The sequence below is a fragment of the Rhizobacter sp. genome, assembly GCF_046595475.1.
Classification (GTDB): Bacteria; Pseudomonadota; Gammaproteobacteria; order Burkholderiales; family Burkholderiaceae_C; genus Rhizobacter.
The window spans coordinates 1-87,433 of sequence record NZ_JBKJOQ010000078.1 but is presented as its reverse complement, the minus strand read 5'-3'; the positions used below and the strand labels follow the sequence as shown (position 1 = coordinate 87,433).

Genomic DNA, 87,433 nt, shown 5'->3' with positions numbered 1-87,433 from the left:
CTGAGCGGCTGAGCGGCTGAGCGGCTGAGCGGCTGAGCGGCTGAGCGGCTGAGCGGCTGAGCGGCTGAGCGGCTGAGCGGCTGCGAGATTGTCGAGTTCCGTTCGAGTTGAGCGCGCATTCCGTTCGGCCGAGCCGATATTCCGTTCGGGCTGAACCGATGATCCGTTCGGCCTGAGCCGATGTTCCGTTCGGCCTAAGCCGATATTCCGTTCGCCCTGAGCCTGTCGAAGGGGGCGCGGTGCACGGCGCCCCTTCGACAAGCCGAGAGCAAACGAAGCTGGAAATCAAAGCTCTCATCTTTGAGCGCTTCAAGCCACGACCGGCTCTCGCAGCGGCAGCGTGACGACAAACTCACTGCCCAGGTTGGGGCCGGTGCTGCGCGCCACCACCGTGCCGCCATGCGCCAGCACCAGCTCGCGCACCACGGCCAGGCCTATGCCCATGCCGCCGCGCCGCAGCTCCACGGCCCGCGTCTCCTGCACGAACAGGTCGAAAATCGTGGGCAAGGCCGTGGCCGTGATGCCGATGCCGGTGTCTGACACCGTCACCTCGATGGCTGCATCGCTCACCATGGCGTTGAGCGTGATCTCGCCGCCTTCGGGGGTGTAGCGCGAGGCGTTGTCCATCAGGTTGCTGAAGACCTGGATCAGGCGCAGCGCATCGCCCTGCAGCTCGGGCAGGTGCACCGGCAACTGCACGTGCAGCGTCTGCTGGCGCTGGTCTATGGTGGGCCGGCAGGCCTCGACGGCCATGGCGAGCACGCTGCCCATCTCGACGCTGGCGCGCTCCAGGTGAAACTTGCCGGAGCCCCCGCGCGAGGCGTCGAGCAGGTCTTCGACCAAACGGGCCATGCGGCGCACCTGGCGCACGATGATCAGCTGCAAGCGTGTGAGCAGGGGCTCGTTGGCATGGGCACGGCTCAGCAGCTCGGCGGCCGCGCGCAGCGGCGCCAGCGGGTTACGCAACTCGTGGGCCACCATCGCAAGAAAGGTGATCTGGTGGCGGTGGGCTGCGTCTGAGCTGCGCTCCAGGGCTTGCGCGGTCAGAGCCGAGATCACCAGTTGTTCGTTGACTTCGCGCAGGTCGCGCGCCTGTGTTTCACCGCTGGACAACGCCACTTTCTTCACCTGCTGCACAGGGCCGCGGTTCAATGCCGCGCTGTTGTAGAACTCAAAGCCTCCCCGCCCGTAGCGCTTGGACTGGTACATGGCCACGTCGGCCCGGCTCACCAGGGTGGCCGCGTCGTCACCGTCTTCGGGGTACACGCTGATGCCCAGGCTGGCAGACAGGTGCACCGCCTGGTCGCCCAGATCGAAAGGCTCAGCGAGCGCCGCCAGCATCTTGGTGGCGATGGCGCCTGCGTCGCTGGCCTGAGACACCTCGGCCAGCAGCACCAGGAACTCGTCTCCGCTGTGGCGGCTCACGGTGTCAGAGTCGCGCACCACTTGCTCCAGCCTATGGGTGACGATTTGCAGTACCTCGTCGCCTGCAGCATGGCCCAACGTGTCGTTGATTTTCTTGAACTCGTCGAGATCGAGAAAGACAACGGCCAGGCGCGTACCGCGCCGCCGCGCCAGGGCGATGGCCCTCACCAGCCGGTCGTGCATGAGCGCGCGGTTGGGCGTTTTCGTGAGGGGGTCGCGTTGGCTGGTCTGGGCGAGTGCACCCAGGTCGCTGATGGCCGTCAGCGCGGCACTTTCCGCGTTCAGCGCGGCCAGCACCAAGCGCTCATTGGCCTCTACGATCAAGGCAGACCTGTCAGCGTTGGTCTCTTTGCGCACGTCGGCCACACTCTGGCGCAGGCGCTTGAGTTCCTCACGCAGCGCTTCGGCTTGTGCGTTGAGCAAGGCGACGGTGCGCGCCGCTGCCACTGAGGCCCCTTTTGAGAGGCCTTCAGCAGTGGTTTCAGGCATCGCGCACGCCGCTGGGCGACCCGGTCGGTTCTGCACGCCGGGTCGGCCGGCCGCCCAGCAAGCCTTCCTGGTCGGTGAGCATCTTGCCTACCTGGATGCCGTCGTTGTTGATCGTGAACTGGCGCAGCTCGCTGGAGTGCTTGCTGGCACGCACCTTCACCACCGCCATCACCCGCTTGAGCCGGCTGTCGACCTCGATGTAGCGCTGCACCACGATCGCGTCGGTGAGAAAGGCCGTGCCATAGGGGCTGAAGCTGAGCTCGTCGTAGCGGTCTTCCAGCTCTGAGGTCATCAGCAGCGTGGCACCCGTGTGGGCGAGCGCCGTCACCATGCGCGCCAGCGACTCGCGATAGTCTTCCCTGAAGGTGGGCGCCAACGCCAGCTCGAAGCCCGAGAGCGAGTCGATCACCACGCGGGTGGCTTTCAGCCGGTGTACCTCAGCGATCACCAGCATCGCGATCTCGTCGACCGACAAGGCCGCGCTGCGGGTGTCGACCACCCCGACGCGACCGCTTTCGATCAGCTCGGCCATCACTGGCCCACGCGACCGGTTGGGGCGTTGCTCGAAAGCAGCGATCACGCCGGTCTCTCCGCAACGAGCGCCTTCAACCAGAAAGCTGGAGGCCAATATGCTTTTGCCCGAGCCCGAGGGGCCGGCCACCAGCAGTGAGTAGCCGCGGGGCAGCCCCCCGCCCATCATCTCGTCGAGCCCGGCCACACCCAATTTGGCGCGCTGCAGCGGGGCAGAGGCCGCCTCGTTGCCAGCCAATTCGCTCACCGCGAGCGGCGGCGCGTAGACATTCAGCCCAGCGCTGCTGATGCGAAACGTGTGCAGCCCCGCCAAGGTGGGCTGGCCGCGCATCTTCATGATCTCCATCTTGCGCACCATGGAGTTGCGCTGCACGCTTTGGCGCAGCCAGATCACCCCGTCGGCCACCGTGAACACGGGGTTGGGGTCGTTGTCGGTGAAGTACTCGCCGATCAAGAAGGTGGTGGCTTGCCAGCTCGTCATCAGCACGCCCAGGTTCTGGATGAAGTGCTGCAGGCTCGCGAAAGAGCTTCCGTTTTCCTGGCTGGCGAGCACGACCGAGCGGAACGAGTCGACGAACACCAGCCCCGGCCCATGCGCCGCGACCTCGGCCCCGACGCGCAGAAGCACCTTGTCGAGGTCGCCAGAGGCGCTGTCGTCGGCGAGGTTGATGAAGTGGATGGCGCGGTTGAGTTTGTCGAGGTCAAAGAAATCAAACTGCTGCTGGTAGCGCAGCATCTTGAGCGGCGGCTCGCCCAACACGGTGAAGTAGAGCGCGGGCCGCTCGGGCGTGGCCAGCGCAAACATGATCTGGTGCGCCAGCGTGGTCTTGCCGCAGCCGGGCGTGCCGGCGATGACGTTGAAAGAGAACTCGGGTAGGCCACCGCCCAGCACCTCGTCCAACCCTGGCACGCCTGTGGCCAGGCGGTTGATTGTTGCTTTGCCGAAGTTCATGGCGTGATGTCCTGCGCGGCGTCGCCGCTAGATGGGGGGTTCAACACGTGCCGAAGCAGCCGCTCGGTGAGCGGTGCGCCAATCAGCGTGGACAAAAGGTCGCAAAAGGCCAGCAACAAGGCGGCGTTGGCGGTGGCAGCGTCAGCGCCGGTTCGCTGCGCCAGCGCCGCATGCAAGGTCTGGAAGTCGCGCCCCGGTGGGGCAACCTCATGCGCCGCGGCCAGCCACGGGCACTCGTCGCGCTGCAGGTAAAGGCTGCGTTTGAAGAGTGCATCAACGCCACGCTCGCCCACGATGGGTGACAGCGCCGCATCCACGCTGCGCCACACCGCCACAGCGGCGTCTGCCACGCGGGGTGCGTCAGCCCCCGCTTCGACCAAATGCGTGAGCACGGCCTGGATTCCTTGCGCCTCGCTGTGCATGCTGGTTCCAGTGGGTGGCCCGCCAGGGTTGGGTCACCCTTGCCAGGCGAATGCCCGGCGTATCTACGGAATCTATCGCGAGGCCGGTCAGCAAACGGTGCGGTAGCGCACATAGCGAGCGCAGTGCCTCTGAAGCCCTGCCAGTCACCTTTGGCGCGGCTCAGCGCGCGGCGAGCATCAGGTCGAGGTTTTGCACCGCCGCGCCAGAGGCGCCCTTGCCGAGGTTGTCGAACACCGCGCTCAGCAACACCTGGCCTTGCGCCGGGTGAGCGTTGACGGCCAAGCGCAGGCGGTTGCTGCCGTTGAGCGCCTGCGGGTCCAGGTGATTGAGCGCAGCAGCTTGCGCAAGAGACAGCACCTCGACCTCAGGCGCCGCCGCAAAGTGCTGCGCCAGGCAGGCCTGCACGCGGGCAGCATCCACACCCGCTGGCAAGAGCCGCAGGTGCAAGGGAACCATCAGCACGATGCCCTGGCGGAACGCGCCATAGGCCGGCACAAAAATTGGCCGCGCCGACAGGCCGGCATGCTGCTGAATCTCGGGCACGTGCTTGTGGTCCAGGCCAAGGCCATAGACCTGAAAGGGTGGCGCCGCCGCAGCGCCCTGCCCTTCATGCGCCTCGACCCCGGCACGCCCACGACCCGAGTAGCCCGACACCGCGTGCACCGTCACCGGGTGATCGGGGGGCAGCAGGCCCGCCTCAACCAAGGGGCGCAGCAAGGCGACCGCGCCAGTGGGGTAGCAGCCGGGGTTGGAGACACGCCGCGCTGCAGCAATGCGCGCGGCCTGGCCGGCGGTCATCTCGGGGAAACCGTAAACCCACTGCGGGTCGGTGCGGTGGGCCGAGCTGGCGTCGATCAGGCGCACGGCGGGGTTGCTGACCATGGCCGCGGCTTCTCGCGCCGCTGCATCGGGCAGGCACAAGATGGCCATGTCGCAGCTGTTGAGCGCTTCGGCGCGCCAGCGCGCGTGCTTGCGACGCTCGTCGGGCAGGGTCAGCAGCGTGATGTCGGTGCGCCCCTGCAGCCGCGCATGGATCTGCAGGCCAGTGGTGCCTTGGTCGCCGTCGATGAACAGGGTGGTTTTCATGAGCCGATCTTGGGCCACCGGCTACGATAGTAAAAGTTGCTTTTGCAGAAGCTGCACATCAGCATTTCTGAACTACGCCTTTTTGACAAGCCATGCGTGAACTCAACCTCGATCGCCTGCGCACCCTGGTGGCCATAGCCGACCTGGGCTCGTTTGCCGCCGCCGCACGGGCGCTGCATCTGTCGCCGCCCACGGTGAGCCTGCACGTGTCTGAGCTCGAAGCGCGCCTGGGCGCCCCGCTGCTCTTGCGCCAGCGTGGCCAAGTGGCGCCCACGGGCGCGGGCGCGGCGCTGATCGAGCGCGCCCGCCGCCTGCTGGCCGACGCTGACGCGGCGCTCGACGATGTGCGCCGCCAGGTCGAGGGCCAAACCGGGCGCGTGCGGCTCGGCGCCTCCACCGGTGTGCTCGCCCACCTGCTGCCGCAGGCGCTCGAAGTGTTGAGCCAGGAACACGCCGGCATCAACGTGCAGGTGGCCGTGCTCACCTCGCAAGAAACGATGGCCCGCCTGGCCGCGGGCACGCTCGACATAGGCCTGGTGGCCCTGCCCCAGCCGGCCGCTGGCGGGCTAAAGGTGCAGCCCTGGCGGCGCGACCCGGTGATGGCCTTCGTGCCGTCGGCGTGGGCCTCTTCTAAATCACCCAAATCACCCAAGTCAGCCAAGACGGCCAAGACGGCCACACCGGCCTGGCTAGCGCAGCAACCCTTGATCTTGAACGACGCCAGCACGCGGCTCTCGCGCCTCACGGCAGAGTGGTTTGCGGCTGCCGGCGAGCACCCGCGCGCGCGCATCGAGCTCAACTACAACGACGCCATCAAGAGCCTGGTGGCCGCCGGCTACGGCGCGGCCCTGCTGCCGCACGAGGCCAGCGCGTTGCCACCTGACCCGCGCATTGCCATGCTGCCGCTGCGCCCGCGGCTGTGGCGGCCGCTGGGCATTGCCTACCGCGCCCGCGCGGTCGAGGTGGCCACGCAGCACGTGCTCGATGTGCTGTGGCGCTGGCGCCAGGCTTGAGTGCGACACGAGCACGAGCCCACAATGCGGCACACCTTCCGTCGTGTGTTGTGCTTGATTCAGACCCGAGGTTTCCCGCCATGACCCGAGCCGGCTTGTTCCGCTGCGCAGCCTTCGTGACGCTGCTGGGCATCACCACGCAGGCGCTTGCGCACGACACCTGGTTCGAGCGCCTGCCCGCCAAGCCCGGCAGCGACGTGATGCTGGCGCTGGGCACGGGCAACCGCTTTCCGACCTACGACTTCCCCTTGGCCGCCGCGTCTTTGCAGCGCAGTGGCTGCCGCAGTGGCGCCACCCCGGTGCCGCTGCGCGCCGTGCGCGAGACGCCCAAGGGCTTGCTGCTGCGTACCCAGCCCTCACCGCCCGGCGCAGCGCTCAGCTGTTGGGCGCAGCAGCAGCCCTTCGAAGTGGAGATCACACCCGAGATCGTGCAGGTCTACTTTCGAGAGATTCAGCCGCCACAAGCCGTGCGCGATGCGTGGGCCGAGATGCAGGCGCGAGGCGTGAAGTGGAAAGAGCGCTTCACCAAGCACGCGCGCATCGAGCTGCGAGGCACACGCGCGCAACCCCTCAACAGCCCGGCCACTGCCACGCCCACCGACATGGGCATGGACGCCTTGCTGGAGAGCGGGCTGGGCACCCTTCACCCCAACGACGCGCTGGTGTTCCAGGTGCTGCGCGACGGCACCCCGCTGCCCGACTTCTCGGTACAGCTGCGCAGCGACCTCGGCCCCATCGGTTTCTGGAAGAAGACCGATGCGCAAGGCCGCGTGAGCTTTACCCCGCCGCTGGCCGGCCGCTGGGTGCTGCGCGGCACCGACCTGCGCTTGTCCGACACCGTGCCCGACACCTGGGAGAGCCGCTTCGTGACGCTCGCCTTCGAGGTGGTGCCGCCCGACGCTCAACCCCGAGTTCCCTCACGCTGAGGATGCGGCTGGTGCAGTGGCCTGGCTCAGCTTCGCCGGTGCCAAACGGCACCCAGCAGACGCAACACCCGCCCCACTGCGCGCGCCGGCCACGGCACCTCGCGGCGGAAGAAGGCCAGCTTGCGCACATAGGCCGGCACCTCCCAGACCCAGTCGCTCCCCGCGGGGAAGTAGCCGATGCTGCCCGGCACCAACGCGTGCGTGCGGCCAGCCGAGTCGGTGACCTTCACCTCGCCTTCGAGAATCATCACCGTCTCTTCCCACTCGTAGTGCCAGCTGAAGCGGCCGGCGGTGCAGTCCCAGATGTAGGTGGCCGCCCAGCCGTCGACATTGGCCGAGTGGCAGCCGCTGCGGGCCTGCGGGCTGCCTTGCAGCACCGTGCCAGGCTTGATAGGGTCGGCGGCCAGGGGCACGGCCTCGGCAGGGGTGAACACACCGCGGTGTGGATCGCTGGTCATGGGGTGGCTGTGCTGGGTTGGTTGCGCTTGACGGTATCACCGCCCTGAGCCAGCCAGGCCTCGCGTACGCTACGCTGTTGCCGGATCACCCATCCTCAAACCCACAAGCAGGAGACCTCATGACCCAAGCCCGCGCCGTGATCTGCAGAGCCGTGAATGGCCCCATCACCGTCGAAGAGGTCACCGTAAAAGAACCCGGCCACAACGAAGTGATGATCAAGCTGGCGGCCTGCGGCGTGTGCCACAGCGACCTGTCGGCCGTCAACGGCACCATCCAGATGCCGCTGCCGATCGTGCTGGGCCATGAAGGCGCTGGCATCGTGACGGCCGTGGGCGAGGGCGTGCGTGAGTTTGCCGTGGGCGACCCGGTGCTCAGCTCGTTCGTCAGCATGTGCGGGCGTTGCCGCTACTGCACCACGGGCCGCCCCGCGCTGTGCGACCAACCGGCCCGCGCGGCCCTGTTTGCCCCCGGTGCCGAGCCGCGCTTTCGCGATGCGCGTGGCGAGGGGCTGGGTGTGTTCGCGGCCTGCGGCGTGATGGCCGAATACGCCACCCTGTCAGTCGACAGCGTGGTCAAGATCGACAAGCAGATGCCGCTAGACAAGGCCTGCCTGGTGAGCTGTGGCGTGATGACCGGCGTGGGCGCGGCCATCAACACCGCGGGCGTGACGCCGGGCTCGATCGCGGTCGTGTTTGGCTGCGGCGGCGTGGGGCTGAGCGCCATCCAGGGCTGCGTGATCGCCGGCGCGACCATGGTCGTCGCCGTCGACACCTCTGACTACAAGCTGCAGATGGCGAAAGACTTCGGCGCCACGCACACCGTCAACGCCAAGACCGCCGACAACCTGGTCAAGACCATCATCACCCTGACCGGTGGCGGCGCCGACTACGCCATCGAATGCGTGGGCATGGGCGAAGTGGTGGCCCAGGCCTGCGCCGTGCTGGCCAAGGGCGGCACGGCCGTGACAGCAGGTGTGGCGGCCCTGAGCGACACCGCCGCAGTACGCCCACTGCTCATGACGGCGGGCGAGCGCACGCTCAAAGGCAGCTACTTTGGCTCGGCCCGCCCGCGCGAAGACTTTCCCCGCCTCATCAGCCTGTACCGCGCCGGCCGCCTCAAGCTCGACGAGATGATCACCCGCACCTACAGCGTCGATGAAGCGCCGCAAGCCTTCGACGACCTGGCCCAGGGGCGCAACGCGCGTGGCGTGATCCTGTTCGCATGAGCACAAGCCTGAGCAAAAAGATCGCCTTGCGGGCCAGCCTGACGCTGGCGGCACTGCTCGGCGGCTGCGCACTCTGGCGGCCGGCGACGGTGCCGCTGCGCACCATCGCCCAACCGGCGAGTTGCGCCACAGCGCCCGACACCCTGATCGTGCTGCTGCCAGGCTCTTACTCACTGCCCGAAGACTTCATGCGCGAGGGCTTCGTGCAAGCGGTGAGAGAGCGCCATCTCGCGGCCGACCTGCTGCTGGTCGATGCGCACACCGGCTACTACGACAGGCGCAGCATCGTCACGCGCCTGCATGCCGACGTGATGGTGCCGGCACGCGCCAAAGGCTACCGGCACATCTGGCTTGCCGGCATCTCGATCGGGGGTGTGGGCGCCATGCTCTATGCCGACACGCACCCCGACGAGGTCGACGGCGTGGTGCTGCTCGCGCCTTTCCTCGGCTCGCGCCTGATCACCCAAGAGATCCAGATCGCAGGCGGCCTGGGTGCGTGGCAGGCCCCCGCCATTCCGGTCGAGGGCGACATCGACAACATCCTGTGGCGCTGGCTGCAGTCGCAAACCCAGCCCACCGCGCCGGGCCACAAGCTGCCGCTGTTTCTGGGCTACGGCTTGTCCGATCGGTTTGTCCACAACGCCGAGGTGCTGGGCGGCTACCTGCCCGCCTCGCACGTGTTCACCATGCCCGGCGGCCACGACTGGCCGGTGTGGCGGCCGCTGTGGCACCGCGTGGTCGAGGTGCTGCCGATTCGGCACGATGGGAGTTGTGCCTAGCCCACAAGCTCTCGTCGGCTACCCACCATGTGCGCCGATGCCAGATCCCGCCCGGGCGCAGCCCGGCCTGTCCTGAGCGTGTCGAAGCGAGCAACCCCCGCATGACCACAGGATTCCTCTTTGCCTTGGCCGCCGGCCTGATGTGGGGCCTGGTGTTCGTTGGGCCGCTGATGCTGCCGGAATACCCCGCCACGCTGCAGTCGTTCGGGCGCTATCTCGCCTTCGGCCTGATCGCGTTGCCGCTGGGCTGGCTCGACCGCCAGCGCCTGCGCGAGCTCACGCGAGCCGACTGGCTCGAAGCGCTCAAGCTCGCTGCAGTCGGCAACGTCATCTACTACCTGTGTCTCGCAAGCGCCATACAGCGCGCGGGCGGGCCGCTGCCCACCATGATCATCGGCACGCTGCCGGTGGTGATCGCCATCACCGCCAACCTGCGCAGTGGCCGCGGTGGTGCCCGCGGTCGCGGCGAAGCCAAGCTGCCGTGGGCGCGCATGCTGCCGTCGCTTGCGCTCATCGGCGCCGGCATAGCGCTCGTCAACCATGTGGAGATCACCCATCTGCGGCAAGACCAGAGCGCCGATCTAGGACGCTATGCACTGGGCGCCCTGCTCGCCGTGGGCGGGGTGGCCTGCTGGACCTGGTACCCCCTGCGCAACGCCGAGTGGCTGCGCGCCCACCCTGACCGCAACCCGCGCAGCTGGGCCACGGCGCAAGGGCTGGCCACGCTGCCGCTGGCGCTTGTGGGGTACGCGCTCACCTGGGCCTGGCACGCGCTGAGCGGCAACGCCTTTCCCATGCCCTTCGGCCCGCGCGCAGCCGACTTCCTGATGCTGATGTTTGCCATCGGCCTCTTCGCGTCGTGGCTGGGCACGGTGTGCTGGAACGAAGCGAGCCAGCGCCTTGCGCCGTCTATGGCCGGGCAACTGATCGTGTTCGAGACGCTGGCCGCGCTGAGCTATGCCTACCTGTTGCGCAAAGCGTGGCCGCAGATGGAAACGCTGATGGGCATCGGCTTGCTGATCGCCGGCGTGATGTGGGCCTTGCGCACGCAGCCCGAGCCGCTGGCGGCAGAGGGCCATGCTTCATAGCTATGATTTCCCATCTCGGCCCACAACGAAGAGGTTACTCATGGCATTGCTGATCGCAGGCGCTGTACTGGTTGCAATGGGTTTGTTTGCTGGCGGCGTGCTCGTGGCCGCGCCGCTAGGTTGGCTGGCGGAGTCGGCCGACCTCACGCTGTGGCTGCTGTTCCCGCTGCTGAGCATCGCGGGCTTTGCGCTCTTCGTGGTGGGCGCGAAGACGGCGCATATCCGCGGGCTGGCCATGGCCGTATCGGGCTCGCTGCTGGTGCTGGCGGTGCTCTCGGCGGGCGGCCTGCTGCTGCGGGCTGCCTCGCTGGTGCACAGCGAAGGCAGCACGGCGTCACTCTGGTACGTGCTGGTGGTGGCAGGCATTCTGGGCTCGATCGGCGCGGCCTCGCGCAGCAGCACCGTCACCGAACCGGCCTGAATGGCTCAGCGAACTATTGAGATTTCCCATTCGCGAAAGCTCACTTTCCGTTCGCACTGAGCCTGTCGAAGTGCCTGCGACCCACCCGTCAGCGCGCCTCGCCGGGCGCCACAGGGTCAGTGAGCGCTAGAGGAGCCCCCGCAGGTGGCGGCACCTCGACCGGAATGCGCCGCAACTGGGCGTGCGCCAGCGCGCTGTACAAGGGCACGCTGATCCAGCGAGAAATCAGGCTGGCCCCCAGCGCTGCCGCCATCAGGCTGAGCACCATCGCGTGCCCGTCCACCATTTCCATCACGATGATGAAAGCCGTGATGGGCGCTTGCGTGACAGCCGCCAGAAATGCCGCCATGCCCAGCGCGATAAGTGCCGCCGAGCTCGCATCCCAGCCCGTGAGCAAGGCCACGTCGTCGCCGATGCCTGCACCGATGGCCAGCGAAGGCGCAAAGATGCCGCCCGGCACGCCCGACCACACTGCCAACCAGGTGGCCACCAGACGCAGCGTCACGTACAGCAAGGGCATGTCGGTGTGGCCTTCAAGCAGGCGGCGCGTGTAGTCGTAGCCGCTACCGAAAGTGGCGCCATCGCTCACCCACCCCACCAAGGCGATGACCAGTCCACAGCCGACCGCAAAGGCTACCGGCCGCTTCGCACGCCAGAGGCTGAAGCGGTCTTTGCCCCCCACGATCGACGCATACAGCAAACGCGAGAACACGCCCCCCATCAGGCCGCAAAACACCACCACCACCAGCGCCGGCAAAAAGAAACCCGCCGGCAACGCGGTAACGCGGATCACGCCGAAGTAAGTGGCATTGCCGAATGCCGACACCGCGATCAGGCCCGCCAGCACGATGGCCGTGACGATCAGGCCGCTGTTGCGCTGCTCGATCTTTCGGCTGAGCTCTTCGATGGCAAACATGACACCGGCCAAGGGCGCATTGAAAGCCGCGGCAATGCCGGCAGCGCCCCCCGCGATCAACAAGCCGTGCGACGAGATGGTGGCGGCCTTGGGCAACCAGCGCTGCGCGTGCTGCATCACGCCAGCTGCAATTTGCACCGAAGGGCCTTCGCGCCCGATGGCCAGCCCGCCCAGCAGCCCGCCTGTGGTCAGGCCGATCTTGGCCAGGCTCAGGCGCAGTGAAACAAACAGCGGGCGGTGTTGCTCCGCGGTGGCGCTGTCCAGCGCCGCCATCACCTGCGGAATGCCGGACCCCCCCGCCCCCGGCGCAAAGCGCACCGTGAGCCAGACCAGCAGCCCCGTCCACAGCGGCGTCCACACAAAGGGCAGCAGAGGGTGCATGCCGCGCACCCCGTCGAAACCGCGCAATGCGTATCCGGTCAACCAGGTGAAGGCCACCACCGACAGGCCGGCCAGCACCGCATACCCCATCACGACAAAGCGGGCCCACCATTTGCGCCAGTCGGTCAGGTCGCCGCGTATTTCGGCCACCACATCGGGCTGGCGAATATGGCTGTCTTGGTGGTCGCTCATGGGTCAGGTGGCAAATGTGGCTTCGCTGCTGGTCGCACGAGCCTACACCCTGACGATCGGGCCACGCCCCTTGGCGCAAAGGCCCGACGGCCAGCACCCGCTTAGAACGAGTGGCGCAGACCGGCTTCTATGCCTTGAGACTTCTGGCCGCTGGCCAATGCCGGCGTGGTGGAGCCGACCTGAAAAGTCTGCGCGCCCTTGTTGGCAATGCGCGAGTACGTGCCGTACAGCGCGGTGCGCTTCGACAGGTTGTACACATAGCCCACGGCGATCAGGCTGGCGTCGTCGGCATCGGCCGTGCGCGTGGCGGTGGTGCCGCCAGACAAATCGGCGCGGCCGAACGAAGCGCGAATGACACCCGGGCCCACTGGTGCGGTGGCGCCCAGCACGATCAGGTTTTCTTTCAGGCCCAGAAACTTGATCTGGGTGAACGAGCCCAGCAGGCGCACCACGCCGAGGTCATAGGCCACGCCGAGCGAGCCGAGCTTGTACTTGTCAGCCGCGCCATTGGCATCGGTGGTGCCGTAAGAGCCCGACACGTTCAGCGGGCCGGCGGCATAGCCCACGCGGCCACCCACGTACTTGTTGCCGACCGTGCCTTCGCCTGGGGCGGCGGCCAGGGTGCCATACACGCCACCGATGTTCTTGGGCAAGATGTACTGCACTTCGTTGTCAGCACGGCTGTTGGTGTTGACGGTGCCGGTGAGCTTGGACTGCAGGTTGGAGAACTTGCCCACGCCGCTGTCGCCGAAGGCGTCGAAGTCGGAGATGCCGGTGTAGGTGGGCGCGTAGTCGCGGCCCAGGCGGATCTCACCGAAGCTGCCTTCGAGGCCGACGGTGCTGCGGCGGTGCCAGAACTTGCCGCTGGAGTTGAGGGTGCCGTCGTCGACATTGAGCGCGGCTTCGAGCCAGAAGCCGGCCTTGAGGCCGCCGCCCAGGTCTTCAACGCCGCGAAAACCGAGGCGGCTGCTGTTCAGGCCATCGGTGCCGAGCTGCTTGACCTTGGTGCCGTTGTTGTCGATCTGACGCACATTGGCGTCGAGCACGCCGAAGATGGTGACGGTGGATTGGGCTTGTGCCGCGCCGGCAAAGCCAGCGAGCAGCGAGAGAGCGAGCAGTGTCTTGTTCATGGAAGATAGTCCAACAGTTTGAAAGCGTGGCAAAGCGCCACCAGCGTCTTTTTTGAAGACCCGCGAATTCGATCAAACGAAGCCGGAAACTATTGCGACAAACCCTAGATGTCGTGAGGCTCGTTGGCATCCGCCGACAGGGCCAGAGACAGCGCGTGGGCTTTCACACCACTGTCATGCGTGCATGCTCGTCGGCTTAGCCGATGCCGGTGGTGAGTGCCTCGTCAATCAACTCAACCCAGTGGCGCACCGGCGTGGCCGTGCCGCTCTGCAGGTGCTGGATGCAGCCCATGTTGGCCGACACGATCACCTCGGGCTCGGTGGCCGCAAGCTGTGCGAGCTTGCGGTCGCGCAGCTGGTGCGACAGCTCGGGTTGCAGCACCGAGTAGGTGCCCGCCGAGCCGCAGCACAGGTGGCTGTCGCTCGCTGCGAGCTTCACCTCGAAGCCGAGCGTGGCAAGGTGCGTCTCGACATCACCGCGCAGCTGCTGCCCGTGCTGCAGCGTGCAAGGTGGGTGAAACGCGAGCACTCGGGCTTTCGGCTTGCGCATCTTGGTCTTGAGGCGCGGCGCGATCTCGGGCAGCAACTCGCTCAGGTCGCGCGTGAGTGCGCTGATGCGCTGCGCTTTGTCGGCATAGGCGGTGTCGTGCGCAAGCGCGTGGCCGTATTCCTTCACCGTGACGCCGCAGCCCGAGGCGTTCATCACGATGGCTTCGACCTTGCCGGCCGACACCAGCGGCCACCAGGCGTCGATGTTGCGGCGCATGTCGACGAGGCCGCCCTCGGTGTCGGCCAAATGGGTGCGAATGGCGCCGCAGCAGCCGGCGTCGTCTGCCACCAAGGTCTGTATGCCAGCCGCGTCGAGCACGCGGGCAGTGGCGCTGTTGATGTTGGGCGCCATGGCGGGCTGCACGCAGCCCATCAGCATCAGCACCTTGCGCGAGTGTTCACGCGTGGGCCACTGGTGTGCTCGCGGTGGCGCCTTGGGCGGCACCTTGTCTTTCAGCGCAGCGGGCAAGAGCGGGCGCAGCGTCTGGCCCAGCTTCATCGCGGGCGTGAAGGCGGCCGAGGTGAGGCCCTCTTTCAGCAGCCAGCGCACGGCCCGCTCTTTGGCGGGGCGTGGCACGCGCTCTTCCACAATTCGGCGGCCAATGTCGACCAGCTGGCCGTACTGCACGCCCGAGGGGCAGGTGGTTTCGCAGCTGCGGCAGGTGAGGCAGCGGTCCAGGTGCAGCTGCGTGCTCTGCGTGACAGGCTCGCCTTCGAGCACTTGCTTGATGAGGTAGATGCGCCCGCGCGGGCCGTCAAGCTCGTCACCCAGAAGTTGATACGTGGGGCAGGTGGCCGTGCAGAAACCGCAGTGCACGCACTTGCGCAGAATGGCCTCGGCCGCCTCGCCCTGGCGCGTGCCCTTGAATTCGGGGGCGAGCTTGGTTTGCATCAGGTGACCGTGTAGGTGCAGCCCCAGAAGTAGGGCCACGCCGTCCAATGAAACTCGCGTGCACGCTGGCCCAGCAGGCGCTGCATGTCGCTGGCACTGGGGAAGTTTTTCAGCACTTCGTGCGACGAGCCATCGTCAAGGCGGCGCGTTTGATACGTGTTGCCCGCCTCGTCGCACCGCGACACGGGTGTGCTGCTGCCTTCGACGTACAGGTTGTCGATGAGCACCACGCGCGCACCCGGTTTGAGGCAGGCGTGAAGGCCGGCCAGCCACTCGGCCGCACGCTGCAAGGGCACGTGCGACCACCAGAAGCCAGCGAATGCGGCGTCGAAGCGCGCAGGGAAATTAAGCGCGTACGCATCGGCACGCTGAAACTCGACACGCTCGTGCGGCAGCGGCTTGTGGCGCGCGAGCTCAAGCACCTCGTCGTTGAAATCGGTGGCCATCCACGAGGCGCATTGCGCGGCAGCGTGCGGCGTCCAGTAGCCGGTGCCGCAAGCCACTTCGAGCACGCTGCGGCCCGCGAACAGTGGTGGCAACCAGGCCTTTACCGCGGCGATGTCGGCCTGCCGCTCGGGCTTGGCATAGATGCGCTCGTACTCGCTGGCTCGCTGCGCGTAGTAGCGCTGCATGCTGTCGATGGTGGCGTGGCTCATGTGCTCACAGCCCCGGGTAGAGGCGCCCTCGGTTGAAGATGCCTGCGGGGTCGAACGCGGTTTTCAGGTCGCGGTGTATGCGGTCGAGCGGTGCCTTCAGCGGTGCAAAAGCGCCACCATGCTTGTGCAGGCCCATGAAGAGCGTGGCGTGGCCACCGGCGCGCGCGGCGGCCTCGCGCACCTTGGCGGCCGAGGCCGAGGTGCACAGCCAGCGCTGCGCGCCATGCCACTCCATCAGCTGCTCGCCAGGCAGGATGAGCGGGCGCGCCGTTTGCGGCAGCGACATGCGCCACAGCGCCACGCTGCCGCCGGCCACCGCGGCCTGCGCCTTGGTGAAGTATTCGTCGGTGTGGTTGCGCAGGCCGTCCCAAAAAGGGCTGGCGTGCGCGGGTTCGATCACGTCGCCGCCCATCGAGCTGATGGCCGCCTGCACCGCCGCGAGCGCACCGCGCAGGCGCACGAGCAAGGTGCCGTCCCACCACGCACTGGCATTCAAGGGCAAGGGTTGGCCGCCCCAGGTGTTGAGTTTGTCGAGCGCAGCCACCTGCTCCATCTGGAAGCGCAGCGTGGCCGTGGCCGGCGCCATGGGCATCACCTTGAGCGACACCTCCAAGATGACACCCAGCGTGCCCAGCGAGCCCGCGAGCAGGCGCGACACGTCGTAGCCCGCCACGTTCTTCATCACCTGGCCGCCAAAGCTGAGCACCTCACCCTTGCCGTTGAGCAGGCTGGCGCCGAGCACGTAGTCGCGCAGCGAGCCCACTGAGGCACGCGATGGGCCCGACAGGCCGGCCGCCACCATGCCGCCCACGGTGGCGCCAGTGGCCGCGTGGGTCACGAAGTGCGGGGGCTCGAAAGGCAGGCACTGGCCTTTCTCGGCCAGCACCGATTCGAGCTCGATCAGCGGTGTGCCGCAGCGGGCAGTCACCACCAGCTCGCTGGGCTCGTAGCTGGAAATGCCGGCGAGCGCGGTCGTGTCGAGCACGGCGCCTTGCGGTGCTTCACCATAGAAGCTCTTGCTGCCGCCACCGAGAATCTGCAGGGGCGAAGCGTCGGCCCGTGCGGCAAGGACGCGATCGATCAGGTGCTGTAGCGCAGGGTCGTTGTCATTCATGGCGGCCCTATTGTCCACATGCGCGGTCCACATGCGTGCCGGGTTGGCGGCAGCGTGTTGGCCGATGGGGGTCGAGGACTACCATGCAAGCTCGTTTGACTTGGCGTATTTCGCCACTGCCCCACCCGGCCCATGCAGACCAGACGCATTACCCTTCTGATCACAGCCGCCCTCGTCGCCGTGCTGGCCCTTGGCGCCGTCTATGTGCTGTGGCCACGGCCGGCGGCGCTTGAACCAAAACCTGCGCCGCCGATCGCGCAAGGCGGAGCGCCTTCACTACAGCTGCCACCCGCTTCGGCCGAGCCGGCCAGCGCCCCCGCCTCCAGCGCCGAGCCTGTCACGCCGCTGGCCGACACCGAGGGCGCCGTGCAAGAAGCACTCGCCACGCTGCTCGGGCGCGACGTGATGGTGCGCTGGCTGCAGACCGACCGATTCGCAGCGCGCGTTGCAGCCACCATCGACAACCTGGCGCGCGAGCATGCGGCGCCGCGCCTGTGGCCGGTGAACCCCACCGAAGGCCGCTTCAGTGTCGACGCGCAAAACCACATCGCGGCCGCCAATGCCGAGCGCTACCTGCCCTTCATGCAGATGGTCGAGCGCACCGACCCCGCCGCAGCGGCCACTCTGTACCGACGCATGCTGCCGCAGCTGCAGGCCGCCTACGAAGGCCTGGGCTACCCCGGTCGCAGTTTCCATGCGCGTCTGATGGAAGTGATCGAGCACCTGCTCGCCACGCCCGTGCAGGCCCAACCCGGCCAACTCATGCTGACCGACGTGAAAGGCAGCGTGCCCTCGGAGCGGCCGTGGGTGCGCTACGAATACGTCGACCCGCAACTCGAATCGCTGTCGTCGGGCCGCAAGATCATGCTGCGGCTGAGCGCGGCGCAACGCCATCAGCTGATGGTCTGGCTGCGCCGCTTCCGAGACCAGCTTCGCTGACCCCAAATGCCGTAGCACGGTAGCCCTGCAGCTCGGCTCGTCAGGCTTTGTTCACACGCTCGATCTGGCGGCGCAGGCCGTCCAGGTCGAGCACGCGCAGCCCGCCGTACTCGATGCGGATCAGCCCCAGCCCCTGCAACGCACGCAGCGCCTCGTTGACCCGCTGGCGCGACAAGCCCACCAGGTACCCCAACTCTTGCTGGGTGATGCGCAAGAGGCTGCCCACCCCCGGGTAGAGCGTGGGGTGGAACAGCGCGGCCAGGCTGCGCGCGACGCGCACGTCGGGGTCGTTCATGCGGTCTATCTCGCGCGCGCCAATGAACTGGCCGAGCCGCTCGTTGAGCTGCTGCAGCACGAAACGGTTGAAAGGGATGCTGCGGTCGATCAGCCAATGAAAGGTCTCGACCGTGATGCCCGCCACCACGCTCTTGCGCAGCGCCTGGATGTTGTAGCGGTAGTGCTCGCGCTTGAGCACCGTGCCCTCGCCGAACCACCCACCGGGCGGCACGCCGGTGAAGGTGATGGGCACGCCGCGGCTGGAGTCGTTGCTCATTTTCAAGAGCCCGTCGATCACGCCAAACCAGTAGGTGGCGGGCCGGCCCACGCGGCACAGAAGCTCACCGGTGCCCACGCTCACGACCTTGAGGTCGCCCACCACGCGCGTGAGCTCGTCGGCCTGCAAGGCTTGCAGCCAGGGAATGTCGGCCAGCTCGGTGGCCGTGGCCGGGCGCGCGCGCGCCACCAAGGGGGTGGTTGCGGGCGAGGACGAAAGCGAAGGGTTGGGCACCGTGCGCGATTTCATTGCGGGAAAGAACCGGGGGGAGTGTCCCTAGGATTGTCGTCAGAACGACAGCTCGGCGTCAAACTTGTTCTTACAGTCCGCCCCAGAAGGTTGGCATCAGAAGAGAAGGAAGCCGCAAGGTGGTGACGACGACTTTTCCGCGATTGATGCTTGAGCACGCTGCCCAGCGGCCGCATGCCCCGGCCATGCGCGAGAAAGAGTTTGGCATCTGGCAGACGCTGAGCTGGTCGCAGCTTGAAACCATGGTGCGTGAGCTGGCGGGCGGCTTCGCCGCGGCGGGCCTGCAGCGCGGGCAGCACCTGGTGGTGGTGGGTGAAAACCGGCCGCGCCTGTATGCCTCTCTGTTGGCGGCGCAAGTGCTAGGCGCCATCCCGGTGCCGCTGTACCAAGACGCCGTGGCCGGCGAATATGTCTTCCCCTTCGTCAATGCAGAGGTGGCGTTTGCAGTAGTCGAAGACCAGGAGCAGGTCGACAAAATGCTCGAAGTGCGCGAGCAGCACCCGGGCTTGAGGCGCATCTGGTACGACGACCCGCGCGGCCTGCGCCACTACGGCGAGCCGGGGCTAGACGCCATCGACACACTGCTCGCCTCGGGCCGCATCTTCAACACCGACCACCCCGGTTTCTTCGACGCCGAAGTGGCCAAGACGCAGGCCACCGACGTGGCCGCGATGTTCTTCACCTCGGGCACCACCGGCCACCCCAAGGGCGTGGTGCACACGCACTTCTCACTGATAGACCGCGCCCAGGCCGGCGCTCGCTTTGACAAGCTGACGCACCGCGAAGAAGTGCTGGCCTACATGCCGCTCGCCTGGATCGGGCAAAACGTGTTTTCGTATGCGCAGTGGCTGATCTGCGGCTACGTGGTGAACTGCCCCGAGTCGCCCGCCACGGTGCACATCGACCTGCGCGAAGTCGGGCCTACCTATTACTTCGCACCACCGCGCATCTTCGAGAGCCTGCTCACCAGCGTGATGATCCGCATGGAAGACGCGAGCGCGCCCAAGCGCTGGCTGTTCCAGCGCTGCATGGCGCTGGCGCGCCGCGTGGGCCCGTCGCTGATGGACGGCAAGCCCGTGAGCCTGTGGAGCCGCGCGCTCTATGCGCTGGGCAAGATCGCGGTCTATGGCCCGCTGCGCAACACGCTGGGCCTCTCACGCGTGCGTGTGGCCTACACCGCCGGCGAGGCCATAGGCCCTGACCTCTTCAGCTTCTACCGCTCGATCGGCATCAACCTGAAGCAGCTCTACGGTTCCACCGAGACCGCCGTGTTCGTTTGCCTGCAGCCCGACCACCAGGCACGCGCCGATACGGTGGGCGTGCCGCTCGATGGTGTAGAGATCAAGGTGGCCGACAACGGCGAGATCATGGTGCGCTCGTCAGGCCTCTTGCGCGGCTACTACAAGAACGACGCGGCCACCGCTGAGGTGCTCACCGCAGAAGGCTGGTACCACACGGGTGATGCCGGTTTTCTGGATGCCACGGGCCACCTGAAGATCATCGACCGCGCGAAAGACGTGGGCCGCATTGGAGGCGGGCCCAATGCGGGCGCCATGTTTGCGCCCAAGTATGTAGAGAACAAGCTCAAGTTCTTCCCGCACATCAAGGAGGCCGTGGCCTTTGGCGATGGGCGCGACCAGGTATGCGCCTTCATCAACATCGACATCGAAGCCGTGGGCAACTGGGCCGAGCGCCGCAACCTGCCCTATGCCGGCTACACCGACCTGGCGCAAAAGCCCGAGGTATACGAGCTGGTGCGCGACTGCATAGAGCGCGTGAACGCCGACCTGGCCGCTGATGACAAGCTCGCCGGCAGCCAGGTCAGCCGCTTTCTCATCTTGCACAAGGAGCTCGATGCCGACGACGGCGAGCTGACCCGCACGCGCAAGGTGAGGCGCGGCTTCATCGGCGAGCGCTACCAGGTGCTGGTGGACGCGCTGTACGGGGGCAAGGTCTCGCAGTACATCGAGACGGCGGTGAAGTTTGAAGATGGGCGCAGCGGCATGGTGTCGGCAGAGTTGCGCATCATGGATGCGAAGACGTTTGCTGCCGCCGCCACCACCATCGTTCGGGCTGAGCCTGCCGAAGCCAGCGCCGAGCACCAGGGCCCTTCGACGGGCTCAGGTCGAACCGAGGTTGTGCTGTGACCCGCAACATCGGCCAAGTCATCCTCGACGTGCAAAACATCAGCCTCGCTTTCGGCGGCGTGAAGGCACTCAGCGACATCAGTTTCAACGTGCGCGAGCATGAGATACGCGCCATCATCGGCCCCAACGGCGCGGGCAAGAGCAGCATGCTCAACTGCATCAACGGCGTGTACCAGCCGCAGCAAGGTGTCATCAACTTCTGCGGCCAGGCCTTCAAGCACATGAACTCGCGCCAGGTCGCCGAGATGGGCGTAGCCCGCACCTTCCAGAACCTGGCGCTGTTCAAGGGCATGAGCGTGCTCGACAACATCATGACCGGGCGCAACCTGAAGATGAAGTCGAACCTGTTGATGCAGGCCCTGCACCTCGGCCCGGCGCGGCGCGAAGAGATCGCGCAGCGCGAGGTGGTCGAGCGCATCATCGACTTCCTGGAGATCCAGGCCTACCGCAAGACGCCGGTGGGTCGCCTGCCCTACGGCCTGCAAAAGCGCGTAGACCTGGGCCGGGCCCTCGCGATGGAGCCCAAGGTGCTGCTGCTCGACGAGCCCATGGCCGGCATGAACGTAGAAGAGAAGCAGGACATGAGCCGCTTCATCCTCGACGTGAACGACGAGTACGGCACCACCATCGTGCTGATCGAGCACGACATGAGCGTGGTGATGGACCTGAGCGACCGCGTGGTGGTGCTCGACTACGGCCGCAAGATCGGCGACGGCTCGCCCGACGACGTGCGCAACAACCCAGACGTGGTGCGTGCGTATTTGGGTACAACGGGAAACGAAGCGGAAGCCCGAGCGCCGGGCCGCCCGAAGCCGGGCGCCATCCCCTCGGGGGATCGGCCGGCGTACTCGACGGACGAGGGGCGGACATAGCATGGCTTTCTTCCTGGAAACCCTGCTCGGCGGGCTGATGGCCGGCATGCTGTATTCGCTGGTGGCGCTGGGCTTCGTGCTGATCTTCAAGGCCTCGGGCGTCTTCAACTTTGCTCAAGGCGCGATGGTGCTGTTTGCCGCACTCGCCATGGCGCGCTTCAGCGAATGGTTGCCGCAGTGGACGGGCATAGACAACAAGGCGCTGAGCAACGTGGCCGCCTTCCTGATCGCCGCAGTGATCATGTTTGCCGTGGCCTGGCTGATCGAGCGCCTGGTGCTGCGCCACCTGGTCAACCAGGAGGGCGCCACGCTGCTGATGGCCACCATAGGCATCACCTACTTTCTCGAAGGCCTGGGCCAGTCGCTCTTCGGCAGCAGCATCTACAAGATCGACATCGGCATGCCCAAGGACCCGGTCTTCGTACTGGAGTCGATGTTCCAGGGCGGCGTACTGATCAACAAGGAAGACCTTTACGCGGCCCTCATCGCGGCCACGATGGTGGCGCTGTTGAGCCTGTTCTTCCAGGAGACCTCGACCGGGCGCGCCTTGCGGGCCGTGGCCGACGACCATCAGGCGGCGCAGTCGATCGGCATCGCGCTCAACCGCATCTGGGTGATCGTGTGGTGCGTGGCCGGCGTGGTGGCCCTGGTGGCCGGCATGATCTGGGGCAGCAAGCTGGGCGTGCAGTTTTCGCTCTCTACCGTGGCTTTGCGCGCGCTGCCGGTGGTGATCCTGGGTGGCCTCACCTCGGTGCCGGGCGCCATCATCGGCGGGCTCATCATCGGCGTGGGTGAGAAGCTGTCAGAGGTGTATCTCGGGCCCTTTGTGGGCGGAGGCATCGAGATCTGGTTTGCGTATGTGTTGGCGCTGGGCTTTCTGTTGATCAGGCCGCAAGGCTTGTTCGGCGAAAAGATCATCGATCGCGTATGAATCTCCAACCAGCACCCCTGCCCGCTCGGGCTGAGCCTGTCGAAGCCTTGCGCTGCACTTCGACAGGCTCAGTGCGAACGGAAATGTGCCTGAGGGTCTGACCATGCTCTACCGAGAAAACGGTCAGTTCAAGACCAGCTACCGCGCCGATCAGCAGATCTTCCCTATCCTGCAAGACCGAATCGTGGTGCTGCTGTTCATCGCCTTCGCGGTGGTGGCAGTGCCGTTGCTCGCGAGCGACTACATGCTGCGCGCCATCCTGATTCCCTTCGTGATCATCTCGCTGGCGGCGCTGGGCGTGAACATCCTCGTTGGCTACTGCGGGCAGATCTCGCTGGGCTCGGGCGCGTTCATGGCGGTCGGCGCGTATGGGGCCTACAACGTGATGGCGCGCATCCCCGGCATGCCGCTGATTCCAGCGCTGCTGCTGGGCGGCTTCTTCGCCATGCTGTTCGGCATGTTCTTTGGCTTGCCCAGCTTGCGTGTGAAGGGCTTGTACCTTGCAGTGGCCACGTTGGCCGCGCAGTTCTTTGCCGACTGGATGTTCCTGCGCATACAGTGGTTCACGCTAGACAACTCGTCGGGCTCGGCTGCGGTGTCCAACCTGCAGGTGTTCGGCTTCCCCATCGATTCAGACGCCGCCAAGTACCTCTTCTGTCTGGGCTTCCTGATCGTGCTCTCGCTGGCCGCCAAGAACCTGGTGCGTGGCGCCATAGGCCGTGAGTGGATGGCCATACGCGACATGGACGTGGCTGCCGCGGTGATCGGCATCCGCCCGATGTACGCCAAGCTCAGCGCCTTCGCCGTCAGCTCTTTCATCATCGGCGTAGCCGGTGCGCTGTGGGGCTTCTTTTACCTGGGTGCATGGGAGCCTGCGGCCTTCTCGGTCGACCAGTCGTTCCGGCTGCTGTTCATGGTGATCATTGGCGGGCTGGGCTCGGTGATGGGCAGTTTTTTCGGTGCCGCCTTCATCGTGGTGCTGCCGATTGCGCTGAACCAAATCTTGCCGGCACTCGCCGGCCTGCTGGGCATACAGATTTCGACCACGGCACAGTCGCACACCGAGCTGATGGTGTTCGGCGGCTTGATCATCTGGTTTCTCATCGTCGAGCCGCACGGGCTCGCACGGCTGTGGTCTATAGGCAAAGACAAACTGCGCTTGTGGCCCTTCCCTCACTGACCGGCTGGTTCACTGGTGTTTCTCTTCGCTTCAATTGACAGGAGACAAAAATGAAAATTCGACAACTCGTTCTTGCCGCAGCCGCACTGGCTGCCTTTGCTTCACCCTGGCTGCACACCAGCGCCATGGCGCAGCAGGCCAAGGAGCAATTCATTCCGGTGCTGTCGTACCGCACCGGGCCGTACGCGCCCAACGGCGTGCCCATTGCCAACGGCATCGTCGACTACTACAAACTCGTGAACGCACGTGGCGGCATCAACGGCGTGAAGATCGCATTCGAAGAGTGCGAAACCGGCTACGACACTGCCCGCAGCGTCGAGTGCTATGAGCGCCTGAAAGGCAAGAATGGCGGGGCAGCCGTGGTGCAACCGTGGTCCACCGGCGCCACCTTCGCCATCACCGAGAAGGCCGCGGTCGACAAGATCCCCATCGTGACCCTGGGCTACGGCCGCAGCGAAAGCGCCGACGGCCTGGTCTTCAAATGGAACTTCCCACTGGCCGGCAACTACTGGGTGGCAGCCGACGCTCTGGTGCAAGCCATCGCCCAAAAGGAAGGTGGCATTGCCAAGCTCAAGGGCAAGAAGATTGCGCTCGTCTATCACGACAGCCCCTTCGGCAAAGAGTCGCTGCCCATGCTCGACGAGCGCGCGGCCCAGTTGGGCTTTGAGCTGATGAAGCTGCCGGTCACGGCCCCGGGGGTGGAACAAAAAGCCACCTGGCTGCAAGTGCGCCAGGCACGGCCCGACTACGTGATCTTGTGGGGCTTCGGCGTGATGAACTCCACCGCCATCAAGGAAGCACAAGCCACCGGCTACCCACGCGAAAAGATGTTTGGCGTGTGGTGGTCGGGCGCCGAACCCGATGTGAAAGACGTGGGTGATGGCGCCAAGGGCTACAACTCGATCACGCTGCAAAACAGCACCGACTACAACGCCAAGGTGGTCAAGGAGATCCTGGCCAAGCTGCATGACAAGAACAAGGGCACTGGCCCGCGCGAAGAAGTCGGCCAGGTGCTGTACCTGCGCGGCGCAATGGGCGCCATGCTGACCGTAGAAGGCATACGCGCGGCGCAAGAGCGCTACGGCAAGGGCAAGGTGATGACGGGCGAGCAGGTGCGCTGGGGCCTGGAAAATCTGAACCTCACCCAGGCCAAGCTCGACGCGCTGGGCTTTGCCGGCGTGCTGCGCCCGATCAGCACCTCGTGCAGTGACCACATGGGTGCGTACTGGGCACGCGTGCACACCTGGGACGGCAAGACCTGGAAAGTCAACCCCGGCTGGATGCAAGCCGACGAGCAGATCATCAAGCCCATGGTGAAGGCGGCGGCGGCGAAGTACGCGGCCGACAAGAAGCTGACGCCGCGCACGCCCGCGGAATGCCAGAGTTGAGCGTCGTGTTCACGCATCCGAATGCACGCAAAACTCCGTTCGGGCTGAGCCTGTCGAAGCCAGCGTGCACAGCGGTGCAGGCACTTCGGCAGGCTCAGTGCGAACGGAGATTTTTGGGAACGCCTCGACCATGAGCATCGCCCGCATCCTGCTCAACGTGAACGGCATCGAGGTGATCTACAACCACGTGATCCTCGTGCTGAAGGGCGTCTCACTGCAGGTGCCCGAAGGCAAGGTCGTTGCCTTGCTAGGCGGCAACGGTGCCGGCAAGACCACCACGCTGCGCGCTGTGAGCAACTTGCTGCGCAGCGAGCGGGGCGAGGTGACCAAGGGCTCGATCGAGCTGCGGGGCGAGCGCATCGAGCGTTTGAACACGTCTGACATGGTGGAGCGCGGCGTGGTGCAGGTGATGGAAGGCCGGCATTGCTTCGCCCACCTCACCATCGAAGAAAACCTGCTCACCGGTGCCTACACGCGGCGCGACGGCAAGGCGGCGGTGGCACAGACGCTGGACAAGGTCTACACCTACTTCCCCCGCCTGAAGGAGCGCCGTGGCTCGCAGGCGGCTTACACATCGGGCGGCGAGCAGCAGATGTGCGCCATCGGCCGCGCGTTGATGGCCAGCCCGAAAATGGTGTTGCTCGACGAGCCCTCGATGGGCCTGGCCCCGCAGATCGTGCAAGAGGTGTTCGAAATCGTGAAAGACCTCAACACCCGCGAAGGCGTGACCTTTCTGTTGGCCGAGCAAAACACCGGCATGGCGCTGCGCTATGCCGACTACGGCTACATCCTGGAAAACGGGCGCGTGGTGATGGACGGCGCCGCATCGTCTCTGGCGACCAACGAAGACGTGAAGGAGTTCTACCTCGGCACCGGCGGCTCCAAAGACAACACTGGCGACCGCAAGAGCTTTCGCGATGTGAAGAGCTACAAGCGACGCAAGAGGTGGTTGGCATGAGTGATGAAGATTTTTTTGCGCTCCCCGCGTTCAAGCCCGATGAAGCGCTGCAGACGATGAAGCGCCAGTTGCGCGACCTGAGGCCGCTGGTCGAGCGCGGCACCGGCTTCGAGATCGGCGGCAAGCGCGTGGTCGATCTCGCAGCCGACGACACCATCATCACGGCGCGCCTGGCCAAGCGCCCGGCGACGTCACCCGAGTGGCAAACGCTGACGCTGAAAAGCAGTGCCGACGTGCGCAAGTGCGTCGATGAGGTGAAGAAGCGCTTGTCGCGCTGGCAACAAGACGCAGAGTGATGAACGAGCACCACTACGACGCACTGGAAACCCGTGCACCCGCAGAGCGCGAGCATGCGCTGATGGCCGCACTGCCCGCGCAGGTGGCGCACGCACAGGCACGCGCCGCCGCGTTCGCGCAACGTTTGCAAGGCACGCTCGCGAGTGAAGTGACGAGCCGCGCTGCGCTGGCGCGCTTGCCCGTCACGCGCAAGCACGACCTGATGGAGCGTCAGCACGCCGAACGTGAGCGCGACGTGTTCGGCGGCTTTTCCGCCATCGGCTGGGGCCAGGCCAAGAGCGTGTTCCAGTCACCGGGCCGCATCTATGAGCCCGAAGGCACCGCGTCCGACTACTGGCGCGTGGCGCGCGCCTTGTTTGCGGCCGGCTTTCGTGCCGGTGACCTGGCGCACAACGGCTTCAGCTACCACTTCACACCCGCCGGCTCGATGATGCAGACCGGCGCGCAAGCGCTGGGCTGCACCGTGTTCCCCGGCGGCACCGGGCAGACCGAGCTGCAGGTGCAAGCCATTGCCGACCTGAAGCCTGCGGGCTATATGGGCACGCCGAGTTTCCTGAAGCTGATCGTCGAGAAGGCGGCCGAAATGGGCACGCCCATGCCGTCTTTGCGCAAAGCTGCGGTGGGGGCCGAGGCCTTCCCACCCAGCCTGCGCGACTGGCTGGCCGAGCGCGGCATCACCGCCTACCAGTTCTACGGCACAGCCGACGTGGGCACCATCGCCTACGAGACCCGCGCACGTGAGGGGCTGGTGCTCGATGAAGGCGTGATCGTGGAGATCGTGCGCCCAGGCACTGGCGACCCGGTGCCCGCGGGCGAGGTGGGCGAGGTGGTGGTGACCACGCTCAACCCCGACTACCCCTTGGTCCGCTTCGGCACCGGCGATCTCTCGGCCGTGCTGCCGGGCGCCTGCCCCACAGGCCGCACCAACACGCGCATCAAAGGCTGGATGGGTCGCGCCGACCAGACGGCCAAGGTGAGAGGCTTGTTTGTGCACCCGGCCCAGGTGGCTGAGGTGATACGGCGCTTTCCTGAGGTGAGCAAGGCGCGCCTCGTCATCAGTGGCGAGATGGCCAATGACCGCATGACGCTGAAGGTAGAGGCCGCATCGGCAACCGAGCAGCTCAATGCGCGCCTGGCCGATGCCATACGCGACGTGACCAAGCTGCGCGGTGAAGTGGAGCTGTGCGCGCCGGGCAGCCTGCCCAACGACGGCAAGGTGATCGATGACACGCGCCGATTCGAATAGCGCCCATTCGAGTAAACCCCGGCCAGCGCTTACGTAGTTTCCGCCATGCAGCGGCGTGCTCGCGTCCGTAGCATGCCTTCATTCGCTTTCTCGATTGAAGGAACCACGGCCATGAAAAAACTCTTGCTCGCCTGGGTGGCGGCCCTGTGGGCCACCAGCGCATTTGCAGACTACCCCGAGAGAAACATCACCATCGTCGTGCCCTTCGCAGCCGGTGGCCCGACAGACAAGGTGGCGCGCGACTTTGGTGAAGCCGTGCGCAAACCACTGGGCGGCCAGACGATCGTCATCGACAACGTAGCCGGTGCCGGTGGCACGCTGGGCGCGGCCAAGGTGGCCAAGTCGGCGCCCGATGGCTACACGCTGCTGCTCACCCACATTGGCATGGCCACGGCGCCGGGGCTGTACCGCAACCTGCAATTCAAGCCGCTCGAAGACTACGAGTTTCTGGGTCTCATCAACGAAGTGCCGATGACGCTGATCGGCCGCCCGACACTCGCCGCCAACACCTACGCCGAGCTGGCCGCCTGGATTGCAAGCAACAAGGGCAAGGTCAACATCGCCAACGCCGGCGTGGGCTCTGCCTCGCACCTGTGCGGCATGCTGCTGCAAAGCACGCTCAAGGCCGACATGACGACGGTGCCGTACAAAGGCACCGCGCCGGCGATGAATGATCTGCTGGGCGGCCAGGTCGACATCCTTTGCGACCAGACCACCAACACCACGGGCCAGATCGAAGCCGGCAAGGTCAAGGCCTACGCCGTGACGACAAGCAAGCGCCTCACCATCCCGGCGCTGGCCAAGCTGCCCACGCTAGACGAGGCGGGTGTGAAGGGCTTCAACGTGACCATCTGGCACGCGCTCTACGCGCCCAAAGGCACGCCCAAGGCGGTGCTCGACAAGATCAATGGCGCACTGAAAGCGGCACTGAAAGACGCGACCTTCATCAAGAATGAAGAAGCGCTCGGTGCCGTGATCACCACCGATGCGCGCGTGAACCCGGTCGAGCACAAGAAGTTCGTTGAAGCCGAGATCAACAAGTGGTCGCCGATCATCAAGGCCAACGGTCTCTATGCTGACTGAGCGCGCCGACTGAGCCGCACCGCACGAATCTCTCCTCAGTGGAACCCTTTGGCCGCCTTCGGGCGGCCTTTTTTCATGGACGCAAGGTGAGCGCAATCACGCCAAGGTCACGCGCGCAAACTTGCGCTTGCCCACTTGCACGACGTAGGTGCCGGCGGCGAGCTTCAAGCCCTTGTCGGTGACCACGCTGCCATCGACACGCACGCCGTTGCCGTCGATCAGGCGCATGGCCTCGCTGCCCGAAGGCGCCAGCAGCGCCTGCTTGAGCAAAGCCGCGATGCTCAGCGGCGCGCCGCTGAGCGTGAGCTCCGGGATGTCATCGGGCACGCCGCCCTTGGCGCGGTTGTTGAAGTCGGCCTCTGCCGCTTCGGCCGCCGCCGCGTTGTGAAAGCGAGTGGTGATCTCCTTGGCGAGCAATACCTTTGCGTCTTTGGGGTTGCGGCCCGCGTCGACCTCGGCTTTGAGCTTGGCGATCTCCGCCGCGGGCAGGAAGCTCAGGAGCGTGAAGTAGCGCCACATCAGCACGTCGCTGATCGACAGCAGCTTGGCAAACATCGTGTTCGCCGGCTCGGTGACGGCGATGTAATTGCCCTTGCTCTTGGACATCTTCTCCACGCCATCAAGCCCTTCGAGCAGCGGCATGGTCAGGATGCACTGCGGCTCTTGGCCGTATTCGCTTTGCAAAGCCCGGCCCACCAGCAGGTTGAATTTCTGGTCGGTGCCGCCAAGCTCGAGGTCGCTCTTGAGCGCCACCGAGTCATAGCCTTGCATCAGCGGATACAGGAACTCGTGCACGCTGATCGGCGTGCCGGCCTTGAAGCGGTCGTGGAAGTCGTTGCGCTCCATCATGCGGGCCACGGTGTAGCGCGAGGCGAGCTGGATCATGCCGCGCGCACCGAGCGGGTCACTCCACTCGGAGTTGTAGCGCATCTCGGTTTTCTCAGGGTCGAGCACCAGGTCGGCCTGCGCGCGATAGGTCTTGGCGTTGGCCTCGATCTGCTCGCGTGTGAGGGGCGGGCGTGTGGTGTTGCGGCCCGAGGGGTCGCCGATCATGGAAGTGAAGTCGCCGATCAGAAAAATGACCGTGTGCCCCAAGTCTTGCAGCTGGCGCATCTTGTTCAGCACCACGGTGTGGCCGATGTGGATGTCGGGCGCCGTAGGGTCCAACCCGAGTTTGATGCGCAATGGCACGCCCGTTGCTTCTGACTTGGCCAGCTTGCTCACCCAATCGGCCTGCGGCAGCAGTTCGTCGCAGCCACGCAGAGAGACGGCCAAGGCCTCGCGAACTTTGTCGGTCAGGGGGTACTGGGGTGGCTTGGGTGGAATGGCCGGAATTTCGCGCTGTGACATGAGGGGTTCGGAACCTGAGGGGATTTCCGGGAATTGAGAAAAAGGGTGGCCGCTATACTGCCGCGCACCCGACGGAACACCCGTGAAACGAGGCCCGGCTGGCGCTCACGATTCTAGTGTGCGCCCGTGGGCAACAAGACCAACCAGAGCGCGGCCTCGCTGCCGCGCTTGCAGACAGGGCCTCACGGCCCCTCAACCAAATTGAGCTCGTTGGAATCGCTTCAAGACGCCGGTGCCACCACCTCCGCGCGCATCACACAGTTTGTCGGGCGGCACCCGCGCACCCTCACGTCCTTGCTGGTCGCCGGGCTGATGGGGTTTGGCGTTACGGCCTTCGGCATTGCCCCGCTGGCCCCCGACGCGGCTGACCTCCCGCGGCGCTTGGTGACGGAAACCGTCACTCCTGAAAACATCACGTCGCAGCTTGAAGCCCTGGCCACCCACACGGTCGAGCTTTATCGCAGCGACCTCACCCGCAGCGCCGACACCGTCGACAGCCTGCTGGCGCGGCTCAACGTGGCCGACGTGTCGGCCGCTGCCTTCCTGCGCACCGACAAAACGGCCCGCAAGCTGCTCGAAGGGCGTGCCGGCAAGATGGTGCAGGTACGCAAAGACGAGTCGGGGGCGCTGACGGAGCTGGTGGCCCGCTACCCGGCCGAAACCGCCGACCAGTACGGTACGCACTTCTCGCGGCTGCGCGTAGCGCGTGCCGACGGCGTGCTGCAAGCCAGGGTCGAAGTGGTCGCGCTGGAGAGCGAGGTGCGCCTGGGCAGCGGCACCATCCGCAGCTCGCTGTTTGCGGCGACCGACGAGTCGCGCATCCCCGACCCTGTTGCCACCCAGATCGCCGAAATCTTCTCGACCGACATTGACTTCCACCGCGAGCTGCGCCGAGGCGACACCTTCACCGTCATCTACGAAGCGCTTACCGCCGACGGCGAGCCCATCACCTGGAACCAAGCATCTGGCCGCGTGCTGGCCTCCGAGTTCGTCAACAACGGCCGCAGCTACTCGGCCGTTTGGTTCAAGGACGGCGAGGGCAAGGGCGGGTACTACGGCTTTGATGGCGAGAGCAAGCGGCGCGCGTTTCTCGCGAGCCCGATGGAGTTTTCGCGCGTGACCTCGGGCTTCTCGATGCGCATGCACCCCATCCTGAAAACCTGGCGCGCCCACCTGGGCGTGGACTACGGCGCCCCGACTGGCACGGCCATACGCAGCGTGGGCGACGGCGTGGTCGATTTCGCAGGCTGGCAAAACGGCTACGGCAACGTGGTGCAGATCCGCCACAGCAACGATCGCACGACCCTGTACGGGCACATGAGTCGCATCGACGTGCGCAAGGGCCAGCACGTAGAGCAAGGCATGCGCATCGGCGCCGTGGGCGCCACCGGCTGGGCCACCGGGCCGCACCTGCACTTCGAGTTCAAGGTGAAGGACCACCAGCAGAACCCATTGGTGATCGCCAAGACCTCGGAAGCCATCGTGCTGTCGGCCGCATCTCGCGCGCTCTTCACCGGCGTGGCGCAACAGATGCGCGGGCAGCTCCAGGCCGCACAGGCGTCAACCCGCAACCTCGCCTACGTCGAGTAGGAAGCGGCGCGCTCCTTGCGCGGCCGTTGCACAATTCAGCAATGGCTGAATTGTTTGCAGGCTTGATGTCGGGCACCTCGCTCGATGGCGTTGACGGGGTGCTGGCCGAGTTCTCGGCCGAAGGCATACCCCGGGTGGTGTCGCACGCCTACCGCGCCTTCCCCGAAACGCTGCGCGACGAGTTGCTGGCACTCAACAGCCCAGGCTCCGACGAGCTACACCGATCGGCCCTGGCGGCGAGCATGCTCGCCGGCCTCTATGTGGAGGTAGTGGCTGAGCTGCTTCTGCAGGCGAACGTGAGTGCGAGGGCCGTGCGTGCTGTTGGCAGCCACGGCCAGACCGTGCGCCATAGACCGTCGCTGGGCTATTCCTGGCAGATCAACAACCCGACCGTGCTGGCCGAGCGCAGCGGCATCGCCGTGGTGGCCGACTTCCGCAGTCGCGACGTGGCCGCCGGCGGCCAAGGGGCGCCTCTCGTGGCTGCGTTTCATCGCGCACTCTTCGGCTCCCTCGGTGAAACGCGCGCGGTGCTCAACCTCGGTGGCATCAGCAATCTCACCGCACTGCTCGCCGACGGCCGCACCACAGGCTTCGACTGCGGGCCAGCCAACGTGCTGATGGATCTCTGGTGCCTGCGCCACACGGGCCAGCGCTTCGACGCCGATGGCGCGTGGGCCGCCAGCGGCCAGGTCCACGATGATTTGCTGGCCGTGATGATGCAAGAGCCCTATTTCACCGCATTGCCCCCCAAGAGCACGGGGCGAGACCTGTTCAATGCAGACTGGCTGGGCGACAAGCTGTTGCGCCTGGCCCTGGAGTACCGGCGCGAAGACGTGCAGGCCACGCTGTGCGAGCTCACAGCCATCACCTGCACACAGGCAGTGAAGGGCCACGCTGGTGCGGCCAGCGAGCTGCTGGTCTGCGGCGGTGGCGCGCTCAACAAGCACCTGATGCAGCGTCTCTCGCATCACCTGCCCGGCATGGCAGTGCGCCTCACCAATGACCGCGGCTTGCCGGCCCAACATGTGGAGGCCGCGGCCTTCGCCTGGTTGGCCTACAAGCACCTGCATGGCGAGCCGGGCAACCTGAGCGCCGTCACCGGCGCATCGGGGCCACGTGTGCTGGGAGCGCTCTACCCCGCCTGAAAACTGCGCCTGAGAATGAAAAAGGCCGCCCGAAGGCGGCCTTTTCATCAGCGCAGGCTCAGACGGAGAAGCTGGACCCGCATCCGCAGGTGGTGGTGGCGTTCGGGTTCTTGATCACGAACTGGGCGCCTTGCAGATCGTCCTTGTAGTCGATCTCGGCGCCCGCCAAGTACTGCAGGCTCATGGCGTCGATCAACAGCGTGACGCCGTTCTTGTTCATCTGGGTGTCGTCTTCATTGACGATTTCATCGAAGGTGAAACCGTACTGGAAGCCGGAGCAACCACCGCCCTGCACAAACACCCGCAGCTTCAGTTCGGGGTTGCCTTCTTCGTCGACCAGCTCCTTGACCTTGCTCGCGGCGCTGTCCGTGAAGACCAGCGGCACCGGCGGCATCTCGGCCTCGGGGGTTTGAACACTGCTAGCTACTGCGCTCATGGCGATTCCTTCGAGTCAATGGTTGGATTATCCCACCCTGGCCAAAAGACTCAGGCCGCGTTGGAAGCAGCCAACTTAACCGGTGAGGGCTTTTCTTCGGCGGTGAGGGGGTGCAACCCACCTTCGATGGTGGCGCCTTGGTGCATTTCAAGGGCTTCATACTTCACATCGCCCACGATCACCGCCTTGGGCTGCAACTCAAGCAGCGCATCAGATTGCACCGGGCCCGTGACGTGGCCGTTGATGATCACGTGAGCGGCACGAACCTTGCCCATCACGCGGGCTTTTTCGCTGATCACGAGGATGCTGTTTTCACCGGGGACGGCGATCACATCACCTTGCACTTCGCCGTCGATCCGCAGGCCGTCACTGAACTGAAGTTCGCCGCGAATGACGGTGCCCTCACCGATCAGGGTGCGGATGGGGGGCTGCTTCTTCTTTGCGAACATGTGTGACTCCTAGCTGTCAACGTCGATCGGCCCGGTGCTTGCGCGTCGGGGTTTTCATAACTTCACGGTCTGGGTGGCGCGCACGCCCCCATGGCTGTCCGTGACTTTCACTTGCACGGTCTTCACCACGGCTTCTTGCGGGTAGTCGACCATGCCTTCCAGCCGGGCCGACTGCCTGACCTGCAGCAGCTTGGGGCCGCCCGGCTGCGAAATCGTCCAGGGCTTGTCAGCCAATGTGCCCGCGAGCACGATGTCGTAGCGCCCGACAAACTCGGGGAGATTGCGCCCTATTTGCATGATCAAAACCTGAAATCGCAACTGCCCGGGCACCTTGGCTTGAGCCTGCAGCGCCCGCACATTCAGACCCTCGGCCACGTTTGTGGGCAGCAGACGCTCAAAGAAGCCCAGATCGGCTTTCAGCGACATGTTTTCAGATTCGACCTGCTTGAGCTGCTGCGCCAGCCGATCCTGGGCCACCTTCTCCGTTTTCAGCAAGCTTTGTGCCGTGTTGGCAATCGACTGAGCACCTTCGCGCTCTTCACGCAGTTTGAAAACCTCGACCCGCAGCTGAGTCAATTCGGCTTTGGCATCGCGATCCAGGCCGGCGATGCTCTTGCCGAACTCGAAGGCCCACAAGGAAAGCGCAGCCGAAAACCCAAACATGACGGCCAACGCCACCCAGCGCAGAGGCCAGGGCAGGTGACTGCGAACAATCATGCGCGGGGCGCTGATCGACAGTCGGCGGCGTAGCAGTTTCCAGCGCATGCGAGGGGCAGATTCCGGGGCGTCAAGGAAGAAAGAGGCGCGATTGTAGGAGCGCACCCCGGGCGCGCTGTGTGTCCAAACCTTGCAGGTGTGTGCATCCACCTCGCCTCATGCAAAAGGCCGCTCGAAAGCGGCCTTTTTGCACGAAAGCCCAATACCGGGCTTTGCGAGAGAGATCAGCGCTTGCTGAACTGCTTACGGCGACGAGCACCATGAAAGCCGACCTTCTTACGCTCGACTTCACGCGCGTCGCGCGTCACGAAGCCAGCGTGCTTGAGTGCGGGTTTCAGGGTTTCGTCGTAGTCGATCAGGGCGCGGGTGATGCCGTGACGCACAGCGCCGGCCTGGCCCGATTCGCCACCGCCGTGCACGTTCACCTTGACGTCAAACGCGCCATCGTTGGAGGTCAGCACCAAAGGCTGCTTCACCACCATGATGGACGTCTGGCGGCCGAAATACTCGTCAACGGCCTTGCCGTTGACCAGGATCTGGCCAGTGCCCTTCTTGATGAAAACGCGGGCCACCGAAGATTTGCGGCGGCCGGTTCCGTAGTTCCAATTTCCGATCATCACCGCTCCTTAGATGTCCAGCACTTTGGGCTGCTGCGCGGTGTGCGGGTGGGAACCACCGGCGTACACCTTCAGCTTCTTGACCATCGCGTAGCCCAACGGGCCCTTCGGGAGCATGCCCTTGACGGCCTTCTCCAGGGCGCGGCCGGGGTGCTTGGCCTGCATGTCCTTGAAGGTCGTGGCGTGGATCCCGCCCGGGTAACCCGAGTGACGGTAGTACACCTTGTCGGTGGCCTTGTTGCCGGTCACGCGGATCTTGTCTGCGTTAACGACGACGATGAAATCACCGGTATCGACGTGAGGCGTGTAAATGGCCTTGTGCTTGCCGCGCAAACGGAGTGCCACTTCGCTGGCAACACGTCCGAGCACCTTGTCGGTGGCGTCAATCACAAACCACTCGTGCGTCACTTCCGCCGGCTTGGCGCTGAAGGTCTTCATGAGTTTCTTTCTAGATGCCTGGCCCTTGGCGGGCGAAGCGGGATATGGCTCAAACGTCGAACACACCGCTCAACTCTCGGTGCTGCTTATTTCAGGCAGCCTCTCAAACCAGCGGCGGTCGCTTCTTCCCCAGGAGCCGATCGGGAAAGCCTTCTAGTGTAGCCGAAACCTCTACCCGCCGGTCATGGGCCGGGCAGGGCTACTTCGGGAGCACCCATTTGCCGATAGACTTAGGGTTTGTACCAATCCGAGGTCAGCCATGGATTCATCAGGCACCCCTCTCTCTCACCTGCCGGAGCCCCCGCAGCCCTCACGCCTGTCGTGGGTGCCGATCCGGTCGCTAACAGAACGGCATCGCGATCGCATCTCTTTTCATCTTCTTTCTCTGGAAGAAAGTGATCGCTATCTCCGATTTGGCTTCCCGGCCACGGACGAGCAAATCCAACGTTATGTCGACTCGCTCAATTTCGAGCGCGACGAAGTGTTTGGCATCTTCAATCGCCGCCTGACACTGATCGCCATGGCTCACCTCGCCTACCTGCCGGTCTCAGCAAGCACGCCCGAAGCCTCAGCCACCGCTGAGTTCGGCGTGTCGGTGATCAAACGAGCCCGCGGCCGAGGCTATGGCGCGCGACTGTTCGAACACGCCGTGCTGCATGCGCGCAACCGCGGCTGTGAGCGCCTATTCATCCACGCCCTGAGCGAGAACACCGCGATGCTGAAGATCGCGCGCAACGCTGGCGCCACGGTCGAGCGAGATGGCCCGGAAGCCGAAGCGTGGCTGAAGTTACCGCCTGACAGCATCTCGTCGCAGTTTGGTGAAATGATGGGCCAGCAGTTTGCTGAGCTTGACTACCAATTCAAGTTGCAGGCGCACCGCATCAATGACTGGTTCGGCATCGTGCCTCAAATCAAGACTCATATGGGCGAGACTGATCGCACAGCCTCCGAGTGAGTGCTCGCCCGTTGCGATTAAACATGTGCTCGGCAGCTGAGACCCCACACCCATGTCGGGGATGTGACGCCGCGAAGGCCGCAAGTAGCATCCGACCAGTCGTCTCATTCCTGGCATCACATTGGCGCCTGGGTGGACGCTCATCAGAGTCCGCGCCGTGAACATGCCATATCTTCCTTGGGTCGCCGCACTGGCCGCCGCTGTCTTGTTGGTGGGCGTGCTGGTCATCCTTCTGCTGAGGGATCGCAAGCCGCGCGCCAAGCCGCTGCCTGTCGAATGGGCGCTGACGGGCCGCCCCGTCTTCAGCACAGACGAGCGCCGCATCTACCGCTTGTTGCGCGAAGCGCTGCCGCATCACATCATCCTGTCGAAGCTGCCGCTGGTGCGCTTCTGCCAACCCACCGACCCGAGCGAGGTGCGTTACTGGTACGACCTGCTGGGCACCAACCACGTCACCTTCGCCATCTGCAGCGCCAACGGGCGGGTGCTGGCCGCGATTGACCTCGACGCGGAGCGCGGCAACTCCAATCGCATCCAGCAGATCAAGCAAGCTGTGCTGTCAGCCTGCCGCGTGCGCTACCTGCGCTGCCCTGCCGATCATTTGCCGTCGGTGGCCGAGTTGCAATTGCTGGTGCCACACAGCGGCGCGGCTTCACGCGCCCCGCAGCCCATGCCCTCTCACACCTTGCATCAGGCGCGCGACACACTGGCCACCACCGTGGCCCACCGCCGCGCGGAGCGCACCGCTCTGTGGCAAGACTCGTCGTTGTTCCAGGACTCCTTCTTCGCGCCCGACAGCCGACTCGACGCGTTCATGTCCAGCGAGTTCGCAAGCCTGTCCGATCGCCCGTCGTCACTGATCGGCGGGCACGATGAGCGCGACGACGTGGGTGGCGTGGTCGTCGACGGCCCATCGGGTGCCTCCAACGCGCGCCACTGAGCGCCGCGTACGATGCGCGCATGCCCCATGCGCCGCACGCCACTGAAACACCCTACGCCGGCCTCACCCCCGAGGCCGTGCTCGATGCGCTGGACTCAGTTGGCCTGCGCGGCGACGGCCGCCTGATCCAGCTCAACTCCTACGAGAACCGCGTGTTCCAGGTCTTCCTGGAAGACGGCCTGGTCGTCGTGCCCAAGTTCTATCGACCCGGCCGCTGGAGCGACGCGCAAATCCTCGAAGAGCATGCCTTCGCGGCGGAGCTGGTGGCCGCCGAGATCCCGGTGGTTGCGCCACGCATGCTCGGCGACAGCACGCTGGCGTCGTTCGACATCGCCAGCAGCCCTTACCGCTTCAGCGTGTGCGATCGCCAATCGGGCCGCGCGCCTGAGCTCGAAGATCCGGACACACTCGAATGGATAGGCCGCTTCATCGGCCGCATTCATGCCGTAGGCGCCCGTGCCCCGTTTGCACACCGGCTCACGCTCGACAGCCACAGCTACGGCGAAGCCCCGCGCGACTGGCTGCTGGCCTCAGGAATGATCGCCATCGAAGCGCAAGCCGACTGGAAGCGCACCGTCGACGAAGTGATCGATGAGGTGAAGCGCTGCTTCGACGCGGCGGGCGCCTACGCGCCCATACGCCTGCATGGCGACTGCCACACCGGCAATGTGCTGTGGACGGCTGCCGGCCCGCACTTCGTCGACCTCGACGACGCCTTAATGGGCCCGCCCGTGCAAGACATGTGGATGCTGCTGTCGGGCGACCGCCAGACGATGCAAGGTCAGCTCTATTCGCTGCTCGCGGGCTACGAAGACTTCATGGAATTCGACTGGCGCCAGTTGCAGCTGGTCGAAGCCTTGCGCGCGCTGCGCATGATTCACTACAGCGCGTGGATCGCCCGCCGCTGGGCCGACCCGGCGTTCCCTGCGGCCTTCCCGTGGTTCGGTGGGCGTTCTTACTGGAGCGAGCAGATCACGCGCATGCGCGAGCAGCTTGATGCGCTGAGGCAACCCGCGCTCGGCGGGGTGCCTCAGCTCTGAGCCCTCAGGCCGTCAGCACCGCATTCACGCGCTTCACATAAGCGGCGGGGTCTTCGAGCTGCCCGCCTTCGGCCAGCAAGGCCTGGTCGAACAAGATGTGCGCCAGGTCGTCGAAGTGCGCGCTGCCATCAAGCCGCTTCACCAACGCGTGATCAGCATTCACTTCCAGAGTGGGCAATGACTTGGGCGCCGTCTGCCCCGCCTGCTTGAGCATGCGCGCGAGGTGGCCGCTGATGTCGCCCTCTTCCGTCACCAGGCAAGCGGCCGAGTCCACCAGGCGCGTGGTCACACGCACATCTTTCGCACGATCTTTCAGCGCTTCTTTCAAACGGTCGAGCATGGGCTTGAACGCCGTCGCCGCTTCTTCGGCCTGCTTCTTTTCGGCTTCATCTTGCAGCGAGCCCAGGTCGACCGCGCCCTTGGCCACGCTTTGCAGCGCCTTGCCTTCGAACTCGTACATGTGACTCAGCATCCATTCGTCCACGCGGTCGATCAGCAGCAGCACCTCGATGCCCTTCTTGCGGAAGATCTCGATCTGCGGGCTGCTCTTGGCGCCGGCCAAGGTGTCGGCGGTCACGTAATAGATGGCCTCCTGCCCTTCTTTCATGCGGCTCAGGTAGTCGGCGAGCGACACGCCTTCGTCGGCATGCGTAGAGGCAAAGCGGAACAGCTTCACCAGGCGCTCCTGGTTGGCGTGATCCTCGCCCACGCCTTCTTTCAGCACCGGGCCGAAGTCTTTCCAGAAGGCCGCGTACTTGGCGCGCTCGGTTTCGTCTTCATTGTTGGCCAATGACTCCAGCATGCCCAGCACGCGCTTGGTCGAGCCTTCGCGTATGGCTTTCACGTCGCGGCTTTCTTGCAGCAGCTCGCGGCTCACGTTGAGTGGCAAGTCAGCGCTGTCGATCACGCCCTTCACGAAGCGCAGGTACACGGGCATCAGCGCTTCGGCGTCGTCCATGATGAAGACACGCTTCACGTAGAGCTTCACGCCGCCGCGCTTGTCGCGGTTCCACAGGTCGAACGGCGCCTTGGCCGGCACATACAGCAGCTGCGTGTATTCGCTGCGGCCTTCCACGCGGTTGTGCGTGTAGGCGAGCGGCGCTTCGCTGTCGTAGCTCAGCTGCTTGTAGAACTCGGTGTACTGCTCGGGGGTGATGTCGTTCTTGCTGCGCGTCCAGAGTGCAGCGGCCTTGTTGACCGCCACCCACTCGTCGGGCTTCAGCGCCTGCTCGTTCTTCTCCGGGTTCCACTCTTCTTCCTTCTGCATCAAGATGGGCAGCGAGATGTGGTCGGAGTATTTGCTGATGATCGACTTCAGCTTCCACATGCTCAAAAACTCTTCTTCGCCTTCGCGCAAATGAAGAATGATGTCGGTGCCGCGCTGCGGCTTCGTGATCGTCTCGACCTCGAAGTCGCCGCTGCCTTCGCTGCTCCAGCGCACGCCTTCTTCCGGCGCTGCACCCGCGCGCCGGCTCTCGACCGTGATGCGGTCGGCCACGATGAAGCCGCTGTAAAAGCCCACGCCAAACTGGCCGATCAGCTGCGCGTCTTTCTTTTGCTCGCCTTCTAGCTTGCTCATGAACTCGCGCGTGCCGCTCTTGGCTATGGTGCCCAGGTTGGCCACCGCCTCGTCGGCTGACAAGCCGATGCCGTTGTCGCGAATGGTGATGGTCTTGGCTTCCTTGTCGAAGCTCACCCGCACTTCGAGGTTGGGCGCGTCTTCATACAGGCCAGCGTTGTTGAGCGCCTCGAAGCGCAGTTTGTCGCAGGCGTCTGACGCGTTGGAGACCAACTCGCGCAAGAAGATCTCCTTGTTGGAGTAAAGCGAGTGGGTGACGAGGTGCAGGATCTGCTTGACTTCGGCCTGGAAGGAAAGGGTTTGCTTTTGCATGGTCGTCTGGGCTCTGATGTGCCGGCACAAGCGCCGGGCGCGCTAAAAGATAGGGGTCGCCTGGGTGATTTCAAGCCGGGCGGGCCGTGGATCATAAGGACAAGCCCCTTGGTGGCACACGGAGACAGATGACCCTCACATGCCCTGGGACTACTATCCGCCGCTCTTTCGACCGATGCCTGCCAGCCTCGCCTTCCATGCCCTCATGACCGCGCTTGAAAACTCGCTCGCTGCGGCGCAACCCTCTTCTGGTCCGCTGTGGACACTGGAAGGCCTGCGCGGGGCTGACCCGGTGCTAGGGTTTGCATTGGTCATGCTCGTCGCGGTGGTAGTGGCCGAGTTGCTGCACCGCAAGCTGCGCCTGCCGCGCATGGTCGGCCACATGATCACCGGCGCGCTGGCCAGCCCCCTCGCGCTGCGCTTGCTGGAGCGCACCGACCTCGACCCCTGGAAGCCACTGATCGACCTGGCCGTCGGCGTGCTGGTGTTCGAGCTCGGCAGCCGCATTCGCCCACGCTGGCTGATCGACAACCCGTGGCTCGCACTCACCTGCGTACTCGAAGGCCTGCTGGCCGGTCTGTGCGTCACCGCGGCGCTGGTCTCGCTCGGTGCGCCCGTCACCTCGGCGTGGCTGGCCGGTGCGGTGGCCATGTCGACCTCGCCTGTCATCACGCTGGTGCTGGTGCATGAGCTACGCCCGCGCGGGCAGGTGACTGAGCGCCTGCTCATCATGACCGCCATCAACAGCGCACTCACCATGCTCGCGCTCAAGACGTGGCGCGTGATCGCCGCGGCCGGTTCAACCAGCCTGAGCGCCGAGTTGCTGCCGGTCGTCACCGACGCAGTGATGGTCGTCGGCGGCTCCTTTCTGCTCGGCGTCGCCGCCGGGTGGCTGTTGGCCAAGCTGACACCGCCGCTGCGCAGTGTGGCGGCGGCACCGGTGCTGCAAATTGCATTGGTGATCCTGGCGGCGATGCTGGCCGCGCAATGGAAGCTGTCGCCCCTGCTGGCCTTGCTGGTGGCCGGCATGGTGGCGCGCTCGCGCATGGGCCATGCCCTCACCGTCGAGCCGCAGCTCGGCTCGGCGGGCGCCATCCTGACGGTGCTGCTCTTCATCGCGTTGGGAATGCTCTTCACGCTCGACGACATCACCACGCTGTGGCCCTGGGTGCTGGCGATCGTGTTGGCGCGACTCATCGGCAAAGGCATCGCCGTGGCCTTGCTCGCCCGGCTGAGCGCGCTTGGCTGGCGACAGGCAGCCGCACTCACGCTGGCCCTGCAGCCCATGAGCAGCCTGGCCGTCTTGCTGGCGGCCGACACCTTGGGCTGGACGTCGCAGCTGCCCGGTGTGGCCGGCGGCGTGCTGCAGTCGCTGCTGATCGCCACCACGCTGCTGCATCTGCTCGGGCCGGTGCTCACGCAATGGTCGCTGCGGTCGCTGGCCAGCGAGTGCCCGCCCCCACACCCCAGGGGAAGCTGAGACATGTCACCAGAGATGACGCCAAAGATGGCCGCAGAGACGGCCCCAGAGAAAGGGCCAGAAATGTCGCCCGAGTTGTCGCTCGCCGAGTTCACCGCGTCCGAGCCCCTGACCCTGGGCGTGGAGCTCGAGCTGCAACTGGTCAGCATGCACGACCACGACCTCTCGCCGCAGGCGCAAGACCTGTTGCGCGAGCTCGACCGCCACACCGGCGCCTGGGACGTGAAGCCCGAGATCACGCGCAGCATGATAGAGATCGGCACCTCCATCCAGCGCCAGCACGCGCCGCTGCGCGCTGAGCTGCAAGACCTGCAGCAGCAGCTCTCGCGCGCGGCCCGCAAGCTCAACATCGGCATCGCAGGTGGTGGCACCCACGCATACCAACAGTGGAGTGAGCAGCAGATTTACCCCACCGAGCGCTTCCATTACATCAGCGAACTCTATGGCTACTTGGCCAAGCAGTTCACCGTGTTCGGCCAACACGTGCACGTCGGCTGCGAGAACGGTGACACCGCGCTGTGGCTGCTGCACGCGCTGTCGCGCTACGTGCCGCACTTCATCGCATTGAGCGCGTCGTCGCCGTATGTACAGGGCGTGGACACGGGCTTCGATTCGGCCCGGCTCAACTCAGTATTCGCCTTCCCACTCTCTGGTCGAGCTCCCTTCGTCACCACCTGGGACGGCTTCGGTCAGTACTTCGACAAGATGACGAGCACCGGGGTCGTGAAGTCAATGAAAGACTTCTACTGGGACATACGCCCCAAGCCCGAGTTCGGCACCATCGAGCTGCGCGTGTGCGACACACCGCTCACGGTGGAAAAGGCGGCGGCCCTTGCCTGCTACCTGCAGTGCATCTGCCGCTACCTGCGCGAAGAAAAGCCTTTCGAGCCCAGCGAGGACGACTACCTCGTCTACACCTTCAACCGTTTCCAGGCCTGCCGCTTTGGGCTCGACGGCGAGATCGTCGACCCCAAGACCAAGCAGCGGCAAAAGCTGCGCGACGACATTCTGCGCACGCTCGCGCGGGTGGACGAGCATGCGCTAGACCTGCAGGCACTGGAAGCCAGCAACCTGATCCGCGAGTGCTTGTTCGAAGGCAATGACGCGCAGTGGCTGCGCAGCCGCCGCAAGGCCGGGCTGCCGCTGTCGGCAGTGGTGGAAGACGCGACGAAGCGCTGGATGAGTTGACGGCGTTCGTCGCTGGCGCGTTACTCAGTGCAGCTTGATGCGCGGCCGGTAGGTGCGGTCGAGCAGCTCTGACAAGGTGATCAGCAAGGTCTTGCGCACCCCGCCCAGCGCAAACTGATGCTGCTTGTGCAGGCTCCAGTACATCAGCTGCGCAAGCCGCCCTTCGATGAACAGGCTGCCACGCGTCAGGCTGCCCATCAGGCTGCCCACCGACGAATACTCCGACAACGACACCAGCGAGCCCTGGTCCTTGTACACAAAAGGCACCACAGGATCGCCCTTGATCAGTTGCGGCAGGGCCTTCACCAGGTACATGGCCTGCTGATACGCCGCCTGCGCGCGCGGCGGCACCCAGGTGCCATCGGGCTGCTGGCAGGCCGCGCAGTCGCCGAAGGCAAAAATGTGCTCGTCGCGCGTGGTCTGCAGGTTGCCATTGACCATCAGCTGGTTGAGCTTGTTGGTCTCCAGCGGTTGCTCACCGCCAATGCCGCGCAAGAAGTCTGCTGCCTTCACGCCCGCTGCCCACACCGCGAGCGTGGAGCCGACCACCTTGCCGCTGGCCATCTTCAAGCCATCGGCCGTGACCTCGACCACCTTTTCGTTGGTGTGCACCTCGATCGCGAGCTTGCGCAGCTCGCGCACCGCTGATTCGCTCAGCCGCTCGGGCAGCTGCGAGAGCAGTCGCGGTGCGGCTTCGACCAGCACGATCTGCAAATCTTTCTCCGGGTGTATGTGGTCGAAACCAAAGTTGGCCAGCATGCGCGCAGCCGCATGCAGCTCGGCCGCGAGCTCCACGCCGGTGGCGCCTCCGCCAACAATGGCAACCGTGAGCCGCCCGCTGCCCGCCACGCGCGGCACGCTTTGGGCGCGTATGCAGGCGTTGATCAGCCGGTCGTTGAAGCGCTTGGCCGCTTGCGGGCTGTCGAGCTTGATGGTGTGCTGTGCGGCACCCGGCGTGCCGAAGTCGTTGGTTTGGCTGCCCACGGCGATCACCAGCGTGTCGTAGGCCACCTGCTGGTCGGGCGTGATTTCGGCGCCGGTGTCGTCGTAGCTGGCGGCGAGCTGCACGGTCTTGTTGACGCGGTCTATGCCGACCAGGCTGCCCAGGCGGAACTTGAAGCAGTTCCAGCGCGCCTGCGCCAGAAACTCGATCTCTTCGGCATGGGTGTCGTAGCTGCCGGCGGCGAGCTGGTGCAAGAGCGGCTTCCACACATGGGTGCGGGCGGCGTCTACAAGCGTGATTTCGGCCAGCTTCTTGCGGCCCAGGCGCTTGCCCAATTGGGTGGCCAGTGCGAGCCCCCCGGCCCCACCGCCCACGATCACGATGCGATGCATGTGGCTGTCACTCCCTGTTGTTTTTGATGCCGCATGATTCCGGCGGGCGCCCGGCGATGATAGTTGAAAAGAACGATCGTTCTATTTTGCTCGCCAATCGCTATTTGCTCAGTCCTCGATTCCCTTAATCGACCGTCTGCCGATAGCGGGTCATGGCCACCGCCCCGGCCACCAGCATGAAGATCGCGATCGGCCACAGCTGCGGCGCGATCTCCATCAGGCCGTTGCCCTTCAACATGATGCCGCGCACCACACGCAGAAAGTGCGTGAGCGGCAGCGCCTCGCCGATCGCCTGTGCCCACGCGGGCATGCCGCGAAACGGAAACATGAAGCCCGTGAGCAGCATCGACGGCAGGAAGAAAAAGAAAGTGAGCTGCATGGCCTGCAGTTGGTTGCGCGCGATGGTCGAGAAGGTGAAGCCCACTGCCAGATTCGCCGCGATGAAGAGCACCAGCACCGATGACAGCAGCCACAGGCTGCCGACCATGGGCACGTCGAACAGCAACCACGCCGCGACCAAGATCACTGTCACCTGCACGTAGCCGATCAGGATGTAGGGCACGATCTTGCCGAGCATCACCTCGACCGGCTTGGCCGGCGTGGCGAGCAGGTTTTCCATGGTGCCGCGCTCGCGCTCGCGCGTCATGGCCAGCGAGGTCATCATCACCATCGTCATCGTGAGAATCACGCCGATGAGGCCCGGGATCACGTTGTAGCTGGTCAGGCCTTCGGGGTTGTAGCGGCGCTGCACGCGCAACTCGAAAGGCGGCTCGGGTGTGCGCAGCGCGGCCAGCGGGCCGCTCAGCTCTCGGCCCATGCTGCGCTGGCCGATGCTGGCGAGTGCGGCAATCGCATTGCCGGTGGCCGCAGGGTCGGTGGCGTCGGCGGCCAGCATCATGGCTGGGCGCTCTCCGCGTTCAAGCTTGCGCGAAAAGTCGCTCGGCACCACGAGCGCGAACTGCACGCGGCCTTCGGCCAGCAACTGGTCGGCCTGCCCCACGCTGTCCGGCCGGTGGGTAACGCGAAAGTAGGCTGAGTTTTCCAGGCCCGCCACGAAGCTGCGCGAGTACACGCTGTGGTCCATCACCACCACCGCCAGCGGCAAGTGCTTGGGGTCGCTGTTGATCGCAAAGCCAAACAGGATCAGCTGCACGATGGGCACGCCCACCATCATCCCGAAGGTGAGGCGGTCACGCCGCACCTGGCGCATTTCCTTGATCAGGATGGCGAGGAAGCGCGTCCAGCTCATGCTTGGGCCTTCGCCTTTTCAGTGGCACCAAAGTTGTCTTGCGCGTCTTGCATCAGCGCGATGAACACGTCTTCGAGGCTGGGCTCGATGGTTTCGATCTTCAGGCCGCGGCCCTGCAGCGGCGCGGTCGCCTTCTGCAAGGCTTCGGTGCTGTCAGCACTCACGTGCAGGGTCGCGCCAAAGGGAGCAACGGTTCTGATGCCCGGCGCACCGCGCAGCTGGTGGCCCACCTCGACCAGCTTGTCGCCGGCAATTGACCAGGTGGTCAGGCCCGCAGCAGCAATCACCTCGGCCACTGTGCCGCGCGTGAGCAGGCGGCCATACGAGATGTAGGCCAGCTCGTGGCAGCGCTCGGCTTCGTCCATGTAGTGCGTGGACACCAAGACGGTCAGGCCGGCCGCAGTCAGGTCGTGAATCTGGTCCCAGAAATCGCGCCGGGCGGCGGGGTCTACACCCGCCGTGGGCTCGTCGAGCAGCAAGAGCTTGGGCTCATGGATCAAGCAGGCGGCCAATGCAAGCCGCTGCTTCCAACCGCCTGAGAGCGAGCCCGCCAATTGCTTGCGTCGCGTGGCCAAGCCCAGGCGCTCCAGCGTTCCGGTGACCTTGTGCTTGCGGTCGGCCACGTCGTACACACGGGCGATGAAGTCGAGGTTTTCTTCGATGCTCAGGTCTTCATACAGGCCGAAGCGTTGGGTCATGTAGCCGACCTGGCGCTTGATCAGAGAGGCCTGCGTTCGAATGTCATAGCCCAGGCAGGTGCCCTCGCCTTCGTCGGGTGTGAGCAGGCCGCACAGCATGCGGATGGTCGTCGTCTTGCCACTGCCGTTGGGGCCGAGGAAGCCATAGATGCGACCCTTGGGCACGCGCATGTCGAAGTGGTCGACGACCACGCGGTCGCCGTATCGCTTGGTCAAGCCCTTCACATCGATGACAAACTCGGCGCTCAAAGCCGTACTTCCAGTGGCTGGCCGGGATGCAGCTTGCGCGCATCCGCCGCGCTCGGCCGCGCCTCAACCATGAACACCAGGGTCGCGCGGTTCTCCTTGCTGTAGATGAGGGGCGAGGTGAACTCGGCTTCGCGGGCGATGAAGCTCACCTTGGCCGCGATGGGCGCAGGGCAGCCATCGCAGCGCAGCTGCACCGCCTGGCCCAGGGTGAGCTGACCCAGCAGCACCTCGGGCACGAAGAAGCGCGCTTTCACGTTCTCGGGTGGCAGCAGGCTCAGCACCGCACCGCCTTGCGGTACCCACTCGCCTTCGCGGTACATCAGGTCGATCACGTCACCCGCCACCGGAATGCGCTGCGTCTTCTGCTGTACGCGCCACTCGGCCTGCGTGAGTTGCGCCCGCGCCGCGTTCACCTCTTGCTGGGCAGCAGCGATCTCATTCGGGCGGCTGCCTTGCTGGGCCAGGCGAATCTGCGCGTCGATCTCGCGCACCGCAGCCTCGTCGCGCGCCACCGCCGCGCGCGACTGATCCAGGCTTGCGGGTGAGTTGAAGCCCTCGGCCACGAGCCGCATGTTGCGCGCCAGCTCCGACTGCGACAGCTTCTGCGCCGCCTGCGCCTGAGACAGCTGCGCACGCAGCGCCTGCAACTCTTCGGGCCGCCGCCCTTGCTTCAAATTGGCGAGCTGATCTTGCGCACGCTGCACCCGAGACGCAGCCTCTTCGCGCGCTGCACGCTCGCTTTCTTGCTCCAGCACGAACGCCGGGGCCGAGGCCGCAGCGGCGTCACCGCGTTGCACGTAGAGCTTGGTGAGCGTGCCGCTGATCGGTGCCGACAGACGCACGGTTTCGCCCTCGGCATAGCCTGGGTACGACACAGGCGGCTCCTTTGCGCAAGCGGCGAGCAAGCTCGCCACCAGCAAGGCGGGCAGAAGTCGTGAGACGTTCATCGGGCTCTCCTTGCAGACACAGGCGCCAAGCCACGCAATGCGAAATCGATGCGCAGGGCAATGGCGTCGTCTGACATCACATGCTGCTCGATGGCATGCACCGCAGCGGCATCGGCATGTTGTTGAATGGCGGCACCGATCAGCACGGGCGCGCCGACCGCACCGAAGAGAAAGGCGATCACGGTCTGCGCGGGCGCCTTGTCGATCAGCCCTTGCGCCTGCGCTTGCGCGATGAGCTGAAAGATCACCGCGATGTGCCGCGGCAGGTTGCCCCGCAAGAACTCAGCGGCGAGTGGCTCACCGCCCATGGCATCGGCACCGATGCGCAAGAGCAGCGCACGCTGGTCGCGCCCGAAACGCGCCAGCATGGCCAGGGCATCGCGCAGGTTGTCGAGTGGTGAATGCTGAGGGTGCACCTTCAGCGCGAGCTCGGCAAACATCTCTTCGTACACGCGCTGCAGCACCGCACGTATGAAGTTTTCCTTGTTCTTGAAGTGGTAGTGAAACATGCCCAGGTTGACCCCGGCATGCTCGGTGAGCCGGCGCACCGACAGGCCGGCACAGCCCGTCTGCGGCAAGAGATCGAGCCCCGCATCGAGCAGGAGCTGGTCAACGTTCTGAGAAGGGCGTGGCATGCCATTACTATACAAACGTATAGTAATTAGGGCAAGCGGGCTGACGTCAATTCATGCCGGCACTCGCCACTTCCCCCCACTCGCCGGCACTGCGCATGGCGACCGCGTGCAACGACGAGCCACCGGGGCTCACCAGAAACTCGCTCACCGCCTGCGCGAGCTCGGGCGAGGCGAGCACCCGGGTGTGGCCACACGACGTGGGCTTGAGCAGGTGCGCGGCGGGGCACCACGCGAGGATGCGGTCGCCTTCGGTGTGCTCGACGAAGCGGTCGCCTTGGTCGTAGACCAGCAGCAGCTCGGCACCCGCATTCGCAAATGCGTGGCCTGCTTCGAGGCGATGCCAATCGGTGCCCAGTTGGCTGGCAAGAAACTCTTGATAGCGCTGCATCAGCGCAGGGCTCGGGTTCAAGCGCTGCTGCACGGCGCGTACCGGTGGGTAGGGGTGCGACGGCGCGCACACGCACACGTAGCGCTGCGCGCGGAGGCCGTGGATGGCGCGTGCTGCCATCAGCGCCAAGCCGCCAGCCGAGTGCCCCACATAGGCATGCACGTTGAGGCCCAGCATGCGCGGCACCTCGGCCACGTCGTCGACGAAATGCCGCCACCCCGTGCGCTGCCCGGCCGAGTCGCCATGGCCGGTGATGTCGATGGCGACGCAGCGGTAGCCCAGGCGCGAAGTGCTGAGCGCCAGCGGCGCGAGCTGCGCGGCGCGGCCACCCCAGCCGTGCACCAGCACAAGCAACGGCCCCTGGCCCCAGCTCCACGCGGTGTTGCGCAAACTTGGGCCGTAGCTGAGGCGTGTGGCCTGATCCAGCGCCTGCTGCTGCGCGGGCGTGACCGCAGGTCGCGGCGGCGCGCGGCCGGCCAACGAGCGCATGACATGGAAGGCTGCAGGCGCGGGCAGCGCAGCGACGAGGGCTTTGGCGAGCGTGATGAGCAAAGGCATGTGGGCCAGCCTACCCACATCGACAACATGTTCAAGAACATGTGGTGCGCGTTGCAGCGCGAGCGTGTTTCAGTGCAGAGGTACGCCCACAGGAGCCCAGAAGAATGCCGGGGGCTGATTCACGATCACTTCGTCGCACAAGGCCCTCGCCGTCTTGCGGCAGGCCTCGCGCATGTCGGCGGCCAGGCGCACGTCGTCGACCGACTGCGCCACCGCCAGGGCGCCCACGAGCATGGCGGTGGCCGCGAGTGCAGCGTCGTGGCCGAGAGGCGAGCCGGCCATCTCACCGCACAGGCTTTCGCGCACCCGCTCGATGGTGCGCGCATAGCCCAGGCGCACTTCAGGCGTGGCGCTGGCCACGTCACGTGCCAACGACGCCCACAGCTGCAGGTCTTCAATCGGGCTGACGCGCGTATGGGCCAGCGCCACGGCCTCTTCGTGCAGCTGGGCCTTGCTGTGGAAGTGGGTGTAGAACCCACCTCGCGTCAGGCCGCATTCGTGCATCAGTTCTTCGATCGAAGTGGCCTCAAAACCCTGGGCTGCAAACAGGCGAGCGGCCGCGCTCAAGATCTTCTGCCGCGTCTCCTGCTTGCGCTGCTTGGGGTGGGGCATCGCAGGTTCCTGGCGTGTGCGTGAGGCGCTCAGTTTGAGAACGCAGCGATCCCGGTCTGCGCACGCCCCAGGATCAGCGCATGCACGTCGTGCGTGCCCTCATAGGTGTTGACCACCTCCAGATTCACCAGGTGACGGGCCACGCCGAATTCGTCGCTGATCCCGTTGCCGCCCATCATGTCGCGTGCGAGCCGCGCGATGTCGAGGCTCTTGCCGCACGAGTTGCGCTTCATGATCGACGTGATTTCCACCGAAGCCGTGCCTTCGTCCTTCATGCGACCCAGGCGCAAGCAACCTTGCAGGCCCATGGTGATTTCGGTCTGCATGTCGGCCAGCTTCTTCTGGATCAGCTGGGTGGCGGCGGGCGGGCGGCCAAACTGCTTGCGGTCCAGCACGTACTGGCGGGCGCGGAACCAGCAGTCTTCGGCCGCGCCGAGCGCACCCCAAGCGATGCCATAGCGAGCGCTGTTGAGGCAGGTGAACGGGCCCTTCAGGCCGCGCACTTCGGGGAAGGCGTTTTCTTCAGGGCAGAACACGTTGTCCATCACGATCTCGCCGGTGATGGAGGCACGCAGGCCCACCTTGCCGTGGATCGCCGGTGCGCTCAGGCCCTTGGCGCCTTTGTCCAGCACGAAGCCGCGAATGGCGCCTTCATCGTCTTTTGCCCACACCACGAACACGTCGGCGATGGGGCTGTTGCTGATCCACATCTTGGCGCCGGAGAGGCTGTAGCCACCGGCCACCTTCTTGGCGCGGGTGACCATGCTGCCGGGGTCGGAGCCGTGGTCCGGCTCGGTCAGGCCGAAGCAGCCTATCCATTCGCCGCTGGCGAGCTTGGGCAGGTACTTCTGCTTGGTCGCTTCGTTGCCGAACTCGTTGATGGGCACCATGACCAGCGAACTCTGCACGCTCATCATCGAACGATAGCCCGAGTCGACGCGCTCCACCTCGCGCGCGATCAGGCCGTAGCACACGTAGTTCAGGCCGGCGCCCCCGTATTCCTCGGGGATGGTCGGGCCCAGCAGGCCCAGCTCGCCCATCTCGCGAAAGATGGCCGGGTCGGTCTTCTCGTGGCGGAAGGCTTCGAGCACGCGCGGGGCGAGCCTGCCTTGGGCGTAGGCGGCAGCGGCGTCGCGGATAGCGCGCTCGTCGCTGGTGAGCTGCTGGTCCAGCAGCAGCGGGTCGTCCCATTGGAAGGCGGCTTTGTTGGCCATGGTGTGTCTCCGGAGGTTAGGCAGCGCGCTGAGTCAGCGCAGCGAAGCGCTGCAGGTGCGAATCAGTGTCACCGAAGCTCAGCTCGATGGCCATCAGGCGCTTGAAGAAGTGGCTCACGTTGAGCTCGTCGGTCATGCCCATGCCGCCGTGCAGCTGCACCGCCTGCTGGCTGATGAAACGGCAGGCGTTGCCGACCACCACCTTGGCGGCCGACAGCGTCTTGCGGCGTTGCGTGTCGTCAGCCGAGGTGCAGTTCATCGCGGCCAGATAGGTCATCGAGCGCGACTGCTCCAGGTGCAGCAGCATGTCGGCCGTGCGGTGCTGCAAGGCCTGGAAGCGGCCTATGGGCTGGCCGAATTGCTGGCGCGTCTTCAGGTATTCGATGGTGGCGCTAACGGTGGCTTCCATCACCCCCAGCGCTTCGGCGCAGAGCGCGGCCAGGCCGATGTCGAGCGCGCGTTCGATGGCAGGCAGCGCGGCGCCGGCCAGACCCAGGCAAGCGCTGGCAGGCAGCTTCACCTCGCGCAAGATCACCTCGGCGGCACGGCGGCCGTCAAGCGTCGGGTAGCTCTTGATTTCAAGGCCGGGTGCATTGCGCGGCACGCGGAACACGCTCACGCCCTTGGTGTCGCCAGGCGCGCCTTCGGTGCGCACCGACACCAGCAGCTCATCAGCTGCTGCGGCATGCATGACCACCGCCTTGTGGCCGTGCAGCAAGAAGCCATCGCCGCTCTTCTTGGCGCTGGCTTCCACCCAGGCCACGTCGCCCCGCGCCGCGGCTTCACCGTGCGCCAGCACCACAATGCGCTGGCCCGAGCCCATGGCGGGCAACATGTCGGCTTGCTGCTCGGTGCTGCCAAAGTCACGCACCAAAACGGTGGCGATGACGGCGCTGTCGAGCAGGGGCTCGCACAACATCGCAGCGCCCGTCGCCTGCATCGCGAGCAGGGTTTCGACGGCGCCATACCCCAGGCCGCCGTGCGCCTCGGGCACGTTCATTGCCAGCACGCCGAGGTCGGCCAGGCCTTGCCAGACCTCTTTGCTCCAGCCCTCGGGGCTGGCGATGATGCCTTTGCGGCGCTCAAAGCTGTAGTCGCCTTGGGCAAAGCGGGCGATGGCGTCTTGCAGTTGCTGCTGCTCTTCGCTGAAGCTGAAGTCCATGGTGTGTCTCGTGTTTGCTGATCAAAGGCCCAGCAGTTGCTGAGAAATGATGTTTTTCTGAATCTCGTTGGAGCCGCCGAAGATCGACAGCTTGCGCATGTTGCAGTAATGCGCCCCCAGCGAGGCCGCGTGGCGCGGGCCGATGGTGTCGCCCTCTTCGTCGGTCAGCGCTTCTTCGCGGAAGGGCAGTGCATAGGGGCCCACAGCCGCCACCAGCATCTCGGTGATCTGCTGCTGCAGCTCGGTGCCCTTGATCTTCAGAATAGACGCCGCCGGGCCGGGCGCCTTCTTGTTGGCCTCATCAGACAGCACGCGCAGGTTGGTCATCTCGAGCGCAAGCAGGTCGATCTCGATCTGCGCCACCTTGGCCGAGAACAGCGGGTCTTGCAGCAGCGGTTTGCCGTGTTTTTTCTCTGTGTTCGCTACGCGCTTCAGGCGCTCAAGCTCGCGCTTGGCGATGCCGATGCCGGCGATGTTGCTGCGCTCGTGGCCGAGCAGAAACTTGGCGTACGTCCAGCCCTTGTTTTCTTCGCCGATCAGGTTTTCAGCCGGCACGCGCACGTCTTCGAACCAGACCTCGTTGACTTCATGCGCACCGTCGAGCGTGATGATGGGGCGCACCGTGATGCCGGGTGTCTTCATGTCGATCAGCAGGAAACTGATGCCACGCTGCGCCTTGGCCTGCGGGTCGGTGCGCACCAGGCAGAAGATCCAGTCGGCGTACTGACCGAGCGTGGTCCAGGTCTTCTGGCCAGTGACGATGAAGTGGTCGCCTTGCGCATCGACCCCGCGCACCGCGCGGGTCTTGAGCGAGGCGAGGTCAGAGCCCGCACCCGGCTCCGAGTAACCCTGGCACCACCACTTACGCGCTGACGAGATGTCGGGCAAGAAGCGCTTTTGCTGCTCGGGCGAACCAAAGGCCATGATGACCGGCGCCACCATCTTGATGCCAAAGGGAATGAGCCGCGGCGCTCCGCCGGCGGCGCATTCTTCTTCGAAGATGTACTGCTGAACCGCGTTCCAGCCCGGGCCGCCGAACTCCTTGGCCCAGCCGGGGCCGCCCCAGCCACGCGCATCGAGCGTGCTCTGCCACAGCACGTGGTCATCGCGCGTCAAGCGCAAGCTGTTCACCACCTTGTGGTGTATCGCGCTGGGCAGCTTGGCTTTGACGAAGCTGCGCACTTCTTCGCGGAAGGCTTGTTCTTCTGGGGTGAAGGTCAGGTCCATGGTGGTCTCGTGGAGGTTTGCGTCGATCTTGTACTGCATTGCAGAACAATATTCCGCATACAAAAACAAGAGTCAAATTGTTCCCGGTCGTTTGCGGGCTGTCAACTTGCGGACTCTACGGAGAGTCCATGTCCTATTTTTCATGGGAGCTTGTGCATTAATTACGGCACGGCAGCCCTCAGACTCGGGGAATGCCACGATTTTCGATTTGCAGATTTATGTTCCACTTTAGACGCGTTCGCAAACACTGATAGAAGATGGACACACTCACCAAAACCGCCAAAGTGGAGCGCGGCCCCGCCACTGGTCGGGCGCCCCCCAAAGCCAAGGAAGACCGCCATTTCGTCACCGCCCTGGCCCGCGGCCTCGAAGTGCTGTCGTGCTTCCGCTCCGGCGACAAAGCCCTGGGCAACCAAGAGATCGCGCAGCGCTGCAAGCTGCCCAAATCCACCGTGTCGCGGCTCACGTCCACGCTCACCAAGCTGGGCTACCTGATCCAGGTGGAAGAGAGCGGCAAGTACCGCTTGGGCACTGCCACGTTGTCGCTCGGCAGCGCAATGCTGGCACGGCTCGATGTGCGCCAGATCGCCCGGCCGATGATGCAAGAGCTGGCCGATGCCACGCGTTCGATGGTGTCGCTGGGCACGCGCGACCGGTTGTCGATGATCTACGTCGAGAACTGCCGCAGCTCGGCTGCGCTCACCTTGAGCCTCGACGTAGGCTCGCGTATTCCGGTGGCCACCTCGGCCATCGGCCGCGCCTGGCTGGCGGCCATTCCCGAGCGCGAGCGCCAAGACTTCATGGAGCGTGTGCAAGAGCTTGACGAGGTGGCCTGGCCCGACGTTCGCGACGGCATCGATCGCGCCACCAGCGAATACAACACCCTAGGCGTCACCTGCTCGTTCGGTGACTGGCAGCGCGACGTGAACGGCATTGCCCGCGCGTTCCAACCGGGTGGCGGGCTACCGCCCATGGCCATCAATTGCGGCGGGCCCTCGTTCAACCTGTCGCAAGACTTCTTGCTGAACGAAGTGCGCCCACGCCTGATCGACATGGTCACACGGCTCGAAGCCTCGCTGCTGCGCTGAGCGCGGCCTGGGCCTCAGCGCCAGATCAACGCGAGTCTTTGTAACCCGCGTGCACCACCGCGGCGGGCAGGCGGTGCCGCGGGTCTGCGGCTGCGCCGGCCAAGCCGCGGCGCACACCCTTCTCCAGCTGGCCGGCGCTGATCGGCTTGACCCAGTATTCGTAGGCCCCCAGGCTCATGGCTTTCAGGATGTCCATCGACAGGTGGTCGGCCGTCAGCAGGGCCAGCTTCAGGCCGGCCGAAATCTCCAAGGTGAGCGCACGCACCACCTCGAGGCCGCCCAAATCGGGCAAGTGCATATCAAGCAATACCAGGTCGGGGTGCTGCGAGCGCACCAGCTCCACACCCTCGGTGCCGGTGCTGGCCTTGATCAGCTTCACCCCCGGCAAGGTGGCGGCGAGTTGCGCCTCGACGAGCAGGATGTTGATTTCCTGGTCTTCGATGTAAAGCACCGTGCCCTGGGGTTCTTCAAGTTGCAGCGTTTCATGGGTCATGACTCGCCTCATTTGTTGCACTGCACCAAGCATAGGACGCGCTCCCAGCAACACAAGAGAAATGATGCCCGTAAGAGGGTCTTAGGCACCATGTCATTCCCGGCCAAACCCTCTTGTAATTAAGAATTATCAAACTTAGAGTGGTACGAAGACGGCTCAAGCACCCCTTTAAAAGCGCGTTTTCCATGGTCAACCCCACGCCCCTGCGCCCTGCCTCGCTGCACGAGGAAGTGGCCTCGCGCCTGCGCCACATGGTGTTCGAACGCCAGCTGGTGCCGGGCGAGTGGATAGATGAGCTGGCGCTGGCGCACGACTGGCAGATCAGCCGCACGCCGCTGCGCGAGGCGCTCAAGGTGCTGGCGTCCGAGGGCCTGGTGCAGCTGGTGCCGCGCCAAGGTTGCCGCGTCACCGAGATGTCGGAAGACGACGCCGACGAGCTGTTCCCGGTGATGGCGCTGCTGGAGGGCCGCTGCGCCTTCGAGGCCGTGCGCAAGGCCACGCCGGAGGGCATTGCCACCCTGCGCCGTCTGCACGAAAAGCTGGAGACCCATGCGGCCGCGAAAGACATTGATGGCTACTACCGCGCCAACCACGAGTTCCACAGCACCGTGCAGGCGCTGGCCGACAACCGTTGGCTAGACCGCGCGACCAACGAGCTGCGCAAGTTCCTGCGCCTGCTGCGCGGTCGGCAGCTCAACTGGCCGGGCCGCATCGAAGATTCGATCAACGAGCACCGCGTGCTCATTGCTGCCATCGAGCAGCACGATGCGGCCCGCGCCGAACGCCTGATGCACGACCACCTGATGGCCCAGCTCGCCGCGCTGAAAGCCCTGCGCGCCCATGAACACCAGACGGGGCAGCAACATGCTTGACGGCTTGAAGACTGTCGCCCGCAAGGTCGGCGACGACCGCGCGTTGCGCAGCCTGATGCTCGACTGCAAGCGCCTCTTGTCCGAGCGCGGCGAAGCCAACAGCGTGGCCATCGCACGCCAGCTTGTCGAGCGCTTCAGCGCCTTGCCCGACGACCAGCAGCTCGGTTTCTTCAATCGCCTCTCGCGCGATTTCAGCCCCGACCCGCAGGCCGTGCTGTCGGTGGCGCAGGCCTATGCCGACCAGCCTTCGGCCGAAAACCTGATCCGCCTTACGCACCTGGCCGAGCCGCCGCGGCAGGAACTCTTGCGCCGCATCAACCGCACGCCAGGCGGAACCGCGCAGATTGTGGCGATGCGGCGCAAGCTGCTGGCGCGCGTGCCGGCGCAGCCCGAGTTGCGCGCGCTGGAGAGCGACTTCCTGCACCTGCTGTCGTCGTGGTTCAACCCCGGCTTCTTGCAGATGCAGCAGGTCGACTGGAACTCGCCTGCCCAATTGCTGGAGCAACTCATACGCCATGAGGCGGTGCACGAGATCGACGGCTGGGACGATCTGCGCCGCCGCCTGCAGCCCGACCGCCGCTGCTTCGCCTTCTTCCACCCGCAGTTGCCTGACGAGCCGCTGATCTTCGTGGAGGTGGCCTTGCTGCCGGAGATGCCGGCCACCATCGCGCCGCTGATTGACAAGCAGGCGCAGCCCACGCTTGCCGCCAGCCAGTACAAGGTGGCGGCGTTTTATTCCATCAGCAATTGCCAGCCGGGTTTGCGCGGCGTGTCGCTCGGCAACTTCTTGATCAAGCGCGTGGCCGAACAGCTGCAGCGCGAGCTGCCGCAGCTCAAGCGCTTTTGCACACTCTCGCCCATACCGGGCTTTGCCAAGTGGCTGCTGAGCGACGGCGAGCTGCCCGCCTCTTTGCGCAAGGGCACGGTCGATCGCTTGGTGGCCGCGCGCGAGCGGCTGCTGAAAGCCACCAGCGGCGACCTGGCCGCACTGGCCAATATCGCGCTGCTGCAATCGCTAGGCGAGGCGGAGCGCGAGGCACTGAGCCGCCTCTGTGCAACCTACCTGGTGCACCACAGCGCCACGCCAAACGGCGACGCGGTGGCGCGCTTTCACCTCGACAACGGCGCGCGGCTGGAGCGCCTCAACCCTCTGGGCGACGTGTCGCGCAAAGGGGTCAAGCAGTCGTTCGGCATGATGGTCAATTACGTCTACGACCTGCAGAAAATCGAAGCCAGCCACGAGCAGTTCGTGCATGGCGAGGTGGCGCACACACGCGCCGTCGCGTCGTTGATCTGACGCACGCGCACCACCCACACAACAAAGGAGACAGACATGAGCCACACCCGAGCCACACCTCGCCGCCGCTTCATCGCTGGCACCGCCGCCCTGATCGCCAGCCCCTGGGTCGGCGCGCAATCGGCCTGGCCCCACAAGCCGGTGACCATCGTCGTGCCCTTCCCTGCGGGCGGCGGCACCGATGCGTTTGCGCGGCCGCTTACCGCCATCCTGACCCGCAACACCGGCAAGCAGTTTCTCATCGACAACCGAGGCGGCGCCGGGGGCACGGTGGGCGCCACCATTGCGGCGAAAGCTGCGCCCGATGGCTACAACTTCTTCATGGGCGCGGTGCACCACGCCATCGCGCCGTCGATGTACCCCAAGCTCGAATACAACCTTGAGACCGACTTCATCCCGGTCGGCCTGATCTCCAGCGTGCCTCAGGTGATCGTGGTCAACCCCAAGCGCGTGCCGGTCAACGATCTCGCAGGCTTTCTCGACTTCGTGCGCAAGAACCCTGGCAAGCTCAACTACGGCTCGGCCGGCAACGGCACTTCGCACCACTTGGCGGGCGAGCTCTTCAAGCTGCAGACCAAGACCTTCATCACCCACATCCCGTACCGCGGCTCCGGCCCCGCGCTGCAAGACCTGATCGCGGGCCAGGTCGACATGATGTTCGACGGGCTGGGCTCCTCGGCATCACACATCAAGGGTGGGCGCATCAAGGCGCTGGCCGTGGCCGCCGACAAGCGGGCACCCGGTTTCGCCGAAGTGCCGACGAGCGTGGAGTCGGGTCTGCCGGCCTACCAAGTGGCCACCTGGTACGGCATGTGGGCCCCCAAGGGCACGCCGAAAGAGCTGGTCGATGCCATGCAGGCCGAGATGGCGAAGGCGCTGGGCTCAGACGAGCTGCACAAGATCTGGAACGGCTTGGGCACCGACACCCCCAATCTGTACAGCGACGCCTTCGGCAAATTCGTCAGCAGCGAGGTCAAGCGCTGGGCCGACGTGGTCAAGCGTTCGGGTGCCACGCTAGAGTGAGCATGATGGACCACAGCCTTTACGCTGCGCTGCGCGGCGGGTTTGCACATGACCTCGACAGCACGGCGATCGAAACGATTGACGGCGAGCCCCGCCACTACACGTGGCGCGACCTCGACCGCGCCAGCGCCATGCTGGCCAACCTGCTGGCCGCCTTGCAGCTGCCCGCGGGCAGCCGCGTGGCGGTGCAAACCGAGAAGTCGGTCGAGGCGCTGATGCTTTACCTGGCCGTGCTGCGCGCCGGCCATGTGTACCTGCCACTCAACACCGCCTACCAGGCCACCGAGATCGAGTACTTTGTCGCCAACGCCGAGCCCGCGGTGGTGGTGTGCTCGGGCAAGCACTTCGGCTGGGTCAGCCAGATCGCCTTCAAGGCCGGCTGCACCCATGTGTTCACGCTCAACGAAGACCGCAGCGGCAGCCTGCTCGAGCGCGCCGCCCACCACAGCGACCAGCACACTCCGGTGACACGCCAAGCCGACGACCTGGCCTGCATCCTTTACACCAGCGGCACCACCGGGCGCAGCAAGGGCGCGATGCTCACGCACGGCAACATCTTGAGCAACGCGCTCACGCTGAAGGCTTACTGGGGCTGGAAGCCGGGCGACGTGTCGATCCATGCGCTGCCGCTGTTCCATGTGCACGGCCTCTTCGTGGCCGCAAACGGCGCCTTGATCAACGGCAGCAAGATGATCTGGCAGGCCAGGTTCGACCCCAAGAGCGTGGTCGCGCGCCTGCCCGAAGCCACCGTCTTCATGGGCGTGCCCACGCTGTACGTGCGCCTGCTGGCCGAGCCCGCGCTCAACCGCGAGGCGTGCCGCCACATGCGGCTCTTCATTGCAGGGTCGGCGCCGCTGTTGATCGAAACCTTCAATGCATGGCGCGCGCGCACCGGCCACACCATCGTCGAGCGCTATGGCATGAGCGAGACGGCCATCCTCACCTCCAACCCCTGCGACAGCGCTCTCGGCGAGCGCCGCGGCGGCACGGTAGGTTTCGCTTTGCCCGGCGTGGGCTTGCGCGTACGCGACGACCAAGGCCAGCCCTGCCCCGCCGGTGAAGTGGGCGGCATTGAAGTGAGCGGCCCGAATGTCTTCAGCGGCTACTGGCGCATGCCCGAGAAAACGAAAGAAGAGTTCACCCCCGACGGCTGGTTCAAGACCGGCGATGTGGGCAAGATCGACGCCGATCGCTACGTGACCATCGTCGGGCGCAGCAAAGACCTGATCATCTCGGGCGGCTACAACGTCTACCCGGCCGAGATCGAAGGCTTCATCAACGACATGCCGGGTGTGGCCGAGAGCGCCGTCATCGGCGTACCCCACCCCGACTTCGGCGAAGCCGGTGTGGCGGTGGTGGTGGCCAAGCCCGGCGCGTCGCTGAGCGACGCCGCCATCGTGCAAGACCTGAAAAACCGCATCGCCAACTTCAAAGTGCCCAAGCGCGTCTACGTGGTGAGTGAGCTGCCACGCAACACCATGGGCAAGGTGCAGAAGAACGTGCTGCGCGACCAGCACAAGGGTTTGTTCACATAAACCGCGTCTAGCGATGGTCGCGGTACTCCGCCACGCGTTGGCCAGGAGCCACGGGCTGGTAAGCAGAAGCATCCGCGGGTGAGGGCCGGCAAGCTGCAGCCCCTCGCGCACCACCCGAAAACGGTTACACATGGCGTAACAAACCGGCCCACACGCGGGCAGGCCAACACGATGAAATCAATACATCCAGAAATCCCTGGGGGGTGGCCACCCGCCCTTCAAGACATGAACCCTCTCGAACGAATCCCGACCCGTTGGCTGCTGACCGGGGCGGCGCTTGCGTGTCTGGCGCTGTGGGCAGCGCCCAGCACGGCGCAGGTCACGGGCGACCCCGTCCACGGCAAGCTGCTGTACGAGGACACGCCCACCGAGTCGGGCAACAACCAGCTGACGGGCTCTTGCGCAAACAGCTGCCATGGCAACGTCGACAACCGCCGCACCAAGATCGGCGGCTCGGCATTCGCCGACATCAGCTACGTGCAGGCCAGCGCAAAGGTCAGCGCAGCGATTGCAAACATCGGCCCGATGAACCAGTTCAATGGGCTCGATGCACAGCAGGTGGCCGACATTGCCGCCTACATCGCCGACACCCCGAAAGTCACGGCCGCCGGCCTGAGCACAACGAACGCACTGGCCTTCTCGTCGTCGGCCTCCGGCGTGGCAGTGACGAAGAACCTCACCATCCATCACTCGCTGGCGACCACCGCCAACCTGCAGATCACAGGCGTGGCCCTGGCAGCAGGCACGCCCACCGCCTTCACCCGCAGCAGCAGCTGCAACGCACCGCGAACCTTGATGGCGGCAGGCACCTGCACGTTCTCGGTCACCTACACCCCCACCAGCAACACGGCCGAGAGCAAGGCACTCACCGTGTCGATGACACAAGGTGGCGTGGCGATCACGCGCGCCATCACGCTCAACGGCTCGGTGGCCGGTGCGGTCACGCCGCCACCGGCAACGGGCGGTGATGACTCCGGCGGCGGCGCCTTGGGCTGGGTGTGGCTCACCGGACTGGCCCTCGCCACTGTCGTGCTCGCACGCCGCCGCCGCACCTGAGTTGACCCCTCCCGACAACGCCAGCTGCCCGCGTTGTGGCGGGGCGTTTCACTGCGGCGTGAACGACCCCATGCCCTGCGCCTGCGGCCAGTTCATGCTGTCGCTCGCCACCCAGCAAATGCTGCGCGCGCAATACGACCGTTGTGTCTGCATGGCCTGCCTCGCGCAGCTGCAAACCGCGCCTTCACCGCCTACGTCGACGTAAAAAAACCGGCCCCTCTTGTGAAGGGGCCGGCTTCTCGACGGGCGCAAAACGCGCGCGTCAGTGCGGGTGGGTCAGTCCTGGGCGTAGATGTCCACGTCCTTGGTTTCCTTGATGAACAGCATGCCGATCACGAAGGTCATGCCGGCCACGATGATCGGGTACCAGAGGCCGTTGTACATGTTGCCCGTCTGCGCCACGATCGCAAGCCCGGTGGCCGGCAGGAAGCCGCCGAACCAGCCGTTGCCGATGTGGTACGGCAAGCTCATCGAGGTGTAGCGGATGCGGGTCGGGAACATCTCGACCAACATGGCCGCGATCGGGCCGTAGACCATGGTCACGTAGAGCACGAGCAAGCTCAGGATGGCCACGATCAGAGGCTTGTTCATCTTGGCCGGGTCAGCCTTGGCGGGGTAGCCGGCTTCCTTCAACGCGGCCGAGATGGCACCCTTGAAAGCTGCGTCCTGTTTCTTCGCTTCGTCAGGCGCAAGGCCCTTCGATTCGAAGCCCGGGATCACCTTGTCGCCGATCTTGACCTGAGCCACCGTGCCCGTGGCGGCCGCTTCGTTGTCATAGCTCACCGAGCCGGCCGACAGCACTTGCTTGGCGATGTCGCACGAGCTGGTGAACTTGACGGTGCCCGTAGGGTTGAACTGGAACGAGCAGCGCTCTGGGTCGGCCACCACGACGACCTTGTTCTTCTCTTGCGCAGCAGCCAGATCCGGGTTGGCGGCAACTGTCAGCCCCTTGAACAGCGGGAAGTAGGTGAGTGCTGCGATCAGGCAGCCGGCCATGATGATGGGCTTGCGGCCGATCTTGTCGGACAGCGCGCCGAACACGATGAAGAACGGCGTGCCAATCAATAGCGAGATGGCAATCAGGATATTGGCCGTGGCGGCGTCCACTTTGAGTGAGCCCGTCAGGAAGAACAGCGCATAGAACTGGCCGGTGTACCAGACCACGGCCTGGCCGGCAGTCAGGCCCAGCAGCGCCAGGATCACGACTTTCAGGTTCTTCCATTGGCCGAAGGATTCGGTCAGCGGAGCCTTGGAGGTCTTGCCTTCTTCCTTCATCTTCTTGAAGGCAGGCGACTCGTTCATCGACAGACGAATCCACACGCTGATGCCGAGCAGAACCACCGACAGCAGGAACGGAAGGCGCCAGCCCCAGTCAGCAAAAGCGGCTTCGCCCATCAAGGTGCGGGTGGTCACGATCACCACAATCGACAGGAACAGGCCCGCCGTTGCCGTGGTCTGGATCCACGAGGTGAACAGGCCGCGCTTGCCATGCGGCGCATGCTCGGCCACGTAGGTGGCAGCACCGCCGTACTCACCGCCCAACGCCAGGCCTTGCAACATGCGCAGGCCGATCAGGATGACGGGAGCGGCCAGGCCGATCGAGTTGTAGTTGGGCAAAAGGCCGACGATGAAGGTCGACAAACCCATGATCAGGATGGTCACCAGGAAGGTGTACTTGCGACCGATCATGTCGCCCAAGCGGCCGAACACCAGCGCGCCGAAGGGGCGCACGATGAAACCAGCAGCAAATGCGAGCAACGAGAAAATGGTGCGCGATGCAGGGTCTAGTGCCGAGAAAAACTGGTTTCCGATGATGACGGCGAGCGTGCCGTACAGGTAAAAGTCGTACCACTCAAACACCGTGCCGAGACTGGAGGCGAAGATGACCTTCTTCTCCTCCGGCGTCATCGGCCTGCTGACCGCGGATGCAGTTGCCATGAATATCTCTCCTCGTATAGGTACCCCACCAACGATGAGGCTGGGGCGCATCTTCACGGCGGGCTCTGACCCTGCCCTGACACGACGCTGATACCTGGCTGACAAACTAGGGTCGAACCCTAGGTTTTCATTTCTCAATGCGAGATTCGCAGGGTGAGCGAGATCAGTGTTTTCGCTGAATGCCCGAGGGCTGCCTTGCAGCGGCGTCCCAATCGGGCCCGTCGAACCACGGGTCGCCACGCAGATAGGCTGACAACTGCTCCAGGCCATCAAGACCCCAGAAGATGCGGCCGTCGACCTCGACAGTGGGCACGCCGAACACGCCGCGTGCTGCCGCATCGGCTGTGGCGGCTCTGAGCTCGTCTTTCACCTCGGTACTGGCGGGGTCGCGTTGCGGCGAGAGCGCTTGCATGAGCGCGGCCAGCCGGTCGGCGTCGGCCGCGTCGGCGCCACCACGCCACACATGGCGCAGCGCCTGCTCGCAGGCCCAGCGGTTGGGCGTGCCGCCCGTGGGCGCACAGGCCAGCAAAAGCCGCAGCAAGGCCAGCGGGTTGAAAGGGTGCTGGGCCGGCACCTGGAAGGGCACGCCCAGACGATGCGCAAGCCACATCGCGTGGCGGTAGGTCCAGTCGCGCTTCGGCACGATCTCGGCCGGGCCCTTCTGGCCCCAGTGCGCCAACAGGCCGGCAAACAGGATGGGCTGGTAGCTCACCTCATGGCTCACCCCTTCAAGCACCTGCGGCATGCGCTCGAACGCCAGATAGCCGTAGGGCGAGATGACGTCGAAACTGAATCGCAGGTGCTTCATGGCGCAGGCGGTTGTAAGCGTGAGTCCGCAGCGACATCGTCGGCAAAGGCGGGCATGTCGAGCTGGCGCTGCTCGATGAGCTGCCACACCGCACGCTTGTCATCGGCGCCCATCGTCGCCCAGCTGGCGATCTCGTTCAGCGTGCGCCAGCAGCCCATGCACAGGCCGCTGGGCGCGTCCATGCGGCACACGCTGATGCAGGGGCTGGGCACGTCATGGGCAAGCGGCTGGGGCATCGTCAATCAGGTGAGCACGAGTTCGGCCATATCGTCCCACAGTGCTGGGTCGATGCGGCCGCGGATCTGCTTCACCTCACGCCCCTGCCGGTCAATGATGAACGAGGTGGGCGTGTGCTCGATGCTGCCGAAGCTGTCGGTGTGCGCCGCATCGCCGCGCCACAGCCACGGAAATTTCTGCCCGGGCGGCACGGTGCGGTTGACCACGCTGTCGTAGCTCTTCAACGTGGCGAGGTCGCGGTCCAAGCTCACCGCGATCAACTGAAAGCCCTTGTCACGCCAGGCCTCGTAGTTGGCGCGCAACTCGGGCATCTTGTCGCGGCACACCGGGCAGCTGGTCGACCAGAAGAAGACCAGGATCGCCTTGCCGTGGTCTTGGTGCATGTCGTAGGCGCGGCCATCGAGCGTCTTGCCCTTCAGGGTGAAAGTGCGCGGCGACGGTTCGGCGCGTGCCACGCCGGCCAGGGCCGCAAGCGCTGCGCCGGCCAGCAGGCGGCGACGTTGAATGAAGGTGTGCATTGGGGGCGTCCGCGGGCTGTAGCGATGGGGGTTCGTCGCCTGCAAGGCAGCCGTCTTACGGCAGATTTGCGGCAACAATTCGCGCACAAGCACTGAATCGAAACCGCCATTCCCGCGAAAGCGGGAATCCACGATGTGCGCAGATGCTGGGAGGCTCATTCGCGCGCGGCGCGGCCTGCCAAGCCAGAGTCGAATCCGTACATGCCAGTCACGTCACATCGGCGACCGGCGCGCCGGTCAAGGCTTGCAGCTGCGCCGGGCTGAGCTTGAACACACCGCTCGGGTGCCCTGCTGCTGCCCAGATCTCGTCGAAGCGCAGCAGCTCGCGGTCGATCAGCGTGACGGGCGGCGAAACATGGCCGACCGGCGACACGCCGCCGATGCTGAAGCCGGTCTGGCGCTTCACGAAGTCGGCGTCGGCACGGCCCAGCGCGCCGGTGATGGCAGCCACTTTTTTCTCATCGACCCGGCGATCCCCAGACGTCACCACCAGCACGGCCACACCATCGAGCTTGCGCTTGAAGATCACGCTCTTGGCAATCTGGCCCAGCTGCAGGCCCAGCACGTCGGCCGCTTCCTGTGCAGTGCGCGCCGTCACATCCAGAAAGATCGGCGCATGCGGGTGACCCTGGGCTGCGAGGATCTCGCTCACACGGCGAAAGCCTTCTGGCCGCGATTCATCAGCGCTCATTCAGCACCTTCTCGCGTTTCGCCAGAAGCGCCTTGCCCACGCGCGAAGCTGGAGGGCGCCCGATCACGCCCGAGATGTACGCGCCCGCGTCCACGAGTTGATCAATGTCGATGCCGGTCGAGATACCCAAGCCATTGAGCATGAAGAGCACGTCTTCGGTCGCCACATTGCCGGTGGCGCCTTTCGCATAAGGGCAGCCGCCCAGGCCGGCCACGCTCGCGTCGAAGGTGTGGATGCCCAGCTCGAGACAGGCGTAAATATTGGACAGCGCCTGCCCATAGGTGTCGTGAAAATGGCCGCTCACTTCGACCAGCGGATAGTGCTTGAGCGCGCGCTCCATTGCGCGCTGTACGGCAAGCGGAGTGCCTATGCCAATGGTGTCGGCCACACCGCAGTGGTCGACGCCTATGCCCTTCATCAAGCGCACCACGCGCTCCACTTCGTCAGCGCTCACCTCGCCCTGGTAAGGGCAGCCCAGCGCGCACGAGATCGCACCGCGAACTTTGAGCCCCTGCGCATGCGCCGCCTCGACCACCGGCGCAAAGCGCTCGATGCTTTCGGCAATGCTGCAATTGATGTTGCGCTGGCTGAAGGCCTCGCTGGCCGCGCCGAAGACCACGATCTCGTCGGGCTTGGAGGCAAGCGACGCTTCGAAGCCCTTCAAGTTGGGTGTGAGCACCGAGTAGCGCACGCCTGCGCGGCGCTCAATGCCGGCCATCACCTGCACGTTGTCAGCCATCTGCGGTACCCACTTGGGGCTCACGTAACTGGTGACTTCAATCTCGCGCAGCCCAGCGGCTTGCAAACGGTGCACGAGCTCGATTTTGTGCACTGCGTCCACCGCCTGCTTTTCGTTTTGCAGACCGTCGCGCGGGCCCACTTCGACCAGCGTGACATGGCTAGGAAATGACGCCTGAAACATGACTTATTCCTCACTAACGTTGACTGAAGTCACAGACCCCCCCTCTTAGGGATGTGCGCCTACTCTGCATGGGATGAAGATACCTGAACTGCTTGGAGTTGCCCCGTGTCCACTCCCGTTCAACTGCGCATCGCCACCCGCATTCATTTCATTCTCAAGCGCGATCTGGGTGAAGGCATCAACGTGGCCGCGATGCTGAGCGACGACTGCGAAGCACGCGAGGTGTTGTTCGTGTGCCAGGCCTCGGGCAACGCCGAGCTGGTGTCGCTGGCCCGCCAGTTCGTCCACGCTGGCAAGCTGGCCAAGCCATCGGCACTGGCCAAGGCCGAAGCACCACCAGACACTGATTGGTCGCGCGACACCTCGGGCTTCGGCATCACACAAGCGGCAGAGCTCTCGATGCCCGGCGAAAGCAGCTGGCGCAGCGCCACGCAGTGGCTGCGTCGCAGCACCACTCGCGCCACTCGGTAAGCGCTCTCACATCGTTTCACAGGCGCCAGTTTCACGGCGCCGCGAGCCGCAACAGCTCGCCCCCTTCAGCCACCTGGTCACCCGGCGCGTACAACAGCGCCTCCACCGTGCCGTCGCGCGGCGAAGTGATGGTGTGCTCCATCTTCATCGCCTCCATCACCGCCAGCGCCTGGCCTTGCTTGATGGCCTGGCCGGGTTGGGCCAGAAACGAGATCACCTTGCCCGGCATGGGCGCTGTGAGCCGGCCTGCCTCGACCGCCGCTTCTCCTGCGTGGGCCAGCACGTCAGCCTTGCCCACCGTGGCCGAGCCCTCAGGCGCAAACACGCTCACACGCTCGCCGATCGCATAGACCGACAGCGCCACGCGCCGCTCGCCCAGTTGCACGTCGTGTCGCCCCTCGCCGCGCGCATCGACCACAAACGGCCAGCGCTGCTCGCCCAGCACCAAGGTCATCGCGCCACGGTGCGCGCGTTCCAGCGCCACCACCAGATGCTGGCCCTGCAACTCCAGATGGAACTGGCGGCGTGCGCCACCAAAGAGTCGCCAGCCATCGCGGCGTGACCACGGGTCGTCGGTCTGCTGCGCTTGCTCTTGTGCCAAGGCATGCGCCACCACGCCTGCCGCGGCGATCTCTGGGGGCAGCGGCGCGGCATTGAAGAGCGCCGCGCGCTCGCGCTCGATCAGCGCCGTATCGAGATCAGCCTCGGCGAACGAGCGGCTGGCCACCACGCGACGCAAAAATGCCACGTTGGTGTGCAGGCCCACGATGTGCGTTTGCGCGAGCGCAGCGTCGAGCCGCGCCAGCGCCTGTGCGCGGTCGGCGCCCCAGACGATGAGCTTGGCAATCATCGAGTCGTAGTACGGCGAGATCGCATCGCCCTCGCGCACGCCGGCATCGAAGCGCACGTTCGATCGCTCGAAGCTCGCAGCCTCGGGCGTGCGGTAGACCTGCAGCGTGCCGGTGGCGGGCATAAATTGCTTGTCGGGGTTTTCGGCGCAGATGCGTGCTTCGATGGCATGGCCGTGAATGCGCAGCTCTTCTTGTTTCAACGGCAGCGGCTCGCCGCTCGCCACACGCAGCTGCCACTCCACCAGGTCGAGGCCGGTGATCGCCTCCGTCACCGGGTGTTCCACTTGCAGCCGCGTGTTCATCTCCATGAAGTAGAAGCGCAGGTCGCTTGTGCCCTCAACAGGCTCGACGATGAACTCGACCGTGCCCGCACCCACATAGCCCACGGCCTTGGCCGCAGCCACCGCCGCCTCACCCATCTGCTGGCGGCGCTCGGCGCTCATGCCTGGCGCAGGTGCTTCCTCCAGCACCTTCTGGTGACGCCGCTGCACCGAGCAATCGCGCTCGAAGAGGTACAGGCACTCGCCTTGCGCGTCGCCGAACACCTGGATCTCGATGTGGCGCGGCCGCGTGACGTAGCGCTCGATCAACACCGCATCGTCACCGAAGCTGTTGCTGGCCTCGCGCTTGCACGAGGCCAGCGCCGCAGCGAACTCGCCCGTCGCGTTCACCACCCGCATGCCCTTGCCACCGCCGCCCGCGCTGGCCTTGATGATCACCGGGTAGCCAATTGCATCGGCCTCGCGTTGCAGCAGCGCGGGGTCTTGATCGGCACCGTGGTAGCCCGGCACCAGCGGCACGCCAGCCTGTGCCATCAGGCGCTTGCTCTCGGCCTTGAGGCCCATGGCTTTGATGGCCGATGCGGGCGGGCCAATGAACACCAGCCCGGCATCGGCGCAGGCCTGAGCGAAGTCTTCGTTCTCGCTCAGGAAGCCATAGCCGGGGTGTATGGCCTGCGCGCCGGTGGCCAGCGCCGCCGCGATGATGCGGTCGCTGCGCAGATAGCTTTCCTTGGGCGCGGAAGCCCCGATGTGCACCGCCTCGTCGCACGCCATCACGTGCTTGGCCTGCGCATCGGCATCGGAGTAGACGGCCACGGTTTGAACGCCGAGCTTGCGCGCGGTCGCCGCCACACGGCAGGCAATCTCACCGCGGTTGGCTATCAGGATTTTCTTGAACATATGCGGCTCAGGTTGACGGCTGGGAGCGCCCCTGCCTGACGAAGAGGCGGCGCGCCAACAGCCGCAAGAACTTGGCGAATATCCAGATCAGCGACGCCATCAGCAACAGCATGCAGGCCAGCACACCAAAGAACACCAGCGGGTGGGCCCATGACAACCACAGCATCACCGGCACTGCCCCATCGCCCGCAAGCGACAAGCCGAGGTTGGAGAACGGCTCGGGCGAGGTGTTGGCTGCCGCACGGGTGGTGGCCTTGGCCACGTGGCTGGTCGCAGCCAACGCACCGCCGAGCAGCGCGGCGACGCTTGCAGCCGTCGCATGGTCAGCGCCAAACACGCCAGCCGCCAGCGCCGCACCCGCCGGGATGCGCACCAGCGTGTGCAGCACATCCCACACGGTGTCTACACCCGGGATCTTGTCGGCGAAGAACTCGACGAAGAGCATCACGCCGCTCGCACCCAGCATCAGCGGGTGTTGCAACAGCAGCAGGCCCGAAGGCAGCGCCACCCAGCCCATGAAGCCTGCCAGACCTGTCAGGAACACCACCGCATAGAGACGCAACCCGCTGGCCCAGCCCAGGCCCGCCGCGATCGCCATCAGCTGCGTGGTGTCGAGATTCACTTGTCCACCAGCCAAGAAGGCTTGCGCTTGTTCAAGAAGGCTTGCACGCCTTCGCGGCCTTCGTCGCTCGCGCGTATGTCGGCGATGCGTCTCGCACTCTCGGCTCGCAGGGTGTCGGTGATGGGCACACCCGCCACGTCTTGCACCAGCCGCTTGCAAGCACGCGTGGCCATGGGCCCGTTGTCGACCAGCGACGCGACGATCTCGTCGACCTTGGCGTCGAGCGTCTCCACGCTGCACACCTCGTGCACAAAGCCCAGCGCCTGCGCGCGCGCTGCACTGAAGCGCTCGGCCGTCACGAAGTAGCGCCGCGAGGCCTGCTCACCGAGCGCACGAATCACGTAGGGGCTGATCGTGCCCGGCAGCAAGCCGAGCTTGGCCTCGCTCAGGCAGAACGTGGCGACGTCGGAGGCCACCAACACGTCGCACACCGCGGCCAGGCCCACGCCACCGGCGTAGCAATCGCCGTGGATGCGCCCCACCACCGGCACCGGGCAGCTGTAGATGGCCCACAGCATGTCGGCCAGCGCCTGCGCGTCGGCGCGGTTCTGTTCCCAGCTGTAGTTGGCCATGGCGCGCATCCACGACAAGTCGGCGCCCGCGCAGAAGGCCTTGCCGTGGCCGCCGAGCACGATGGCCCGCAACGAGGCGTCGGCGCCTAGCTTGGTGAACGCAGCGCTCAACTCGGCGATCACCTCATCGTTGAAAGCATTGCGCACGTCGGGGCGGTTGAGGAAGACCTGGGCCACCGGGCCCTGGCGCTGGATGTCGAGCGTGCTCATGTGTCCGCCTTATTTGGCCCGCAGCTGGGCACTCGTGCCGACGCGTTTGCCAACGTCGGCGCTCCACACCACCTGGTCGTCCACCGCATACAGCCAGCAACGCTTTCCCTTGCGCGCGCATTGATCCAGGGCGAGGGTCATGGCTTCGGCTTTGTGGGACACAAAAATCCAGCCTCCATCTTCGTAAATCACGAAGGCTTTGGGGGGCTTCACGGTGAGGTAGCGGCGGTAGCCGTCCTGGCCTTCGGAGCGCAGGGGCACCGCATTGGCGTCTTCTATGGCTGCGAACGAGGTGGCCCCAGGCACAGGCAGGCGGTGCGACAAGGGAGTCTCGCTCGCAGCGGCGGATACCGGTGCCGGTGCGCGCAGCGTTGCCTTTGCTGGCGCGAGCGGCGCCACGCTCCCGATGCGCTTGGCCACGTCGGCGCTCCACACTACGCGGTCATCAACCGCATACAGCCAGCAGCGCCGACCCTCGCTTGTGCATTGCTCCAGCGGCTTGGTCATGGCGTCACGATCACCCCAAATGCGCCGCGAACCACCGTCTTCATAGACGACAAATGCCTTGGGCGTTGGCGATGCCAGGTATTGGCGATAGATCTGCTTGCCCCGCTCACTCACTGGCACCGCCTCCACATCGGTGACAGCTGCAAAGCCACTTGCCTCGGGCACCGGGGTGCGGTGGGTCAACGGGGCAACTGCGGGTGCCGGCATGGGTACCAGCGCGGGTGCAGAGGCTGCCACCACGGCCGCTGGCGCTTGCAGGCCCAGCACCGCGCGCGGCGGGTTGATGACCCTGTCGCTGTAGAGCTGCGTGAGCAGCTTCCCAGCCAGCTCATCGGCAAGCTCCGCGTCGAACTTGCCTGCAAACTTCGGGCGGAGGGTGATCTCACCACGCCACAGCATCTGGCCCGAGGGTTTCTGAAAAATCTCGGCATCCACTTCTAAGCGTGTACCCAGAAAGCCCCCCACCTGCGCTGCTCTGGGCGTGATCTTGAGGATTTGCGCAAAGCCGCTCAACTCGGGTGCCACGGCCGTGCCTTCTTGTGCACAAACAGCGGCCTGGCTCTCGATGCCGTTGTCGGCAAACACAACCGGCACACGCGCCACGAGGTGGCGCGACATGGCGTCGCTCAGCTCGTTACCAAGTGTCGATGCCGCGTTGCCTTTTGCATAGAACGTTCTCTTGAAGCACACCCCCAAGCGCGTGATGCGTTCACTCAAGACACTCGTGCGCTCACCCGACACCCGGGTAGAGACACAGCCCGCCAGCACCAGCAGGCCCACCAGCAAGACCAGAAAATTTTTTGCAAAGAAACGCATAGACAAAAATCCCTCTCGTTTGCTTTCATGGTCACTCGACATCACATGCGAAACACGCCGAACTTGGTGTCGGCGATCGGTGCATTCAAACTCGCGCTCAACCCCAGCGCCAACACCCGCCGCGTATCGGCCGGGTCGATCAGGCCGTCGTCCCACAGCCGCGCTGTCGCGTAGTACGGGTGGGCCTGTTGCTCGAACTGCTCGCGCACCGGCTGCTTGAAGGCGGCCTCTTCTTCTGCGCTCCAGCTGCCGCCCTTGGCTTCAATGCCATCACGCCGCACGGTGGCCAGCACGCTCGCGGCCTGCTCGCCGCCCATCACCGAGATGCGCGCGTTGGGCCACATCCACAAGAAGCGCGGGTCGAAGGCGCGGCCGCACATGCCGTAGTTGCCGGCGCCGAAACTGCCGCCGATGATGACGGTGAACTTCGGAACACGGGCAGTCGACACCGCCGTCACCATCTTGGCGCCATGCTTGGCAATGCCTTCGTTCTCGTACTTCTTGCCCACCATGAAGCCGGTGATGTTCTGCAAGAACACGAGCGGGATCTTGCGCTGGCAGCACAGCTCGATGAAGTGCGCGCCCTTTTGCGCTGACTCTGAAAACAGCACGCCGTTGTTGGCGACGATGCCCACCGGCATGCCCTCGATGTGCGCAAAGCCGGTGACCAGCGTGGCACCGTAGCGCGCCTTGAATTCTTCGAAGTCTGAGCCGTCGACGATGCGCGCAATGATCTCCCGCACGTCGAAGGGTTTGCGCGTGTCGGTTGGGATCACACCGTGCAGCTCCGCCGCGTCGAACAAGGGTGCTCGCGGCGCGATGCAGCTCAATTGCACGTCCTTGCGCCAGTTGAGGTGCGACACCGCCGTGCGCGCAATCGCCAATGCATGCGTGTCGTTCTGCGCCAGGTGGTCGGCCACGCCGCTCAAGCGCGTGTGCACATCACCACCGCCCAAGTCTTCGGCACTCACCACCTCGCCGATGGCGGCCTTCACCAGCGGCGGGCCGGCGAGAAAGATGGTGCCCTGGTTCTTGACGATGATCGACTCGTCGCTCATGGCCGGCATGTAGGCGCCGCCCGCGGTGCACGAGCCCATCACCACCGCGATCTGCGGTATGCCTGCGGCGCTCATCTGCGCCTGGTTGAAGAAGATGCGGCCGAAGTGGTCGCGGTCAGGAAACACCTCGTCTTGATTCGGCAGGTTGGCGCCACCGCTGTCGACCAGGTAGATGCACGGCAGCCGGTTGGCCTGCGCGATCTCTTGCGCGCGCAGGTGCTTCTTCACCGTGAGGGGGTAGTAGGTGCCGCCCTTCACGGTGGCGTCGTTGCAGACCACCATGCAGTCGACACCCGAGACGCGGCCGATGCCGGCGATGAGGCCTGCGCCGGGTGCGTCGCCGTTGTACAGGCCGTGCGCGGCCATCGGCGCGATTTCGAGAAATGGGGTGCCGGGGTCGAGCAGCATCTCGACGCGGTCACGCGGCAGCAGCTTGCCGCGCGCCACATGCTTGACCCTAGGTGCCACACCGCCACCCAATGCCACCTGGGCCAACTGGGCGTTGAGGTCGTCAACCAAGGCGCGCATGGCCGCTGCGTTGGCCTTGAAGTCTTCCGAGCGCGGGCTGAGCTTGGACGTGAGGGCGGGCATGCGGTCTCCGGCTGGCCCTGGCCGGGCCTTCTAGTTGACGTATACGTCAATTCTAGGGGCGTGCGCCGCGGGCGCTATTTCCGGGCTTTTTCTTGCAAGGGGCCGCCCGATTGCTTCCAGGCTTCGAAGCCGCCGTCGATGTGGGCGACGTGAGCCACCCCCATGTCCATCAACGTTTGCGTGGCCAGCGCCGACTGCCAGCCCAGCCCGCAAAAGAGCACGTACTCCTTGTCCTGCGAGAGCTCGGGCCGGTGGTCGGGCGACTCGGGGTCGGCCCAAACTCGAGCATGCCGCGCGGCACATGAAAGGCGCCGGGGATCGCGCCTTCTTGCTCCAGCTCTCGCACGTCGCGCACATCGACAAACTGCACGCCCGGCTGGCCGTGCATCTCGCGCGCTTGCGCCACGGTGTAGGTGGTGACGCGGCCCATGGCTTCATCGACCAGTGCCTTCGCAGTTTTCTTCATGGCAGTGCCTCCTAGCACTGCCGACCTTAGCGCTGTTTGGTGTGGCGCGGTAGACCGTTTTGACAACCCCGGCATCGCCGTTCCCGCGCAGCCGGCGCGCATGATCGATTCGCCTTGCAGGCAAGCCCGGTGAGGCCATTCCACTTCAACCACCGAACGGAGGACACATGAAGAACTTGGAGCACACCCTGGCAGCCATCGAAGCCCTGAACCTGGACTTGATCAAGTTCAAGGCCACGCGGCGAGAAGACGGCTACGGCTGGTCAGCCACCTATGCCGACAAGATGGAGCAGGCCTACAAGCGCTACCTCATGCTGCATGCCAAGTACCCGGGCTTGACCCTGGCGCCTGACCAAGACATAGACCGCTTCTGGCACATGCACATCCTCGACACGCGCAAGTACGCGGCCGACTGCGAAGAAGCCTTCGGCCACTTCGTGCACCACTTTCCCTACCTCGGGCTGCGTGGCGCAGAAGACGCCCAGGCTTTGCAAGCTGCCTTCGAAGCCATGCAAACGCTGTATGAGCGCGAGTTCGGTGAGGCCATGCCGCAGAGCCGCACCGACACGGTGGCCGCAGCGTGGTGCGGGGTCGACCCGACGGGCCACTCGAGCGGCCCCCGGCGCGCCGCGTGGTGCGGTATCGACCCGACCGTCAACGCAGGTGCTGAAAGCGGCCACCGGCTCGCGTCATGAGCCGATGAGCCCCTGGACAGAGGGGCTCGTGGGCGCCGGCGTCAGAACAAGCTGGGCTTGGCAAACCCGCGTGCGTCTATCTCTTGCTGCACGGTGTTGGCGCCGCTGGGCGCATCAAGATCCGCGAGCGTTCCCACGCCTTCGCTGCCGACGATGCCGCCACTCACGTTCACATCGAATGCAGTGGTGGTCGAGCTGCAGCTGGTGGTAGGTGCATAGGTGATCTTGCTGGCGCCGAGCGTGTACTCGGTGGCGCTGGCGCCGAGAGTGGCAGTTTGCGACTGAAACGTGGCGACCGGCGTGTGGCTGTTGCCCGGCCCGGCCCAGTTGCACACCATGCCTTGCAGTGCACCGTCGCTGGTGGCCACGTCGTCGGCAAAGGCGAAATAGCCGTCGAGCGTGCGCACCTCGGTGACAGTGTTGAAGGCGGCATGCGCCGCCAGCGAGCGCGACTTGCCGTCGCCCGTGCCGGCTTGCCAGGCGAAGAGAAAGTCACCCGCCACGGTGTCCTTGTCGAAGCTGCCGGCAAAGCGCGTGAAGCCGGCGCGCCAGCCAGTGCTGCCAGCACGCGTGTTGCCGCTGATCTTTGCGGCCGGGTCGATCTGGCCGTCGACACTGAAGCTCGCCACTTCAGCCGCGTAGTTGACGCTGCCGCTGCTCGGGTGGCCACAGTACTGGCCGTCACGGCTGCCAAACTCGATGGCTGAGCCGTTGCGGCTGTATTTGACGGTGCTGACCTGCGCCACCTTGTAGCGGCCAGTGCCGCTATCGACTTCGTCGGTACACGCGAACGCCGGGTCGGTCGACAGCTGGAAGCCCGCCACCTGCATCACTCCGCTGTAAACAGAGTGGCTGCCCCCGGGCGTGTGCTTGAGGATCACTTCACCACTGGTGGCGTTGACGCCGCTGCCCATGCTCACCACCAGGCGATAGGTGTACATCGCCGCACCCGCGTCGAGCGCGATGGTGGCGGCGTCAACCGTCACAGCCGACAGTGCAGGCACGGCGGCGAGCGCGGTCTGAAGGTAGGTCTTGATGTCCAGGCTGGCGCCAGCGGCCGGCATGCTCAGGCTGCTCTTGCCGACCGTGACACGCATCACCGCCATCAGGCGCAGGCCTTGTTTCACACGGCCTTTCACGCCAGCCACGCGCGCATTCAGCTCGGCAGCCACGCAGGGTTGTGTGCTGCCTTCGGTGGCGGTCCACATGCCCAGGTCACCGCCGGGCAAGGTGCCCGCTGCAGCCGGCATGCCGGAGGTGAAATCCTGGTGGCTGATGTAGGCAACGCTCGGGCCGTAGCAATTGGCGTTGTTGCTGCCGTTGAACAAGGCGTTGAGGTTGAGCGCCGTGCCCAATGCCACGCTCGCGTCGCCGCTGACCAGTTTGTCGATGACGGCAGAGTCGGCCTTGAGATCAGGCTCAACGGCTGTCGCCGCATGGGCCTGCCCCGCGGGCACCAGCACTGTGGCCAGGCGGCCGAGTGCGCGGCCGTCGCCGCGCGACAACGCAGCCCAGGTGGCACGGCCGAAATCGAACGCGTAGCGCAAGCCATCGGCCGGGGCGGCACTCGCCACCGTGCCAGGCGCACTGAGGGCGGTGGGTGTGCCCACCGACAAGCCGGTGGGAAAGGTGCCGCCAGCCGAAACGGTGGCAGGCGCATCGATCACAGCGCCCGACGACGACGGGCTGCCGCCGCAGGCTGTCAACACGACGACTGCCACCGCCATGGCAACCGGCGTTGCGACAAGGATGGCGGCGCGGCTGGCGCGACGGGGGGTGTGCATCGGAGACTCCTCGGGTGACCCGCAGAAGCCGCGGTACCGTGTCTTCGACCTTCGCGCGCCCAGCTTGAGACCTCAATCGTGGTGCTTTGCAACAGGCTCAGGCCAGCGCGCGCCCGATCAAAATTTTCTGCACGTCGCTCGTGCCTTCGTAGATCTGGCACACGCGCACGTCGCGGTAGATGCGCTCCACCGGGAAGTCGCTCACGTAGCCGTAGCCGCCGTGGATCTGGATGGCGGCGGAGCACACGCGCTCGGCCATTTCGCTCGCGAAAAGCTTGGCCATGGCGGCCTCCTTCAAACACGGCTGGCCCGCATCTTTCAGGCTGGCTGCGTGGTGGATGAGCTGGCGAGCCGCTTCGATCTGCGTGGCCATTTCGCCCAGGCGAAACTGCACCGCCTGGTGCTCGAAAATGGGCTTGCCGAACGCCACGCGCTCCTTGGCATAACGCAGTGCCGCATCGAAGGCCGCGCGCGCCATGCCGACTGCTTGTGAGGCGATGCCTATGCGCCCGCCTTCCAGGCCCGACAACGCAATCTTCAGGCCCTGGCCTGCGTCGCCCAGCAGGTTGGCAGCCGGCACAAGACAGTTTTCGAACAAGATTTGCGCGGTGTCGCTCGCGTGTTGGCCCATCTTGTCTTCGAGACGCGCGACGGTGTAGCCGGGCGTCTTGGTTGGCACGATGAAAGCGCTGATGCCTTTCTTGCCTGCTGCTTTGTCGGTGACGGCCATCACGATGGCCACGTCACCGGTCTTGCCGCTGGTGATGAATTGCTTCACGCCGTTGAGCACGTAGTGGTCGCCTTCTTCGCCCTTGACAAGAGCGGCCGTGGTTTTCAGGCCGTCAGCCTGCGAGCCCACGTGCGGCTCGGTCAGGCAGAAGGCACCGAGCATGTCGCCGCGCGCGAGGGGCTTCAGCCACTGCTCTTTCTGCGCGTCGTTGCCCCAGGCCATCAAGATGGAACACACCGGGCAGTTGTTGACGCTCACGATGGTGGACGTGGCGCCGTCACCGGCGGCAATCTCTTCCAGGATCAGCGACAAGCTCAGGTAATCGAGCCCTGCACCGCCCCACTCGGTGGGCACGGCCACGCCATAACAGCCGAGAGCGGCCAAGCCCTTCAGCTCGGCGGCGGGGAAGTGCGCGGTCTTGTCCCACTGCGCCGCCTGCGGCGCGATGCGGTCTTGCACATAGACGCGCACGGCGTCTTGAACAGCACGGTGGTCTTCAGACAGCAGCATGGGTCAGCTCGCTTCCAGATCAGAGAGCGCCAGCAGCAGCGTGTCGCACTGCGTGTCGGTGCCAATGGTGATGCGCAGAAAGTCGGCAATGCGCGCCGGCTGGTCGAAGCGGCGCACAAGGATGCTGCGCTCGCGCAGGGCCGCGGCCAGCGCAGCGCCACTGTGCGACGGGTGACGCACGAAGAGGAAGTTGGCCTGCGAGGGCAGCACCTCAAATTGCAAGGCGCGCAGCGCCTCGGCCAGGCGCTCGCGGCTGTCGATCACGGCGCGCCGGGTGCGCTCGAAGTAAGGCGCGTCGTCCATCGCAGCGATGGCACCGGCGGTGGCCAAGCGGTCGAGCGGGTAGGAGTTGAAGCTGTCTTTCACCCGCGTGATGCCTTCGATCAGCGGCGCCTGGCCCATCGCATACCCGACACGCAAGCCGGCGAGCGACCGCGACTTCGACAGCGTCTGCACCACCAGCAGGTTGGGGTATTCAGCGATCAGCGGCACCGTCGACTCGGCGCCGAAGTCGACATAAGCCTCGTCGACCACGACCAGGGTGTCGGGACGCGCCTGGAGCAGGCGCTCGATCTCGGCGCGCGGGAGCGCACCGCCAGTGGGCGCATTGGGGTTGGCAAAAATGATGGCGCCCGCCTCGGGCTGCAGATAGTCGTCGATGTTCAGGCGCAGCTGCGCATCAAGTGGCACCGTGCGGTGCGTGATGCCATAGAGGCCGCAGTACACCGGATAGAAGGCATAGGTGATGTCGGGGAAGAGCAAGGGGCGCAGCGCGCCGTGGTTGAGCAGCGCCATGAACACATGGGCCAGCACCTCGTCGGAGCTGTTGCCCACGAAGACGTGCTCGGCGGTCAAGCCCATTTGCTTGGCGATGGCCGTGCGCAGCGCACGACCCGTGGGCTCGGGGTAGAGCCGCAGCCCTTCACCCACTTCAGCCCGTATCGCCTCCAGCACACGCGGGCTGGGTGGGTAAGGGTTCTCGTTGGTGTTGAGCTTGATCAGGCCCGTGACCTGCGGCTGCTCACCCGGCACGTAGGGGGTGAGTTGGTGGACGGTGTCGCTCCAGAAGGCGCTCATGCGAGTGAAGATGGCAAGGGGTGGCGGGTGCCCCAGGCATGCTGCTGGATGGTCTTCCAGTCGCTGCGGGTCAGGGCTTCTTTCTTGTCACGGGCCCAGCCTTTGATTTGGCGTTCGGCGGCGAAGGCTTCGTCGCGGGTGGCGAAGTCTTGTGACCAAACCAGAGTGACGGGCCTGCGGCGACGGGTGTAGCCGGGGTACTCGCCGGCGTGATGTTGGGCGATGCGCTGCTCCACGTTGTCGGTGTGGCCGACGTAGTAGGAACCGTCCGCGCAAAGGAGCATGTAGGTGTGGAAGCTCATGCGCGTTCGGAGTGGGCCTTCGATACCTCAGGCTGAGCGGTCGGGGGGCATGCGAGGGCCGGCGAACATGCTCCAACCGCTCAGCCTGAGGTATCGAAGGCCCGCACATGCGTCGCCCGACATTACACCAACTCCACCGCCAACGCCGTCGCCTCACCTCCGCCAATACACAGCGCCGCCACGCCGCGCTTCTTGCCGTACTTGCGCAAGGCCCCCAACAGCGTGACCACAATCCGCGCCCCACTCGCGCCAATGGGGTGGCCGAGCGCACACGCGCCGCCATGCACGTTAACGATCTCGTGTGGCAGCTTGAACTCATGCATGGCCGCCATCGTCACCGCGGCGAACGCCTCGTTCACTTCCCACAAATCCACATCCTTCGCTGACCAGCCTGTCTTCTTCAGCAGCTTCTCGATTGCGCCCACCGGTGCGGTGCTGAACCAGGCCGGTGCCTGCGCATGCACCGCATGACCGTGGATGCGCGCGAGCGGCGTGAGGCCGAGCTTGACGGCAGTGGACTCGCGCATGAGCACCAGCGCCGCGGCACCGTCTGAGATGCTCGATGCGTTGGCCGCAGTGATGGTGCCGTCGGGTCTGAAGGCAGGCTTCAAGCCGGAAACCTTGTCGAGCCTGGCCTTGAAGGGCTGCTCGTCGAACTTCACGACGGTGTCACCCGCTTTCCCACTCAGAGTGACCGGCGCCATCTCCCAATCGAAGCTGCCGTCTTCATTGGCGCGCTTGCTGCGCTGGGTAGACGCAATCGCAAACGCGTCCTGCGCCTCGCGGGTGAACTGGTACTTGGCCACACACTCTTCGGCAAACACGCCCATCGCGCGGCCCTTGTCATACGCGTCTTCCAGGCCGTCGATGGCCATGTGGTCGAACATCTGCGCCGCGCCATAGCGCACACCCTTGCGCGCGAACATCAAATGCGGCGCGTTGGTCATGCTCTCCATGCCGCCCGCCACCACCACATCGGCGCTCTCGGCCCTGAGCATGTCATGCGCAAACATCATGGCGCGCATTCCCGAGCCGCACATCTTCGAGAGCGTGACCGCACCCGTGGCCTGCGGCAGGCCAGCGCCCAGGGCCGCCTGGCGGGCCGGCGCCTGGCCCTGGCCGGCCATCAGGCAGTTGCCCATCAGCACCTCGTTCACCGCATCACCGGGGACGCCCGCGCGGGCGACCGCAGCCTTGATGGCCACGGCGCCCAGCTGGTGCGCGGCGAGGTTGCTGAAGTCGCCCAGCATGCCGCCAATGGGCGTGCGGGCTGCAGAAACGATGACGATGGAATCGGCCATGGTGTTGCTCCTTTGCAAACCTGTCTTTCAGGAAATGACGAGAAATGGGCGCCCGGCCTTTCTAGGCCAGGCTGTTGTCTAGCGACGAGGTGCTGTCGGGTGCATGCGCCGCGCGCCGCTCCAAGCCGGCAGGCGCCGCACCGTCGCGCAGGCGGCGCTGGCTCTTGAAGCGCTTGGCCGACTCATACGGAAACACATCGTGCACATGACCGGCCAGGATGCGCTCCTTGTGGCCCTGCCAGAAGGCGGCGTCGAGCAGGTCGGCGTGGTGCTTCATGAACACCTCGCGCACCGCCGTGTTGCCCAGCAAGAACGGCTCGAAGGTCTCGGGGAACACATCGCGCGGCCCCACGCGGTACCAGATTTCGCCGGACATCTCTTCTTCTTCGTTGCGCGGCTCGGGCACCTTGCGGAATTGACAGTCGGTCAGGTATTCGATCTCGTCGTAGTCGTAGAACACGACCTTGCCATTGCGGGTGATGCCGAAGTTCTTCCACAGCATGTCGCCGGGGAAGATGTTGGCGGCCACCAGGTCTTTGATGGCGTTGCCGTACTCGATCACCGCCTGCTCGATCTGCTGACGGTTGGCCTCTTGCAGATAGATGTTGAGCGGGATCATGCGCCGCTCGATGTACACGTGGCGTATTACCAGCTCGTCGCCGTCTTCTTCAAGCAGGCTGGGGCAGAAATGCTTCAGCTCGGCGATCAGCTCTTCTTCGAAACGCACCCGCGGGAAGGCCACGTTGCTGTACTCGAGCGTGTCGGCCATGCGGCCCACGCGGTCGTGGGTCTTCACCAGCAGGTACTTGCTCTGGATGATTTCGCGCGTGGTGTCTTTTTGTGGTGGGTAAAAGTCTTTGATGACCTTGAACACAAAAGGAAACGACGGCAGGTCGAATACCAGCATCACCATGCCCTTGATGCCGGGTGCGATGCGAAACTTGTCTGATGAATGACGCAAGTGCGCCAGGAAGTCGCGGTAGAAAAGGTTCTTGCCCTGCTTTTGCAGGCCCAGCGCGTTGTAGATCTCCGAGCGCGGCTTGCGCGGCATCAGCGAGCGCAAAAACTGCACGTACGCCGACGGAATCTCCATGTTCACAAGAAAGTAGGCGCGTGCGAAGCTGAACAGCATCTGCAACTCGTCTTCGCCGAAGAGTGCGGTGTCGATGAGCAGCATGCCGCTGTGCGGCGTGTGCAAGATCGGCAGCGCAAACGGCGTCTCCTTGAAGCCGTTGATGATCTTGCCCACCACATAGGCGCCCTTGTTGCGGAAGAAGAGCGAGCTCAAGACCTGGATCTGGAAGTTGGCACGCGGGCGAAAGTCGCCCAGCTCGCGGGCCACGGCGTTGAGCACGTGATCGATGTCGCGGCCCAGGTCTTCAAATTCGCGCTGCAGCTGAAAGTTGTTGATCAGTCGCAGCCAGTTGTCGCGCAGCGTTTCCTTGGTGGGGTAGTAGGCACGGTAGGTCGGCATCGCCGCCGGCTCTTCGTTCTCGATGTACTCGGTGGACACCGCCGGGCGCAGGAAAATGAAATCGTTGTGGAAGTAGCTGCGGTGCAGGATCTTGGTCGTGACCGAATTGAAAAAGGTCTCGGCCAGCTCGGGCTGGTGGTGGTTGGTGAGCAGGCCGATGTAGTGCAGCTTGATCTGCTGCCACACGTTCATCGACAGCGTGCTGGCCTTGAACTCGGTCTGCAGGCGCTCGGCCGCTTCTTCCACGCGCTTGTCATAGAACTCGATGCGCTCGCGCTGGGCGCGCTGCTGGCCGTGCCAGTCGGCCGCCTCGAAGCGCGTCTTGGCCTCGGCGCTGGCCTCCCGAAAGAGCGTGTAGTGGCGGTCGAAGCCGTCGAGCATCGCGTTGGCGATGTCGAAAGCACGCAGGTCGGTCAGCTCCTGGGGAAAGACGGCCATGCGCATCAGTCGGCCTCGCTGGGAACTAAATCGGGCGTGTAGCGAATGCGTATGAAGTTGATGGCTTCGTCGTACGCAGCCATCGTCTCTTCAGCACTGGCCACCGTCATGCGCAGGTCTTGCAGCTGGCCGTTGTGCAAGCCGTAGACCCAGCCGTGCACCACCAACTCCTGGTTGCGCTGCCAGGCGTCTTGCACGATGGTGGTCTGGCAGGCGTTGAGCGCCTGCTCCACCACGTTGAGTTCGCACAACGCATTCACACGCTGGTTCTCGTCAACCATCTCAAGCCAGGCCTGGTGGCGGTTGCGCACGTCTTGCACGTGGCGTATCCAGTTGTCGGCCAGGCCGATGCGGCGGTCGTGCAGCGCAGCGGCCACGCCCCCACAGCCCGAGTGGCCGACGATGATGATGTGCTTGACCTTGAGCATGTCAGTGGCGAACTGGATCACCGACAGGCAGTTGAGGTCAGAGTGCACCACCACATTGGCCACGTTGCGGTGCACGAACAGCTCGCCCGGCAGCAGGCCCACCAGGTCGTTGGCGGGCACACGGCTGTCGGCGCAGCCTATCCACAGGTACTGCGGCGCCTGCTGCTTGAGCAGGCTGGTGAAGAAGCCGGGGCTGCGCGCCTCGGTGTCGCGCGCCCAGCTGAGGTTGCTTTCGAAGAGTTCTTTGAGTTCGGTGGTCATGGCGTGATTGGAGCAGACAGCCTCTTACATGGTCTCGGCAAACAACTCGCGGCCGATCAGCATGCGGCGGATCTCGCTGGTGCCGGCGCCGATTTCGTACAGCTTGGCGTCGCGCCAAAGCCGGCCCAGCGGGTATTCGTTGATGTAGCCGTTGCCACCGAAGATCTGTATGCCTTCGCCCGCCATCCAGGTGGCCTTCTCGGCGCACCAGAGGATCACGCTCGCGCAATCTTTGCGCACCTGGCGCACGTGCTCGGTTCCCAGGGCATCGAGGTTCTTGCCGACGGTGTAGCAGTACGCACGCGCCGCCTGCAGCACGGTGTACATGTCGGCCACCTTGCCCTGGATCAGCTGAAACTCGCCAATGCTCTGGCCGAACTGCTTGCGGTCATGGATGTAGGGCACCACGTTGTCCATCACCGACTGCATGATGCCCACCGGCCCGGCCGCCAGCACGGCGCGCTCGTAGTCGAGGCCGCTCATCAGCACGCGCGCACCGCCGTTCAAGGTGCCCAGCACGTTCTCAGCCGGCACCTCCACGTTGTGAAACACCAGCTCGCCCGTGTGGCTGCCCCGCATGCCGAGCTTGTCGAGCTTTTGCGCGATGGAAAAACCCTTCATACCCTTCTCGATGAGGAAGGCGGTTACGCCGCGCGCGCCCAGCTCGGGCTCGGTCTTGGCGTAGACGACGAGCGTGTCGGCATCGGGGCCGTTGGTGATCCAGAACTTCGTGCCGTTGAGCACGTACACGCCATCACGCTCTTCGGCCTTGAGCTTCATGCTGATGACGTCGGAGCCGGCGTTGTGCTCGCTCATGGCCAACGCACCCACGTGCTCGCCGCTGATCAGCTTGGGCAGGTACTTCTTGCGCTGTGCTTCGTTGCCGTTGCGCTTGATCTGGTTCACGCACAGGTTGCTGTGTGCGCCGTAGCTGAGGCCCACGCTGGCCGAGGCACGGCTGATTTCTTCCATCGCGATCATGTGGGCCAAGTAGCCCATGCCGGCACCGCCGTACTCTTCGCCCACCGTCACGCCCAGCACGCCCAGGGCGCCCATCTTGCGCCACAGGTCCATGGGGAACTGGTCGCTCTTGTCGATCTCGGCGGCGCGCGGGGCGATCTCGGTTTGCGCAAACTCGCGCACCGTGTCGCGCAGCGCGTCGATGTCTTCACCGAGCTGAAAGTCGAGGCCGGGCAGGTTCATGTTCGTGTCTCCAATCAGGCGGTTTTCGTTTCGGCTTCGGCCAACAGGCGCTTGGCTTCTTTCTCGTGCGTGCGCACTTCGTCGAGCGTGACGTGCAGGTCGGCCATCTGCTGCTCAAGCTGCGCGCGGTGCAGGGCCAGCACGCTCAGGAACTTCTTCAGCTGCGGCTGCGTGTCGCGCGGCGACTCGTACATGTCGACCAGCTCCTTCACCTCGGACAAGGTGAGCCCGAGGCGCTTGCCACGCAGCGTGAGCTTGAGCCGCGTGCGGTCACGCGGGGAGTAGACGCGGTTGCGCCCCTTGCGCTGCGGCAGCAGCAACCCGCAGTCTTCATAAAAACGGATGGCGCGGGTGGTGAGGTCGAACTCGCGCGCCAACTCACCGATGGTGTAGGTCGGGCCGGCGGCGGGTGAAACCTGGGTGACAGCAGCGACGGACATGGCTCCCTACAATGGCGCTCAATTGACGTATACGTAAAGTGTAGCGAACCTACCCCACCGCGCATGAATGCCCTCGAACATGAACTGAGCTACCCCTTGGGCGACACCTTGCCCGAGGCCGGCACCACCATCGAGGTGGCCCCCGGTGTGCGTTGGGTGCGCATGTCCTTGCCCTTTGCGCTGGACCACATCAACCTGTGGCTGCTGCGCGATGAGATCGACGGCCAGCAAGGTTGGACCATCGTCGACTGCGGCATCAGCAATGACGCCACGCGTGCCGCCTGGGAGCAGGTCTTTGCCCACGAGCTGCAAGGCCTGCCGGTGCTGCGTTTGATCGTGACCCATCTGCACCCCGATCACATCGGCCTGTCGCACTGGCTGTGCGAGCGCTGGTCTACACCTGAGCATGAGTGCCGCATGTGGATCAGCGGCACCGACTACAACGGTGCGCGCATGGCCAGCAACCCGGCCACCAGTGCCAGCGTCATCACGCCGGCCTTTGCGGCCAGCCACGGCATCACCGACCCTGAGATGTTGAATCTCATCAAGACCCGCGGCGGCCAATACTCGACCATGGTGCCCAAGGTGCCTGAGCGCTTTCGCCGCATCATCGACGGTGACCTGATCCGCATCGGCGGACACGACTGGCGCTGCCACGTCGGCTACGGCCACGCGCCCGAGCACATGTCGCTGCACTGCGCCGACCTGGGCGTGCTGATCTCGGGCGACATGGTGCTGCCGCGCATCTCCACCAACGTGGGCGTGCACGAGAACGAGCCCGAGGGCAACCCGCTGCTGCGCTACCTCGACTCGGTGGAGCGCATGCGCGTGGTGCCGGCCGACACGCTGGTGCTGCCCTCGCACGGCAAGCCCTTCCGCGGGCTGCACACCCGCATCGACCAGTTGAAGTCGCATCACGACGACCGCTTTGCCGATGTGATGCAGGCCTGCGCGGGGTCACCGCAGAGTGCTGCCGATCTGTTGAACGTGCTCTTCAAGCGCAAGCTCGACATGCACCAAACCACCTTTGCCATGGGCGAATCAATTGCCCACCTGAACGCGCTGTGGCATGCCGGCAAGCTGGTGCGTCGCGTAGACAGCGACGGCGTGCACCGTTTCTCGGTGGCCTGATTCGCGTTGCCCGTTCAGGCAGGCTTGAGCGACAGCGCCCAGCGCTGACTGGCCGCCACCACCTGCGCCAGCGTGCCAGTGGCCGGCGCATGAAACGCAAGGCCGACGCTGCGGCGAAAGCCAGTCAACTCGGCACAGTCGTCGCGCACCACGACACCGGGCCGCGCCTGGGCGGCATGCAGGGGCGCAATCGTCACGCCCACCCCCGCGGCCACCAGGCCCAGGGCCCACTCTTCGCTGTGAACACGCGCTCGCACCTCGGGCAGCACAGTGTCGCGCCCCAGAGCCGCTTGCCAGGAGTCACTCATTTCGCAATGGCTGCGCTCCACGAAAGGCTGCTGGTGCAGGTCGGCCAGCTGCAGCGTTTCTTTCACGGCCAGCGGGTGGTCTTCAGGGACTAGCAGCACATAGGGCTCTTCCCACAAGGTGACAAACTCGCTGCCTTCATCAGCGCAAGTGGCCGCGGTGAGCTCGGCGTCGGCCGGCGATTCATCTTCAGGCAGGCTCAAGGCCAGCAAGGGAATGTCGCGCCGCAGCTGGCGCAACAAGCGCTCGGTCTGCGCCAGGCTCAGCGAAGGCAGCACGCGCAACGCAAACGGCAGGCTCTCGCCCTGGCGAAAGCTTGCACTGATGGCGTCGGTGTCGGCCAGCAGCTTGCGCGCAAGCCGGTAGAGCCGCTGCGCCGCTGGCGTGGGGACCAAGCCGCGGTGCTGGCGCAAAAAGAGCCGCACCGACAGCTCCTCTTCGATCTGGCCGATGGCACTGGAGATGGCGGGTTGGGTGACGAAGCACAGCCGCGCAGCCGCCACCGTGCTGCGCTCCTCGAAGGCGGCGCAGAAGTAGCGCAGGTTGCGCAGGCTCAGCATGGTCAGCTCACTCCTGAAACTGCGGGAAGCGGGGCAAGGTCTTCGCCACGAATTCGTCGTGGGCCGGCACGACCACGAGCTGCGGGTACCGCTGCATCAAGCGGTGTATCTGCACAATGGCGCGGCGGTTGCTGGTGCTGTCGTAGTCGAGCTTGACGGCGGTGCGTGTGATCCACGGCCTGTCGGTGTGGCGCTGCAGGCCTTCGAGCGTCCAGGTGACGTCGCCGGTGAAGAAGTAGCGGCGGCCCGAGGGAAGGTTGAGAAACATGCCCACATGGCCGGCGGTGTGGCCGGCCAGCGGCACCAGCACCACAGAACCGTCGCCGAACACGTCGCGCTGCGCAGCAAAGCACAGGTAAGGCACCGGCGCAAAGCTCAGCTCGCGCCAGCGCTTCACGCCGCTGAACTGGCTTTGCAGGAACGCAGGCGCGTGGCCTTGCGCCGCATGCTCGCGCTCTGTTGTCTGCACCCACACGTCGGTGTCGGGAAAGTCGGCCAACCCGCTCACATGGTCCCAGTGCATGTGCGAGGGAATGATGGCCATCAGGCTGGCGGGCGCCACGCCGTGGCGCGCCAGTTGCGCCTGCGCGGGCTCCTCGGCGCGGTAGCCGAAGAACTCCCGGTCGATGACGCCATTGACAGAAAACTGGCGCTCCACGTCGCGGCCCAGGCCGGTGTCGAACAGCAGCGTGCCCTGAGGGTGGCGCACGAGCACGGCCGAGTGCACCGGCCGGCGAGGCGTGAACCAGCGGCCCCCCGCCACCACCAGCGCCTCGACCGTGCCAGCCGACTCACCTGTGCGCAGCACGGAGAAGGCCAGGCCCTGGGGCGGCCGGGCCGTTGGCCATTCGGCAGGGATGTCGGCCAGCCCGGCCATGGCGGCGTCCAGCGGCCGGTCTTGCCACGCCAGGAACGCCACACCCGCCACCAGCAGCGCCGCCACCGCCACCCCCACCCGCTTGACCACCTGACCTGCCCTCATTGCAATTGCTCCCTCAGAGTGAAGGCTGGACGGTAGCGGCGCGCCATCAATCAGGGAAATCGTATTTACCTTGGCCCGGGCGAAATTTTTCTTATAGGTGACTCGGCGGCGTGCAAGCCCATGGCACCCGCTCACATCTCGTCGATGGGGTTGTCCTGGGGCGTCTTGCTGTCCAGCGAGAAGCGCTCGCGGGTGTTGACGTAGTAGCTGGCCCCGAAGCGCGCCACCGGAAAGTACTCTTGCAGGCGCACCCGCCAGAGCTCGGTGTCGATCAGGCCTTCACGCGCATGCAGCCAGCGCACCTGGCCGATGAAGATCTGGCGGCTGGTGGTTTCCAGTGTTTCCCACAGCGTGCATTCGAAGGCGACCGGCGCTTCGGCGATGCGGGGCGGCTTCACGGCGCTGGAGGGCAACGCGGTCAGGCCCACATGGTCCAGCTCGCTCACGTCAGCAGGCAGGCGCTCGCCGCAGCGGTGCATCTTCTCGGCCATGGCTTCGTCGCTGATGTGAACGACGAACTCTTTGTCTCGCGCGATGTTGGCGGCGGTGTCTTTGAGGCTGCCGTCGGTGAGGCGGTTGATGCTGATCATCACGATGGGCGGCTCTTCACCGAGCATGTTGAACATGCTGAAGGGGGCGGCGTTGACGACGCCGGTTTCGCTGAGGGTGGTGACGAGGGCAATGGGCCTCGGGACGATCAGGCTGGCCATCAGCTTGTAGCGCTGGTATTCGGTGAGGGTGGAGAAGTCGATGTCCATGGGGTTACCTGGTTGGGTGCTCGTGCATCACCGCGGGGCCGCGCGTTACAGACCGCTCAGCCAGAAGTATCGAAGGCGCGCTCGAGCTTTACCTTGCAGGTCTTGTTCACTGAGTGAGGCCGCGTCGGGATGTGCCCCCGACAGGGCAGTAACTTTCTTTTGCTTCGCCAAAAGAAAGTCACCAAAGAAAAGGCGACCCTCGTCACCGGTCGGCCTAGGGCCGACTGCTC

General features: G+C 65.2%; 86 protein-coding genes and 1 pseudogene. 33 read left to right on the top strand and 54 right to left on the bottom strand.

Annotation, left to right across the window (positions count from 1 at the left end; genetic code table 11):
• Positions 1-309: 309 nt before the first annotated feature.
• The 4 genes from AC30QB_RS13740 to argC form a co-directional block, all read right to left on the bottom strand.
• Positions 310-1,914 (bottom strand): diguanylate cyclase domain-containing protein, encoded by a 1,605-nt coding sequence (locus tag AC30QB_RS13740; RefSeq protein WP_489546787.1) that lies wholly within the window; start codon positions 1,912-1,914, stop codon positions 310-312.
• On the bottom strand, positions 1,907-3,397 hold the full coding sequence (locus AC30QB_RS13735; RefSeq protein ID WP_489546786.1) for an ATPase domain-containing protein: 1,491 nt from the start codon (positions 3,395-3,397) through the stop codon (positions 1,907-1,909). Before AC30QB_RS13735 ends, AC30QB_RS13740 begins: the two co-directional genes overlap by 8 nt.
• Positions 3,394-3,819 (bottom strand): hypothetical protein, encoded by a 426-nt coding sequence (locus tag AC30QB_RS13730; protein ID WP_489546785.1) that lies wholly within the window; start codon positions 3,817-3,819, stop codon positions 3,394-3,396. Before AC30QB_RS13730 ends, AC30QB_RS13735 begins: the two co-directional genes overlap by 4 nt.
• Positions 3,820-3,979: 160 nt before the next feature.
• Positions 3,980-4,906 (bottom strand): N-acetyl-gamma-glutamyl-phosphate reductase, encoded by a 927-nt coding sequence (argC, locus tag AC30QB_RS13725; RefSeq protein ID WP_489546784.1) that lies wholly within the window; start codon positions 4,904-4,906, stop codon positions 3,980-3,982.
• A gap of 92 nt (positions 4,907-4,998) precedes the next feature.
• On the opposite strand from argC, the gene AC30QB_RS13720 reads away from it, so the two are divergent.
• Together AC30QB_RS13720 and AC30QB_RS13715 are read left to right on the top strand one after the other, a co-directional pair.
• Positions 4,999-5,919, top strand: coding sequence for a LysR family transcriptional regulator (locus AC30QB_RS13720; protein WP_489546783.1), 921 nt, complete (start codon positions 4,999-5,001; stop codon positions 5,917-5,919).
• 80 nt (positions 5,920-5,999) lie between these two features.
• Positions 6,000-6,845 (top strand): DUF4198 domain-containing protein, encoded by an 846-nt coding sequence (locus AC30QB_RS13715; RefSeq protein WP_489546782.1) that lies wholly within the window; start codon positions 6,000-6,002, stop codon positions 6,843-6,845.
• 26 nt (positions 6,846-6,871) lie between these two features.
• Here AC30QB_RS13715 and AC30QB_RS13710 read toward each other — a convergent pair whose 3' ends face one another.
• The gene (locus tag AC30QB_RS13710) at positions 6,872-7,303 is read right to left on the bottom strand and encodes a cupin domain-containing protein (protein WP_489546781.1); all 432 of its coding nucleotides are present in this window, start codon (positions 7,301-7,303) and stop codon (positions 6,872-6,874) included.
• 119 nt (positions 7,304-7,422) lie between these two features.
• On the opposite strand from AC30QB_RS13710, the gene AC30QB_RS13705 reads away from it, so the two are divergent.
• From AC30QB_RS13705 to AC30QB_RS13690, 4 genes are all read left to right on the top strand, one after another.
• A complete protein-coding gene (locus tag AC30QB_RS13705) occupies positions 7,423-8,529 on the top strand; it encodes a zinc-binding dehydrogenase (protein ID WP_489546780.1) in 1,107 nt (368 codons plus the stop codon).
• Positions 8,526-9,308, top strand: a complete 783-nt coding sequence (locus AC30QB_RS13700) for a serine aminopeptidase domain-containing protein (RefSeq protein ID WP_489546779.1) — start codon at positions 8,526-8,528, stop codon at positions 9,306-9,308. The genes AC30QB_RS13705 and AC30QB_RS13700 overlap by 4 nt, the downstream gene beginning before the upstream one ends.
• 101 nt (positions 9,309-9,409) lie before the next feature.
• The gene (locus AC30QB_RS13695; RefSeq protein WP_489546778.1) at positions 9,410-10,396 is read left to right on the top strand and encodes a DMT family transporter; all 987 of its coding nucleotides are present in this window, start codon (positions 9,410-9,412) and stop codon (positions 10,394-10,396) included.
• 40 nt (positions 10,397-10,436) lie between these two features.
• Complete coding sequence (locus tag AC30QB_RS13690; RefSeq protein ID WP_489546777.1) at positions 10,437-10,817, top strand: hypothetical protein; 381 nt, start codon at positions 10,437-10,439, stop codon at positions 10,815-10,817.
• Positions 10,818-10,905: 88 nt separating this feature from the next.
• On the opposite strand, the gene AC30QB_RS13685 is transcribed toward AC30QB_RS13690, so the two are convergent.
• The 5 genes from AC30QB_RS13685 to glcE all read right to left on the bottom strand — a co-directional run bounded on the left by AC30QB_RS13685 (position 10,906) and on the right by glcE (position 16,647).
• Positions 10,906-12,306, bottom strand: a complete 1,401-nt coding sequence (locus tag AC30QB_RS13685) for a chloride channel protein (protein ID WP_489546776.1) — start codon at positions 12,304-12,306, stop codon at positions 10,906-10,908.
• Positions 12,307-12,407: 101 nt separating this feature from the next.
• Positions 12,408-13,436, bottom strand: coding sequence for a porin (locus AC30QB_RS13680; protein ID WP_489546775.1), 1,029 nt, complete (start codon positions 13,434-13,436; stop codon positions 12,408-12,410).
• A gap of 196 nt (positions 13,437-13,632) precedes the next feature.
• The gene (glcF, locus tag AC30QB_RS13675; protein ID WP_489546774.1) at positions 13,633-14,877 is read right to left on the bottom strand and encodes a glycolate oxidase subunit GlcF; all 1,245 of its coding nucleotides are present in this window, start codon (positions 14,875-14,877) and stop codon (positions 13,633-13,635) included.
• Entirely contained in the window at positions 14,877-15,533 is a 657-nt protein-coding gene (locus tag AC30QB_RS13670) for a class I SAM-dependent methyltransferase (protein WP_489546773.1), read from the bottom strand. Before AC30QB_RS13670 ends, glcF begins: the two co-directional genes overlap by 1 nt.
• A 4-nt stretch (positions 15,534-15,537) precedes the next feature.
• Positions 15,538-16,647 carry a glycolate oxidase subunit GlcE gene (gene glcE, locus AC30QB_RS13665; RefSeq protein ID WP_489546772.1) on the bottom strand — a complete coding sequence of 370 codons (1,110 nt, stop codon included), beginning with the start codon at positions 16,645-16,647 and terminating at the stop codon, positions 15,538-15,540.
• Positions 16,648-16,779: 132 nt separating this feature from the next.
• Between glcE and AC30QB_RS13660 the strand changes: the two genes are divergently transcribed.
• Positions 16,780-17,586, top strand: coding sequence for a DUF3014 domain-containing protein (locus tag AC30QB_RS13660; RefSeq protein ID WP_489546771.1), 807 nt, complete (start codon positions 16,780-16,782; stop codon positions 17,584-17,586).
• Positions 17,587-17,626: 40 nt separating this feature from the next.
• On the opposite strand, the gene AC30QB_RS13655 is transcribed toward AC30QB_RS13660, so the two are convergent.
• The gene (locus AC30QB_RS13655) at positions 17,627-18,388 is read right to left on the bottom strand and encodes a Crp/Fnr family transcriptional regulator (RefSeq protein WP_489546770.1); all 762 of its coding nucleotides are present in this window, start codon (positions 18,386-18,388) and stop codon (positions 17,627-17,629) included.
• Positions 18,389-18,510: 122 nt separating this feature from the next.
• On the opposite strand from AC30QB_RS13655, the gene AC30QB_RS13650 reads away from it, so the two are divergent.
• From AC30QB_RS13650 to AC30QB_RS13610, 9 genes are all read left to right on the top strand, one after another.
• A complete protein-coding gene (locus tag AC30QB_RS13650) occupies positions 18,511-20,535 on the top strand; it encodes an AMP-dependent synthetase/ligase (protein ID WP_489546769.1) in 2,025 nt (674 codons plus the stop codon).
• Entirely contained in the window at positions 20,532-21,407 is an 876-nt protein-coding gene (locus AC30QB_RS13645; RefSeq protein WP_489546768.1) for an ABC transporter ATP-binding protein, read from the top strand. Before AC30QB_RS13650 ends, AC30QB_RS13645 begins: the two co-directional genes overlap by 4 nt.
• 1 nt (position 21,408) lies before the next feature.
• The gene (locus tag AC30QB_RS13640) at positions 21,409-22,338 is read left to right on the top strand and encodes a branched-chain amino acid ABC transporter permease (RefSeq protein WP_489546767.1); all 930 of its coding nucleotides are present in this window, start codon (positions 21,409-21,411) and stop codon (positions 22,336-22,338) included.
• Positions 22,339-22,441: 103 nt separating this feature from the next.
• Entirely contained in the window at positions 22,442-23,518 is a 1,077-nt protein-coding gene (locus AC30QB_RS13635) for a branched-chain amino acid ABC transporter permease (protein ID WP_489546766.1), read from the top strand.
• Positions 23,519-23,568: 50 nt separating this feature from the next.
• Positions 23,569-24,906 (top strand): ABC transporter substrate-binding protein, encoded by a 1,338-nt coding sequence (locus tag AC30QB_RS13630; protein ID WP_489546765.1) that lies wholly within the window; start codon positions 23,569-23,571, stop codon positions 24,904-24,906.
• Positions 24,907-25,036: 130 nt separating this feature from the next.
• Positions 25,037-25,864 carry an ABC transporter ATP-binding protein gene (locus tag AC30QB_RS13625; RefSeq protein ID WP_489546764.1) on the top strand — a complete coding sequence of 276 codons (828 nt, stop codon included), beginning with the start codon at positions 25,037-25,039 and terminating at the stop codon, positions 25,862-25,864.
• Positions 25,861-26,160, top strand: a complete 300-nt coding sequence (locus tag AC30QB_RS13620) for a hypothetical protein (protein WP_489546763.1) — start codon at positions 25,861-25,863, stop codon at positions 26,158-26,160. Before AC30QB_RS13625 ends, AC30QB_RS13620 begins: the two co-directional genes overlap by 4 nt.
• Positions 26,160-27,407 (top strand): phenylacetate--CoA ligase family protein, encoded by a 1,248-nt coding sequence (locus tag AC30QB_RS13615; protein ID WP_489546762.1) that lies wholly within the window; start codon positions 26,160-26,162, stop codon positions 27,405-27,407. The genes AC30QB_RS13620 and AC30QB_RS13615 overlap by 1 nt, the downstream gene beginning before the upstream one ends.
• Before the next feature lie 111 nt (positions 27,408-27,518).
• A complete protein-coding gene (locus AC30QB_RS13610; protein ID WP_489546761.1) occupies positions 27,519-28,490 on the top strand; it encodes a tripartite tricarboxylate transporter substrate-binding protein in 972 nt (323 codons plus the stop codon).
• 96 nt (positions 28,491-28,586) lie between these two features.
• Here the strand turns inward: AC30QB_RS13610 and tyrS are convergent, their stop codons facing one another.
• On the bottom strand, positions 28,587-29,840 hold the full coding sequence (gene tyrS / locus AC30QB_RS13605; RefSeq protein ID WP_489546760.1) for a tyrosine--tRNA ligase: 1,254 nt from the start codon (positions 29,838-29,840) through the stop codon (positions 28,587-28,589).
• A gap of 210 nt (positions 29,841-30,050) precedes the next feature.
• Between tyrS and AC30QB_RS13600 the strand changes: the two genes are divergently transcribed.
• Entirely contained in the window at positions 30,051-31,430 is a 1,380-nt protein-coding gene (locus AC30QB_RS13600; RefSeq protein ID WP_489546759.1) for a M23 family metallopeptidase, read from the top strand.
• Between the two features lie 41 nt (positions 31,431-31,471).
• Positions 31,472-32,575: an anhydro-N-acetylmuramic acid kinase gene (locus AC30QB_RS13595; RefSeq protein ID WP_489546758.1), complete on the top strand. Its 1,104-nt coding sequence runs from the start codon at positions 31,472-31,474 to the stop codon at positions 32,573-32,575.
• Between the two features lie 58 nt (positions 32,576-32,633).
• On the opposite strand, the gene erpA is transcribed toward AC30QB_RS13595, so the two are convergent.
• From erpA to rplM, 5 genes are all read right to left on the bottom strand, one after another.
• The gene (gene erpA / locus AC30QB_RS13590; protein ID WP_489546757.1) at positions 32,634-33,011 is read right to left on the bottom strand and encodes an iron-sulfur cluster insertion protein ErpA; all 378 of its coding nucleotides are present in this window, start codon (positions 33,009-33,011) and stop codon (positions 32,634-32,636) included.
• Positions 33,012-33,061: 50 nt separating this feature from the next.
• On the bottom strand, positions 33,062-33,460 hold the full coding sequence (locus AC30QB_RS13585) for a bactofilin family protein (protein WP_489546756.1): 399 nt from the start codon (positions 33,458-33,460) through the stop codon (positions 33,062-33,064).
• Between the two features lie 54 nt (positions 33,461-33,514).
• Positions 33,515-34,177: a DUF6776 family protein gene (locus AC30QB_RS13580; protein ID WP_489546755.1), complete on the bottom strand. Its 663-nt coding sequence runs from the start codon at positions 34,175-34,177 to the stop codon at positions 33,515-33,517.
• 224 nt (positions 34,178-34,401) lie between these two features.
• A complete protein-coding gene (gene rpsI / locus AC30QB_RS13575; protein ID WP_489546754.1) occupies positions 34,402-34,794 on the bottom strand; it encodes a 30S ribosomal protein S9 in 393 nt (130 codons plus the stop codon).
• Positions 34,795-34,803: 9 nt separating this feature from the next.
• The gene (rplM, locus tag AC30QB_RS13570; protein WP_489546753.1) at positions 34,804-35,232 is read right to left on the bottom strand and encodes a 50S ribosomal protein L13; all 429 of its coding nucleotides are present in this window, start codon (positions 35,230-35,232) and stop codon (positions 34,804-34,806) included.
• 259 nt (positions 35,233-35,491) lie between these two features.
• On the opposite strand from rplM, the gene AC30QB_RS13565 reads away from it, so the two are divergent.
• The 3 genes from AC30QB_RS13565 to AC30QB_RS13555 all read left to right on the top strand — a co-directional run bounded on the left by AC30QB_RS13565 (position 35,492) and on the right by AC30QB_RS13555 (position 38,167).
• Positions 35,492-36,187, top strand: coding sequence for a GNAT family N-acetyltransferase (locus AC30QB_RS13565; RefSeq protein ID WP_489546752.1), 696 nt, complete (start codon positions 35,492-35,494; stop codon positions 36,185-36,187).
• 163 nt (positions 36,188-36,350) lie between these two features.
• Entirely contained in the window at positions 36,351-37,127 is a 777-nt protein-coding gene (locus AC30QB_RS13560) for a DUF2726 domain-containing protein (protein ID WP_489546791.1), read from the top strand.
• A 20-nt stretch (positions 37,128-37,147) separates the two neighbouring features.
• Positions 37,148-38,167 carry a serine/threonine protein kinase gene (locus AC30QB_RS13555; protein WP_489546751.1) on the top strand — a complete coding sequence of 340 codons (1,020 nt, stop codon included), beginning with the start codon at positions 37,148-37,150 and terminating at the stop codon, positions 38,165-38,167.
• A gap of 4 nt (positions 38,168-38,171) precedes the next feature.
• Here AC30QB_RS13555 and htpG read toward each other — a convergent pair whose 3' ends face one another.
• Positions 38,172-40,058 (bottom strand): molecular chaperone HtpG, encoded by a 1,887-nt coding sequence (gene htpG, locus AC30QB_RS13550; protein WP_489546750.1) that lies wholly within the window; start codon positions 40,056-40,058, stop codon positions 38,172-38,174.
• A 139-nt stretch (positions 40,059-40,197) separates the two neighbouring features.
• On the opposite strand from htpG, the gene AC30QB_RS13545 reads away from it, so the two are divergent.
• Together AC30QB_RS13545 and AC30QB_RS13540 are read left to right on the top strand one after the other, a co-directional pair.
• On the top strand, positions 40,198-41,538 hold the full coding sequence (locus tag AC30QB_RS13545) for a cation:proton antiporter (RefSeq protein WP_489546749.1): 1,341 nt from the start codon (positions 40,198-40,200) through the stop codon (positions 41,536-41,538).
• Positions 41,539-41,613: 75 nt separating this feature from the next.
• The gene (locus AC30QB_RS13540; protein WP_489546790.1) at positions 41,614-42,726 is read left to right on the top strand and encodes a YbdK family carboxylate-amine ligase; all 1,113 of its coding nucleotides are present in this window, start codon (positions 41,614-41,616) and stop codon (positions 42,724-42,726) included.
• Between the two features lie 24 nt (positions 42,727-42,750).
• On the opposite strand, the gene AC30QB_RS13535 is transcribed toward AC30QB_RS13540, so the two are convergent.
• The 10 genes from AC30QB_RS13535 to AC30QB_RS13490 form a co-directional block, all read right to left on the bottom strand.
• Entirely contained in the window at positions 42,751-44,061 is a 1,311-nt protein-coding gene (locus tag AC30QB_RS13535) for an NAD(P)/FAD-dependent oxidoreductase (protein WP_489546748.1), read from the bottom strand.
• A 124-nt stretch (positions 44,062-44,185) separates the two neighbouring features.
• Positions 44,186-45,310 (bottom strand): ABC transporter permease, encoded by a 1,125-nt coding sequence (locus AC30QB_RS13530; protein ID WP_489546747.1) that lies wholly within the window; start codon positions 45,308-45,310, stop codon positions 44,186-44,188.
• Positions 45,307-46,257, bottom strand: a complete 951-nt coding sequence (locus AC30QB_RS13525; protein ID WP_489546746.1) for an ABC transporter ATP-binding protein — start codon at positions 46,255-46,257, stop codon at positions 45,307-45,309. The genes AC30QB_RS13530 and AC30QB_RS13525 overlap by 4 nt, the downstream gene beginning before the upstream one ends.
• A complete protein-coding gene (locus AC30QB_RS13520; RefSeq protein ID WP_489546745.1) occupies positions 46,254-47,204 on the bottom strand; it encodes an HlyD family secretion protein in 951 nt (316 codons plus the stop codon). Before AC30QB_RS13520 ends, AC30QB_RS13525 begins: the two co-directional genes overlap by 4 nt.
• A complete protein-coding gene (locus tag AC30QB_RS13515) occupies positions 47,201-47,839 on the bottom strand; it encodes a TetR/AcrR family transcriptional regulator (RefSeq protein WP_489546744.1) in 639 nt (212 codons plus the stop codon). The genes AC30QB_RS13520 and AC30QB_RS13515 overlap by 4 nt, the downstream gene beginning before the upstream one ends.
• Before the next feature lie 46 nt (positions 47,840-47,885).
• Positions 47,886-48,785 carry an alpha/beta fold hydrolase gene (locus tag AC30QB_RS13510; protein WP_489546743.1) on the bottom strand — a complete coding sequence of 300 codons (900 nt, stop codon included), beginning with the start codon at positions 48,783-48,785 and terminating at the stop codon, positions 47,886-47,888.
• Between the two features lie 69 nt (positions 48,786-48,854).
• On the bottom strand, positions 48,855-49,397 hold the full coding sequence (locus tag AC30QB_RS13505; RefSeq protein ID WP_489546742.1) for a TetR/AcrR family transcriptional regulator: 543 nt from the start codon (positions 49,395-49,397) through the stop codon (positions 48,855-48,857).
• A gap of 29 nt (positions 49,398-49,426) precedes the next feature.
• Positions 49,427-50,611, bottom strand: coding sequence for an acyl-CoA dehydrogenase (locus AC30QB_RS13500; protein ID WP_489546741.1), 1,185 nt, complete (start codon positions 50,609-50,611; stop codon positions 49,427-49,429).
• Positions 50,612-50,627: 16 nt separating this feature from the next.
• A complete protein-coding gene (locus AC30QB_RS13495; protein ID WP_489546740.1) occupies positions 50,628-51,773 on the bottom strand; it encodes an acyl-CoA dehydrogenase family protein in 1,146 nt (381 codons plus the stop codon).
• Between the two features lie 21 nt (positions 51,774-51,794).
• Complete coding sequence (locus tag AC30QB_RS13490) at positions 51,795-53,000, bottom strand: acyl-CoA dehydrogenase family protein (protein WP_489546739.1); 1,206 nt, start codon at positions 52,998-53,000, stop codon at positions 51,795-51,797.
• 257 nt (positions 53,001-53,257) lie between these two features.
• Between AC30QB_RS13490 and AC30QB_RS13485 the strand changes: the two genes are divergently transcribed.
• Positions 53,258-54,088, top strand: coding sequence for an IclR family transcriptional regulator (locus tag AC30QB_RS13485; RefSeq protein ID WP_489546738.1), 831 nt, complete (start codon positions 53,258-53,260; stop codon positions 54,086-54,088).
• A 25-nt stretch (positions 54,089-54,113) separates the two neighbouring features.
• Here the strand turns inward: AC30QB_RS13485 and AC30QB_RS13480 are convergent, their stop codons facing one another.
• Complete coding sequence (locus tag AC30QB_RS13480) at positions 54,114-54,581, bottom strand: response regulator (RefSeq protein WP_489546737.1); 468 nt, start codon at positions 54,579-54,581, stop codon at positions 54,114-54,116.
• A 185-nt stretch (positions 54,582-54,766) separates the two neighbouring features.
• On the opposite strand from AC30QB_RS13480, the gene AC30QB_RS13475 reads away from it, so the two are divergent.
• The 6 genes from AC30QB_RS13475 to AC30QB_RS13450 all read left to right on the top strand — a co-directional run bounded on the left by AC30QB_RS13475 (position 54,767) and on the right by AC30QB_RS13450 (position 60,569).
• Positions 54,767-55,453, top strand: a complete 687-nt coding sequence (locus AC30QB_RS13475) for a GntR family transcriptional regulator (protein ID WP_489546736.1) — start codon at positions 54,767-54,769, stop codon at positions 55,451-55,453.
• Positions 55,422-56,750 (top strand): malonyl-CoA decarboxylase, encoded by a 1,329-nt coding sequence (locus tag AC30QB_RS13470; RefSeq protein WP_489546735.1) that lies wholly within the window; start codon positions 55,422-55,424, stop codon positions 56,748-56,750. The genes AC30QB_RS13475 and AC30QB_RS13470 overlap by 32 nt, the downstream gene beginning before the upstream one ends.
• A gap of 36 nt (positions 56,751-56,786) precedes the next feature.
• Positions 56,787-57,773: a Bug family tripartite tricarboxylate transporter substrate binding protein gene (locus AC30QB_RS13465; protein ID WP_489546734.1), complete on the top strand. Its 987-nt coding sequence runs from the start codon at positions 56,787-56,789 to the stop codon at positions 57,771-57,773.
• Between the two features lie 2 nt (positions 57,774-57,775).
• Positions 57,776-59,308 (top strand): malonate--CoA ligase, encoded by a 1,533-nt coding sequence (locus AC30QB_RS13460; RefSeq protein WP_489546733.1) that lies wholly within the window; start codon positions 57,776-57,778, stop codon positions 59,306-59,308.
• A gap of 225 nt (positions 59,309-59,533) precedes the next feature.
• Positions 59,534-60,364 carry a hypothetical protein gene (locus tag AC30QB_RS13455; RefSeq protein WP_489546732.1) on the top strand — a complete coding sequence of 277 codons (831 nt, stop codon included), beginning with the start codon at positions 59,534-59,536 and terminating at the stop codon, positions 60,362-60,364.
• Position 60,365: 1 nt separating this feature from the next.
• A complete protein-coding gene (locus AC30QB_RS13450; protein WP_489546731.1) occupies positions 60,366-60,569 on the top strand; it encodes a cysteine-rich CWC family protein in 204 nt (67 codons plus the stop codon).
• 71 nt (positions 60,570-60,640) lie between these two features.
• On the opposite strand, the gene AC30QB_RS13445 is transcribed toward AC30QB_RS13450, so the two are convergent.
• The 6 genes from AC30QB_RS13445 to AC30QB_RS13420 form a co-directional block, all read right to left on the bottom strand.
• On the bottom strand, positions 60,641-62,302 hold the full coding sequence (locus AC30QB_RS13445) for an MFS transporter (protein WP_489546730.1): 1,662 nt from the start codon (positions 62,300-62,302) through the stop codon (positions 60,641-60,643).
• Between the two features lie 163 nt (positions 62,303-62,465).
• Positions 62,466-63,110 carry a DsbA family protein gene (locus tag AC30QB_RS13440; protein ID WP_489546729.1) on the bottom strand — a complete coding sequence of 215 codons (645 nt, stop codon included), beginning with the start codon at positions 63,108-63,110 and terminating at the stop codon, positions 62,466-62,468.
• Positions 63,107-63,346 (bottom strand): DUF1289 domain-containing protein, encoded by a 240-nt coding sequence (locus tag AC30QB_RS13435; RefSeq protein WP_489546728.1) that lies wholly within the window; start codon positions 63,344-63,346, stop codon positions 63,107-63,109. The genes AC30QB_RS13440 and AC30QB_RS13435 overlap by 4 nt, the downstream gene beginning before the upstream one ends.
• 6 nt (positions 63,347-63,352) lie before the next feature.
• A complete protein-coding gene (locus AC30QB_RS13430) occupies positions 63,353-63,865 on the bottom strand; it encodes a peroxiredoxin family protein (protein ID WP_489546727.1) in 513 nt (170 codons plus the stop codon).
• Positions 63,866-64,073: 208 nt separating this feature from the next.
• Positions 64,074-64,556 carry a YbaK/EbsC family protein gene (locus tag AC30QB_RS13425; protein ID WP_489546726.1) on the bottom strand — a complete coding sequence of 161 codons (483 nt, stop codon included), beginning with the start codon at positions 64,554-64,556 and terminating at the stop codon, positions 64,074-64,076.
• Complete coding sequence (locus AC30QB_RS13420) at positions 64,546-65,478, bottom strand: hydroxymethylglutaryl-CoA lyase (protein WP_489546725.1); 933 nt, start codon at positions 65,476-65,478, stop codon at positions 64,546-64,548. The genes AC30QB_RS13425 and AC30QB_RS13420 overlap by 11 nt, the downstream gene beginning before the upstream one ends.
• A 105-nt stretch (positions 65,479-65,583) precedes the next feature.
• On the opposite strand from AC30QB_RS13420, the gene AC30QB_RS13415 reads away from it, so the two are divergent.
• On the top strand, positions 65,584-65,949 hold the full coding sequence (locus AC30QB_RS13415) for a hypothetical protein (protein WP_489546724.1): 366 nt from the start codon (positions 65,584-65,586) through the stop codon (positions 65,947-65,949).
• Positions 65,950-65,980: 31 nt separating this feature from the next.
• On the opposite strand, the gene AC30QB_RS13410 is transcribed toward AC30QB_RS13415, so the two are convergent.
• The 6 genes and pseudogenes from AC30QB_RS13410 to AC30QB_RS13385 all read right to left on the bottom strand — a co-directional run bounded on the left by AC30QB_RS13410 (position 65,981) and on the right by AC30QB_RS13385 (position 72,823).
• Positions 65,981-67,981 carry an acetyl/propionyl/methylcrotonyl-CoA carboxylase subunit alpha gene (locus AC30QB_RS13410; RefSeq protein ID WP_489546723.1) on the bottom strand — a complete coding sequence of 667 codons (2,001 nt, stop codon included), beginning with the start codon at positions 67,979-67,981 and terminating at the stop codon, positions 65,981-65,983.
• 7 nt (positions 67,982-67,988) lie between these two features.
• On the bottom strand, positions 67,989-68,579 hold the full coding sequence (locus AC30QB_RS13405; RefSeq protein ID WP_489546789.1) for a DUF4126 domain-containing protein: 591 nt from the start codon (positions 68,577-68,579) through the stop codon (positions 67,989-67,991).
• A 20-nt stretch (positions 68,580-68,599) separates the two neighbouring features.
• Entirely contained in the window at positions 68,600-69,385 is a 786-nt protein-coding gene (locus AC30QB_RS13400; protein ID WP_489546722.1) for an enoyl-CoA hydratase/isomerase family protein, read from the bottom strand.
• 9 nt (positions 69,386-69,394) lie between these two features.
• A complete protein-coding gene (locus tag AC30QB_RS13395) occupies positions 69,395-70,708 on the bottom strand; it encodes a hypothetical protein (protein WP_489546721.1) in 1,314 nt (437 codons plus the stop codon).
• A 41-nt stretch (positions 70,709-70,749) separates the two neighbouring features.
• Entirely contained in the window at positions 70,750-72,357 is a 1,608-nt protein-coding gene (locus tag AC30QB_RS13390; RefSeq protein WP_489546720.1) for a carboxyl transferase domain-containing protein, read from the bottom strand.
• Positions 72,358-72,431: 74 nt separating this feature from the next.
• Positions 72,432-72,823 (bottom strand): annotated as a pseudogene (locus AC30QB_RS13385) (rhodanese-like domain-containing protein).
• Positions 72,824-72,990: 167 nt separating this feature from the next.
• Here AC30QB_RS13385 and AC30QB_RS13380 point away from each other — a divergent pair.
• Positions 72,991-73,518: a glycine-rich domain-containing protein gene (locus AC30QB_RS13380; RefSeq protein ID WP_489546719.1), complete on the top strand. Its 528-nt coding sequence runs from the start codon at positions 72,991-72,993 to the stop codon at positions 73,516-73,518.
• A gap of 41 nt (positions 73,519-73,559) precedes the next feature.
• Here AC30QB_RS13380 and AC30QB_RS13375 read toward each other — a convergent pair whose 3' ends face one another.
• The 9 genes from AC30QB_RS13375 to AC30QB_RS13335 all read right to left on the bottom strand — a co-directional run bounded on the left by AC30QB_RS13375 (position 73,560) and on the right by AC30QB_RS13335 (position 83,466).
• Positions 73,560-75,302 carry a hypothetical protein gene (locus tag AC30QB_RS13375; protein ID WP_489546718.1) on the bottom strand — a complete coding sequence of 581 codons (1,743 nt, stop codon included), beginning with the start codon at positions 75,300-75,302 and terminating at the stop codon, positions 73,560-73,562.
• Between the two features lie 97 nt (positions 75,303-75,399).
• On the bottom strand, positions 75,400-76,542 hold the full coding sequence (locus AC30QB_RS13370) for an acyl-CoA dehydrogenase family protein (RefSeq protein WP_489546717.1): 1,143 nt from the start codon (positions 76,540-76,542) through the stop codon (positions 75,400-75,402).
• 3 nt (positions 76,543-76,545) lie between these two features.
• Positions 76,546-77,619 (bottom strand): histidinol-phosphate transaminase, encoded by a 1,074-nt coding sequence (hisC, locus tag AC30QB_RS13365; RefSeq protein WP_489546716.1) that lies wholly within the window; start codon positions 77,617-77,619, stop codon positions 76,546-76,548.
• Positions 77,616-77,921: a GIY-YIG nuclease family protein gene (locus tag AC30QB_RS13360; protein ID WP_489546715.1), complete on the bottom strand. Its 306-nt coding sequence runs from the start codon at positions 77,919-77,921 to the stop codon at positions 77,616-77,618. The genes hisC and AC30QB_RS13360 overlap by 4 nt, the downstream gene beginning before the upstream one ends.
• A 122-nt stretch (positions 77,922-78,043) precedes the next feature.
• On the bottom strand, positions 78,044-79,222 hold the full coding sequence (locus tag AC30QB_RS13355; protein WP_489546714.1) for an acetyl-CoA C-acyltransferase: 1,179 nt from the start codon (positions 79,220-79,222) through the stop codon (positions 78,044-78,046).
• A gap of 61 nt (positions 79,223-79,283) precedes the next feature.
• The gene (gene aceK, locus AC30QB_RS13350) at positions 79,284-81,134 is read right to left on the bottom strand and encodes a bifunctional isocitrate dehydrogenase kinase/phosphatase (RefSeq protein WP_489546788.1); all 1,851 of its coding nucleotides are present in this window, start codon (positions 81,132-81,134) and stop codon (positions 79,284-79,286) included.
• Between the two features lie 5 nt (positions 81,135-81,139).
• Entirely contained in the window at positions 81,140-81,823 is a 684-nt protein-coding gene (gene can, locus AC30QB_RS13345) for a carbonate dehydratase (RefSeq protein WP_489546713.1), read from the bottom strand.
• Positions 81,824-81,847: 24 nt separating this feature from the next.
• A complete protein-coding gene (locus AC30QB_RS13340; protein WP_489546712.1) occupies positions 81,848-83,026 on the bottom strand; it encodes an isovaleryl-CoA dehydrogenase in 1,179 nt (392 codons plus the stop codon).
• Between the two features lie 14 nt (positions 83,027-83,040).
• Entirely contained in the window at positions 83,041-83,466 is a 426-nt protein-coding gene (locus AC30QB_RS13335; protein ID WP_489546711.1) for a MerR family transcriptional regulator, read from the bottom strand.
• Positions 83,467-83,529: 63 nt separating this feature from the next.
• On the opposite strand from AC30QB_RS13335, the gene AC30QB_RS13330 reads away from it, so the two are divergent.
• A complete protein-coding gene (locus tag AC30QB_RS13330) occupies positions 83,530-84,597 on the top strand; it encodes an MBL fold metallo-hydrolase (protein ID WP_489546710.1) in 1,068 nt (355 codons plus the stop codon).
• 14 nt (positions 84,598-84,611) lie between these two features.
• On the opposite strand, the gene AC30QB_RS13325 is transcribed toward AC30QB_RS13330, so the two are convergent.
• The 4 genes from AC30QB_RS13325 to AC30QB_RS13310 form a co-directional block, all read right to left on the bottom strand.
• Complete coding sequence (locus AC30QB_RS13325; RefSeq protein ID WP_489546709.1) at positions 84,612-85,463, bottom strand: LysR family transcriptional regulator; 852 nt, start codon at positions 85,461-85,463, stop codon at positions 84,612-84,614.
• Between the two features lie 7 nt (positions 85,464-85,470).
• Positions 85,471-86,445, bottom strand: a complete 975-nt coding sequence (locus tag AC30QB_RS13320; protein WP_489546708.1) for an MBL fold metallo-hydrolase — start codon at positions 86,443-86,445, stop codon at positions 85,471-85,473.
• A 131-nt stretch (positions 86,446-86,576) separates the two neighbouring features.
• Complete coding sequence (locus tag AC30QB_RS13315) at positions 86,577-87,203, bottom strand: flavin reductase family protein (RefSeq protein ID WP_489546707.1); 627 nt, start codon at positions 87,201-87,203, stop codon at positions 86,577-86,579.
• 45 nt (positions 87,204-87,248) lie between these two features.
• A partial coding sequence (locus tag AC30QB_RS13310) for a hypothetical protein (protein ID WP_489546706.1) occupies positions 87,249-87,433 on the bottom strand: 185 nt, incomplete at its 5' end.

Excerpts from the sequence above, each read along its gene's own strand:
- AC30QB_RS13740 (WP_489546787.1), bottom strand. The coding sequence starts at position 1,914 with ATGCCTGAAACCACTGCTGAAGGCCTCTCAAAAGGGGCCTCAGTGGCA.
- AC30QB_RS13735 (WP_489546786.1), bottom strand. The coding sequence starts at position 3,397 with ATGAACTTCGGCAAAGCAACAATCAACCGCCTGGCCACAGGCGTGCCA.
- AC30QB_RS13730 (WP_489546785.1), bottom strand. The coding sequence starts at position 3,819 with ATGCACAGCGAGGCGCAAGGAATCCAGGCCGTGCTCACGCATTTGGTC.
- argC (WP_489546784.1), bottom strand. The coding sequence starts at position 4,906 with ATGAAAACCACCCTGTTCATCGACGGCGACCAAGGCACCACTGGCCTG.
- AC30QB_RS13720 (WP_489546783.1), top strand. The coding sequence starts at position 4,999 with ATGCGTGAACTCAACCTCGATCGCCTGCGCACCCTGGTGGCCATAGCC.
- AC30QB_RS13715 (WP_489546782.1), top strand. The coding sequence starts at position 6,000 with ATGACCCGAGCCGGCTTGTTCCGCTGCGCAGCCTTCGTGACGCTGCTG.
- AC30QB_RS13710 (WP_489546781.1), bottom strand. The coding sequence starts at position 7,303 with ATGACCAGCGATCCACACCGCGGTGTGTTCACCCCTGCCGAGGCCGTG.
- AC30QB_RS13705 (WP_489546780.1), top strand. The coding sequence starts at position 7,423 with ATGACCCAAGCCCGCGCCGTGATCTGCAGAGCCGTGAATGGCCCCATC.
- AC30QB_RS13700 (WP_489546779.1), top strand. The coding sequence starts at position 8,526 with ATGAGCACAAGCCTGAGCAAAAAGATCGCCTTGCGGGCCAGCCTGACG.
- AC30QB_RS13695 (WP_489546778.1), top strand. The coding sequence starts at position 9,410 with ATGACCACAGGATTCCTCTTTGCCTTGGCCGCCGGCCTGATGTGGGGC.
- AC30QB_RS13690 (WP_489546777.1), top strand. The coding sequence starts at position 10,437 with ATGGCATTGCTGATCGCAGGCGCTGTACTGGTTGCAATGGGTTTGTTT.
- AC30QB_RS13685 (WP_489546776.1), bottom strand. The coding sequence starts at position 12,306 with ATGAGCGACCACCAAGACAGCCATATTCGCCAGCCCGATGTGGTGGCC.
- AC30QB_RS13680 (WP_489546775.1), bottom strand. The coding sequence starts at position 13,436 with ATGAACAAGACACTGCTCGCTCTCTCGCTGCTCGCTGGCTTTGCCGGC.
- glcF (WP_489546774.1), bottom strand. The coding sequence starts at position 14,877 with ATGCAAACCAAGCTCGCCCCCGAATTCAAGGGCACGCGCCAGGGCGAG.
- AC30QB_RS13670 (WP_489546773.1), bottom strand. The coding sequence starts at position 15,533 with ATGAGCCACGCCACCATCGACAGCATGCAGCGCTACTACGCGCAGCGA.
- glcE (WP_489546772.1), bottom strand. The coding sequence starts at position 16,647 with ATGAATGACAACGACCCTGCGCTACAGCACCTGATCGATCGCGTCCTT.
- AC30QB_RS13660 (WP_489546771.1), top strand. The coding sequence starts at position 16,780 with ATGCAGACCAGACGCATTACCCTTCTGATCACAGCCGCCCTCGTCGCC.
- AC30QB_RS13655 (WP_489546770.1), bottom strand. The coding sequence starts at position 18,388 with ATGAAATCGCGCACGGTGCCCAACCCTTCGCTTTCGTCCTCGCCCGCA.
- AC30QB_RS13640 (WP_489546767.1), top strand. The coding sequence starts at position 21,409 with ATGGCTTTCTTCCTGGAAACCCTGCTCGGCGGGCTGATGGCCGGCATG.
- AC30QB_RS13635 (WP_489546766.1), top strand. The coding sequence starts at position 22,442 with ATGCTCTACCGAGAAAACGGTCAGTTCAAGACCAGCTACCGCGCCGAT.
- AC30QB_RS13630 (WP_489546765.1), top strand. The coding sequence starts at position 23,569 with ATGAAAATTCGACAACTCGTTCTTGCCGCAGCCGCACTGGCTGCCTTT.
- AC30QB_RS13625 (WP_489546764.1), top strand. The coding sequence starts at position 25,037 with ATGAGCATCGCCCGCATCCTGCTCAACGTGAACGGCATCGAGGTGATC.
- AC30QB_RS13620 (WP_489546763.1), top strand. The coding sequence starts at position 25,861 with ATGAGTGATGAAGATTTTTTTGCGCTCCCCGCGTTCAAGCCCGATGAA.
- AC30QB_RS13615 (WP_489546762.1), top strand. The coding sequence starts at position 26,160 with ATGAACGAGCACCACTACGACGCACTGGAAACCCGTGCACCCGCAGAG.
- AC30QB_RS13610 (WP_489546761.1), top strand. The coding sequence starts at position 27,519 with ATGAAAAAACTCTTGCTCGCCTGGGTGGCGGCCCTGTGGGCCACCAGC.
- tyrS (WP_489546760.1), bottom strand. The coding sequence starts at position 29,840 with ATGTCACAGCGCGAAATTCCGGCCATTCCACCCAAGCCACCCCAGTAC.
- AC30QB_RS13595 (WP_489546758.1), top strand. The coding sequence starts at position 31,472 with ATGGCTGAATTGTTTGCAGGCTTGATGTCGGGCACCTCGCTCGATGGC.
- erpA (WP_489546757.1), bottom strand. The coding sequence starts at position 33,011 with ATGAGCGCAGTAGCTAGCAGTGTTCAAACCCCCGAGGCCGAGATGCCG.
- AC30QB_RS13585 (WP_489546756.1), bottom strand. The coding sequence starts at position 33,460 with ATGTTCGCAAAGAAGAAGCAGCCCCCCATCCGCACCCTGATCGGTGAG.
- AC30QB_RS13580 (WP_489546755.1), bottom strand. The coding sequence starts at position 34,177 with ATGATTGTTCGCAGTCACCTGCCCTGGCCTCTGCGCTGGGTGGCGTTG.
- rpsI (WP_489546754.1), bottom strand. The coding sequence starts at position 34,794 with ATGATCGGAAATTGGAACTACGGAACCGGCCGCCGCAAATCTTCGGTG.
- rplM (WP_489546753.1), bottom strand. The coding sequence starts at position 35,232 with ATGAAGACCTTCAGCGCCAAGCCGGCGGAAGTGACGCACGAGTGGTTT.
- AC30QB_RS13565 (WP_489546752.1), top strand. The coding sequence starts at position 35,492 with ATGGATTCATCAGGCACCCCTCTCTCTCACCTGCCGGAGCCCCCGCAG.
- AC30QB_RS13560 (WP_489546791.1), top strand. The coding sequence starts at position 36,351 with ATGCCATATCTTCCTTGGGTCGCCGCACTGGCCGCCGCTGTCTTGTTG.
- AC30QB_RS13555 (WP_489546751.1), top strand. The coding sequence starts at position 37,148 with ATGCCCCATGCGCCGCACGCCACTGAAACACCCTACGCCGGCCTCACC.
- htpG (WP_489546750.1), bottom strand. The coding sequence starts at position 40,058 with ATGCAAAAGCAAACCCTTTCCTTCCAGGCCGAAGTCAAGCAGATCCTG.
- AC30QB_RS13545 (WP_489546749.1), top strand. The coding sequence starts at position 40,198 with ATGCCCTGGGACTACTATCCGCCGCTCTTTCGACCGATGCCTGCCAGC.
- AC30QB_RS13535 (WP_489546748.1), bottom strand. The coding sequence starts at position 44,061 with ATGCATCGCATCGTGATCGTGGGCGGTGGGGCCGGGGGGCTCGCACTG.
- AC30QB_RS13530 (WP_489546747.1), bottom strand. The coding sequence starts at position 45,310 with ATGAGCTGGACGCGCTTCCTCGCCATCCTGATCAAGGAAATGCGCCAG.
- AC30QB_RS13520 (WP_489546745.1), bottom strand. The coding sequence starts at position 47,204 with ATGAACGTCTCACGACTTCTGCCCGCCTTGCTGGTGGCGAGCTTGCTC.
- AC30QB_RS13515 (WP_489546744.1), bottom strand. The coding sequence starts at position 47,839 with ATGCCACGCCCTTCTCAGAACGTTGACCAGCTCCTGCTCGATGCGGGG.
- AC30QB_RS13510 (WP_489546743.1), bottom strand. The coding sequence starts at position 48,785 with ATGCCTTTGCTCATCACGCTCGCCAAAGCCCTCGTCGCTGCGCTGCCC.
- AC30QB_RS13505 (WP_489546742.1), bottom strand. The coding sequence starts at position 49,397 with ATGCCCCACCCCAAGCAGCGCAAGCAGGAGACGCGGCAGAAGATCTTG.
- AC30QB_RS13500 (WP_489546741.1), bottom strand. The coding sequence starts at position 50,611 with ATGGCCAACAAAGCCGCCTTCCAATGGGACGACCCGCTGCTGCTGGAC.
- AC30QB_RS13495 (WP_489546740.1), bottom strand. The coding sequence starts at position 51,773 with ATGGACTTCAGCTTCAGCGAAGAGCAGCAGCAACTGCAAGACGCCATC.
- AC30QB_RS13490 (WP_489546739.1), bottom strand. The coding sequence starts at position 53,000 with ATGGACCTGACCTTCACCCCAGAAGAACAAGCCTTCCGCGAAGAAGTG.
- AC30QB_RS13485 (WP_489546738.1), top strand. The coding sequence starts at position 53,258 with ATGGACACACTCACCAAAACCGCCAAAGTGGAGCGCGGCCCCGCCACT.
- AC30QB_RS13480 (WP_489546737.1), bottom strand. The coding sequence starts at position 54,581 with ATGACCCATGAAACGCTGCAACTTGAAGAACCCCAGGGCACGGTGCTT.
- AC30QB_RS13475 (WP_489546736.1), top strand. The coding sequence starts at position 54,767 with ATGGTCAACCCCACGCCCCTGCGCCCTGCCTCGCTGCACGAGGAAGTG.
- AC30QB_RS13470 (WP_489546735.1), top strand. The coding sequence starts at position 55,422 with ATGAACACCAGACGGGGCAGCAACATGCTTGACGGCTTGAAGACTGTC.
- AC30QB_RS13465 (WP_489546734.1), top strand. The coding sequence starts at position 56,787 with ATGAGCCACACCCGAGCCACACCTCGCCGCCGCTTCATCGCTGGCACC.
- AC30QB_RS13460 (WP_489546733.1), top strand. The coding sequence starts at position 57,776 with ATGATGGACCACAGCCTTTACGCTGCGCTGCGCGGCGGGTTTGCACAT.
- AC30QB_RS13455 (WP_489546732.1), top strand. The coding sequence starts at position 59,534 with ATGAACCCTCTCGAACGAATCCCGACCCGTTGGCTGCTGACCGGGGCG.
- AC30QB_RS13445 (WP_489546730.1), bottom strand. The coding sequence starts at position 62,302 with ATGGCAACTGCATCCGCGGTCAGCAGGCCGATGACGCCGGAGGAGAAG.
- AC30QB_RS13440 (WP_489546729.1), bottom strand. The coding sequence starts at position 63,110 with ATGAAGCACCTGCGATTCAGTTTCGACGTCATCTCGCCCTACGGCTAT.
- AC30QB_RS13435 (WP_489546728.1), bottom strand. The coding sequence starts at position 63,346 with ATGCCCCAGCCGCTTGCCCATGACGTGCCCAGCCCCTGCATCAGCGTG.
- AC30QB_RS13430 (WP_489546727.1), bottom strand. The coding sequence starts at position 63,865 with ATGCACACCTTCATTCAACGTCGCCGCCTGCTGGCCGGCGCAGCGCTT.
- AC30QB_RS13425 (WP_489546726.1), bottom strand. The coding sequence starts at position 64,556 with ATGAGCGCTGATGAATCGCGGCCAGAAGGCTTTCGCCGTGTGAGCGAG.
- AC30QB_RS13420 (WP_489546725.1), bottom strand. The coding sequence starts at position 65,478 with ATGTTTCAGGCGTCATTTCCTAGCCATGTCACGCTGGTCGAAGTGGGC.
- AC30QB_RS13410 (WP_489546723.1), bottom strand. The coding sequence starts at position 67,981 with ATGTTCAAGAAAATCCTGATAGCCAACCGCGGTGAGATTGCCTGCCGT.
- AC30QB_RS13405 (WP_489546789.1), bottom strand. The coding sequence starts at position 68,579 with ATGGCGATCGCGGCGGGCCTGGGCTGGGCCAGCGGGTTGCGTCTCTAT.
- AC30QB_RS13400 (WP_489546722.1), bottom strand. The coding sequence starts at position 69,385 with ATGAGCACGCTCGACATCCAGCGCCAGGGCCCGGTGGCCCAGGTCTTC.
- AC30QB_RS13395 (WP_489546721.1), bottom strand. The coding sequence starts at position 70,708 with ATGCGTTTCTTTGCAAAAAATTTTCTGGTCTTGCTGGTGGGCCTGCTG.
- AC30QB_RS13390 (WP_489546720.1), bottom strand. The coding sequence starts at position 72,357 with ATGCCCGCCCTCACGTCCAAGCTCAGCCCGCGCTCGGAAGACTTCAAG.
- AC30QB_RS13380 (WP_489546719.1), top strand. The coding sequence starts at position 72,991 with ATGAAGAACTTGGAGCACACCCTGGCAGCCATCGAAGCCCTGAACCTG.
- AC30QB_RS13375 (WP_489546718.1), bottom strand. The coding sequence starts at position 75,302 with ATGCACACCCCCCGTCGCGCCAGCCGCGCCGCCATCCTTGTCGCAACG.
- AC30QB_RS13370 (WP_489546717.1), bottom strand. The coding sequence starts at position 76,542 with ATGCTGCTGTCTGAAGACCACCGTGCTGTTCAAGACGCCGTGCGCGTC.
- hisC (WP_489546716.1), bottom strand. The coding sequence starts at position 77,619 with ATGAGCGCCTTCTGGAGCGACACCGTCCACCAACTCACCCCCTACGTG.
- AC30QB_RS13360 (WP_489546715.1), bottom strand. The coding sequence starts at position 77,921 with ATGAGCTTCCACACCTACATGCTCCTTTGCGCGGACGGTTCCTACTAC.
- AC30QB_RS13355 (WP_489546714.1), bottom strand. The coding sequence starts at position 79,222 with ATGGCCGATTCCATCGTCATCGTTTCTGCAGCCCGCACGCCCATTGGC.
- aceK (WP_489546788.1), bottom strand. The coding sequence starts at position 81,134 with ATGGCCGTCTTTCCCCAGGAGCTGACCGACCTGCGTGCTTTCGACATC.
- can (WP_489546713.1), bottom strand. The coding sequence starts at position 81,823 with ATGACCACCGAACTCAAAGAACTCTTCGAAAGCAACCTCAGCTGGGCG.
- AC30QB_RS13340 (WP_489546712.1), bottom strand. The coding sequence starts at position 83,026 with ATGAACCTGCCCGGCCTCGACTTTCAGCTCGGTGAAGACATCGACGCG.
- AC30QB_RS13335 (WP_489546711.1), bottom strand. The coding sequence starts at position 83,466 with ATGTCCGTCGCTGCTGTCACCCAGGTTTCACCCGCCGCCGGCCCGACC.
- AC30QB_RS13330 (WP_489546710.1), top strand. The coding sequence starts at position 83,530 with ATGAATGCCCTCGAACATGAACTGAGCTACCCCTTGGGCGACACCTTG.
- AC30QB_RS13325 (WP_489546709.1), bottom strand. The coding sequence starts at position 85,463 with ATGCTGAGCCTGCGCAACCTGCGCTACTTCTGCGCCGCCTTCGAGGAG.
- AC30QB_RS13320 (WP_489546708.1), bottom strand. The coding sequence starts at position 86,445 with ATGAGGGCAGGTCAGGTGGTCAAGCGGGTGGGGGTGGCGGTGGCGGCG.
- AC30QB_RS13315 (WP_489546707.1), bottom strand. The coding sequence starts at position 87,203 with ATGGACATCGACTTCTCCACCCTCACCGAATACCAGCGCTACAAGCTG.